The organism is Streptomyces sp. NPDC096193 (assembly GCF_040302905.1).
Lineage (GTDB): Bacteria > Actinomycetota > Actinomycetes > Streptomycetales > Streptomycetaceae > Streptomyces.
Genome location: NZ_JBEOSJ010000011.1, coordinates 115,343 through 230,685, shown reverse-complemented (window position 1 = coordinate 230,685; position 115,343 = coordinate 115,343). Strand labels below are relative to the sequence as shown.

The following is a 115,343-nucleotide window of genomic DNA, read 5'->3' as shown; positions in this document are numbered from 1 at the left end:
GCGCCCGTGCTGCGTGACCTGCGGGACCGCGGGGGACGCAGCCCGCACAGCCTGGGGTTCGCCGCGGGCGACGTCGTGGTGGTGTCGGGCCTGCCGGGCAGCGGGAAGTCCACACTGATCAGACGCGCGGCAAGCGGCCGGCGGATCGACTCCCAGGACACGCGGGACCGGTGGGACGCGAGGATGCCGAGGTTCCTCCCGTACGCCGTCTACCGGCCCTTCGTGCGGCTCGCCCACTACGCGGGCCTGCGCCGGGCCCTGCGCTCCGGCGAGAGCGTGGTCGTGCACGACTGCGGGACCCAGACCTGGGTGCGGCGCTGGCTGGGCCGGGAGGCGCGGCGCCGCGGCAGCGCGCTCCATCTCGTTCTCCTCGACGTCTCCCCGGGGATCGCCCGGCAGGGACAGCGCGAGCGCGGCCGCGGGGTGTCCGGTTACGCCTTCGCCCGGCACCAGCGCGCCGTGGGCCGGCTCATCGGTGACGCGGAGGCCGGGAAACTGCCCGCCGGCTGCGCTTCGGCGGTGCTGCTCGACCGGGACGCGGCGACCGTGCTGTCACGGGTCGGTTTCGGCGAGGAGTGATCGCTCGGCCCCGTCCCCGGCCCGGCGGGCGCGCGCATTAGGGTCGGGGGAAGCACAGAGGAGAGCCGGGGGAGAGACCAGCACATGACCATTCAGGGACAGGCGCATCCGCATCCGTCCGGCGGCTGGCCGGCGAACGAGCTCGAAGAGGTGCTCGGCGCCTCCCTCGGCAACCCGGCTGCCGGGGGCCGGCTCGTGGAGGTCCTCGGCCGCAGCTTCCTCTGGGTGCCGCTGCCCAACGGCGGCGGCCCGGACAGCCCCAACCTCGATCTGCCCACCACGGAGATCGAGGGACAGGCGTATGTGCCGGTCTTCAGCTCCGAGCACCAGTTCCTGACCTGTGTGGGCAGTCATATGCCCTTCACCGTGGCGCCCGCGCGCGACTTCGCCCGCGGGCTGCCGCCGCAGCTGGGCATCGCCGTCAACCCGGGCGGTGTCGTCGGCACCCCGCTGCCGCCGTCCGCCGTGGCGGAGCTCTGCCGGGCCGGACGCCACGAACCGGGCGGGCCGCAGGTCGGGGCGAGCGGCGGGCGGGTGCGGCTGTTCGAGCCGGACTGGCAGGAGGAGCCCGTCGACTTCCTGGCCGCCGCCGCCGGTGAGTTCGAGGAGTCCGGAGTGGTCGTCACCGCGCGGCGGGCGCTCGCGTCCATCGAGGGCGACCCGCCCACCCTGTTCATCGGTGTGCAGCTGTCCGGCTGGGACGCGGTCGGCAGCAACGCGCCCATGGACGCCCTCGGTCGGGCGCTCGGCCGGGTCCAGGTCGGCTGGCCGGTCAGCATCGTCCTGCTGGACGTCGCCCAGGACCCCGTCGCCGACTGGATGCTGGCCCGGGTGCGGCCGTTCTACCAACGAGAGCACGTGTAGTCGTCAAGTCGGTGTCGAAACGGCCGAATAAGCTGGTTTCATGACCTGCTGAATCGTGATGCGAAGAGGGGCGGAACCCACAGTGAGTGCGTCAGGCACCGCGGCGGCCGGGCAGGTCGAGCACATGCTGCGCCAGGTGACTCCCGGACGCTACGACGCGTACGAGGCGCTGCTGAAGGCGCTGGCCGACCCGGCGAGCGGCCAGGTCTGGATGCTGCTCTGGCACGGCCGTGCGGGCTCGCCCGACGCCCAGTACGGGAACATGGAGGTCGACGGCGTCGGCTACGCCCCCTGTGTCACCTCCGCCCAGGAGCTCGCCGTCTCCGGCTGGAACCGCGCGCACGAGGTCGTCGGCGGCCTCGACATCGCCCGCGCCCTCTACCCCGACCGCTGGGGCATCTGGCTCAATCCGCACGCCCCCGGCGGCGGTGTGGGCATCCCCTGGCCCGATCTGCGCAGGATCGCCACCGGCCTCGACCGGATGCCCGCCGGACCACTGCGACTGTCCGAGCCGGTGATCGAGATCCCGCAGTTCTACGCCCTGCTCTCGCAGAACGCCCACCGCACCCCGGCCGTCCGATCGTTGCGCCGCGCCTGGGTGCAGCCCGCGCTCGGCGCCCCGTATCTGGCGATCGGTCTCGATCTGTACGACACCGGACGCCAGTCGGTGGACGCGGTCCGCGCGATGATGCAGCAGTCGATCGCGGCCGTCCCGGAGGGACTGCCGGTGTCCACCGTCGCGATGTCGGACGAGTACGACCCCGTCACGATGTGGCTGCGGGCCAACTCCCGGCCGTTCTACGACCGTGACGCGCACGGCGCCCCCCAGGCCGGCGGTTACGGCTATCCGCCGCCCCACGGCCACTGAACCGACCGGCCCCGGCCGGTTTTCCACCACACTGCTTCCGAGGGCGAATTCGTCCTCTTTCCATGCCCTGCGCGGATGTTCTGGTCGGATTGTGTGTGCGCAACCCGTGACGCGCCTTGTATTCGAATGAGCCGCCTCTGCGTGACGGGCGGTGCATCGGTGAACTTCCGTCCCATATGGGCCATTTGGCGTTCCGCTCAGTCGGCGGTCCCGTCCGTATAACGGAAACCGGCTTCCCTCATCACGTTTACGCAAACATTCCCCGAGGGGTCTGGCGGGTGATCGCGGCAGCGTTGAAGACTCCCCGCAACAAGGACCCTTCGGTCCCGTGTACGACCTGCTTCTTCAAACTTTCCTCGCACCACACACAACTGCACCACTGATGTGAACGAAGCCGCTACAGCGGCGGGCATGGGTCGGTCACCACCGGCCGAGAGGGGTCCCCACCACGATGACGGCACCACTGCACGACACGAGCGCGGCCGAGACCGCGGCCGTCGATGTCGCCGCCGATGTCCCGCAGAAGGACATCGAGGGGCGTTCACCCTGGAAGATCGCCTGGGTCCGCCTCAAGCGGGACAAGGTAGCGCTGGCCGGTGGGGTCGTGGTGCTCCTGCTGGTCCTGGTCGCGCTCCTCGCCCCGCTGATCGTGGACGCGTTCGGCCACCCGCCGGAGGAACTGCACGAGGACCAGATCGACCCGCTGCTCGGCACCCCGATCGGCAGCTGGGGCGGCATCAGCTCCGACTTCCTGCTCGGAGTCGAGCCGGTCAACGGCCGCGACGTCTTCAGCCGGATCATCTACGGCGCCCGTATCTCGCTGCTGGTCGCCTTCCTGTCCGCCTTCGTGGCCGTCTCGCTCGGCACCCTCTTCGGTGTCATCGCGGGCTACTTCGGAGGCTGGGTGGACGCGGCGATCAGCCGGGTCATGGACCTGCTGCTCGCCTTCCCGCAGCTGCTCTTCATCATCGCCCTGATCTCCGTCACCCCGAACGAACTGTTCGGGTTCTCCGGCTCCGGACTGCGCATCGCCGTCCTGGTCCTGGTGATCGGCTTCTTCGGCTGGCCCTACATCGGCCGCATCGTGCGCGGCCAGACCCTGTCGCTACGCGAGCGCGAGTACGTCGAGGCGGCGCGCAGCCTGGGAGCCGGCCGGTCCTACATCCTCTTCCGTGAGCTGCTGCCGAACCTGGTCGCGCCGATCACCGTCTACACGACGCTGATGATCCCGACCAACATCCTCACCGAGGCCGCGCTGAGCTTCCTGGGTGTCGGAGTGAAGCCGCCCACCCCGTCGTGGGGCGAGATGCTCCAGACGGCCGTGCGCACATACGAGGACGACCCGGTGTTCATGATCATCCCGGGTCTGGCGATCTTCATCACCGTGCTCGCCTTCAACCTCTTCGGTGACGGCGTACGGGATGCGCTGGATCCCAAGGGATCCCGCTGAACCACCGCAAGCCCTGCGGACCCACAGCCCAGCCCCTGCCACCAGTCAGGAGCGACAGCCCAGACCCGCGGCCCTCAAGGGCCGCGACTACCACGGAGGTTGCGAGCATCGTGACAACCCATCGCACGTCGAAGCGCAGGCTTGCCGCAGGCACGGCTGTCGTACTCGCGGCCCTGCTCACCACCACGGCCTGTGGCGGCAACAACAACGACGACAAGGACGGAGCCGGCAAGACGCCCGGCTTCAACGCCGGCGTCGGCAAGGTCGCCAACCCGTCCACCGCGAAGGGCGGTGAGCTCAAGTTCGTCGGCACGCAGGACGCCGACTCCTGGGACCCGCAGCGCGGTTACTACGGCTTCATGTGGGACTTCGCCCGCTACTACACCCGCCAGCTCGTCAGCTTCAAGCCGGCGCCGGGCGCGGGCAGCACCGAGCTCGTGCCGGACCTCGCGACCGCGAAGGCCGAGATCTCGCCCGACGGCAAGACCTACAAGTACACGCTGAAGGACGACGTCACGTGGGAGGACGGCACGCCCGTCACCTCGCAGGACATCAAGTACGGCATCGAGCGCACCTGGGCCCAGGACGTCATCTCCGGCGGTCCGGTCTACCTGATGCAGGTCCTGGACCCGAAGTCGGAGTACAAGGGCCCCTACAAGGACAAGTCCGCCGACAAGCTCGGCCTGAAGGCCATCGAGACGCCGGACGCGAAGACCATCATCTTCAAGCTCCCGAAGCCGAACGGCGACTTCGAGCAGATGCTCGCCATGCCGGCCGCCTCTCCGGTCAAGAAGGAGAAGGACACCGCCGCCAAGTACGGCCTGAAGCCCTTCTCCAACGGTCCGTACAAGATCGACTCGTACGCGCCGAACAAGTCGATGAAGCTGTCGCGCAACGCCAACTGGAAGGCCTCGTCGGACACGATCCGCAAGGCGCTCCCGGACAGCATCTCGGTCACCTTCATGACCAACGCGGACGACATGGACAAGCGCCTGCTCAAGGGTGACTTCGACATCGACATCAACGCGACGGGCATCGGCCAGGCGGCCCGCACCACCGCCCTGCGCGAGCACAAGGGCAACCTGGACAACGGCCAGACCGGCTTCATCCGTTACGCGGTCTTCCCGCAGACGGTGGCGCCGTTCGACAACATCGAGTGCCGCAAGGCGGTCATCTACGCCGCCGACAAGAAGTCCCTGCAGACCGCCCGTGGCGGCCCGCAGGCCGGTGGCGACATCGCCCCGAACATGCTCCCCGCGGGCATCAAGGGCGCCGACACCTCGTACGACCCCTACGAGGTCCTGAAGAACGACAGCAAGCCGAACGTCGCGAAGGCCAAGGCCGCGCTGAAGGCCTGTGGCAAGCCGAACGGCTTCAAGACCACCATCGCGGTGCGCAACAACAAGCCCGTCGAGGTCGCCACGGCCGTCTCGCTGCAGAACGCGCTGAAGCAGGTCGGCATCGACGCCCAGGTCGACCAGTTCGACGGCGCCCAGACGTCCGGCATCATCGGTTCGCCGAAGGTCGTCAAGGACAAGGGCTACGGCATCATCATCATGGGCTGGGGTGCGGACTTCCCGACCGGACAGGGCTTCTCCCAGCCGCTGGTCGACGGCCGGTTCATCCTCCAGAGCGGTAACAACAACTTCTCCGAGCTGAACGACCCGGCGATCAACAAGCTCTTCGACCAGGCCATCGCGGAGACCGACCCCGACAAGGCCGGCGAGATCTACAAGCAGATGAACCAGAAGGTCTCCGAGGCCGCTGTCTACCTGCCCTTCGTCTACGACAAGACGATCACCTGGCGCAGCACCCGCCTCACCAACGCCTACACCGCGGACGCCTACAACGGCCGCTACGACTACGCCTCGCTCGGCGTCGTCAAGTAAAACCCAGTCAGTTCACGTTCCAGTGCCACACCCGCTAGGCACGAAGGGCAGGTGATGGCCGCGAGCGGTGGCCCGGGGCCCTCTCCAGAAGAGAGGGCCCCCGGGTCGCCGTCGGGCCGAGCGCAGTGCTTGCATATCTCATCCGGCGAATCTTCGCCGTCATCGTCATGCTGATGGTCATCACTCTGGTGACCTTCGGAATCTTCTTCCTGTTCCCCAAGATGATCGGGACGGACCCGGCGCTCTACTTCGTCGGCAAGCAGTCCGACCCGGCGGCCATCGAGGGCATCCGGCAGAAGATGGGCCTGGACGACCCGATCCTGGTCCAGTTCGGCAAGTTCGTGGTCGGGCTGGTGGCCGGGCGTACGTACTCCAACGGTTCCGACGTGACGCAGTGCGCCGCGCCCTGCTTCGGGTACTCGTTCAAGACCGAGCAGGAGGTCTGGCCGCTGCTCCTGGAGTGGCTGCCGGTCACCCTCTCGCTCGCCCTCGGTGCCGTCGTGCTCTGGGTCATCGGCGGTGTCGCCACCGGCATCGTCTCCGCCCTCAAGCGCGGTACCCCGCTGGACCGTTCGGCGATGGGCATCGCCCTCGGCGGTGTCTCCCTGCCGATCTACTTCACCGGCATCCTGTCCCTGGCGCTCTTCTCCGACCAGCTCGGCTGGTTCGGACGCCCGGACACGGACTTCGGTGACGATCCGGCTACCTGGTTCAACGGCATGATCCTGCCGTGGGTCACCCTGGCCTTCCTGTACGCCGCGATGTATGCGCGGCTCACCCGGGCCACCATGCTGGAGGTCCTCAACGAGGACTACATCCGTACCGCCCGGGCCAAGGGCCTGACCGAACCCGTGGTCATCGGCAAGCACGCGATGCGCTCGACGATGACCCCGATCCTCACGGTCCTCGGCCTCGACCTCGGAGCGCTGGTCGGCGGCGCGGTGCTCACCGAGAGCACCTTCTCGCTGCACGGTCTCGGGTACAACGCGGTGAAGGCCATCAGCGACCACGATCTGCCGGTGATCCTCGGGGTCACCCTCATCTCGGCCTTCTTCGTGGTCCTCGCGAACCTTGTCGTGGACCTCCTGTACGCAGTGATCGACCCCCGAGTGAGGCTCTCATGACCGAACTGACGAAGACCGGCGCCGTCGGCGAGCCCGTCTCCGCGGGATCGGCCCCCTCGACGGCCTTCCTCGAAGTCCGCGACCTCGAGGTGCACTTCCCCACCGACGACGGTCTCGTGAAGTCCGTCGACGGACTCTCCTTCCAGCTGGAGAAGGGCAAGACCCTCGGCATCGTCGGCGAGTCCGGCTCCGGCAAGTCGGTGACCTCACTCGGCATCATGGGTCTGCACCGCGTCGGCCAGTACGGCCGGCAGAAGGCCCACCTGTCCGGCGAGATCTGGCTCAACGGCAAGGAACTGCTGTCCGCCGATCCGGACGAGGTGCGCCGCCTGCGCGGCCGCGACATGGCGATGATCTTCCAGGATCCGCTGTCCGCGATGCACCCGTACTACACCATCGGCAAGCAGATCAGTGAGGCGTACCAGGTCCACAACAAGGTGGACAAAAAGACGGCGATGAAGCGCGCCGTCCAGCTGCTGGACCGGGTGGGCATCCCGGAGCCCCACAAGCGCGTGGACAGCTACCCGCACGAGTTCTCGGGCGGTATGCGTCAGCGCGCGATGATCGCGATGGCGCTCGTCAACAACCCCGAGCTACTCATCGCCGACGAGCCGACCACCGCCCTGGACGTCACCGTCCAGGCGCAGATCCTCGACCTGATCCGCGATCTGCAGAAGGAGTTCGGCTCCGCGGTCATCATCATCACCCACGACCTGGGTGTGGTCGCCGAGCTGGCCGACGACATCCTGGTGATGTACGGCGGCCGCTGCGTCGAGCGCGGTCCGGCCGAGAAGGTCTTCTACGAGCCGCAGCACCCCTACACCTGGGGCCTGCTGGGATCGATGCCCCGCATCGACCGCGACCAGACCGAACGCCTCATCCCGGTCAAGGGCTCCCCGCCCAGCCTGATCAACATCCCCAGTGGCTGTGCCTTCCACCCGCGGTGTCCGTACGCCGATGTGCCCAAGGGCGGAATCACCCGCACCGAGCGGCCGAACCTGCGTGAGGTCGGCAGCCGGCACCACTCGGCCTGCCACATGTCGCAGGAGGACCGCACGCGGATCTGGACCGAAGAGATTGCGCCGAAGCTGTGAGTGAGACAAAGGATTCCGAGATGACGATCCCGGAGCAGGCCACCTCCTCGCCCGAGCCGCTGCTCAAGGTCACCGGACTGGTCAAGCACTTCCCGATCACCAAGGGGCTGCTGCGCCGGCAGGCCGGCGCCGTCCAGGCGGTCGACGGCATCAGCTTCGACGTGCTTCCCGGCGAGACGCTCGGCGTCGTGGGCGAGTCCGGCTGCGGCAAGTCGACGATGGGCCGGCTCATCACCCGGCTCCTCGAACCGACCGGCGGCTCCATCGAGTTCGAGGGTACCGACATCACGCACCTCGGCGTGGGCGCCATGCGTCCACTGCGCCGGGACGTCCAGATGATCTTCCAGGACCCCTACGGATCGCTGAACCCGCGTCACACGGTCGGCTCGATCGTCAGCGCGCCGTTCAAGCTCCAGGGCGTCACGCCCGAGGGCGGGATCAAGAAGGAGGTCCAGCGGCTGCTGGGCCTGGTCGGTCTCAATCCCGAGCACTACAACCGCTATCCGCACGAGTTCTCCGGCGGCCAGCGCCAGCGCATCGGCATCGCCCGCGCGCTCGCCCTGAAGCCGAAGCTGGTCGTGGCCGACGAGCCGGTTTCCGCGCTGGACGTCTCCATCCAGGCGCAGGTGGTGAACCTGCTCGACGACCTCCAGCAAGAGCTGGGCCTCACCTACGTGATCATCGCCCACGACCTGTCGGTGATCCGGCACGTCTCGGACCGCATCGCGGTCATGTACCTGGGCAAGATCGTGGAGTTGGCGGACCGCAAGTCGCTGTACGAGGCGCCGATGCACCCGTACACGAAGGCGCTGATGTCGGCGGTGCCGGTGCCCGATCCGCGCCGTCGCGGCGTCAAGAGCGAGCGCATCCTGCTCAAGGGCGACGTGCCCTCGCCGATCTCGCCGCCGACGGGCTGCCGCTTCCACACCCGGTGCTGGAAGGCGACGGAGATCTGCACCACGCAGGAGCCGCCGCTGATCGCCCTCAAGCCTGGGCAGCAAGTGGCCTGCCATCACCCGGAGAACGCGCCGGACCAGGTCCCGCAGGACGTGGTGATCGCGTCGGCGCGGGAGGCGATCGACATCGTCGACGCGAAGCCGAAGTCGGAGGAGTCGGCGGAGGCCGCCGCGGTGGTCGCTGATCCGGTCGTGTCCGAGGCGCCGGTGGCGAAGGCCGCCGAGGCCGAGCCCGAGGCCGAGCCTGAGGCCGCTGTGGCCAAGGCTCCCGGGGCCGAGCCTGAGGCCGCCGTGGTCGAGAATCCGGTCGCGAAGGCCGCCGAGGCCGAGCCTGAGGCCGCTGTGGCCAAGGCTCCCGGGGCCGAGCCTGAGGCCGCCGTGGTCGAGAAGCCGGTCGCGAAGGCCGCCGAGCCCGACGCCCCGGTCGCCGGGTCCGAGACGCCGGTGGCCGAGGCCACCGACGCGGACGAGGCCAAGGGCCCGCGGGACACCACCAAGGAGTAGAACCGGCACAATCGTCCGGTGCTCCAAGAACTGTTCACGCCCTCCGTCCAGCATTCGCTCGACCTCGCCGGAATCTTCGTCTTCGCGATCTCCGGTGCACTGCTCGCCGTGCGCAAGAACTTCGACGTCTTCGGCATCGCGGTGCTCGCCGAGGTCACCGCGCTGGGCGGAGGGCTGTTCCGTGACCTGATCATCGGGGCCGTGCCCCCGGCGGCCTTCACGGATTTGGGGTACTTCGTCATGCCGCTGGTCGCCGCCGCACTGATCTTCTTCCTGCACCCGCAGGTCGAGCGCATCCAGTCCGGGGTCAACGTGTTCGACGCGGCCGGCCTCGGCCTGTTCTGCGTCACGGGCACGACCAAGGCGTACGAGTACGGGCTCAGCCTCACCTCGTCCGCGGTGCTCGGCCTCGCGACCGCGGTCGGCGGCGGTGTGCTGAGGGACGTCCTCGCCAACGAGGTCCCGTCCCTGCTGCGCTGGGACCGCGACCTCTACGCAGTGCCTGCCATCGTCGGCGCGACCATGGTCGTGCTGTGCATCCGCTTCGACATGCTGAACGCGTTCACCAGCGGGGCCGCCGTCATGACCGCCTTCCTGCTCCGGCTGGCCGCGATGCGCTTCAACTGGCGCGCACCCCGAGCCTGGAACCGGCGCTCGTCCGCCGCGGAGGAGGCGTAGCCGTATCCGGGGCCCGTACCCGGGGCCGGCCCAGCTTCGTGGCGAGAAAGCTACCGCTCAGTAATTGCCTGTTGTACCGTACCGATATGGCACAGGCAGTTCAGGCATCGATCGGGGACAGCGAGTTCGACCGCGACACCGCTGTGTCCCTGCGCGCACCGGGCGTCTACGACGCGGAGCTCTCGGCGGGCTGGACGATCGTCCGCGCCGTCAACGGCGGGTACCTGCTGGCCGTACTAGGCCGCGCCCTGGGCGAGGCCCTGCCCCACGCGGACCCCTTCACGGTCTCGGCGCACTACCTCACCGCGTCGCAGCCGGGTCCCGCGATGATCCGTACCGAGATCGTCCGCACCGGCCGCACGCTCTCCACCGGCCAGGCCTCCCTCGTCCAGTTCGAGGAGGACGGCACCGAGGTCGAGCGCATTCGCGTGCTCGCCACCTACGGCGATCTCGACGCGCTCTCCGACGAGGTCCGCACGTCCGCGGCCCCGCCGGCCATGCCCCCCTACGGGCAGTGCCTGGGCCCCGCGGACGGTCCGGTGGCGATCCCCGGCAGCTCCGCCATCACCGAGCGGCTGAACATCCGGCTCGACCCGGCGACCGTCGGCTGGGCCGTCGGGGCGCCTTCGGGCAAGGGGGAGATGCGCGGCTGGTTCTCGCTCGCGGACGGGCGTGACGCGGACCCCTTCTCGCTGCTCCTGACGGTCGACGCCCTGCCGCCGACCTCGTTCGAGCTCGGGCTGACCGGCTGGACGCCCACGGTGGAGCTCACCACACACATCCGCTGCCGTCCGGCGCCCGGCCCGCTGCGGGTCTCCATCACCACCCGCAACCTCGCGGGCGGATTCCTGGAGGAGGACGCCGAGGTCTGGGACAGCCGCGACCGGCTCGTCGCCCAGTCCCGGCAACTGGCGAAGGCGCCGCGCCCGTCCGCGGATCGCTGAAGGTGCCGCGCTGGTACGGCAGCCGGTGAAGGTGCCGGCAAGTACGGCAGTCGGTAAGGGTGCCGCCCCGCACTACGCTTCATTCTCTTGCGGTTATATAACCCAGTGAGTATGTTCACGGTATGCCCATACCGTTCGACGTGCTCGCGGAGCCCAGCAGGCGCAGAATCCTCGACCTGCTCCTGGAGCGTCCGCATCTGGTCGGTGAACTCACCGAACGGCTCGGCCTCAGCCAGCCCGGTACCTCCAAGCATCTGCGGGTGCTCCGCGAGGCCGGGCTGGTCCGGGTCCGGCAGGACGCGCAGCGCCGCTGGTACGAGCTGAGCCCCGAGCCCCTCGCGGAGCTCGACGCCTGGCTCGCGCACTACCGCCATCTCTGGGCGGGGAGCCTCGATGCCCTCGAACGCCATCTCGACGCGATGGAGGACGACTCCTCATGACCCCGCACCCCGACACCCTCACCACCGAGGACGGACGCAACGCGCTGCGGATGGAGCGCCGGCTCGCACACCCGCCGAAGAAGGTCTGGGCCGCGATCACCACGCCCGAACACCTCGCCCGGTGGTTCCCCTCCGAGGTGACCGTGGAGCTGCGTCCCGGCGGCGCCATCGGGTTCCTCTTCCCCGGTGAGGCAGAGCCCGGCATGACCGGCACCGTGACCGACGCGGACGAGCCGCACGTGTTCGCCTTCACCTGGGGCGAGGATCATCTGCGCTGGGAGATCACACCGGACGGCGACGGGTCGCTGCTGACCCTGGTGCACACCTTCGGCGACCGGTTCGGGGCGGCGAGCTTCGCCTCCGGCTGGCACATCTGCATCACGGCGCTGGCGCAACTGCTCGACGGCAGGGCGCCCGACGTCGAAGGGGACGCGGCGGGCGCCCTGCACGAGGCGTACATCGAGCGGTTCGGCCTCACCGCCGGCACGGTCGAGGACACGGCCGACGGCCTGCGGATCCGCTTCGAGCGGCAGCTCGTCCGTCCCGCCGGGACGGTCTGGGACCTCCTGACCGGTGGTGGGACTCCCGAGGCCGGCGCACCGGTGCCCGAGGGATTCACCGCACCCGTCGCCCCCGCGGGACCGGTCGTCGAGGTCCACGCCCCCGAACTGCTCGTCTACGCCTGGCGTTCCGGCGGCGAGGTCCGCTGGGACCTGGGCCAGGGCACCGGCCACGGCCCGCGCCTCGTCCTGACCCAGACGGGCCCGGCGGACCTGGACACCCGGGCCGCGCTCGACTCCTGGCGACAGCGCATCGAGCACCTGGCGGCCCGGCTCCAGGAGCGGTGACGTCCGCTCCGGGCCCGCTCCGGGGCCCGTCAGCAAGGAGTGGTGACCACAGGTCCCGGGTCCGTCTCCGGGAGCGGCGACCGCCGCTCCCGGGGCCGGGTCCGGGCCTGCTCTCACACCGTACGGCCCATCCACGCCGCCAGCCGTGCGTACGCGTCGGAGCCCTCCGGTGCCTCCTGCACGGCCCCGAAGGGGACGGGCCCCCCGCGGGGTTCGACCGGGAGTACCTCCCGGGCCAGCGGCAGAATGATCTCCGCCAGCTCCTGGTCCAGGGGGAGGGGATGCCCCAGCGCCTGGGACAGGTCCCAGGTGTGGGTCAGGGTCTCCATGACGTAGCCGCCCACCGCGGCCGCTCCCGGAACCTCGGCGCCCCACGGCACCGTCACCGGACGCGCCAGCTTCGCGTCGTCCGCCCATGCCTCGCCGAAGCGGCTGCGCGCCGCGTCGTACGCCGCGCTCCAGCCGTCATCCGGGATGCCGTCCGCGCGGGCGGGCACCGACAGACCGTCGCCTCCCTCACCGACGAGCGCGATCCGGTGCGTGCCACCCACGACATGGGAGAGCAGGGCCCGTACGTCGAACTCGGTACACGGCGTCGGAGCGTCCAGCCGGTCCGGTGTCACCATCTTCACCAGGCCGGCGAACTGCTCGGCCGCGCGCTCGTACAGGGGGCGGGGATCGTTCATGTCATCCATCTCCTCGAACTCGCCAGTCCCGCGAACTCGTTGCTCGCCGGCCACACGCACTGTTCCGGGATAACCTGACACCTCCCGTCATGTTTTCCGGAGACGTTCGCCACGTGAAATCCGACCGGCTGCTCTCGATCCTCCTGCTGCTCCAGACCCGCGGTCTCGTGCCCGCCGCCGAGCTCGCCGAGCGCCTGGAGGTGTCCGTACGCACCATCTACCGCGACGTCGAGGCCCTTTCCGCCGCCGGTGTCCCCGTCTACGCCGAGCGGGGCCGCCACGGCGGGATCGCCCTGCTGCCGGGCTTCCGTACGGATGTCACCGGGCTGACGGCGGACGAGTCCCGCGCCCTGTTCGTCCTCGCTGCTCAGGGCGCCCACAGCGCCCTCGGCCTCGACGAGGCACTGGGCTCCGCGCTGCGCAAGGTGATGGCCGCGCTGCCCGAACCGCACCGGCCCGGTGCCGAGTTGACCAGCCGCCGGATCCTGGTGGACCCGGCGCGCTGGATGAAGGCACCGGGTCCGGCCGTCGATCTGGACGCGCTCAACTCGGCCGTCTTCACGGACCGCAGGGTGCGACTGCGCTACCGCCACAGCGGCACCACCGAACCTCGGACGTACACCCTCGACCCGTACGGCCTCGTCGTGAAGGCCGGGATCTGGTACCTGGTCGCCGATCACCGCGGCGCACCCCGCCTCTTCCGGGCCGACCGGGTGCTGTCCGCCGCCGTCACCGACGACCCCGTGCGACGGCGTGCCGGTCAGGAGTTGGCCGACGTCTGGGAAGTGCTGCGCCGTCAGGTGGAGGACCGGCCCGCGGAGGTTTTCGTGACGGCGCGGGTGAGCCAGGAGCGGCTGGACCTGTTTCTGCGGATGCACGGCAGCCGGTTGACCGGCGAGCCCGTGCCCGAGGAGCCGGTGGAGTCCGGGCGGCAGGCGGGCGCGGAAACGCCGAAGGGGTCCGGGCGGCAGGCGGGCGCGGAGGTTCCGCGCTGGTCCAGGGTGGAGCTCGCCCTCACCTCCCTGGCGGCGGTCCGCGTGCTCCTCGCCTTCGGTGAGAGCGTCGAGGTGCTCTCCCCGCCGCAGGCGCGTGCCGAACTGGCGCGCGCCGCGGCGGGGATCGTCGCGTTCTACGGGGAGGGCACCGTCAGTCCAGCCAGTGCCGGCGGCCGAGGCTGATCAGCCGCAGCTGACGGCGGGCCAGCGAGGCCGCCCGGTCGAGCCCCTCGGGCCCGGCCTCCAGGAACGCGGACGCCGTCATGACCATGTGGTCCACGTACACCCCGGCGAGCATCCGCACATCCGCGGCGCTCCAGCCGTCCGCCTCGGGCTCGTCGGCGAATGCCGCCGCGACCTCGTCGCCGAACTGCCGCAACTGCTCGGCTATCGCCGCGCGTACGGACTGCACTCCGCCGTGCCGTTCCCGCGCGATGAAGCGGACATGCGCGGGGGAGGTGCGGACGAGATCCATGATCAGGTTCACGGTCCGGTCGATACGCGCATCGTCCGCCTCCTCGGTGAGCGCTTCGCCGATCGTGGCGTGCAGACTGCCGAGTGTCTCCTCGACCAGCGCCACACCGAGGTCGGCCGTGTCCCGGAAGTGGCGGTAGAAGGCCGTCGGCGCCACGCCCACGGCCCGGGTCACCTCGCGCAGCCCGAGACTGCTCAGACTCTGCTCCTCGAGCAGCCGCAGCGCTGCGTCCAGGAGGGCCTGACGGGTCTTCTGCTTCTGGGCCTGGCGGATTCCGGCGGTGTGACTCATGGAACTGAGTAAACAACCGTTCTCCGGATAAAGGAAGTGTAGACTCGCCAGTCAGTGAACAGTCGTACCTACAAATGTTCACCGAAATGTCGAAAGGATGACGATGATCGCCCTCGTCGCAGCACTGCTCCTCCTGGGGATCCTGCTGGGCGCCGTGGCCCAACTCCCCCTTTCCGCCAGCTTCGTCGCCTGCGCCGTGATCGGCGTCTGGCTTCTCGTCTTCGCCGTGCGCGAGCGTCGCGCCCGTCAGCACTGACCCGGAAGGAGCCGAACCGGACATGCAGCTCTCCGCCGTCAAGCACAGCGACCGCGTGAACCACAGCGACCGCACCCAGCACACCGACCGCAGCGCCCCGCACGCCGGAACTCCGCACTCCGACCTGCCGAAATCCGACCTGCCCAACGCGGACACGCCGGACTCCGGCACCCCAAGCAACCCCAACTCGGCCGCGCGCACCCGTCCGACGGGCCGCCGCGACGCGGACGGCATGGCCGTCGCAGCCTTCGTACTCGGCCTCGTCGGCCTGCTCGTGATGAACATCCTGCTCGGCCCGACCGCCATCGTGCTCGCCTCCCTCGCTCTGTGGCGGGGCACCGCACGCCGTGGCCGCGCCCTCCTCGGACTCGCCCTCGGCGTCGCCGACCTGGTCGTCCTCGGCGTGCTCGTGGCCATGAACGGCACCGTCGTCTGGAGCTTCGGCGGCTGACCGCCCTACGACTTGGGCGCGCGCGTGCGGTTCCTCGCCGCGCCGCACCCACCGCCTCCCGCAGCGCCGCGGGAGGCGGTCGGCGTTCGGCGTTCGGCGGGGCCTACTTGCTCCGCAGCGACCCCAGCGGGTGAGGGTCCTCCTCCAGCGCGGCCTGAGCCATCTTCCAACTGGTGTCGGCGGGGTCGAGCGCACTGCGCAGATACGCCCACGTCAACTGCTGGACCAGAGCGACGCGTTCGGGGCTCTCGTCCGTCGTCTCCGCGACCTCGTACCCCGGGATGCCGCCGAGCGAGTGCTCCGCCCCGAACAGGGTGAGCAGGCTCTTGCTTCCCGGGCTGAGGGTGTAGGGGTCGGTGAACCAGTCCGGCCCCCGGGTGGTGAGCGCCGACTGGTCCCGGTCACCCACGACGATCAGAGCCGGCATGGTCATGCCGTCGAAGGACGGGTTCATGAAGGGCAGGTTCTCGACGGCGAACGGAGTCAGGTCGTCGCCGCCCCGGCCGGGTGGGGTCAGCAGCACGCCCGCCATCACGCGAGAGTCGGACAGGTCCTCCCCGGGAACGCCGTCGGAGTCGAGGACCCGCGCGCCCAGGAGTGTGCTCGCCGTCTGGGCTCCCCAGGAGTGGCCGGCCACGGCGGTACGGCTGCGGTCCAGGCGTCCGCCGAGGCCCGGCACGGCGGCCTCCAGGACGTCGAGCCCGTCGAGGACACGCACCAGGTCCTCGACGCGTATGCGCCAGATCCGCGGCGTACGGGGGTCGTCGGCAGGCAGGCCGAGCGTTCTCGAGTCGAGATGGGTGGGCTGGACGACCACGAAGCCGCGGGCGGCCCAGAAGTCGGCCAGCGGAGCGTAACCGTCCATCGACCAGCCGAAACCGTGCGAGAGGACGATGACGGGCAGGTCGCCGCCGGTCGCGGGCGCGGAGACGCGGACCTGGAGGTCCTCGCCGCGGCCGGGGGCGGGCAGGACCACGGGCTTGGCGGACACGATCGTCGTGGGGGCACTCGCGATACGTGGTGCGGTCGCGATGATGGATTCGGGCATGGCAATGCTTCCGTTCGGTTGCTGTGCACGGTGGAGGTGGCAGGCACGGGCCCGGCAGCCGCGGTGTCGGGCCGGGGCAGGGCGGCGGTTGCGGCGTGGTCGCCCGGCCCGGTTCTGGCATCATGAGAAAAACGGAACCCCGCTCCGCCAACGATACGGAGCGGTGTTCCGCTTTGCAAGGCTCGCAGGAGTCTCAGGAGAGTCGCGGGAAACTCATGGAAGGGGTGCCGCGTTGAACGACGGCGACCAAGGCGCGGGAAGCTCGGCCGGCTCCCGGCGCAAGGACGCACGGCGCAACCAGCAGACTCTGCTGGAGGCGGCCGCGACGGTCTTCGTCAGATCCGGGGTCCAGGCGCCGGTCCGCGACATCGCGGCGGAGGCGGGCGTCGGGATGGGCACGATCTACCGCCACTTCCCGACGCGGGCGGATCTCATCATCGCCGTCTACCGGCACCAGGTGGACGCCTGCGCCGAGGCCGGCCCCGCCCTGCTGGCGTCCGGTGCGACTCCGCACGCCGCCCTGGGGCGCTGGATCGACCTCTTCGTCGACTTCCTGGTCACCAAGCACGGACTCGCCGCCGTGCTCCAGTCGGACAACGCCGGCTTCGAGACGCTGCACAGCTACTTCCTCGACCGTCTCGTGCCCGTGTGCGGCGAGCTGCTCGACGCGGCGGCCGCATCCGGCGAGATCCGGTCCGACGTGGAGCCCTACGAGCTCATGCGCGGAGTCGGGAATCTCTGCATCGGTTCCGGCAGCGACGCACGTTACGACGCGCGCCGGCTGGTCGGACTACTCATCGCGGGACTGCGCCAACCGCGTTGACCGCGGGGCCCTGCGCCCGCCCCCGCGGTCGGGCGTGGCGGGCTCCGCGCACATGTGCCCCCCTGCGCCGCCTCCGCGCCCCCGCCATGCCTCGTAGAATCGTGGCCACCATGGCTTACCTGGACCACGCTGCGACCACTCCGATGCTGCCGGAGGCCGTCGAGGCGATGACCGCGCAGCTCACCGTCACCGGCAACGCCTCGGCGCTGCATGCCGCCGGGCGCGGGGCCCGCCGTGCCGTCGAGGAGGCCCGCGAGACCCTCGCCGAGGCGCTCGGCGCGCGCCCGAGCGAGGTGGTCTTCACCGCCGGCGGCACCGAGGCGGACAACCTCGCGGTCAAGGGTCTGTACTGGCAGCGCCGGGACGCGGAGCCCGCCCGTACCCGGGTCATCACCAGCCCCGTGGAACACCACGCCGTGCTCGACGCGGTCCACTGGCTCGGCGAGCACGAGGGCGCGACCGTCGAGTATCTGCCGGTCGACGCGTACGGACGGGTGCACCCCGACGCCCTGCGCGAAGCCGTCGAGCGGAACCCCGACGACGTGGCCCTCGCCACCGTGATGTGGGCGAACAACGAGATCGGCACCGTCATGCCGGTGGCGGAACTGTCCGCCGTGGCGCGGGAATTCGAGATTCCGCTGCACTCCGACGCCGTCCAGGCCTTCGGCCAGCTCGACGTCGGTTTCGCCGACTCCGGGCTCGCCGCGATGACCGTCTCCGGCCACAAGATCGGCGGCCCCTACGGCATCGGGGCCCTGCTCCTCGGCCGGGAGTACACCCCGGTCCCCGTCCTGCACGGGGGTGGCCAGGAGCGGCATGTGCGCTCCGGCACCCTCGACACCCCCGCGATCGCCGCTTTCGCGGTCGCGGGCCGGCTCGCCGCCGAGCGGCGCGATGAGTTCGCCCGCGAGATCGGCGCCCTGCGTGACGAACTGGTCGACGCCGTCCGTACGGCCGTGCCCGACGCGGTCCTCGGCGGGGACCCGGCGGACCGGCTCCCCGCCAACGCGCACTTCAGCTTCCCCGGCTGCGAGGGGGACTCCCTGCTCCTGCTGCTCGACGCCCAGGGCATCGAGTGCTCCACCGGGTCGGCGTGCACGGCCGGTGTCGCCCAGCCCAGCCATGTCCTGCTGGCGACCGGCTCGGACCCCGACCTCGCGCGCGGCACGCTCCGTTTCAGCCTCGGCCACACCTCCACCAGGGCGGATGTGAAGGCGGTGGCCGAGGCGATCGGACCGGTGGTGCAGCGGGCCCGTGCCGCGGGCCTCAGCTAGATCGTCTTGCCGGGGCTGAGCCGCGTCCCTGGGGCTCGGTCGAGTCCCGGGAACCTGTCGCCGCGGACCGGGCTCAGGCCTTCTTCTCCGCCATCTGCCGGGCCGACGGCATCTGGCCGCGTACCAGTTTCAGATAGCGGTTCCAGTCCCAGTGCGGTCCCGGGTCCGTGTGGTCCGTCCCCGGCACCTCCACATGGCCGATGATGTGCCCGCGGTCCACCGGTATCCCGTACCGCACGCAGATCCCCGCGGTGAGCTTCGCCGAGGACACGTACATGGCATCGGTGAAGTCGCGGCGCCGGTCCACGAAGCCCTCGTGCTCGATGCCGATGCTCCGTTCGTTCATCTCGCGGTTCCCCGCGTGGAAAGCGACGTCGAGCTCGCGGATCATCTGGGCGACGCGACCGTCCTTGCCCACCACGTAGTGCGTGGCCGCGCCGTGCCCCGGGTTCTTGAAGACCTTCAGAGCGGTGGGATAGCTGCCCTGCACGACATGGATGACCACCCGGTCGATGTGGTAGTCGTCGGGCCGGTCCGCCTGGCGCCAGTTCGCCCGGGCCGCCGCCGTCCAGACCGCTCCGAGGTGGTCCAGCTCACCCTCCACCCGCTTCTTCTGCACGCCGGGCACCTGCCACCAGACCCGTCGCAGCTCGTCGTGGGCCACCGCACCCGCCCCCACCACCGCGGCCGTGCCGCCGATCAGCGCGGCTCGTCTGCTGATCCGCCGCTGTCCGCCGCGCTTCTCATCGCTTCCCATGCGCTGTTCAACGCATACTCGCGAGCCTCTGGTTCCCCGGGCCCCTTACCCTGGTAGCGCTATGACTCAGACTTCCCCGCGTCCCCTCCGTGTGCTCGCCGCCATGTCCGGCGGCGTGGACTCCGCCGTCGCCGCCGCACGTGCCGCCGAGGCCGGCCACGACGTGACCGGTGTCCATCTGGCGCTCTCCGCGAATCCGCAGTCCTTCCGCACGGGTGCGCGCGGCTGCTGCACCATCGAGGACTCCCGCGACGCCCGCCGCGCGGCCGACGTCATCGGCATCCCGTTCTACGTCTGGGATCTCGCCGAGCGCTTCCGCGAGGACGTCGTCGAGGACTTCGTCGCGGAGTACGAGGCGGGCCGCACCCCCAACCCCTGCCTGCGCTGCAACGAGAAGATCAAGTTCGCCGCGCTGCTCGACAAGGCGATCGCGCTGGGCTTCGACGCCGTCTGCACCGGCCACTACGCCACCGTCGTCGAGCGCGAGGACGGCAGCCGCGAACTGCACCGCGCCAGCGACATGGCCAAGGACCAGTCGTACGTCCTCGGGGTGCTCGACGAGCGCCAGCTCGCGCACGCGATGTTCCCGCTCGGCGACACCCTCACCACCAAGGACGAGATCCGGGCCGAGGCCGAGGAGCGGGGACTGGCGGTCGCGAAGAAGCCGGACAGCCACGACATCTGCTTCATCGCCGACGGTGACACCCAGGGCTTCCTGGCGAACCGCCTCGGTACGGCTGAGGGCGACATCGTCGACGAGGGCGGTACGAAGGTGGGCACCCACGACGGCGCCTTCGGCTTCACCATCGGCCAGCGCAAGGGGCTGCGGATCGGGCACCCGGCCGCGGACGGCAAGCCCCGCTACGTCCTCGACATCTCCCCGGTGAACAACACGGTCACGGTCGGCCCCGTGGAGGCGCTGGACGTCACCGCCCTGACCGCGATCAAGCCCCGCTGGTGCGGGGCGGCGCCGACGGGTCCGGGGACGTACACCGCGCAGCTGCGGGCCCATGGCGGCGAGACCGAGGTGAGCGCGGAACTGGTCGACGGCGAGCTGCGCGTGACCTTCACCGAGCCGGTGCGGGGAGTGGCCCCCGGCCAGGCGGTCGTGCTGTACGACGGCACGCGGGTGGTCGGCTCGGCGACGATCGCCTCCACGCGGCGCGTGACGGCATCGGTCGCCTGACACCTGACACCTGACGTCTGACGGGACCGGACGTCGCTGAGACCTGAGATTTGAGACCGACGCCCGGCTCTACGCGGAGAAGAACTCCAGCAGCAGTGGCGCCAGCACATGCGGTGCCACCTCGTGCGTCTGGCCCGTCAGGGTGCGGTGCCGGCCGCGCGGCAGAGCCTGGGCGACCAGGCGTGCCGCCTCCCGCATGAAGGGAGGACTCATCCCGCCGTCGACGACCATCACCCGGGTCCCGACCCCGCCCAGCATCGCGGTGGGCACACCTCCGCCCGCCATGACCTCGTGGTCGTAGACGAGCGTGGGGGCGACCGCCTCCATGTCCGTCCACATCTGCGTCCCGCGCATCGCGTCCAGGGCCTGGGGCGGCAGCCCCATCTCACCCAGGAAGACCGCGAGCGCCTCTCCGCGCCGGTCCTCGGCGAGGAGCGCCCGCATCCGGTGTTCGTAGGGCGGCGGCGGGGCTCCCGGCGCCCCGTCCGGGTCGTACGGAGGCTCGTAGACGGACACCTGCGTGATCGGCAGCCCCGCGGCCGCCGCCCGCAGCGCCAATGCCGCGCCCGACGACGTCCCGTGCACGGCCGCGGCTCCACCCGCCTCACCGATCACCGCCGCCAGATCCTCGATCTCCCGCTCCACGGCGTACGGAGCGGTGTCACCGCTCGCACCACGGCCGCGCCGGTCGTATGTGAACACGCTGAACCGCGACGCGAGCAGCCCCGCGAGCGGCGCCTCCGCCGCGGACGTGCACAGCGCGCCACTGACCAGAATCACCGGCGGACCGTCGCCCCGCTGCTCGTACGCGATGAGGGTGCCGTCCCCCGACTCCGCCTTGCTGAGCGTCCTGCTCATGTTGTCCATGAGAGAGCTGACCGGTGCCCGCTCAGGAACTCATCGGTCGCGCGCGAAATTTTCCGCCGGCCCGGCGAGACGGCCGGTCAGTCCTGGACGACCTCGGTGTCGTAGAAGCAGAAATGGCCCTTGATCTCGGCGACTTGCGTCTTCGGCTCCGGATACGACCAGACCAGGTCCGGCGCGTCCGGGAGCGACCAGTAGTCGGCGTCGCCCTTGAAGGGACAGTGGCTGTGGGTGCCGGAAGGGGTGAACAGATCGCTGCGCACATCCTCGGGCGGAAGGTAGTAGCGGTCGGGATAGCCGGTCTCGTGCAGGATCAGGGGCCGGCGGCTCTCCGCGAGCAACACCCCGCCATGGCGGGCGATGACATGGACCGTGCCCTGCTCGACCGTGATGCGATGTCCGGTGTGTGCCTTCGTCATGCCAGGTACAGCACCGGCGGCGGCCCGCTTCTTCCCGTCCCGGGCCCCCTCCGGGTGTCCGACGCCGGTAATACGGTGGCGTCATGAACATCTGCGTTTTCCTCTCCGCCGCCGACCTCGACGACCGCTACACGCGCCCGGCCCGCGAGTTCGCGGAACTCCTCGGCAAGGGCGGCCACACGCTCGTGTGGGGCGGCTCCGAGAGCGGACTGATGAAGGTCGTCGCCGATGGGGTGCGGGCGGCGGGCGGACGGCTCGTGGGCGTCTCCGTCGACTTCCTCCACACCCTCGCCCGCGCCGACGCCGACGAGATGGTGGTCGCCAAGGACCTGTCCGAGCGCAAGGCGTTGCTGCTCTCCCGCTCCGACGCCGTCGTGATCATGGTCGGCGGCACGGGCACCCTGGACGAGGCGACCGAGATCCTGGAGCTGAAGAAGCACGGCAGGCACACCAAGCCGGTCGTGCTGCTGAACACCGCCGGGTTCTACGACGGCCTCAAGCAGCAGTTCCGGCGCATGGACGAGGAGGGCTTCCTGCCCGTACCCCTGACCGACCTGGTGTTCTTCGCCGAGGACGGTGTCGCGGCCCTCGCGTACCTGGAGGAGGCCGCCGGGGTGCAGTAGGCGGTCACGGCAGTGCGAGCATGGTCGGTATGCCAACACATCTGATCACCGGGGCGGGCTCCGGCATCGGCGCGGCGGTCGCCCGCCGGCTCCACGAGCGCGGCGACGCACTCGTCCTGCTGGCCCGTGACGCCGGCCGCGCGAAGGAACTCGCCGCCCGGTACGAGGGCGCCCGTACGCTCGTCGCCGACCTCGCCGACCCGGACCGCATCTCCAAGTCGTTCGGCATGCAGCCCATGCCGGACCGGCTCGACACGCTCCTGCACATCGCGGGCGTCGTCGACCTCGGCCCGGTCGCCGAGCTGCGGCCGACGACCTGGCACCAGCAGCTCAACGCCAACCTGGTCTCGCCCGCCGAGCTGACGCGGCTGATGCTCCCGCAACTGCGCGCCTCCCGGGGCCAGGTGCTGTTCGTCAACTCGGGCGCCGGCCTCACCGCGCACGCCGACTGGTCCGCCTACGCGGCCTCCAAGCACGGGCTGAAGGCCCTCGCCGACTCGCTGCGCCACGAGGAGAGCGGCAACGGCGTACGGGTCACCTCGGTCTACCCCGGCCGCACGGCAAGCCCCATGCAGGTCAAGGTGCACTCGCAGGAGGGCAAGGAGTACGACGCCGCGCGCTGGATCGACCCCGAGTCCGTCGCGACGGTCATCCTCACCGCGCTGGACCTGCCGCGCGACGCGGAGATCAACGACGTGACCGTGCGGCCGGGCCGGTGAGCGACGTGCTGTTCGGACCCGCGACCGGAGTGGGCTCCATGCCCGGCACGGACGCGCGCGAGGCCGCGAAGACGGTCGCCGGGTCCGTCGAGGAGTTCCCGTATCTGCCCGAGCTGCCCGCCCGCGGGCCGGGCGCCGACATGATCGGGCGGACCATCGGGCTGCTGGTGGAGATGTACGCGCATGTCGAGCCCAGCGGCTGGCGGATCAGTGACCGTCCGGGCCGCGACACCCGGCGTGCCCGTTCCTGGCTCGGCGAAGACCTCGACGCGCTGGAGGAGTTCACACAGGGTTACGAGGGGCCGCTGAAGATCCAGGCGGTCGGCCCGTGGACGCTCGCCGCGGCCCTGGAGCTGCGGAACGGCGAGGCGGCCCTGTCGGACGCCGGTGCCTGCCGTGACCTCACCGCGTCGCTGGCGGAAGGACTGCGTGCGCATCTGGCGGATGTACGCCGCCGGGTGCCGGGCGCCTCCGTGACGCTCCAGCTGGACGAGCCCTCGCTGATCGCGGTGCTGCGCGGGCAGATCGCGTCGGCCAGCGGCTACCGCACGCACCGGGCGGTGGACCGACAGGTGGTGGAGTCCGCGCTGCGGGACGTGATGGGGGTCAGCGACGGGCCCGTGACCGTCCACTCCTGCGCGCCGGACGTGCCGTTCGCCCTGCTGCGCCGGGCCGGCGTCGCGGGGATATCGTTCGATTTCGGCCTGCTCACCGAGCGTGACGACGAAGAGATCGGTGAGGCGGTCGAGGGCGGCACGAAGCTCTTCGCGGGAGTCGTGCCGTCCACTGACACGGCATTGTCGGACCCTGCGGGTAGCGTCATGGGTGTCAGGACGCTGTGGCGCAGGCTGGGGCTGAATCCGGGGACTCTCGGCGAGTCCGTCGTGATCACTCCCACCTGTGGACTGGCGGGTGCCTCACCGGCGTACGCGCGGGCGGCGCTCGCCCACTGCGTCCGGGCCGCGAGATCGCTCGCAGACAACCCTGAGTAAGGGTGCCGGGGAATCGGGAGGACGAAACGGTGGCTGGCGAACAGCAGACGGGACTGCCCGCAGAGGCACGGGAGCAGCATGCCCTCATCGCCGAGCAGGTCGAGGAGCACCGCTTCCGTTACTACGTGAAGGACCAGCCGGTCATCAGCGACGGCGAGTTCGACACGCTGATGCGCTCGCTCGAGGAACTCGAGGAGCAGTACCCCGAGCTGCGCACACCCGACTCCCCGACGCAGAAGGTCTCCGGGCAGTACGAAACCGACCTGGCGAAGGTCGAACACCGCGAGCGCATGCTCTCCCTGGACAACGCCTTCGACGAGGGCGAACTGTCCGCCTGGGCCGAGCGCGTCGCCCGTGACGTCGGCACCCCGGACTTCCACTTCCTGTGCGAGCTCAAGGTCGACGGCCTCGCGGTGAACCTCACGTACGAGAAGGGCAGGCTGACCCGGGCGGCCACCCGTGGCGACGGGCGGGTCGGCGAGGACATCACGCCCAACGTCCGCACGATCGCGGACATCCCCAACCGGCTGCGGGGCGACCGCATCCCGGACCTGGTGGAGATCCGCGGCGAGGTCTTCTTCCCGATGGCCAAGTTCCAGGAGCTCAACGCCCGGCGCGTGGAGGCCGGTGAGCAGCCGTACGCCAACCCGCGCAACTCCGCGTCGGGCTCGCTGCGACAGAAGGACCCCAAGGTCACCGCGACCCTGCCGCTGCACATGGTGGTGCACGGCATCGGAGCCCGGCAGGGCTTCGACATCGATCGCCTCTCCCAGGCGTACGACCTGCTGCGCGAGTGGGGCCTGCCCACCGCACAGCACAACAAGGTCGTGGACTCCCTGGAGGGCGTGCGGGAGTTCATCGCCCACTTCGGCGAGAACCGCCATTCGATGGAGCACGAGATCGACGGGGTGGTCGTCAAGCTCGACGAGATCCCGCTCCAGGGCCGCCTGGGCTCCACCGCGCGGGCGCCGCGGTGGGCCATCGCGTGGAAGTACGCCCCGGAGGAGGTCAACACCAAGCTGGTCAACATCCGGGTCGGCGTGGGCCGTACCGGACGCGTCACGCCGTACGCCCAGGTGGAGCCGGTCACCGTGGCGGGCTCCGAGGTCGAGTTCGCCACCCTGCACAACCAGGACGTCGTCAAGTCCAAGGGTGTGCTCATCGGGGACACCGTGGTGCTGCGCAAGGCCGGTGACGTCATCCCCGAGATCCTCGGTCCGGTGGTGGACCTCAGGGACGGCAGCGAGCGGGAGTTCGTGATGCCGGCCGAGTGCCCCGAGTGCGGGACGGCGCTGCGGCCCATGAAGGAGGGCGACGTCGACCTGCGCTGCCCCAACGCCCGTTCCTGTCCGGCCCAGTTGCGTGAGCGACTCTTCTATCTCGCGGGCCGGAAGTCCCTGGACATCGAGCACTTCGGCTATGTGGCGGCCGCCGCGCTGACCAGACCGCTGGAGCCGGCGGAGCCGCCGCTGCGGGACGAGGGCGACCTCTTCGACCTGACCATCGAGCAGTTGCTGCCCATCAAGGCGTATGTCCTCGACCAGGACAGCGGACTGCCCAAGCGCGACCCGAAGACCGGCGAGGAGAAGATCGCGACGGTTTTCGCCAACCAGCAGGGCGAGGCGAAGAAGAACGCCGTGGCGATGCTGGAGAACATCGCCGCCGCCAAGGAACGCCCGCTCGCCCGGGTCCTCACCGGCCTGTCCATCCGGCATGTGGGGCCGGTCGCCGCGGAGGCGCTGGCCCGTGAATTCCGCTCCATCGACCGGATCCGCCAGGCGACCGAGGAGGAACTGGCCGCCACCGACGGCGTCGGCGGAATCATCGCCGCCTCCCTCAAGCAGTGGTTCGCGGAGCCGTGGCACGAGGAGATCCTGCGCAAGTGGGCCGCGGCCGGCGTCCGGACGGAGGAAGAGGGAGCGGGGGAGGAGCAGGGGCCCCGTCCGCTCGAAGGACTCACCGTCGTTGTCACAGGAACACTCGAGAACTACACGCGGGATGGCGCAAAAGAGGCCCTCCAGGGCCTCGGTGCGAAAGTGGCCGGTTCTGTTTCGAAGAAAACGGCGTTCGTCGTGGTCGGGGACAACCCCGGCTCCAAGTACGACAAGGCGATGCAGTTGAAGGTGCCCGTTCTGGACGAACAGGGGCTGGTGATTCTGCTCGAACAGGGGCCGGATGCGGCGCGTGAGGCCGCTGTGCCTCCAGAGGCGTGACGGAGGGGGCGTGCGCGGGTCTTGGAGGGGGCTCGTTCGAGGAGCCGAAGGGGGCGCGCAGGGCGGGAATGAGACGCCCGGCGCGGGGTCCCAACGACCGGTACAGGTCACCCGTTCAGCGCATAGCAGACGGATAAGGGTGGCTGGGTCGCATTCGGGCAAGACCTGTAGAGCGCTGCCCGTCGAAGCCAACTGCGGCCTACTGTTGAGACGTGCGCCTGTCGTGCACGGCTGCGTGGTGGGATGTCAGTCGTGGTGGCATGACAACGGGAGCCATCGCGAGGCATCGGCACCGCCGGCTGTGAGAGGGACGGGAATGAAACCGACCGAGAGCGCCGCCCCGGTCTCACGGCCGCGGGGATTCGCGGCCCTGGCCGGCATGACGCCGGGACTGCCCGTCGCCGTCGTCACCGGCGCCGCCTTGGTGCTCGTCACCGGCATCCTCGACACGCTCCGCGAAGGCCGCGCACTCTTCCCGGGCTCCACGGTCGGCTGGTCGCTCGCCGTCCTCACCGGAATCATCGTCGGCCACCTCGTCGCGCTCGGCCGCGATCGCTGGTGGGGCGGCACCGGCTCCGGCTCCGCTCTGACCCTCGCCGTCCTGCTGCTGTTCGGCTGGGTACCGGCCGGGCTGGTGAGCCTGGCCGTCGTCGCCCTCGTCGGCGCGGCCCGCACCCACCGCCGGCGACAAGGTCTGCTGCACGGCTCCGTCGACATCCTCGGCATCGGCGCCGCGGCCCTCGTGCTCGCCCTCTTCGGGGTGACACCGAGCGTCGAGAAACCCTGGGAACCACTCGACTGGGGTATCGCGGCCCTGCCCGAAGTGATGCTGGCGGCCACCGTCCATCTCACCGTCACCCGCGTCCTGCTGTGGTACGTCCTCTCCCCCCAGGGCACCGGGCTGCCCACCATCGCCCGTACGGCCCTGATGCGGCAGGGCCTTGTCGCAGTCGCCCTGCTCGGGATCGCCCCGCTGATCTGCGTCGTCGCCGTCGCCATGCCGCTGATGCTGCCGCTGTTCGCGGTGCCGCTGATCGCCCTGGACTCCACCCTGTGGATCGCCCGGGCCCGGGCGGAGGAGCAGTTGCGCGACCCGCTCACCGGGCTGCCCAACCGGCAGTGGCTGCTGGAGCGGACCTGGGCGGCCCTGGAGGACGCGGAGGGCAGTGGCGCCCGGTCCGCGCTCGTCCTCATCGACCTCGACCGGTTCCGTTCCGTCAACGACACCCTCGGCCATCTCGCCGGCGACCGGCTGCTGCTGCAGATAGCCGAGCGGCTGCGGCTCGCCCTGCCGCGCGGCGCCGAGGCGGCCAGGCTCGGCGGCGACGAGTTCGCCGTGCTGCTGCCGGCCGCCGACTCCACCACCAGCGCCCAGCGCGTCGCCCGCCTCCTGGTCGCCGAACTGTCCTCACCGCTCGACCTGGACGGGCTCACCCTCGTCCTGGAGGCGAGCGCCGGGGTCGCCGTCTTCCCCGACCACGCGCTGGACGCCGAAGGGTTGCTGCGCCGCGCGGACGTCGCCATGTACCAGGCCAAGCGGGACCGTACGGGCGTCGAGGTCTACGAATCCAAGCGCGACAGCAACACCCCCGACCGGCTCGGCCTGCTCGGCGATCTGCGCCGCGCTCTGGACGCCGGCGACGTGGAGCTGCACTACCAGCCGAAGGTCCGCTTCGACGGCCATGTGGCGGGCCTGGAGGCCCTGGTGCGCTGGGTGCACCCGGACCGCGGGCGGGTCCCTCCGGACGAGTTCATCGCGATCGCCGAGTCCTCCGGGCTGATGCCCCACCTCACGGAGTACGTGCTCGACACCGCCCTCGCGCAGGTCGCCAAGTGGCGCTCGCAGGGGCTGTTCGTCCCGGTCGCCGTCAATGTCTCGCCGCGCGACGTCCACACCCCCGGCTTCGCCGGCTCCGTCGCCGCCCGCCTCGCCCGGCACGGCGTCCCGCCGGGCGCCCTCCAGCTGGAGATCACCGAGCATGTGCTGCTGGAGGACCCGCAGCGCGCCGCCGACACCCTCGCCGGGCTCACCGACCACGGCGTGAAGATGTCCCTGGACGACTTCGGCACCGGCTACTCCTCGCTCGTCCATCTGCGCAGGCTCCCCGTCAGCGAGCTGAAGATCGACCGCTCCTTCGTGGCGAGGCTCGCCGTGGACAACGAGGACGCGGAGATCGTCCGCTGCACCGTCGACCTCGCCCACTCGCTGGGCCTGCTGGTCGTCGCCGAGGGCGTCGAGGACGACGAGACCTGGGAGCGGCTGCGCGATCTGGGCTGCGACGCCGTCCAGGGATGGCTGGTCGCCGCCGCCATGCCGCCCCAGGAGACAACGGCCTGGCTGCGGGCAAGGGGCGAACGCGGCTGGCACCGCCACGAGGAGGTCGAGTCCTCGGACGCCGACGAACCATCCGGCCAAGTCGTGCCCTGAAGGGCCGTACGCCGGCCTCGACGGGCGCTCAGCCGCCCCGGCCCGGGACCTGTCCCGAGGGCCACGGGGAGAGCCGCCGTGCCGCTGTGGCCGGTCCTCGCCGGTACCGCGCAGCGGCCGGGAGGCCCGTCCGGAAGCCGCACACCCAGGGGCGGCCACCTCACCACCCGAGCCCTCCGGCCCCACCACGCGCGCGCCCCAGCCTCACCACCCGAGCCCTCCAGCCTCACCACGCGCGCGCCCCAGCCTCACCACCCGAGCTCTCCAGCCTCACCACGCGCGCGCCCCAGCCTCACCACCCGAGCCCTCCAGCCCCACCACGCGCGCGCCCCAGCCTCACCACCCGCGCCCGCAGCCGCGTCCCCGGCAGGTGTCAGGATGGGCCGCCCGGAGCCCGTGGAGCGGCCCGGCCGCGAAACCGTTTCGTGGGCAGCGCCCCGGGCCCCATAGGATTGGGCCAAACCACACGCACTCACCCCTGAGGATCGCTGCATGCCTGGCATTACGCGCGAGGAGGTCGCCCACCTCGCCCGGCTGGCGCGTCTGGAGCTGAAGGGCGAAGAGCTCGACCACTTCGCCGGACAGCTCGACGACATCATCGGCGCGGTCGCCCGCGTCTCCGAGGTCGCCGACCAAGACGTACCCCCGACCTCCCACCCGCTGCCGCTGACCAATGTCATGCGCGCGGACGAGGTCCGTCCGTCGCTCACCCCCGAGCAGGCGCTCTCCGGCGCCCCGGCCCAGGAGCAGCAGCGTTTCAAGGTGCCGCAGATCCTGGGGGAGGACTGATCATCATGACGGACATCATCAAGCTCACCGCGGCCGAGATCGCCGGGAAGATCGCCGCCGGCGAACTGACCGCCGTGGAGGTCACCGAGGCCCACCTGGCCCGTATCGAAGCCGTCGACGAGAAGGTGCACGCCTTCCTGCACGTCGACCGCGAGGGCGCGCTCGCGCAGGCCCGTGCCGTCGACGCCAAGCGCGCCGCGGGCGAGAAGCTCGGCCCACTGGCCGGTGTGCCGCTCGCGCTGAAGGACATCTTCACCACCGAGGGCATCCCGACCACCGTCGGTTCCAAGATCCTCGAAGGCTGGATCCCGCCGTACGACGCCACCCTGACGCGCAAGCTGAAGGAAGCCGACGTCGTCATCCTCGGCAAGACCAACATGGACGAGTTCGCCATGGGGTCCTCCACCGAGAACAGCGCGTACGGCCCCACGGGCAACCCGTGGGACCTGACCCGCATCCCGGGCGGTTCCGGCGGCGGCTCCAGCGCCGCCCTGGCCTCGCACCAGGCCCCGCTCGCCATCGGCACGGACACCGGCGGCTCCATCCGCCAGCCCGCGGCCGTCACCGGCACGGTCGGCGTCAAGCCCACCTACGGCGGCGTCTCCCGCTACGGCATGGTGGCCTTCTCCTCCTCGCTCGACCAGGGCGGCCCCTGTGCCCGCACGGTCCTGGACGCGGCCCTGCTGCACGAGGTCATCGCCGGCCACGACCCGATGGACTCGACGTCCATCGACGCCCCGGTCCCGGCGGTCGTCGAGGCCGCGCGCAACGGCTCGGTCACCGGCATGCGCGTCGGTGTCGTCAACCAGTTCCGCGGCGAGCACTACCAGGCCGGCGTCATGCAGCGCTTCGACGAGGCCGTCGCGGTGCTCAAGGAGCTGGGCGCCGAGATCGTCGAGCTGGACTGCCCGTCCTTCGACCTCGGCCTCTCCGCCTACTACCTGATCGCGCCGTCCGAGTGCTCCTCGAACCTCGCCCGCTTCGACGCCATGCGCTACGGCCTGCGGGTCGGCGACGACGGCACGAAGTCCGCCGAGGAGGTCACCGCGCTCACCCGTGAGGCCGGCTTCGGCGACGAGGTCAAGCGCCGCATCATGCTCGGCACGTACGCGCTCAGCTCCGGCTACTACGACGCGTACTACGGCAGCGCCCAGAAGGTCCGCACGCTCATCAAGCAGGACTTCGACAGGTCCTTCGAGCAGGTCGACGTCATCGTCTCGCCGACGACCCCGACCACCGCCTTCCCGATCGGTGAGCGCGCCGACGACCCGATGGCGATGTACCTTGCCGACCTGTGCACCATCCCGACCAACCTGGCCGGCAACGCGGCGATGTCGCTGCCCGTCGGCCTGGCCCCGGAGGACAATCTCCCGGTCGGACTGCAGATCATCGCCCCCGCCATGAAGGACGACCGGCTGTACAAGGTCGGCGCCGCCGTTGAGGCCGCCTTCGTGGAAAAGTGGGGACACCCGCTGCTTGAGGAGGCTCCGTCGCTATGAGTGCCATGGCCAAGAAAGCCAAGAACTTCAAGAAGTCCAAGTCCGGTCTCTACGTGTCGCTCGGCACCACCGCCTTCGGTGCGCTCAGCGTCGCCAAGCAGGCCAGGCTCGCCCGCCAGGACAACGACACGCTCCGGCTCATCGATGCCGCCATCTCCGCCGCGGCCATCGTGACCGGCCTGGCGATCCTGTATCGCGAGCTGAAGCGGCTCGGCGACGACGACGTCCTGCTGGGCTGAGAGGGAATGTTTCACCGTGACCGTCACTGAACTGGTGTCGTACGAATCGGCCCTCGCCGAGTACGACCCCGTCATGGGCCTCGAGGTCCATGTCGAACTCGGCACCAAGACCAAGATGTTCTGCGGCTGTTCGACCGAGCTGGGCGCCGCGCCCAACTCGCAGACCTGCCCCACGTGCCTCGGTATGCCCGGCTCCCTCCCGGTCGTCAACGCGATCGGCGTCGAGTCGGCCATCAAGATCGGCCTCGCGCTCAACTGCGAGATCGCCGAATGGTGCCGTTTCGCACGGAAGAACTACTTCTATCCGGACATGCCGAAGAACTTCCAGACCTCGCAGTACGACGAGCCGATCGCCTTCAACGGCTATCTGGACGTCCAGCTCGAGGACGGGGAGATCTTCCGCGTCGAGATCGAGCGCGCCCACATGGAGGAGGACACCGGCAAGTCGACGCACGTCGGCGGTGCCACCGGCCGTATCCACGGCGCGTCCCACTCCCTGCTGGACTACAACCGCGCCGGCATCCCGCTGATCGAGATCGTCACCAAGCCGATCGAGGGCGCCGGCGAGCGCGCACCCGAGGTCGCCAAGGCGTACGTCGCCGAGCTGCGCGAACTCATCAAGGCCCTCGGTGTCTCCGAGGCCCGGATGGAGATGGGCCAGATGCGCTGCGACGTGAACCTGTCGCTGCGGCCCCACGGCCGGGAGAAGTTCGGCACGCGCTCGGAGACGAAGAACGTCAACTCGCTGCGTTCCGTCGAGCGTGCGGCCCGCTTCGAGATCCAGCGGCACGCAGCGGTGCTGGACTCCGGCGGCACCATCGTCCAGGAGACCCGCCACTTCCACGAGGAGGACGGCTCCACGACGTCCGGCCGTGTGAAGGAGGAGGCCGAGGACTACCGGTACTTCCCGGAGCCCGACCTCGTCCCGATCGCTCCGCCGCGCGAGTGGGTCGAGGAACTGCGCGGTTCCCTGCCCGAGCTGCCGCGGCTGCGCCGCAACCGGCTGCGCGAGGAGTGGGGTGTCTCCGAGCACGACATGCAGTCGATCCTCAACGCCGGTGCGCTCGACCTGATCGTCGCCACCGCCGCCGCGGGCGCCCCCGCCGACCAGGCCCGTAAGTGGTGGATGGGCGAACTGGCCCGTAACGCCAACGAGTCCGGCCGCGCGCTGGACCAGCTGCCGATCACCCCGGAGCAGGTCGCGCGCGTCACCGCGCTCGTCGCTTCCGGCGATCTGAACGACAAGCTGGCCCGCCAGGTCATCGAGGGCGTCCTCGCGGGCGAGGGCGACCCGGACACCGTGGTCGACAAGCGCGGCCTGAAGGTCGTCTCCGACGAGGGCGCGCTGAGCACGGCAGTCGACGAGGCGATCGCCGGCAACGCGGGCGTCGCGGACAAGATCCGCGGTGGCAAGGTGGCCGCGGTGGGCGCGCTGGTGGGTGCGGTCATGAAGGCCACCCGCGGCCAGGCGGACGCGGCTCGCGTCAAGGAGCTCATCCTGGAGAAGCTCGGCGTCACCGAGGGCTGATCCACGGCCTCTTGAGGAATCCCGAGCGGCCCGCACCGAAGGGTGCGGGCCGCTCGGCGTCTACGTCACCGGCAGCCCCGCGTGATCGGCGGTTGCTACAGGTCAGTTGCGTATGCCCAGGCCCGGCAGCAGCAGCTCGCCGCGGTCCTTGCAGCTGGCGTCCCGGGCCCTCAGTTCGTTCGGCCGCTGAGTGCCCCGGGCCCGCAGCTCAGCCAGCGCCAGCCGCGCCGCCTCCGCCGCCTCGGGCCGCTCCGGCTGCGAGAACTCCGCCTGCCACCAGCCGCGGTCGCGGGAGTGCCAGCCGCGGGAGAACATCAGCCGGGCCCGCTCCGGGCTGTCCTCGCCGTCCCGGTCGTCGACCGAGACATGGAGCCCGTCCGGCAGCGAGTAGGAGATCTGGAGCTGGCGGCCGCGGTCGGCGCCGCTGGTCAGGGTGAACCCGGCCCAGTCGCCTCCGACCTGTACGGAGAGCTGCTCGATCCAGGCGGCCAGCAGCAGTCCCAGCGCGCTCTCGAAGTGTTCGAGGCTGGACGCCATCCGCCCGCCGGGCCGCTCCACCGGACGCTCGCCGGGGCCGCTGCGGTCCAGCTGCCAGACGTACGGCAGCAGGTCGAAGTCGTGCTGCTCGTCCGCCGACCAGGCGCCGCCCCACTCGAAGGTGCGGCGCTCCTCGCTCTCCAGGTATTCCGTGGGGTGGACCGACAGCTCGGCGTGGTGCCGGGTCGCCGAGAGAAGGACCGTCCTCGCGGCGTCCCGCCAGCGGACATTGGGCCCGTCGGCGGAGCCGCCGTAGAGCGTGGGCTCCCCTATCCGGGCCACGATCGTGTCGTACACCTCCCGGAACGTCTCCCGCCGCTCCTGCAGCGAGGCGCTCGGATGGTAGGCGAGCACGGGCACGGGAACGCGGCCGATGTACCCCGCGGGCGCGTCGTGCAGCGCCAGCGCGAAGTCCGCGGCTTCGCAGGGGCTAAGGATCGGCTGATTGGTCCCCGTGGTCTCCATGCCGTCCATCGTGCCAGTCGCAGCCGACAACACCGGCGGTGCGCAGGGGGATTTACGGTTTCCGGACGGCGCGGATTCGCCCCCGGGACACGGGCCGGACGCAGGCGTACAGGTCACGGCCGTGTCCTTCCGGCGGGGAAGCGCCGTACAGTCCGGCGCGGCCGGATCGGAGTCCCGCGTACCTGGCGAGAATTCGCGGTGCCGACCGGGCGGGTGCGGCCCATCGGCGGGGACAGCGCCTGCTCGGGACCGTTCACCACGGCGCCGTCCACGGGTCTTCCTCAGGTCATCCGGCCCGATTACGGTCCCGGCAGCGTCGGAATCAGGAGGATCACTTGACTACGGACATGTCACGGCGGCGTCTGCTCGCACTCGGCGGAGGCGCCATCGGCGCCGCAGCGGCCGGGTCGTTGCTGCCTCCGTCCTTGCAGGCGGCGCTGGCCGCCGAGCCTCCCGCCGGCGGGAGGCGGGCGATCAGGCATGTCGTCGTGCTGATGCAGGAGAACCGGTCCTTCGACCACTACTTCGGCGCGCTCCGCGGCGTCCGAGGCTTCGGCGACCGCAACGCCGTCGAGCTGCCCGCCGGAGGCTCCGTCTTCGAGCAGCCGGGACCGAACGGCAGCGCCGTGCTGCCCTTCCCGGTCCGCGACGCCGCCGAGACGCAGCAGAAGGACCTCCAGTACATCGGCGCGCTCGACCACTCCTGGAGCGGCGGCGCCAAGGCCTGGGGCGGCGGGTGGATGAACAACTGGGTCTCCGCCAAGTCGGCCGCCACGATGGCGTACTACGACCGGCGCGACATCCCGCTGCACTACGAGCTCGCCGACACCTTCACCATCTGCGACGCCTACCACTCCTCGATCCACACCTCCACGAGCCCCAACCGCAACCACCTGTGGAGCGGCAAGACCGGCTTCGAGGCGGACGGGACGCGGGCCGTCGACAACGACGCCTACGACGAGGGCACCCATCCCGGATACGACTGGGGCACGTACGCCGAACGTTTGGAGCGGGCCGGGCGCAGCTGGAAGACGTACACCGAGTGGGAGAACTTCACCGACAACCAGCTGGAGTTCTTCACCGGCTTCAAGGCCGTGGCCCGCAAGGCCCTCGCGCGGACCGGCGGCCACACCTTCATGGAGTCGTTCTACGCGGCTGTCCGCGGCACCGGCGACACCGCCGAGCGCGAACGGCTGCTGGGCCTGCTGGAGCAAGGCGTCGCCACGCTCTCCCGCACCGAGCGCCGGCTCTTCGAGCGTGGGCTGCGTCGCGTGCCGACCGGCACCCTCGCCGATGAGTTCGCACGGGACGTCGCCGCGGGCACGCTGCCCGAGGTGTCCTACATCGTCCCCTCCGCGGTCGATTCCGAGCACCCGAGCGTCTCCTCGCCCATCCACAGCGCCACGATCGTCTACAAGATCCTGGACGCCCTCGGCAGGCATCCCGATGTGTGGCGGCACACCGCCCTGCTCATCAACTACGACGAGAACGACGGCTTCTTCGACCATGTGCCGCCGCCCGTCGCGCCCCCCGAGGTCACCGAGGAGCAGTGGCAGGGCAAGCCCACCGGCCTCGGCATCCGGGTGCCGATGCTCGTCGTCTCGCCCTGGTCCGTCGGCGGCTACGTCTGCTCCGAGGTCTTCGACCACACCTCCGTGATCCGCTTCCTGGAGGAGTGGACGGGCGTACGGGAGCCCAACATCGGCGCTTGGCGCCGCGCGGTCACCGGTGACCTCACCTCCGCGTTCGACTTCCGCCGGGGCAGGACGCAGCCGGACGTCGAACAGCCCGGCGCTATTCCGGCGTTCAGCGGCCGCTGGCAGCCGAAGCCGCCGCAGGTCCAGCGGATGCCGGAGCAGGAGCCGGGCAGCCGGCCCGCACGGCCGCTGCCGTACCAGCCCGACGCCCACGGCCGGGTCACCGGCGACTCCTTCACGGTCGCGCTCAGCAACAGTGGCCGGTCGAGCGCGCACTTCGCGCTGTACCCGTACGCCGGCGAGTTCCCCGTCCCCCAGCACAAGGACGTCCGGGGCAAGGCGCACTGGACGGTCCCCCTGGCCGGAGACGCCTACCGCTTCACGATCACCGGACCCAACGGCTTCCGCCGCGAGTTCGCCGGCACCGCCCGTGGCTCCGCCGCGCTCACCACACAGGTCGACCACCACGACCGCGACCTCCACCTCGTGCTGCGCAACGAGGGCCTCAGGACGGTCACCTTCACCGTCCGGCCGCTGGCCTACGTCGACGAGGCCGACCTCGACGACTGGACCCGCTCCATCACCGTCAAGCCCGGACGCAGCCGCACCGTCGTCCACTCGGCGGCCGACGCGCACGGCTGGTACGACGTCGAGGTGACGGCCGACCGCGAGCCCGCGTTCCGCCGCCGGTTGACGGGACATGTCGAGAACGGCCGTGCCAGCGTGTCGGGGTGAGCCCACGCACCTGTGAGTAAGCCCACGAAAGGGGCAAAGGATCACGATCGGCTGTCAGAGTGTTCCCCTGTAGGTCATGAGTTCTTTGCGGGCTGTTCCCGGACAAAGATCGACGAACCATCCGGGGAGCAGTCCGTTGGCAGCCATTGCCCGTTGGTGTGTCAGGCACCGGCTCGTCGCCGTGCTCCTCTGGCTGGTCACCCTCGGAGGCGTCGCCGCCGCCGCGGGGTTCGCGGGGTCCGCCTACTCCCACGACTACGACGTCCCCGGCACCGAGTCGGGCCGCGCCACGGCGCTGCTCGACGCCGGCTTCCCCGGCCGGGGCGGCGACTCCGACACCATCGTGTGGCACACCGAGGACGGCAGCGTCCGGGCCGCCGAGGTCCGGCAGCGCATGTCCCGGATGCTCGGTGAGGTCGCCGGACTCGACGGAGTCGCCACCGTCACCGGCCCGTACGGGTCCGAGGGCGTCGGGCAGACCAGCGAGGACGGACGCACCGCCTTCGCCACCGTCACCTTCACGCAGAAGGCCGACGACATCCCGCTGCCCCGGATCGAAGCGGTCGTCGCCGCGGCCGAAGCCGCCGAGACGGACACGGTCCAGGTCGCGCTCGGCGGCAGCGCGGTCGTGTTGACGGAGTCGGCGTCCCCGGGGCATGCCGCCGAGGTCGTCGGTGTGGCCGTCGCGGCCGTCGTCCTCTTCCTCGCCTTCGGCTCGTTCGCCGCCTGCCTGCTGCCGATCGCCACCGCCCTGGTCTCCGTCGGCACGGCGTACGCCTGCATCGTCCTGCTCGGCCATGTGATGACCGTCGCCGACTTCGCGCCCATGCTCGGTCTGCTGATCGGCCTGGGTGTCGGTATCGACTACGCGCTGTTCATCGTCACCAGACACCGCACGGGCCTGCGCCGCGGGCTGCCCGTCGCGGAAGCCGCACGCAACGCGGTCGCCAGCACCGGCCGGGCCGTCGTCTTCGCCGGGGCCACCGTCTGCATCGCCCTGCTCGGCATGCTCATCCTGCGGCTCGACTTCCTCAACGGCGTGGCGATCGCCGCATGCCTCACGGTCGTTCTGACCGTGGCCGCCTCGGTGACCCTGCTGCCCGCCCTGCTGTCCTTCATCGGCATGCGCGCGCTCGGCGCCCGCGAACGGCGCCGACTGGCCAGGCGCGGCCCCCGGCGGGAGGTGCCCTCCGGCTTCGCCGCCCGCTGGTCCGCGTTCGTGGAACACCGGCCGAAGCTGCTGGGAGGCATCGCGGCCGTCGTCATGCTGGTCCTCGCGGTGCCGACGTTCTCCCTCCACCTCGGCACTTCGGACCAGGGCAACAACGCCTCGACCGCGACCACCCGGCAGGCGTACGACCTGCTCGCCGACGGGTTCGGCGCGGGCGTCAACGGACCTCTCACCCTCGTCGCCCGTCTCGACAGCGCCGACGACCGGCTCGCGATGAACACCCTGGCGGGCACCTTGCGGGGTACCGAGGGCGTCGCGTCGGCCGGTCCCGTCACGTACAACGGCAGCGGCGACACCGCCCTGCTCCCCGTCGTACCGGACTCGGCGCCCCAGTCGAAGGCCACCAGCGAACTCGTGGACCGGCTGCGCGACGACGTCCTGCCGGCCGCCACCGACGGCACGTCACTCGATGTGTACGTCGGCGGAGTCACCGCGAGCTACGATGACTTCGCCGACATCATCGTCGGCAAACTGCCCATCTTCGTGGGCGTGGTCATCGCACTCGGCTGTCTGCTACTGCTGCCGGCGTTCCGCTCGGTCGGCATTCCGCTGAAGGCCGCCGTGATGAACGTGGCCGCCGTCGCCTCGTCCTTCGGCATCGTCGTCGCCGTCTTCCAGTGGGGCTGGGGCAGCGAGCTCCTGGGGCTCGGCCGAGCGGGCCCGATCGAGCCGTTCCTGCCGGTCATCATGGTCTCGGTGCTCTTCGGACTCTCGATGGACTACCAGGTCTTCCTGATCAGCCGGATGTACGAGGAGTGGCTGGAGACCGGCGACAACTGCCGGGCCGTGCGCGTCGGGCTCGCCGAGACCAGCCGGGTGATCAACTCCGCGGCCGTCATCATGATCTCCGTCTTCCTCGCCTTCGTCCTCAGCGGCGACCGGGTCATCGCGATGTTCGGCATCGCACTCGCGGCGGCCGTCGCCCTGGACGCGTTCGTCCTGCGCACGCTGCTGGTGCCCGCCCTCATGCACCTGCTCGGCGGCGCCAACTGGTGGCTCCCCGGCTGGCTCGACCGCCGGCTGCCGAGGATCAGTATCGAAGCCCCCGAAAACCGTTCGCGTGCGAGGATCCCAGGGCAGCGCGCGAGCGAGGACGGGCAGCTCGTGCCGTGACGGGCCGAAGGAGCTTTGATGTTCTCGATATCCCTGGGCGACGAGGCGGCACAACTGCGCCCCCTGGAGCCGTGGCAGGCCGAGGAGTTCCTCGCCCACATGGACCGCGGGCGGGAGTTCATCGGTGAGTTCATCGCTCTCGCCGCAGCGGCCACGGACCTCGATTCGGCCCGGGCCTTCCTGCACTCCTACGCCGAGAAGCAGGCGGCGGACGGCGGCCGGATCTACGGCATCTGGCTGGACGGGACGCTGGTCGGCGGCGTGCTCTTCCGGGTCTTCGACGCCGCCCTGGAGTACTGCGAGGTCGGCTGCTGGCTCGAACCGGCGGCCGTCGGCAGGGGGCTCGTCACCCGGGCGGTCCGGGTGCTGATCGACTGGGCCGTGGTCGAGCGGGGGATCCACCGCGTCGAGTGGATGGCGGCCGCGGGGAACACCGCGAGCGTCAATGTCGCCAAGCGGCTCGGCATGACGCGGGAGGGCGTGCTGCGGGACGCGTTCCCCTACCGGGGAGTACGTCACGACATGGAGGTCTGGTCGGTCCTGGCGCCGGAGTGGCGGGAGCTGCGGAGCCGCTGAGCGGCCGTGCCTTCTCGGTCGGCCCCGCAGGTCGAGGGGACTCGCCGCGCTGGTCGAAGGGCTCGCCGTTTTTGTTAAGGGGACTCTCAGACAAGCCGCCTAGCGTGCGCCTCATGAACCCCACCGAAACCGACAAGACCACCGACAAGACGACGCAGCCGGCGGCAGCCGGCACCGGCGCTGTCGACACGAAGGCCGAGGACACGGCCGTCGCGGCCCCCGGGACGTCGGAGAAGGCCGCAGGCACGACCGCGGAGACCGTGGGGGACGAGCACGACACCGCGTTCTCCGACGACGCCGACGCCGACGCCGACGACCGGCCGGACGCGGACGACGACGGACGGATACCCCGTGCCTCCTCCGGCCTCGCCCCGTCCGCCGGAGCCGTCTTCGCGGCGGGACTGGGCGTCGTCGGTCTCAGCGGCAGCTGGATCGGCCGGGTCGCCGCCGAGCGTCAGACTCTGATCGGCCAGATCAAGACGTCCCAGGGCGGCTCCCCGGCCGACCAGATCTCCGCGATCTACGGCGACGCCTGGCACACCACCGCACTCAGCAACGGTGTCTTCGCGCTGCTCGCGCTGATCATCGGGCTCGTCGTCCTCACCCGGCCCCGGAAGTCCGGCTGGGTACCCGCCGTCGCCGTGGCCGGAGCCGCACTCGGCGCCCTCGGACTGATCGTGTCCATCGGCATGTACTTCGACATCATCCTGGCCCTGCCCAGCGCCGGGTCCTGAGCGCCGGGCACCCACGCATGAGCACCGGGCACCGGAATAATCCGGTGCCCCCAGCCCCTGCCGGGTGTTCCCCTGTGCCGATGGACCATGAGGAAGCACTCCGGCTGTTCGACCGCAGGCTCCGTCGGCGCACCGGCGCCGACGGGCCACAGACCCGGCTTCGGCGGGCCGGCGACGTGATTCGCGAGAGCGGATCCGCCGACGACTGGCACGGCGTCGTCTGGTCGGGCCTCGACGAAGCCACCGCCGACGCGGCCATCGCCGCACAGATCGCGTACTTCACCGCGCTCGGACGCGACTTCGAGTGGAAGCTGTACGCCTACGACCGCCCCGGCGACCTCGGTGCCCGGTTGCGGGCCGAGGGCTTCACCCCCGAGCCCCAGGAGACGCTGATGGTCGCCGAGACCGCGGCTCTTCCGGCCCCCACCTCGCTCCCCGAGGGCATCCGGCTCGTGGAGGTCACCGACCCCGCGGGTGTGGAGTTGATGGCCGAGGTGCACGAGCAGGCCTTCGGCGCCGACGCGGCGAGACTGCGCGACCAACTCCTCGCCCAGCTCTCGCGGACACCGGAGACCGTGCTGATGACCCTGGCCATGGCCGGTGACGTGCCGGTCTGCGCGGCCCGGATGGAACTGCACCCCGGCACCGGGTTCGCGAGCCTGTGGGGCGGCGGCACCCTCGCGGCCTGGCGGGGCCGCGGCATCTATCGTGCGCTGGTCGCCCACCGCGCGCGCATCGCCGCGGCGAAGGGCTACCGCTACCTCCAGGTCGACGCCTCGGACCAGAGCCGCCCGATCCTGGAACGGCTCGGATTCGCCGTCCTCACCACCACGACGCCCTACCTCTACGAGCAGCGCGTCCACCCCTCGCGACCGACCGTCTGAGGACCCCGCACCCGCGCACTCGGGCACGCGACGGGGTCTCAGGCAGCACCAGGCGGTCAACGGCCCGTCTAAGGACCCCGCGCCCGCGAAGATGCGGCACTCTCCCGATGTGAGCGACCCCCCTGGGGGACGAGATTGGTGGCACGGCGGAAAGCCGACAGGACCACCGAAGAATCCGACCAGGGAGTACGACATGTTCGAGTACGAGATCGCTCAGATCCGCCGGGCCGAGCTGATCCAGGAGGCCGAGTCCGAGCGCCTGGTGCGCCGGGTGCGACGGGCCCGCCGTGCCGAGAGGCGGTCGGCCAAGGACGGGGAGGGGCCGGTGAGCCGGCAGGGCGAACGCTTCGTCCGGGCCGCCTGAACCGGCCGGACCGCCCGACCGTGACCGTCGTACCGATCAGGGCCGAGGGCAGGGCCGCAGACAGGAACCCCGCCGCGTTGTCGGAGCCCTGTGCGATGCTCGGCACCGTGGAGACCATGTCCGTGAGTCCGGTGTTCGTGGGGCGTGCGGGGGAGTTGTCGGTGCTGACCGACGCCCTCGCCCGCGCGGCCGGCGGGGGTGCCTCGGGGAACCCCGCGGGCGAGCCGCAGGCACTGCTCGTCGGCGGTGAGGCCGGGGTGGGCAAGACCCGCCTCGTCGAGGAAGTGCTCGCCGAGGCGTGCCGTCGCGACGCTGTCGTGGCGGTCGGGGGATGCGTCGAGATCGGCGCGGACGGACTGCCGTTCGCGCCGTTCTCGACGGCACTGCGCGCCCTGCACCGACAGCTGCCGGAGCAGCTGGCCGCGGCCGCCGCGGGCCAGGAACACGAACTGGCGCGACTGCTGCCCGAGTTGGGGGAGCGACACGAGCGGAGCCGGCACGACGAGGAGGGGATGGCGCGCCTCTTCGAGCTGACCGCCAGGCTGCTGGAGCGGATCGCCACGGACCGCACGGTGGTGCTGGTGCTGGAGGACCTGCACTGGGCCGACGCCTCGACGCGTCATCTGCTCGCCTATCTCTTCCGCACGCTGCGGCGCGGCCGGCTGGTCGTGATCGCCACCTATCGCTCCGACGATGTGCATCGCCGCCACCCGCTGCGGCCCTTCCTCGCCGAACTCGACCGCATGCGGACCGTGCAGCGCATCGAGCTGACGCGGTTCAACCGCGGTGAGGTGCACCGCCAGCTCGCCGGCATCCTCGCGGCAGAACCCGAACCGGCCATGGTGGACGGGGTGTTCGAGCGCTCCGACGGCAACGCGTTCTTCGTCGAGGAACTGGCGCGCAGCATGGCCGACCGCTGCCCCAGCCTGCCCGACTCGCTGCGGGACATCCTGCTGGTGCGCATCGAAACTCTGCCCGAGGACGCCCAGCGGGTCGCGCGCATCGTCGCCGAGGGCGGCTCGACCGTGGAGTACCGGCTGCTGTTCGCCGTCGCCCGGCTGTCCGAGGACGACCTCATCGAGGCCCTGCGGGCCGCCGTCGGCGCCAACATCCTGCTGGCCACACCGGACGGCGACGGCTATCGCTTCCGGCACTCCCTGGCCCGCGAGGCCGTCAGCGACGACCTGCTGCCCGGCGAGCGCTCCCGGCTCAACCGGCGCTACGCCGAAGCCCTGGAGGCCGACCCCTCGCTCGTCCGGGACGAGGAGCGGGTCATGCGGCTGGCCAGCTACTGGTACCACGCGCACGACGCCGCCAAGGCCCTGCCCGCCGTGCTCGCCGCCTCGGTCGAGGCCCGCCGCCGCCACGCCTACTCCGAGCAACTGCGGCTGCTGGAACGGGCGATGGAGCTGTGGGACAGCGCCCCCGCCGATGTACGGGCGGCACTGCGGCCCCTGGACTACGCGGAGGCCTACCCTCCGTGCAGCGGCGACCCGCAGACCACACCGCTGCGCTTCCTCGATCTGATGGCGGAGGCCGCGGTCGCGGGGCGCCTGTGCGGCGAGCGGGAGCGGGCCCTGAAGATCACCAAGCGGGGGCAGCGGCTCGCGGAGGCGGACGACGACGCCCTGCGCGGCGCCTGGTTCTCCCTCCAGCGCTCGCTGCTGGTCTCCTCGCTGGGCCGCGGTGACGGCTGGGCCGAACTCGCCGACGCCCAGGAACTGGTGCGCGGACTGCCGCCGTCCCCGGTGCACGCGGAGGTGCTCGCCGAGGCGGCCGGCTGGGGCATGGTGCACGCTCCCGGCCCGGGGAGTCTGGCGACCGCCGAGCGCGCCGTCGAGTACGCACGCATGGTCGGCGAGGAGGACAACGAACTCCGGGCCCGGCTGACGCACGGCAGCCTGCTGGTCGACGCCGGTCATGTCGACGACGGCCTGGCGGAGATGTACCTCGTCAAGGAGCGGGCCGTGCTTCTCGACCTGCCCTCCCTCATCGGCCGCACCCATGTGAACCTGCCGTCCGTGCTGGAGGGCATCGGCCGCTCGGCGGAGGCGGTGGACGTCCTCGCCGAGGGCGTCACGCTCTCCCGCAAGTACGGCCTGTGCGACACCGAGGCCTGGATGCTCGGCAACCTCGCGGAGTCGTACCACTCGCTCGGCCGCTGGGACGAGACGCTGGAGGCGGCGGAACGCGCCCTGCGGATCGGGCTCAGCCCCAAGCCCCGTGGCTACGCGGCCACCCGGCTCGCGACCCTGGCGCTGGCCCGCGGCGACACGGCGAGGGCGACGGAGCATCTGGATGCGGCGCGCGCCCACTTCGGGCCGAACGACCCCATGCCGCAGAGCTCCCTCCCGCTGGACGTGATCGCCCTGGGCATCGCGGCGGCGCAGGGACGGGTCACGGAGGCGCGGGAGGAGTTCGAGCGAGCGGCGAAGGACGGCTTCCCGCCGGGCACCCAGCGGTACGCCTGGCCGCTGCTGCGCGCGGCGGCCACGCTGGAGGCCGACACCCGTGGCCTGCCCGCGGCCGAACCGGGCCGCGCCGAAGCGCTGGACCGCATCCGCAAGGCAGCCCGCACACTGGTCACCGCGGTCCCCGTCTGGACCGCCCATGAGCGGTGGGTACGGGCCGAACTGCTGCGCGCGGGCGGCCAGGACACGGCAGCCGACTGGGAAGAGGCCGGCGTGGCCTTCGGGGCGGTGGACTTCCCCTACGACCTGGCACGGGTCCGCGTGCGCTGGGCGGAGTCCCTGCTGCCCTCGGACCGCACCCGCGCGGCGACACTGATGCGCGAGGCGGCGGAGACGGCGCGGGGGCTGTGCGCCCGCCCGCTCTCCGAGGACATCGCGCTGCTCGCCCAGCGCGCCCGGATCTCCCTGGCCGACGACCCGCCCACCACTCCGGCCGCGACTCCGGCCGCCCCCGGCCCGGTGTTCGGTCTGACCCGCCGCGAGGAGGACGTTCTGCGGCTGGTGGCGGCGGGCCGGAGCAACCGGCAGATCGCGGAGGAGCTCTACATCTCCCCGAAGACGGCGAGTGTGCACGTCTCCAACATCCTGGCCAAACTGGGCGTCTCGGGCCGCGGCGAGGCGGCGGCCATGACCCACCGCCTGCGCCTGTTCCCGGCCTCGGACGAGGACCAGCGGGCTTCGGTGTGAACGGGGCGTCGGGAAGCCGGGCTTGAACGGGCCACCGGACGCGGCGCGTACGGGCGGGTCGCCGAGCGCCGGTGTTGGGCGCGCCCGCCCCCAGAGATCCCGCTGCGGTCGGGCGCCGCGTCCCGGGCAGGGACACCCGACCACCCTGGGCGCCCCGGTCCAGCGCCCGCACCCGAGGCACCGGGCGTTGGGCACCGGCCCCCCAGTCGGGCCGCGCCGGTCCGGACGCCCGCGTCCCGGGCAGGACACCCGACCGCCTTGGGCATCCTGGTCCAGCGCCCGCACCCGAGGCACGGTGTTGGGCACCCGCCTCCAGCCGGGCCGCACCGGTCGGGCTCCCGTGTCGGGCGCCGCGTCCCGGGCAGGGACACCGGACGGCCTGGGGTGCCCTGGTCCAGCGCCTGTACCCGAGGCACCGGGCGTGGGGCACCCGCCCCCAGAGGTCCCGCTGCGGTCGGGCGCCGCGTCCCGGGCAGGGACACCCGACCGCCTTGGGCATCCTGGTCCAGCGCCCGCACCCGAGGCACCGGGCGTTGGGCACCGGCCCCCCAGTCGGGCCGCGCCGGTCCGGACGCCCGCGTCCCGGGCAGGACACCCGACCACCCTGGGCATCCTGGTCCAGCGCCCGCACCCGAGGCACCGGGCGTTGGGCACCGGCCCTCCAGCCGGGCCGCACCGGTCCGGACGCCCGCGTCCCGCGCCGGCTCGTCAGGCCCCCCGCGCCCGTGTGGGACCTTGGGCATCCCGGCCATCGAGGCTCGCGGGTGGCTGTTCCCCGCGCCCGGGGCGCCGGTCACCCGGCACCCCGCCGCCTCGGCACCAGCGGCTGCCCCCTACCCGGCGGCCCCTACGTGACCTCCAGCTGGAGGATCTTGTCGTCGCCCGCCGCAGGCGTGCCCCTGTTGTCCGTCTCGCTCGTCACCAGCCAGAGCTTGGAGCCGCCCACCGCCAGCACGGTGCGCAGCCGGCCGTGCTCCTCCGCCAGGAACGACTGGGGGTCCGCCGAGGCTTTCGTGCCCGCCAGCGGGATCCGCCAGAGCCGCTCGCCCCGCAGACCCGCCATCCAGATCGAGCCCTGGGCGTACGCGATACCGCTCGGCGACGCCTCCGACGTCTTCCACACCGCCACCGGCTGCACGAAGCCGGACCCGCCGCCCTTGCCCTCGGCCTCCGGCCACCCGTAGTTCTTTCCCGGCTCGATCAGATTCAGCTCGTCCCAGGTGTTCTGCCCGAACTCCGATGCCCACAGCCGCTTCTCGGAGTCCCAGGCCAGCCCCTGCACATTGCGGTGCCCCCACGAGTAGACGACCGAGTCGGCGTCGGGATTGCCGTGCACCGGCTGTCCGTCCGGGGTCATCCGAAGGATCTTGCCGCCCAGCGACTTCCTGTCCTGCGCGAGCCCCGTCTCACCCGTCTCGCCCGTGCCCGCGTAGAGCATCTTGTCGGGGCCGAACGCGATCCGTCCGCCGTTGTGGATGGAACCCTTGGGGATGTCGCGCAGGACCGTGTCCGGCGCGCCGAGCTGCTGGCCCGGTGGCTTCCGCTCGTCGTACAGCATGCGGGCGATGCGGTTGTCCGACTCAGTGGTGAAGTACGCGTACACCTGGTGGTCGGAGGCGAAGGTCGGGGAGACGGCGAGGCCCAGCAGCCCGCCCTCGCCCTCGGGGGAGACGCCCGGCACCGAGCCGATCTCCGTCTGCTTCCCGGTCTCCACGTCGACGCGGGTGACCGTCCCCTCGTCGCGCGAGCCCACCAGCAGGTCGCCGTCCGCCAACGCGGCCACGCCCCACGGCGACTTGAGGTTCTCGGTGAGCGTCGACACCACCTTCACGGAGCCCTTGGCGGGAGGCGCGGAGGGACTCGCCGAACCGCCGGACGCGGACCCGGTCGGGGCCGGTTTCGCGGTCGACCCCGCCCGGTCGCCGGGGGACGCGCCGTCATCGGACGAGCACCCGGCGGTGAACACCAGGAGGGCAGCGGCCAGCACGGCCGTCACTGCGGGACGTGGCACAGGACTGATCCTTTCGACGGCTGCGGAAGCTGCCTGACTACCCTTCCTACACCGCCCGGGCCCCGGAGGTTCCCGATCTTCCCGACCGGATCGGAAGAGTTGCCCTCAGTCCCAAGATCCGCGTGCCGGCGGCAGTCCGGCAACCTCCGCCAGGTCCCGGGCCGAGAGCGCCAGCCGAACCGCGTCCGCGTTCTCCACCGCCCACCGCTCCCGCTTCGCCCCGGGCACGGCCACTACATGCCGTCCCCGGCCCAGCACCCAGGCCAGCGCCACCTGCGCGGGAGTGGTGTCCGGGCCGTGCCGTTCCGCGATCCGCCGCAGGCCCGCGACGACGGGCTGGTTCGCCGCCATCATCTCGGCCGTGAACCGCGGATGCCGTGCCCGCACGTCGTCCGGCTCGAAGCCCTGCCCCGGGGTGAGCGTCCCGCTCAGAAACCCGTTCCCCAGCGGCATGGCCGCCAGGAAGCCCACTCCGCGCGTCTCGCACCACGGCAGCAGCCGCTCCAGCGCCTCCGGGGACCACACCGACAGTTCCGCCTGCACGGCGCTGACCGGGAAGACCTGCTGGACGCGTTCCAGCTGCCGGATCGTTCCCTCGTACAGATGCGCGCCGGAGCGCCGCGACGCACGGGCTCCCACGGCGCACAGTCCCAGCGCGCGCACCTTCCCGGCGCCCACCAGTTCCGCCATCGCTCCCCAGGTCTCCTCGACGGGGACCTCGGGGTCGGCACGGTGCAGTTGGTAGAGGTCGATCACATCGGTCTGGAGCCGGCGCAGTGACGCGTCGCAGGCCCGCCTCACATAGCCCGGGCGGCCGTTGGCGACCACGTGCTGATCACCGACGAGCAGGCCCACCTTGGTCGAGACGAACGCGTCGCGGCGGCGCTCCTTGAGCACCCGGCCGACCAGCAGTTCATTGGTGAACGGCCCGTACATGTCGGCCGTGTCCAGCAGCGTGGAGCCGGCGTCCAGCGCGGCGTGCACCGTCCGCAGTGAGCGGTCGCCCCGCTGCTGGGAGGTGCTGTACGCCCAGCTCATCGGCATACAGCCGAGCCCGACAGCACCCGTCTCGAGAGCCGCCGCACCGATTGTCCTGCGCTCCAACTGCCCGTATCCCTCCGTCGGCCGTCCCCAAACTAACCAATGCACCACCCCGCCCTGCGCGCAGCCTCAGGACCATTAGCCTCCTGACCATGACTGCAGACGTGTGGCTGCCCATTCCGGCCGGCGAGATCGACGGGCTCCCGGACCCCGCCGGGTCCGGTCTGAACTACCGTTTCTGGGACGGAGGTCCGGACTTCCCCGCCGACCCGGCGGACTGCGTCTTCTACGCGGTGCCCTACATGAAGGGCATGGAGGTCGCGGTGCGTCCGCTGTCCGCCATGACCTCCGTACGGGTCGTGCAGACCCTCTCGGCCGGGATCGACCATGTGGAGCCGGGCGTGGGCTCGCTGCCCCCGGGCGTGCGGCTGTGCAATGCCAAGGGCGTCCACGAGGCCTCCACCGCCGAGCTCACGCTCGCCCTGATCCTCGCCTCGCTGCGCGGCTTCCCCGGTTTCGTCCACGGTCAGGGCAAGGAGGAATGGCGGGCGGGCTTCTATCCGGCGCTGGCCGACAAGTCGGTGCTCATCGTCGGCTACGGCTCGATCGGCGCGGCGATCGAGGACCGGCTCGTGCCCTTCGAATGTGCGCGGGTGGCGCGCGTCGCGCGCTCCGCACGCGCTTCGGAGCGCGGCGAGGTGCACGCACTGAGCGATCTGCCGGCCCTGCTGCCGCAAGCGGACGTGGTGATTCTGTCCACTCCGCTCACCGACCGGACGAAGGGCCTGGTGAACGCGGGCTTCCTCGCCGAGATGAAAAACGGCGCCCTTCTGGTGAATGTGGCACGCGGCCCGGTCGTCGACACCGAGGCCCTCCTCGCGGAGGTCGGCAGCGGCCGGCTGACGGCGGCCCTGGACGTCACCGACCCGGAGCCGCTGCCGCCCGGGCATCCGCTGTGGCACGCTCCCGGCGTACTCATCAGCCCCCATGTCGGCGGCTCCACTTCGGCGTTCATGCCGCGTGCCAAGCGGCTGCTGGCCGGACAAGTCACCCGATTCGCGGCAGGTGACCCCGTACGCAACGTCGTGCTCACAACTGAATGAACGAACACCCCGCCACATGCGGCAACTCTGTGAAGTCACCCGGTTGCACCGCGTGCCGGTGACACGAGCGACGGTCACTGAGAGTAGAGGGGCTATATCCCAGAGTGACGATCCTGGTGTATCGTCCGGACTCGGGGGCTGTACCGGGCAAGGGGCGGTGCAGTGACGCGACCTGACTGCCGATCAGACTTCGAGGGGGGCGACGGGCGATGTACGGCCAATGGACGAACCATCCGACGCGGCAGGGCCGCCGACGACCACCCTTGCACCCTCCGCCGGGCGGCGGTGCGACGGCGGCTCCGCGAGGAGTGGCGCGGTGAGCGCGCCGGGAGCGCTCATGGCCCGCGGGGCCGTCCCCGACAAGGGCTCGAGGCTGGTCCCGCAACTGGTACTGGCCGGCGTCTGCGCGGGATACGGCGTGGGTGCGGCCCTCGGCTGGGGCTCCCGCGAACTGGCGCTGATCATGGGCGACTTCGGCCTCAGTGCCGCCGCCCTGATCGCCGCGGTCTCCTGCTTCCTCTACGCGCGCAGCGGGCAGAGCCGTTTTCGCCCCGCCTGGCTGCTGTTCGCGGTCTCCTCCGCCATGGCATCCGCGGGGAACGCCGTGTGGGGCTGGTACGAGGTCGTGCTCGACCGTGAGGTGCCGAGCCCGTCCATCGCCGATCTGTTCTTCCTCTGCTTCGCTCCGCCCGCCATCGTCGGGCTCCTGGTCCTCGCCAAGCGCCCCGTCACCCGGGCCGGCTGGGTCTGCCTCGTCCTCGACGCCTGGCTGATCGGCGGCTCGCTGCTGACTCTCTCCTGGAGCCTCGCGCTCGCCCACTCCACCCATGTCCAGGAGGCGAGCGTGGCGCCCGCCGCGCTCTCCCTGGCCTATCCGCTGCTGGACATCGTGCTGGTCAGCATGGTGCTCGCGCTGCACTTCCGGCGCTCGGCCACCAATCGCTCCGCCGTCAACACCGCCATCGCCGCGCTCGCCCTGACCGTCCTGTGCGACGCGCTGTTCACCTCGCCCCTGCTGCGCGAGAGCTACCGCTCGGGTCAGATCCTCGACGCCGGCTGGTTCGCCGGCTCGCTGCTGCTGGCCTACGCGCCCTGGGGTGCGCGGCGCACGGTCGAACCGCCCGGAGGGCCACGAGGCCCCCGTCTGCCGAGCCGCCCGGTCGCGGGCTCCCTGGCCGCCCTGACGCCCTACCTCGCCGCCGCGGTCTGCACCCTCGGCATCCTCTACAACGTTGTCGAGGGCCGCCGGGTCGACCGTGTCGTCGTCCTGACCGGCTGCACGGTGGTGCTCGCCCTGGTGGTCCGGCAGGGCATCATGCTCCTCGACAACATCGCGCTCACGCATGAACTGGCGCAGAAGGAGAACCACTTCCGCTCCCTCGTGCAGGGCTCCAGCGACGTCATCATGATCGCGGCCTCCACCGGGATCCTGCGCTATGTGAGCCCCGCCGCCGCCGGTGTGTACGGCCGGGAGGCGGACGAACTCATCGGTTCGGAACTGGCCTCGCTCATCCATCCCGAGGACTTCGGACGCGTCGTCCACGAGGTGCGCCGCTTTCTCGCCGCCCCTCCGGCGGAGGAGCCCACCACCCGGATCGAGTGCCGCTTCCGCTCCGGCACCGGCGACTGGCTCAACGTGGAGTCCACGGTCAACCGTCATCAGGGCGGCCTGATCTTCAACAGCCGCGATGTCACCGAACGGGTGAGACTGCAGGCCCAGTTGCAGCACAACGCCGAACACGACCCGCTCACCGACCTGCCGAACCGGGCGCTGTTCACCGAGCGCGTCCGTCAGTCCCTGACCGGCCGGCGGTCCGGGGACCCCGGCACCGCGGTGCTCTTCATCGACCTCGACGGCTTCAAGGGGGTCAACGACCGCCTCGGTCACCAGGCGGGCGACGAGCTGCTGATCCAGGCGGCCCGCCGACTGGCCGAGTCCGTCCGCGCGGGGGACACCGCGGCCCGGCTCGGCGGGGACGAGTTCGCCGCCCTGATCCTCGGCGACGGCACCCGCGACGAGTCGGCCCGCGAGTCCCAGGTCCGCGAGATCGCCGACCGGCTGCGGCTCACCCTCTCGCAGCCGTACCGCATCGACGGCAGCGAAGTGCGGGTGGCCGCCTCCATCGGGGTGGCCTTCGCCGAGCCCTCGATCACGCCCACCGACCTGATGCGCAACGCCGACCTCGCCATGTACCGCGCGAAGGCCGGCGGCAAGGACCGTGTCGAGCTGTACGCGCCGCAGATGCAGGCCGAGGTGGTCCGCCGCTCCGAACTCGCCGCCCGGCTGCGCAGCGCGCTGCACGAGGGCGAGTTCGCGCTGCTGCACCAGCCGGTGGTGAGCCTGGCGACCGGCCGGATCGAGGCCGTGGCGGCGCAGGCCCGCTGGCGCTCCACCCAGGGCATCCTGTTCACGCCCGCGGAGTTCCTGCGGGTCGCCGACGACGGCGACCGCACCGCGGAGCTCGGCCGCTGGCTGCTGGAGGAGGCGGTGGAGCAGGCCGCCGAGCGCAGCAGACTCGGCCACCGGGTGCCTGTCTCCGTCCGTATCTCCGCGCGGGGCCTGCTGGACAGATCGATGCCACTCGGCTCCATCGAGGCGCTGCTGACCCGGCACGGACTGGCGTCGGGCGCGCTGATCATCGAACTGGCCGACAGCGATCCGCGGATCTCGTTCGACGAGCTGGAGCAGCGCCTCGTCTCGTTGCGCCGACTGGGTGTGCGGATCGCCCTCGACGGCTTCGGCAGCGGCTACGCCGCCATCAACGCCCTTCGCAGACTGCCGGTGGATGTCCTGAAGCTGGACAGAGGACTGGTCGAGGGGGTCGTCGAGTCGGCGCGTCTTCACAAGATCACCAGCGGTCTGCTGCGCATCGCCTGTGACCTCGGGATGCAGTCCGTGGCGGACGGGGTGGACGTGCCGGAGCAGGTGCTCGCCCTGCGCGCCATGGGTTGTACACACGGGCAGGGCATGGCCTTCTCCGGTGCGCTGGACGAGTACCGGCTGCGCAGGGCACTGGTCCGCGACGAGTTCCCGGTGCCCGGCGGCATCGCTCTGCCGGTGCTGACGGGTGGCGCGTTACCGGCCCAGAGCGGTTCACATGGTGAGACGCGCGTCCCACCCACTTGACACTCCCCCCGCGTCGGGGGGAGGGTCTGTGCCATGCGCACCCGAATTCTCGTACTTGGAAAGCGCGTCGGCTGAGTGGGTCATGACGGCCCGCAGACCCCTCCCGACGCGCTCCCCTCGCTTGCCTCATGGCACGAGGGGTTTTTTGTTGCACCGGCACCACCGTCATACCGCACAAAACGAGCAGTCCTCGCATAAACCCTCAGCTTCGAGAAGAGAATGCCGATGACCGAGCAGGCCACCGGGGCCCACCATCCGCAGCCGCGGGCCCGTACCGGCGGACACCAGACCGCCGCAGTTGAGCACGTCACGGGCGCGCAGTCCCTCATCCGCTCTCTCGAGGAAGTGGGGGCCGACACGGTGTTCGGCATCCCCGGCGGCGCCATCCTCCCCGCGTACGACCCGATGATGGACTCGCAGCGGGTGCGCCACGTCCTGGTCCGTCACGAGCAGGGCGCAGGCCACGCCGCCACCGGATACGCGCAGGCCACCGGCAAGGTCGGCGTCTGCATGGCCACCTCGGGCCCCGGCGCCACCAACCTGGTCACCCCGATCGCCGACGCGCACATGGACTCCGTCCCCATGGTCGCGATCACCGGCCAGGTCGCCTCCAAGGCCATCGGCACGGACGCCTTCCAGGAGGCGGACATCTGCGGCATCACGATGCCGATCACCAAGCACAACTTCCTGGTCACCAACGCCGACGACATCCCGCGCACCATCGCCGAGGCCTTCCACATCGCCTCCACCGGCCGCCCGGGTCCCGTCCTCGTCGACATCGCCAAGGACGCCCTGCAGGCGCGGACCACCTTCAGCTGGCCGCCGCAGACCGACCTGCCCGGCTACCGCCCGGTGACCAAGCCGCACGCCAAGCAGATCCGTGAGGCCGCCAAGCTCATCACCCAGGCCAAGCGGCCCGTCCTGTACGTCGGCGGCGGCGTTCTGAAGGCCAACGCCACCGCCGAGCTGAAGGTTCTCGCCGAGCTCACCGGAGCCCCCGTCACCACCACCCTGATGGCGCTGGGCGCGTTCCCCGACAGCCACCCGCTGCACGTGGGAATGCCGGGCATGCACGGAGCGGTCACCGCCGTCACCGCGCTGCAGAAGGCCGACCTGATCGTCGCCCTCGGAGCCCGTTTCGACGACCGTGTCACCGGCAAGCTGGACAGCTTCGCCCCGTTCGCCAAGGTCGTGCACGCGGACATCGACCCGGCCGAGATCGGTAAGAACCGCACAGCCGATGTCCCGATCGTCGGTGACGCCCGCGAGGTCATCGCCGATCTGGTGCTGGCCGTCCAGGCCGAGCACACCGAGGGCCGCACCGGCGACTACAGCGCCTGGTGGAAGGACCTCAGCCGCTGGCGCGACACCTACCCGCTCGGCTACGACCAGCCGGACGACGGCAGTCTCTCCCCGCAGCAGGTCATCCAGCGCGTCGGACAACTCGCGCCGGAGGGCACGATCTTCGCCGCCGGTGTCGGCCAGCACCAGATGTGGGCCGCCCACTTCATCGACTACGAGAAGCCCGCCACCTGGCTCAACTCCGGCGGTGCCGGGACCATGGGGTACGCGGTCCCGGCCGCGATGGGCGCCAAGGCCGGCATGCCGGACCGGGCGGTCTGGGCGATCGACGGCGACGGCTGCTTCCAAATGACCAATCAGGAACTGACCACCTGCGCGCTCAACAACATCCCCATCAAGGTCGCCATCATCAACAACGGGGCCCTGGGGATGGTCCGCCAGTGGCAGACCCTGTTCTACAACCAGCGCTACTCCAACACCGTGCTGCACTCCGGCCCCGTGGACGGCATCGCCGTCGCGGGCCAGTCCAGCGGCGGCACCCGCGTCCCGGACTTCGTCAAGCTGTCCGAGGCGATGGGCTGTCACGCCATCCGCTGCGAGTCCCCGGACGATCTGGACAAGGTCATCGCCGAGGCGAACGCGATCAACGACCGCCCGGTCGTGATCGACTTCATCGTCCACGAGGACGCCATGGTGTGGCCGATGGTCGCCGCCGGCACCTCCAACGACGAGGTCATGGCCGCCCGCGGGGTCCGCCCCGACTTCGGCGACAACGAAGACGACTGAGCGCGCCCAGAGAACGAGTAGAGAGAAACCGACCATGTCCAAGCACACGCTCTCCGTTCTGGTCGAGAACACGCCCGGCATCCTCGCCCGGATCGCCGCCCTGTTCTCCCGCCGCGGCTTCAACATCGACTCGCTCGCCGTGGGCGTCACCGAGCACCCCGACATCTCCCGCATCACCATCGTGGTCAATGTCGAGGACCTGCCGCTGGAGCAGGTGACCAAGCAGCTCAACAAGCTGGTCAACGTTCTGAAGATCGTCGAGCTCGAACCGGGCGGGGCGATCCAGCGCGAACTCGTGCTGGTGAAGGTCCGCGCCGACAACGAGACGCGCTCGCAGATCGTCGAGATCGTCCAGCTGTTCCGTGCCAAGACCGTGGACGTCTCACCCGAGGCGGTCACCATCGAGGCCACCGGTTCGAGTGACAAGCTCGAGGCGATGCTGAAGATGCTGGAGCAGTTCGGCATCAAGGAGCTCGTCCAGTCCGGCACGATCGCCATAGGGCGCGGTGCCCGGTCCATCACCGACCGGTCCCTGCGTGCTCTGGACCGCAGCGCCTGACAGCGCCCGCCCCGCGCTCTGCTCGCATCGCGAGACCGTCGCACTTCCGCCCCGACCCCGCCGTACGGTGGGACGCACACCTGCACACCAAGGAGATATTTCAGTGGCCGAGCTGTTCTACGACGACGATGCCGACCTGTCCATCATCCAGAACCGCAAGGTCGCGGTCATCGGCTACGGCAGCCAGGGCCACGCCCACGCGTTGTCGCTCCGTGACTCGGGCGTCGATGTCCGCGTCGGTCTGCACGAGGGCTCCAAGTCCAAGGCCAAGGCCGAGGAGCAGGGCCTTCGCGTGGTGACGCCCGCCGAGGCCGCCGCCGAGGCCGACGTCATCATGATCCTCGTCCCGGACCCGATCCAGGCCCAGGTCTACGAGGAGTCCATCAAGGACAACCTGAAGGACGGCGACGCCCTCTTCTTCGGCCACGGCCTCAACATCCGCTACGGCTTCATCAAGCCGCCGGCCGGTGTCGACGTCGCCATGGTCGCCCCGAAGGGCCCGGGCCACCTGGTCCGCCGTCAGTACGAGGAGGGCCGCGGCGTTCCGTGTATCGCCGCCGTCGAGCAGGACGCCACGGGCAAGGGCTTCGAGCTGGCGCTGTCGTACGCCAAGGGCATCGGCGGCACCCGCGCCGGCGTCATCAAGACGACCTTCACCGAGGAGACCGAGACCGACCTCTTCGGCGAGCAGGCCGTTCTCTGCGGCGGTGCCTCCGCGCTCGTCAAGGCGGGCTTCGAGACCCTGACCGAGGCGGGTTACCAGCCGGAGATCGCGTACTTCGAGTGCCTCCACGAGCTGAAGCTGATCGTGGACCTCATGTACGAGGGCGGCCTGGAGAAGATGCGCTGGTCGGTCTCCGAGACCGCCGAGTGGGGCGACTACATCACCGGCCCGCGGATCATCAACGACCAGACCAAGGCCGAGATGAAGAAGGTCCTCGCGGAGATCCAGGACGGCACCTTCGCCAAAAACTGGATGGACGAATACCACGGTGGTCTGAAGAAGTACAACGAGTACAAGAAGGCCGACAGCGAGTCGCTGCTGGAGACCACCGGCAAGGAGCTGCGCAAGCTCATGAGCTGGGTCGACAACGACGAGGCGTGAGCCGCGGACGGGGGCCGGGACAACAGCGTCCCGGCCCCCGTCGCACACCGCGCCGTGGTCCGGCCGCTGCTCCATTCCGGCTGACCACGGACGGGTGATCCTGCCTCGGAGGCGTAAGACCGGCGCCGAAGCACCACTACACTTCTCAACACATACGCGTCAGGCCCACAGTGTCGTGCGTCTTCCACGCGGCTTGCCCCCTCCACCGCCTACGGCCGTCGGGACGGCCGTTCTCCCCCGTAGCGCGTGGCGCACGGGCGGGGCCCCCATGGACTTGTGAGGACTCACGTGAGCTCGAAACCTGTCGTACTCATCGCTGAAGAGCTGTCGCCCGCCACCGTCGACGCCCTGGGCCCGGACTTCGAGATCCGGCACTGCAACGGCGCCGACCGCGCGGAGCTGATCCCCGCCATCGCCGATGTGGACGCCGTTCTCGTCCGTTCCGCCACCAAGGTGGACGCCGAGGCCATCGCCGCGGCCCGGAAGCTGCGCGTCGTCGCCCGCGCCGGCGTCGGACTGGACAATGTCGATGTCTCCGCCGCCACCAAGGCCGGCGTGATGGTCGTCAACGCGCCGACATCCAACATCGTCACCGCGGCCGAGCTCGCCTGCGGTCTGCTGGTCGCCACGGCCCGCAACATCCCCCAGGCCAACACCGCCCTGAAGAACGGCGAGTGGAAGCGGTCCAAGTACACGGGTGTCGAGCTCAGCGAGAAGATCCTCGGCGTCGTCGGCCTCGGCCGCATCGGCGTGCTGGTCGCGCAGCGGATGTCCGCCTTCGGGATGAAGATCGTCGCGTACGACCCCTACGTCCAGCCCGCGCGTGCCGCGCAGATGGGCGTCAAGCTCCTCTCGCTCGAGGAGCTGCTGGAGGTCTCGGACTTCATCACCGTCCACCTGCCGAAGACCCCCGAGACACTCGGTCTCATCGGCGACGAGGCGCTGCACAAGGTCAAGCCGACCGTCCGCATCGTCAACGCCGCGCGCGGCGGGATCGTCGACGAGGAGGCGCTGTACTCGGCGCTCAAGGAGGGCCGCGTCGCCGGCGCCGGCCTCGATGTGTACGCCAAGGAGCCCTGCACCGACTCCCCGCTCTTCGAGCTGGACGAGGTCGTCTGCACCCCGCACCTCGGCGCCTCCACCGACGAAGCCCAGGAGAAGGCCGGCGTCTCGGTCGCCCGCTCCGTGCGTCTCGCGCTCGCCGGTGAGCTCGTCCCGGACGCGGTCAACGTCCAGGGCGGCGTGATCGCCGAGGACGTCAAGCCCGGTCTGCCGCTGGCCGAGCGCCTCGGCCGGATCTTCACGGCGCTCGCGGGCGAGGTCGCGGTCCGCCTCGACGTCGAGGTCTACGGCGAGATCACCCAGCACGACGTCAAGGTGCTGGAGCTGTCAGCGCTCAAGGGTGTCTTCGAGGACGTCGTCGACGAGACCGTCAGCTACGTCAACGCCCCGCTGTTCGCCCAGGAGCGCGGTGTCGAGGTGCGCCTGACGACCAGCTCCGAATCGCCGGACCACCGCAACGTCGTCACCGTCCGCGGCACCCTGTCGGGAGGCGAGGAGGTCGCGATCTCCGGCACGCTGGCCGGCCCCAAGCACCTCCAGAAGATCGTCGCGATCGGTGACCACGACATCGACCTGGCGCTCGCCGACCACATGGTCGTCCTGCGCTACGACGACCGCCCCGGTGTCGTCGGCACCGTCGGCCGGATCCTCGGCGAGGCCGGACTGAACATCGCGGGCATGCAGGTGTCGCGCGCGGAGGAGGGCGGCGAGGCGCTCGTCGTGCTCACCGTGGACGACACCGTGCCGCAGCAGGTGCTGACCGAGATCGCGGACGAGATCGGCGCGGCCTCGGCCCGTTCGGTGAACCTCACCGACTGACCGTCCGTCGTTGTACGCCGAAGGGCCCGGCTCACAGGAGTGAGCCGGGCCCTTCGCGTTGCCCCTCAGCGGCGCCGGCCGGTTGGCCGTCCCCGGCACGTGTGCGGCTTGCACCGTCTGCGGGGGAGTGGCGTTCCGCAGCAGGGTGGCGGCGAGGACCGCTGCCGCGACCGGCACGACGCCCGCCCCGAGGGACGCGAGCTGCATGCCGACCAGGCGCGGACGGCCGGCATGATGATCCAGTGGCTGGTGGACCCGGACACCGCCCCGTCCGCCGACGACCTGACGAACGGGCTGCGGGCCGTGCTGGAGGACCGTGACTGACGGATCGTCACCACCGGTCAGGGGGCGGTCGGCCCGGGCTCTGCCCGGAGCCGCCCCGCCTTGAGCGCCATATGGAGCAGCAGGCGGTCCTCACCCTGTGAGAGATCGAGGCCGGTGAGCTGTTCGACGCGGGACAGGCGGTAGTAGAGCGTCTGCCGGTGGATGCCGAGCGCGGACGCCGTGCGGCTCGCCTGGCCGGCGCAGTCGAGGAACTCCTCGGCGGTACGGGCCAGTTCGGCGTGGGATCCGGCCAACAGGGCGGCGGCCACGGGGTCGTGGGCCGTCTCCGCGGGCAGCGCTGTCAGCATGCGGTACGGGCCGATCTCCGACCACTGTGCGACCGGCCCGAGACGGGGCTGCGCCCAGGCGGCCCGGGCGGCCGAAGTCGCCTCCTGCCAGGCCGCGTTGAGGCCGGTGAGCCCCTGACGGGCGCGGGCGATCCCGACGGTCGCGGCACGGGCCACCGCGAGCAGACGATCCGCGACGGCCAGCGCGGGGGCAGGCGACTCGGCGGTCCGCAGTCTCACCAGGGCGGCGAGCCGGGCGCCCGCGGCGGCGGACTCCGGGGTCTGGTCGGGGAGCCCGCCGGCCCGGGGCACCGTGGACACGGCCGCCACCCCCGGCAGGGAGCGCGGCGCCGGCGCGTCCACGGCCGGCCAGGGCGACACGCACACCACCGCGTGCGGGCCCTCCGTCCCGGGGCCCCCGCCGAGCGCCGTGCGCAGCGCCGCGACCGCCATGTCGTAGTGCCAGTCGCGTTCCGCCGTCAGCACCGCACGGAACTCCCGCGACAGGTCCGCCCCCGCACGCTCCTCGTCCGCCAGCAGGGTGCCGATGCGTTCGGTGACCTCCATCGCAGCCGACAGCTGCGCCGGGGTCGGGCCAGGCGTTGTGTCGAGCAGCCAGACGTAGCCCAGCACGATGCCCCGATGGCGTACGGGCAGGCAGATCCGGTCCCGGAACACCCCCGCGTCGGGGGAGGCCGGGATACGGACCGGACCCGTCGCACGGGTGATGCCGAAGCCCTCGAACCAGGCGCGAACGGCCGGTGTCGACTTGCGGGTGAGGATCGAACGGGTCCGGACCGGGTCCATCGCGGTGTCGTCGTCGCTGTCGTGCGCACCGAAGGCGATCAGCCCGAAATCGCGGTTCTCCAGCGTGGCCGGAACGGCCAGCAGCGCCGAGATCTCGTCCACGAGTTCCTGGTAGTCGCCCTTCATGCGAATATTCTGGCACGCCCTTCAGACATATGTATGAGATCGCGGAAACGGATGCGTGACAGCTGTCGATGGCAGACGATCGGAGCGATCCTTAGGTTTCACGGTGGTTCTTCGTGCCGTTCCGGATCCGTTCACCGCGGGCCGGGCCGGCCCTGTCCGCACTCTCCGTGGAGGTCCCCGTGCTGGGTCCCGTGATCCTCGCCGCGTCGCGCAGCGGCAAGATGCGCCGCGTCGTTTCGGCCGCCCCGGTCACCAAGCCGGTGGTGAACCGCTTCATCGCCGGGGAGTCGGTCCGCGAGACGATCCCCGTCGTCCAGGACACGGCCGACCGCGGTCTCGAGGTCACGCTGGACGTCCTCGGCGAGGACATCACCGACCCGACCGAGGCGCTGCGCGCCCGGGACGCCTACCTGGAGCTCATCGAGGCGCTGAAGCCGCTCGGCCTCGGCACCCGCGCCGAGATGTCGGTGAAGCTGTCCTCCTTCGGCCAGGCGCTCCCCGGCGGACACGACCTCGCTTTGAAGAACGTCACCCCCGTCGTCGAGGCCGCCGCCGAGATCGGCACCACGGTGACGCTCGACATGGAGGACCACACCACCATCGACTCGACCCTGGCCATCCACGCCGATCTGCGGGAGCGCTTCCCGGGAACCGGCGCGGTCGTCCAGTCGTACCTCTTCCGTACGGAGGACGACTGCCGGGCCCTCGCCGACGCGGGCTCGCGTGTGCGTCTGGTCAAGGGCGCCTACAAGGAGCCCGCGTCCGTCGCTTACCAGGACAAGGCCGAGGTCGACAAGGCGTACATCCGCTGCCTGAAGATCCTGATGGAGGGTGAGGGCTATCCGATGGTCGGCTCCCACGACCCGCGGATCATCTCCATCAGCCAGGAGCTCGCCCGCCGGGCCGGCCGCAAGCTCGACGACTACGAGTTCCAGATGCTGTTCGGCATCCGGGAGGCGGAGCAGCACCGGCTGGCCGCCGAGGGCCACCGGATGCGTGTCTACATCGCCTACGGCACCGACTGGTACGGATACTTCATGCGTCGCCTCGCGGAGCGCCCCGCCAACCTGGCGTTCTTCCTGCGTTCGCTGGTCAGCCGCGGCTGAACCCCCCAACTGACCTACTGATTAAGGAGATTCGGCACCCATGGACGCTGTGACCAAGGTCCCCGCGCCGGTCAACGAGCCGGTTCACTCCTACGCGCCGGGCACCCCCGAGCGCTCCCGCCTGGAGGCCAAGCTCAAGGAGCTGGCCGAGAACCCGATCGACCTGCCGATGACCATCGGCGGTGTGCGTCGGATGGGCGGCGGCGAGCGGGTCGACGTCGTCCAGCCGCACAACCACAAGGCGGTCATCGGCACCTTCGCCGCCGCCACCCAGCAGGACGCGCAGGACGCCGTCGACGCCGCGCTGGCCGCCGCGCCCGCGTGGCGCGCGATGTCCTTCGACGACCGTGCCGCGATCATCCTGCGCGCCGCCGAGCTGCTCGCCGGCCCGTGGCGCGAGACGCTCGCCGCCTCCACGATGCTGGGACAGTCCAAGACGGCGCAGCAGGCGGAGATCGACACCCCCTGCGAGCTCGTCGACTTCTGGCGCTTCAACGTCTCCTACGCCCGTGACCTGCTGGCCGAGCAGCCGCCCGCCAACTCCCCGGGTGTGTGGAACCGGCTGGACCACCGGCCGCTCGAGGGCTTCGTCTACGCGATCACGCCCTTCAACTTCACCGCGATCGCCGGCAACCTGCCCACCGCCCCCGCCCTGATGGGCAACGTGGTCGTGTGGAAGCCGTCCCCGACGCAGACCCACGCCGCCGTGCTGCTGATGCAGCTGCTGGAGGAGGCGGGCCTGCCCAAGGGCGTCATCAACCTGGTGACCGGCGACGGCATCGCCGTCTCCGAGGTGGCGCTGAACCACCCCGAGCTGGCCGGCATCCACTTCACCGGCTCGACCAAGACCTTCCAGCACCTGTGGAAGACGGTCGGCAACAACATCGAGAAGTACCGCTCCTACCCGCGCATCGTCGGTGAGACGGGCGGCAAGGACTTCGTCGTCGCCCACCCGAGCGCCGACCGCGCCGTGCTGAAGACCGCGCTGACCCGTGGCTCCTTCGAGTTCCAGGGCCAGAAGTGCTCGGCCTCCTCGCGTGCGTACATCCCCGCCTCCATCTGGAACTCCGGCTTCAAGGAGGAGTTCGCGGCCGAGGTCGACGGCATCAGGATGGGTGACGTCACCGATCTGACGAACTTCATCGGCGCCGTCATCGACGAGCGTGCCTTCGCCAAGAACAAGGCCGCGATCGACCGGGCCAAGGCCGACGACAGCTGCACCATCGTCGCCGGCGGCACCTACGACGACTCGGTGGGCTACTTCGTCCGCCCGACCGTCGTCGAGTGCTCGGACCCCGCGAGCGAGGTCTTCACCACCGAGTACTTCGGCCCGTTCCTCGCGGTGCACGTCTACGAGGACGACCAGTACGAGGCCATGCTGGAGCAGATGGAGTGCGTGTCGGCCTACGCGCTGACGGGCGCCGTCATCGCCAACGACCGCGCCGCCGCCGCGCACGCGATGGAGAAGCTGCGGTACGCCGCGGGCAACTTCTACATCAACGACAAGTCGACCGGCGCCGTCGTCGGCCAGCAGCCCTTCGGCGGCGGCCGGGCCTCCGGCACCAACGACAAGGCCGGTGCCCCGCAGAACCTGATGCGCTGGACGCTGACCCGCGCCATCAAGGAGACGCTCGTTCCGCCGACCGAGTACGGCTACCCGCACATGGGCTGACGGTTGCCGTCGCCCCCGGCACTCCGCCCCCGTCCCGGCCCCCACGCCGGCACGGGGGCGGCTTCATGCGCCCGCGGTTCAGGACCCTGCGCGAAGACCGGGTCCGACAACGCGGTCGACACCTGGGTTCGAGGGAACCTCAGACCTTCCGCCAGCGGGCCATCGCGAACGAGAAGACGCCGAACAGCGCCAGCCCGACGGCGATCACGGCCAGCAGCCACGGCCCGACCGGGGTGTCGGCGAAGGAGCGGAGAGCGTCGTCGAAGCCCTTGGCCTTGTCCGGCTCGTAGTCGACGGCGGCCCGGACGACGAACACCCCGATCGCCGTGAAGAGGGCGCCGCGTGCCGCGCCGCCGCCCACACCCGTGACATCCACGAGCTGACGGGTCCTGCGGGACATCTCGCCGAGCTTCAGATGCTTGTGGTACTTCCGCATGGCGGCCCGGGCACCGACCCAGATGCCGGCGACGGCTATGCCGACTCCGGCGATGCCCACGAGCCACTGGCCCGCAGGCAGTTCGAGCGCCCGCGCGGTGATGTCCTGCGACTGCTGGTCCGAGGACCCGCTGCCCCCGCCGCTGCCGCGGTCGCCCGCGGCGAACGCCAGCACCGAGTAGGCGACGAAACCGTAGAAGAGGAAGCGGCCCGCCGACAGCAGCCGTTTGTGCGTCTTGTGGCCGTCGGGCCCGGCGGCTCCGAACAGCGCCTCCGACAGGCGCCAGAGCGCCATTCCGACCAGCCCGATCCCCACGGCCCACAGCATCACGGACCCCATGGGCTTCTCCGACAACTCGGCGAGCGCGCCGCCGCGGTCGGCCTGCTTCCCCCCGTCGCCGAAGGCGATCTGCAGGGCGAGAATGCCCACGAGCAGATAGATCACCCCGCGGGCGACGAAACCCCAGCGGGCCGCCACGTCCATGGCAGAGCTGTTCGCCGCCCGACGGGCCGTCATGTGTCCACGAAGCGTCAACGCGCGTGCGTTCATCAGTGAACCTCCCGTACGCGGGTGCCCTGCGGACCTGTGCGAAAACCGGGAGGTCACGAGGGCGTCCCGTCGGGAGGGGGCGTCGGCGTGATGCGTGGGGCCCCGTGCGCGGGCGTGGCAAGCGGGGCGACGGCGTTCCGCGATCGGGCCGGACTGCTCGGTGAACCCACCGCCAGGGGCGGGGAGTTCACCGGAGCCGGCCAAGGGCCCGTCCCGTCATCCGGCGGGCGCACGACGGCAGAACGGCGCCGCGCTGCGTTGACGGATCGCCCGCATACCGCCGGTACGAGGGCGGCCCTCCGCCGTGCGATGACCGCGACCGACGCGGCGCGCCGATCCGCCGGGGACGACGGGACAGCCCTCAGGCGTCCGGTGCGGTGTTCCCGCCGGCGTCCTCGGCCAGCCGCTTGATCGCCGCCAGCCGGGAGTCCCACTCGGACGCCACCCGGTCCATCCAGCGTGCCGTGAGGTTCAGCCGCGCGGGCAGGACCGTGTAGCGCGCCTCGCGGCCCTCCCGGTGGCCGGCGACGAGGCCGGCCCGGGTGAGGACCGCGAGGTGCTTGACGATCGCCTGCCGGCTGACCGGCAGCTCACGGGCCAGGACGGTGGCCGTCGCCTCGCCGTGGGCGGCGATCGCGTCGAGTATCCGGCGGCGAGTCGGGTCCGCCAGTGCGGACAGGACCTCCGTCACGGCATCCTGGTCGGCCTCCGTCATGCCGCGAGTTGCTCCGCGTACTTCTGGATGTTCACGACCTGCTCGCTCCAGCCCTGCGAGTGGCTCTCGTACGACGCCCCCGCCTTCCTGTCCTCGGGGATGACCAGCTCGGCGAAGCCGGTCTCCACCACGCGCAGATGGGTGCCGTCGCCCTCGGGGGTGAGGGTGAACTCGACGAGGTTGGAGTTGCCCTCCGCCGCCTGCTCGCCCGGGTACGCGCTCGCCCACCGGTAGGAGAAGTGGTTCGGCGGGTCGACCGTGACGATGGTCGTGGGGAACTGTCCGTATTCGCCGTGGTCCAGGTGCATGGTGCCGCCCGGGCGCAGGTCGACGGGCGTCGGACTGCCCTGCCCGAACCAGTTGCCGACGTGCTCAGGCTCCGTGATGACCGCCCACACCCGCTCGACGGGCGCCGCGATGGTGATCTCTCGTTCGATCCGGTTCTCGTTCATGGCTTCCACCTCCGGTTCATAAGTAACGTGCTACTCAATGGTTGCACGTCATGGTGGATGGTGCAACCCATTGGTTGCGCGTACGGCCCGAGGGGGGCCTTGTTCCAGGTGTGCGGGGGCCGCTCCAGGAAGTGGCGTGCCGCGGAAAGGTCCAACTCGCCCGCATCCGGCCCGCGTTGGGGCGGGCCGGGTGAGGGGAGGCGCCGCGGGCGGAGCCCATCGAACCGATGACCGACTTCGCGGCTCCCCGCGCCGCTTCGGGTGGTGAGCGGTGTCCTGCTCGGCCGGTCCCTTCCGCTCCGGGAAGCGGTCATTTGTGGTGATCTTCGGTCGTCGGGTCGCGTGCGTGCGGCGGATCGTTCGAGGCCCGGGCAGAGGCTCCTGACCAGGCATAAGACCTTGCGATGTCCGCCTGCGGCGGCGCTCCCGGAGGTCTCGTTCCATGATCGCCGTCTCATATAGTAGGAAGTCCGACTACTTGTAGAGACAGGAGCGCGTACCTGTCCTAGCTTTGTAGAAGCCGAACGTCTCGCTCGATCCAGCGAATGGCGGCAGTGAGCCCGTGCCCCCGGCAGGTGACCCCTGCGGCACGCTCCCCGCCCTCCGGCGCCTCGAAATCTTTCCGATCTCAAGGAGTCGATCATCATGCGCGCTGCGACCGCCCGCCGAGTCCGTCACACCTCCCGCACCAGCGAGTCCGACCGCAAGAACGCAGCCGCCGCGCTGCAGCGGGCCCTGGACCGCCGCGACAACGGTGGCTCCACCGGCCACTGAGTTCTCCCGCTTCACCATGACTCCACCATCGTCCAGATGGTGGACGTCATGTGTCATGTGCTGGGACGGCGAGTAGGGTGCCGATATGTCTCGCAGCATCAATCTCGCAGTGATCCCCGGTGACGGCATCGGCCAGGAAGTCGTGGCCCAGGGCCTGAAAGTCCTGTCCGCCGTCCTTCCCCAGGACGTGAAGCTGGAGACCAAGGCGTACGACCTCGGCGCCCAGCGCTGGCACCGCACCGGGGAGACCCTCCCCGACGCGGAGTTGGAGTCGCTCAAGAGCCACCACGCGATCCTGCTGGGCGCCATCGGCGACCCGTCGGTGCCGTCCGGTGTGCTCGAGCGCGGTCTCCTGCTCAAGCTGCGTTTCGCCTTCGACCACTACGTCAACCTGCGTCCGTCGAAGCTCTTCCCGAACACGGCGACGCCGCTGGCCGGCCGGCCGGACATCGACTTCGTCGTCGTCCGCGAGGGCACCGAGGGCCCGTACACCGGCAACGGCGGTTCCCTGCGCACCGGTACGCCCGCCGAGGTCGCCACCGAGGTCAGCCTGAACACGGCGTACGGCGTGGAGCGCGTCGTACGCGACGCCTTCGCGCGGGCCGCTGCCCGCCCCCGCAAGAAGCTGACGCTGGTCCACAAGAACAACGTCCTCGTCTACGCCGGCCACCTGTGGAAGAACATCTTCGACCGGGTCGCCCGGGAGTACCCCGACGTCACCACGGACTATCTGCACGTCGACGCCGCGACGATCTTCTTCGTCACCCAGCCGGAGCGCTTCGACGTCATCGTCACCGACAACCTCTTCGGTGACATCCTCACCGACCTCGCCGCCGCCGTGAGCGGCGGCATCGGTCTGGCCGCCTCCGGCAACATCAATCCGACGGGCGATTTCCCATCGATGTTCGAGCCCGTCCACGGCTCGGCGCCCGACATCGCGGGCACCGGCAAGGCCGACCCGACGGCCACGATCCTCTCCGTCGCCCTCCTGCTGCGTCACCTCGGCTTCGAGCCGGAGGCCGGGCGCATCGAGGAAGCCGTCTCCGCCGACCTCGCGGGACGCGACGGCACGTTCCGCACGACGGACGAGATCGGCGACACGCTCGCGGTACGCGTAGCGGGCTGACCCGACGCTTCCACCAAGCCGCCGGGTCGCACACGCACCCGGCGGCTTCTCCTGTGCGGCTCCCGGGTGCCACCATCAACCCCGGACCGCTTTCACCCCGTTTCATGCACCGGTCGGCCCGAGCCATAATCGAACCGGGCCGTGGCATGCGGGAATGCTCGGACGCCCTAGCAGCTGTAGCGGCGTGAGCGCGGTCCGTCACAACCAACGGTGAAGGACACTGCACTCATGACGACGCCCACGATCGAGCTCAAGCCCTCCTCGTACCCCCTGTCCGACGCGGAGCGCAAGGCGATCCTGGCCAACCCCGGTTTCGGCCGCCACTTCACCGATCACATGGTGACGATCAAGTGGACGGAGGGCCGTGGCTGGCACGACGCGCAGCTCACCCCGTACGCGCCGCTGTCGATCGACCCGGCCAACATGACGCTGCACTACGCGCAGGAGATCTTCGAGGGCCTGAAGGCCTACCGCCGCCCCGACGGTTCGGTCGCCACGTTCCGCCCGGACGCCAACGCCCGGCGCTTCCAGAGCTCGGCCCGCCGTCTCGCCATGCCCGAACTCCCGGTCGAGACGTTCATCGAAGCCTGTGACGTCCTCGTCCAGCAGGACAAGGCGTGGGTCCCGGAGCACGGCGGCGAGGCCTCCCTCTATCTGCGGCCCTTCATGATCGCCACCGAGGTCGGTCTGGGCGTGAAGCCCGCCAACGAGTACCTGTTCCTCGTGATCGCCTCCCCGGCCGGCGCCTACTTCCCCGGTGGCGTCAAGCCGGTCTCCGTCTGGCTCTCCGAGAACTATGTCCGCGCCGTCCCCGGCGGCATGGGCTTCGCGAAGACCGGCGGCAACTACGCCGCCTCGCTGCTCGCCCAGGCCGAGGCCGCCGCCAAGGGCTGCGACCAGGTCGTGTGGCTCGACGCCGTCGAGCACAAGTGGGTCGAGGAAATGGGCGGCATGAACCTGTACTTCGTGTACGGGGACAGGATCGTCACACCCGAGCTCAACGGCTCGCTCCTCGCCGGCGTCACCCGCGACACGCTGCTCACCCTCGCCAACGACCTCGGATACGAGTCCGTGGAGGGCCGTATCTCCACCGAGCAGTGGCGGCGCGACACTGAGAACGGCACGCTGACCGAGGTCTTCGCGTGCGGCACCGCCGCGGTGATCACTCCGGTCGGCACCGTCAAGTGCGAGAGCGGCGAGTGGACGCAGGCGGGCGGTGAGCCGGGCGAGCTGACGATGAAGCTGCGCGGCGCGCTGCTGGACATCCAGCGCGGCATCGCGCCCGACAAGCACGGCTGGATGCACGAACTGGCCTGACCCGCCCCGCACTTCATTGGCCACCCTGCCCCCGTTCCCGCCGCCGGCATCGGCGAGGATGGGGGCATGGGTGCACCGGAGCGGGACCGTGAACTGGCCGAGGCCATACGTCTGCGCGAGCAGGGGAGCGCCGAGGAGGCCCGGCGGATTCTGTTCGGCCTCGCCGAGCGGCTGCCCGACGACGCGGAGATCGCCTACCAGACCGCCTGGGTGCACGATGTGCTCGGCCTGGAGGCGGAGGCCGTTCCGTACTACGAGCGCGCCCTCACCGGCGACGGCCTGCCGGACGGCGACCGCTGCGACGCCCTGCTGGGCCTCGGCAGCACCTATCGGGTGCTGGGGCGGTACAGGGACGCGGAGGAGACCCTGCGGCGCGGGACCGAGGAGTTCCCCGCGCACGGCGGTCTGCGAGTCTTTCTGGCCATGGCGCTGTTCAACACGGGCAGCCACGAGGAGTCCGTCCGGCTGCTGCTGGAACTGCTCGCCGCCACCAGCGAGGACCCCTCGGTGCGCAGGTTCCGGCGGGCGATCGACGTCTACGCCAAGGACTTGACCGGCACCGTCGCGTAGGACCGCAGCGTCAGCGCGGTGTACGCCAGCCCGCCCACCGCGCCCGACAGCACGAAGCTGCAGTCCACACCGCCGGTCAGCGCGAGCAGCGGACCCTCGTACAGCGGGGTGGACACGGAGCACAGCCCGAGGGCGGCGCCGACGGCCCAGCTCACCGTGGCGCGCGGGTGCCAGCCGGCCCGGAACCAGTAGATCCCGCCGTGGGCCCGCCGGTTGTAGACCTGGAGGGCCTCCGGGTCGTACACACCGCCGCAGCGCAGGTGCGCGATCATCGTGATCACCGCCCAGGGCGTGCCGATCGCGGTCAGCAGCAGCACGAACGAGGTCATCGCCGACTGGGCGTTCCAGGCGAAGTGACCGACGAAGACGAAGCCGGTCGCGACCACGGCGACCACCAGCGTGGCCCGGGTCCGGGTGGCGCGCGGCAGGATCGCGTCCAGGTCGAGGCCCATGGAATAGAGCATCAGCCCCGCGTTGCCGACCGATCCCGCGGTGGCGGCGAGCAGCAGCGGGACCAGGTACCAGGCGGGTGACGCGGTGACCAGCGGCCCGGCGTAGTCCAGCGCGGCGCGGGCGGCAAGCGCGGTGTACGTGCCGAACAGCTGCGGGATCAGCAGTCCCGCGAACAGCCCGAGGCAGGTGGCGCGCAGCACGCGGCGCGGACTGTGCCGCTGCGGCGAGATGTAGCGGGTGTAGTCGCCGAGCAGGGTGATGAAAGCGATCGGGCCGCTCAGCCCCGCCGCCACCGCGGACAGCAGCCACGTCGGCCAGAACGAGCCGAGCAGATACGGGGTGCCGGGCGGGGCGGCGGTGGTCGCGTCGGGTGCGTACGCGAGCAGGCCGAGCAGGAGGAGCGCCGTCATGCCGACGGCGAGGATCCGGCTCATGCGCAGCAGCAGCCGGTAGCCGTACACGGCGCCGACGACCGTACAGCCGGCGAGCAGGGCGTACACAAGGGTGTGCGCGGCCGCGCCGGTCGGCACTCCGGCGATCCGGGACAGCGTCCCCAGCATCACGTCGCCGCCGATCCACAGGGTGAGGGCGGTGTAGCCCAGCGAGAGCAGCAGACCGACGACCGAGCCGACGAGCCGGCCGCGCACCCCGAAGGCCGCGCCGCTGGACGTCGACAGATTGGTGGCGGTGCGCAGCGAGACGAGGGCGAGCGGGGCGGTGACCGCCACGCCGACGGCCGTGCCCGCCACGACCGAGGCGACGGCCGGCCAGAGGCCGAGGCCGAAGGAGACCGGCAGCCAGCCGAAGACGATCACGCCCAGGCAGAGGTTCGACCCGAGCAGGATGGAGACGAGGTCGCGCGGGGTGCTGGTGCGCTCCTGCTCCGGGATGGTGTCGACCCCGCGTTGTTCCATCGGCATACCGCTGCCCCTGACGCTCGACTGTTTGAATGCCGCTCAATGTGACGCAGGGGATGCTCAGCCGTCAATGCTTCCCAGAAAAGAAACTCATGATTAGAGTGTCGTTCAAACAGGAGGTGTGGAGACGTGCGACTGACCCCTACGGAGCGCGACCGGCTGCTGCTCTTCGGCGCCGCGGAGCTGGCGCGGGCCCGCCGCGCCCGCGGACTGAGGCTCAACGTCCCCGAGGCCACCGCGCTGATCGCCGACACGGTCTGCGAGGCCGCCCGGGACGGCCGGCGGCTGGCGGAGGCGATCGAGGCGGCGCGCACGGTGCTCGGTCCGGGCGATGTACTGCCCGGGGTGGCGGACGTCGTGACCGAGGTGCATGTCGAGGCGGTCTTCGACGACGGCTCGCGTCTCGCGGTCGTCTCCGACCCGATCGGCGGCGGTTCCCTGGGAAGTGCCGCACCGGGTGCGGTCGTGCCGGGGCCCGCTGACGTCGAGCCGGAGCCGGTACTGCGGCTGACCGTGCGCAACACCGCGACCGTGCCGGTCAGCGTCACCTCCCACTTCCACTTCTTCGAGGCGAACCCGCGGCTCGACTTCGACCGGGCCTCGGCCTACGGCATGCGGCTGTGCGTGCCCGCCGGGTCCTCGGTCCGCTTCGGCGCGGGCGAACAGTCCGAGGTCGGGCTGCTCCCGATCGGCGGCGCGCGCGTGGCCATCGGGTTCGCCGGCCTGGTGGACGGCCCGCTGGACGCGCCGGGCGCCAGGGAGGAGGCCCTGCGCCGGGCGGCGGCCTGCGGCTATCTGGGCGCGACGCCGTCCGAGACGCCCGGCGCGGCACAGGATGACAGGGCCGCACGGGACAACCGGGCCGCGCGGGACACCCGGCCCCGGCAGGAGCCCTGGCAGGACACCCAGGCACCGCGGGACGCCCAGCCCCCGCAGGACACCCAGGAGGAGGACCAGTGACCGGCATCGATCCCCACGAGTACGCGGCCGTGCACGGCCCCCGCGCCGGCGACCGTGTGGTCCTCGGCGACTCCGGACTCGTCGTACGCGTCGAGGACGACTCCCAGAAGCCCGGCGACGAGTTCCTCGCCGGCTTCGGCAAGACCGCCCGCGACGGACTGCACCTCAAGGCGGCGGCCGTCCGCGAGACCTGTGACGTGGTGATCAGCAACGTCCTGGTGATCGACGCCGTCCAGGGCATCCGCAAGGTCTCCATCGGCATCCGCGAGGGACGCATCTGCTCGGTCGGACGCGCGGGGAACCCCGACACCCTCGACGGGGTGGACGTCGTGGTCGGCACGGGGACCTCCATCGTCTCCGGCGAGGGCCTGATCGCCACTGCCGGCGCGGTCGACACCCATGTCCATCTGCTCTCGCCGCGGATCATGGAAGCGTCGCTCGCCTCCGGCGTCACCACCGTCATCGGCCAGGAGTTCGGCCCCGTGTGGGGCGTCGGCGTCAACTCGCCCTGGGCGCTGAAGCACGCCTTCAACGCCTTCGACGCCTGGCCCGTCAACATCGGCTTCCTCGCCCGCGGTTCGTCCTCCGACCCGGCCCCGCTCGTCGAGGCGCTCGCCGAGGGCGGAGCGTCCGGGTTCAAGGTCCACGAGGACATGGGCGCGCACACCCGTGCGCTCGACACCGCCCTGCGGGTCGCCGAGGAGCACGACGTCCAGGTCGCCCTGCACAGTGACGGGCTGAACGAGTGCCTGTCGGTGGAGGACACCCTCCGCGTCCTCGACGGCCGCACCATCCACGCCTTCCACATCGAGGGCTGCGGCGGCGGTCACGTCCCGAACGTCCTCAAGATGGCGGGGGTGCCGAACGTGATCGGCTCCTCCACCAACCCGACCCTGCCTTTCGGCCGGGACGCCGTCGCCGAGCACTACGGCATGATCGTCTCCGTCCACGACCTGAAGACCGACCTCCCCGGCGACGCCGCGATGGCCCGGGACCGCATCCGGGCCGGGACGATGGGGGCGGAGGACGTCCTCCACGACCTCGGCGCGATCGGCATCACCTCCTCCGACGCCCAGGGCATGGGCCGCGCGGGCGAGACGGTGCGCCGGACGTTCGCGATGGCCGGGAAGATGAAGGCCGAGCTCGGCCCGATGGCGGGCGACGGTGCGCACGACGACAACGCCCGCGTCCTGCGCTACGTCGCCAAGCTGACCATCAACCCCGCCATCGCCCACGGCCTCGCGCACGAGATCGGCTCCATCGAGGTCGGCAAGCTCGCCGACATCGTGCTGTGGCGTCCGCAGTACTTCGGCGCGAAGCCGCAACTCGTCCTGAAGTCGGGCTTCCCCGCGTACGGAGTGACGGGCGACCCGAACGCGGCGACGGACACCTGTGAACCGCTGGTCCTCGGGCCACAGTTCGGGGCGCACGGCGCGACGCCGGCGGACATCTCCGTCGCCTTCGTGGCACGCGCCGCGACCGAACGGGGCTCCGACCACATGCCCACCCGCCGCCGCAGGGTCGCGGTCCGCGGCACCCGCGGCATCGGCCCCGCCGACCTCCGGCTCAACTCGCGCATCGGCGACGTGGGGGTGGACGGCCGCACCGGCCTGGTGACCCTCGACGGCGACCCGATCCGCTCCGAACCGGCCGACGCGATCTCCCTCAACCGCCTCTACTTCCTCTAGGACGTCACCCATGTTCCGCATGCCACCCGAATGGGCCGCCCACGAGCGCACCTGGATGGCCTGGCCCGGCCCCAACCCCACCTTCACCGACGACGAGGAACTCGCCGAGGCCCGCGGTGCCTGGGCCGCCGTGGCCCATGCCGTACGCCGCTTCGAACCGGTGACCATGGTGGTGGGCACCGGGCAGTCGGCGTCCGCGCGCGAGCTGCTGGGGCCCGCCATCGAGCTGGTCGAACGTGACCTGGACGACGCCTGGATGCGCGACATCGGTCCCACCTTCACCACGGACGGCTCCCGACTGGCGGCCGTGGACTGGGTGTTCAACGGCTGGGGCGGCGCAGACTGGGCGCGCTGGGACCACGACAAGAAGATCGCCCGCCATGTCGCCGACATGGCCGGCGTCGAGGTCCACTCCTCACCACTGGTCAACGAGGGCGGTGCGATCCACGTCGACGGCGAGGGCACCGTTCTGCTCACCGACACGGTCCAGCTCGGGCCGGAGCGCAACCCCGGCTGGACGCGCCAGGAGGTCGAGGCCGAGGTCCACGCCCGTCTCGGCACGACCAAGGCCATCTGGCTGCCGCGCGGCCTCAGCGGTGACTACGGCATGTACGGCACCCGGGGCCATGTCGACATCGTCGCGGCCTTCGCCGGACCAGGTGTCGTCGTCGCCCACACCCAGCCCGACCCCGCGCACCCGGACCACGAGCTGTGCAAGGCGAACGTGGCGCTGCTGCGCTCGCAGACCGATGCGAAGGGCCGCCGTATCGAGGTGGTGGAGGTCCCCGCCCCGACCGTGCTCCAGGAGGACGGCGAGTGGGTCGACTACTCCTACATCAACCACTACGTGTGCAACGGCGGTGTGGTCCTGTGCGCCTTCGACGACCCCCGCGACGAGCTGGCGGCGGGCATCTTCCGGCGGCTGTACCCGGGCCGCACGGTCACGCTGGTGGACGCGCGCGCCATCTTCGCGGGCGGCGGAGGCATCCACTGCATCACCCAGCAGCAGCCGAAGGTCTGAGGGACGGCCCACGGCGAGCGCCGACGATCAGGTAGAACATACGCGTGAATGAGTCGCACACCTCCGTGGCCGCCCTCGGGGCCGCCTCCAGGTCCGCTTCCGGGGCCGCCGTATGACCCCCGCCGCCCGGCGGCGGAACATCGCGCCACCCCGTGAGTCCGTTCTCGCCGCCGCCATGGCCACCATCGCCCAGCGCGGTCTCGACGGGCTGACCATGGCGGGGCTCGGCCGGGAGGTCGGCATGAGCAGCGGCCATCTCCTCTACTACTTCCGTACCAAGGACGAACTCCTGCTGCGGACCCTGGAGTGGAGCGAGGGCCGGCTGGGGGCCGAGCGCAGCGCCCTGCTGTCCCGGCAGGCGCCCACCGCCGAGCGGCTCGACGCGTATGTCGATCTGTATGTGCCCGACGGCCCGCGCGATCCGCACTGGACGCTGTGGCTGGAGGTCTGGAACCGCTCGCAGAACGCCGACGACGATGCCCGCGCCCGCCAGGCCGCCATCGAGGGGGCCTGGCACCGGGATCTCGTCGCGCTGCTGGCGGAGGGGATCTCCCGCGGCGAGTTCCGTCCCGTCGACCCCGACCGCTTCGCCGCCAGGCTCCGTGCGCTCCTCGACGGCTTCAGCGTCCACGTCGCCGTCGGCATCCCCGGCACCGGACGCGAACACGTCCTGACTCATGTCAGGGAGTTCCTCCGCGACGCGCTGCTCGGGGAAAGCGCCTGATCATCGGGGGTGCGGGCCGGGTGCGGGTCCCCGGGCGGGACGGACCGCCCGCATACTGAGACCACCGTCCACCGGACGGCTGCGATGTGGCAGACTGCGAGCGTGCTTTCGTTCGCCATGATTATCGGCAGCAGGCGCGCCGGTCCGCAGTGATCGCCTCGTACCACCATGTATGACGCGGCCACCGTGCCCCAGACCCGCGCGCAGACCTCTCGCACCCGCGAGGGGTTTTTTCGTTTTGCGGCCTCACCCGGCCGGAAGCGAGCCGCACGCGGTGACGGGGGCAAGTGGAGCCAGTATTTCCGGAGCCACTCATCCGACAGGAGTCAGGACAGCCATGACCACACAGGCCACGGACACGGATACCGACGACAGTTTCCATGTCTTCGACACGACCCTGCGCGACGGCGCGCAGCGTGAGGGCATCAACCTCACCGTCGCGGACAAGCTGACGATCGCCCGGCACCTGGACGAGTTCGGCGTGGGCTTCATCGAGGGCGGCTGGCCGGGCGCCAACCCGCGCGACACCGAGTTCTTCGCCCGCGCGCAGCAGGAGATCACCTTCCGGCACGCGCAGCTGGTGGCGTTCGGCGCCACCCGCCGCCCGGGAGCGAAGGCGGCCGACGATCCGCAGGTGCGGGCGCTGCTGGAGTCGGGCGCTCCGGTGATCTGCCTGGTCGCCAAGGCACACGACCGGCATGTGGAACTGGCCCTGCGTACCACCCTGGAGGAGAACCTGGAGATGGTCCGCGACACCGTCTCCTTCCTGCGCGGGCAGGGCCGGCGGGTGTTCGTGGACTGCGAGCACTTCTTCGACGGCTACCGCGCGAACCCCGCCTACGCCAAGTCCGTCGTGCGCACCGCGTCGGAAGCCGGAGCCGATGTGGTGGTCCTGTGCGACACCAACGGCGGCATGCTGCCCGCCCAGATCCAGGCCGTCGTCTCCACGGTCATCGCCGACACCGGCGCCCGGCTCGGCATCCACGCCCAGGACGACACCGGCTGCGCCGTGGCGAACACGCTCGCGGCGGTGGACGCCGGCGCGACCCACGTCCAGTGCACCGCGAACGGTTACGGCGAGCGGGTCGGCAACGCCAACCTGTTCCCCGTCGTCGCCGCGCTGGAACTGAAGTACGGCAAGACCGTGCTGCCCGAGGGCGCGCTGGCGGAGATGACCCGCATCTCGCACGCCATCGCCGAGGTCGTCAACCTCACGCCCTCCACGCATCAGCCGTACGTGGGGGTGTCCGCCTTCGCGCACAAGGCGGGCCTGCACGCCTCCGCGATCAAGGTCGATCCGGACCTCTACCAGCACATCGCCCCGGAGCAGGTCGGCAACACCATGCGGATGCTCGTCTCCGACATGGCCGGCCGTGCCTCGATCGAGCTGAAGGGCAAGGAACTCGGTGTCGAGCTCGGCGGCGACCGCGCGCTGATCGGCCGGGTCGTCGAGCGGGTCAAGGAACGCGAACTCGCGGGCTACACCTACGAGGCCGCCGACGCCTCCTTCGAACTGCTGCTGCGCGCCGAGGCCGAGGGCCGCCCGCGCCGCTACTTCCGCACCGAGTCCTGGCGGGCCATCGTCGAGGACCGCCCCGACGGCACCCACGCCAACGAGGCCACCGTGAAACTGTGGGCGAAGGACGAGCGGATCGTCGCCACCGCCGAGGGCAACGGCCCCGTCAACGCCCTGGACCGCGCGATGAGAGTCGGCCTGGAGCGGTTCTACCCGCAGCTCGCCAAGATGGAGCTGGTCGACTACAAGGTCCGCATCCTCGAAGGCCGCCACGGCACCGAGTCCATCACCCGTGTACTGATCACCACGGGTGACGGAGGCGGCGAATGGTCCACTGTCGGCGTCGCCGAGAATGTCATCGCCGCCTCCTGGCAGGCCCTGGAGGACGCCTACACCTACGGTCTGCTGCGCGCCGGGGTCGAACCGGCCGAGTAGACCCGCGGGCGGGGGCGCCCCGGAGCGTCAGGGCTGGAGCCGCCACTTCTGGTTGGCGGCTCCGGTGCACGACCAGATCTGTGCCCGGGCTCCGTTCGCCGACGAGTTGTCCGAGACGTCCAGACACTTGTCGGCCGCCGCGTTCACCAGATCACCGGTGGCCGCCTCGTGCCGCCACTGTTGCGCCCCCGATCCGTTGCAGCCATACAGCTGGACCTTCGCGCCGTTCGCCGTCGACGCCCCCGTCACGTCCAGGCACTTGCCCAGTGCCTGGACCGACCCGTCCGCCCTGACCGTCCAGCGCTGGGCGGTGGAGCCGTTGCAGTCCCACAGCTGGACGGCAGTGCCGTCGGCGGTCGAGCCGCCCGCCACGTCGAGACACTTCCCGGACAGACCGATCAGGGCGCCGGACGCGTCCGAGCCGCCGCTCTGCGTGCCCGACCAGGTGAAGGTCGCGGACGTCTTGCCGGGCAGGGAGTAACGGACGTTCTGGCCGCCCCAGTTGATCCGCATCTCACGCGCCGACGACGAGTCGTTGTAGGCGATCAGGGCCTTGGAGCCGTCGGGATTGCGCCATGCCACGTTCGGCACGTCGCCGCTCGCCGTCGAGGCGATCCGGTGGGCACCCGGCTTCACGAACTTCGTCAGGTGTCCCATCGTGTAGTACTCGATGGTGTAGTCGACCTGCCCGTGCCGGCCGTCGCCGTTGTGCACGGTGATCAGCCCGTCGCAGGTCCCGCAGCCGCCGTTGTGGGGTCCGCGGTTCTGGTCGACCGCCAGGGACCACTTGGTCACCGACTTCGCCCAGTTACGGGTGTAGTCGATGATGTTCATCATGTCCTCGCGCTGCTGGTTGCCGATCCAGGTGCCGCCCGAGTGCTCGGTCTGGAAGGCGTCCAGCTGCGGATACTGGTTGTGCACCTCCGTCTGCTTGGAGACGTTTCCGCCGTAGCCGTGCCAGGCCACGCCACCGAAGTTGGGGTGGCTGCGGACCGCCGCGTCGTTGACCGTCTGCGCGGCGTACGCGTCGTAGGTGTCCCAGTTCCAGTCGTGGGCCAGCACCTTCGTCGGCAGGCCCGCGCCCTGGAGCTTGGGCAGCAGCTCGCTCTTGGTGAAGAAGGCGAGCCCGGAGCCGTTCCAGCTCATCGACGGGTAACCGGCGCAGCAGGTCGGCTCGTTCTGTGCGGTGACGTAGTCGACCGAGACGCCCTGGTCGCGCCAGGCCTGGAGGTACTTCACGAAGTAGTTGGCGTACGTGCCGTAGTTCTCGGCCTTCAGCCAGCCGCCGTTGAGCTGCCCGTTGTCCTTCATCCACGCGGGCGCCGTCCACGGCGACGCCACCAGCGTGAGGCCCGGATTGAGCTGCCGCGCCTGCTTGGTCAACGGCAGCACGTCGGCGAGGTCGTGGGCGATGGAGAACCGTGACAGCGAGGGGTCGGTCTGCCCGGCCGGCAGGTCGTTGTACGTGTAGCCGAAGCGGGCCAGATCGGAACCGCCCATCGGGTTGCGGACGAAGGAGAGCCCGATCCCCTCGGTGGGTGAGAAGAGCTTGCGCATCGTCGCGTCGCGCGTGGCCTGGGAGAGTGCGCCGCTGCCCTTCATCAGCCATGCCGCCGTGTCGGTGAAGGAGGCGCCGCCGCCGCTGAATGTCTGGAAGCGGGTGCCCTCGTCGACAGTGATGTTGGTGCCGCTGCCGCCGTTGCCCGCCTGGAAGTTGACGGGTGTCTGCTGCTGGAGCCCGCGGGTGACGGTGCGGCCGCCGGCATCGCTGGTCGTGGTGAGCCAGACGTTCACCTGCTCGCCTGCGGCCTGCGCCGTACCGGCGGACAGACCGGTCAGACCGGCCGCCGCGAGGGTGGCCGCGAGCAGGATTCTGATCGTTCGCTTCGGTCGTCTTGCCATGGGCTGGAGCCCTTCTCGGCAGAGGTGTGGGGGTCGAGGCGTGAGTGAACTGCCGATGCGAACATGCGTCAAGTGGTTGCGCATTCACACTCTGAACAAATAACCCCTCGTACAACGGCTGAAGTTGGGGTTTCACCGATTCCGGTGTGAAGTCTTGACGGCGCGACGGGACGCTAGTTGACTCGCCGCGCACCACCGGTACCGGTTCCGGCACCGGTTCCGGACCTCGTCGCGGAGGCCTCCCCATGCCCGTCACCATCGCCGATGTCGCACGTCAGGCGGGTGTCAGCAAGACGACCGTGTCCCGGGTGCTCAACACCAGGGGCGAGGTCGACGTCGGTACCGCCGCCCGCGTTCGTGAAGTGATCGCGGCGCTCGGCTATGTGCCCAGCAGCGGAGCCGTCGGACTGGCCCGCGGCAGCAGCCGTACGGTCGCCATGCTGACGCCCCCGCTGACCTGGCCGTGGATGGGCGAGGTCCTCCAGGGGGTCGTCGACACCGTCGAAGCCGCCGGCTACGGACTGCTGCTCTTCACCTGCAACCGCGGACGGGAGTCCGTGGAGCACTTCGCCGGGCAGGTCTCCGCCCGCGCCTTCGACGGACTCCTCGTCGTCGAGCCCGAGGACACCCTCGACACGATCACCGCGATGCACCGCAAGGGCCTTCCCGTCGTCCTCATCGACGACCGCGGCCACCACCCGGAGTTCCCGTCCGTCGCGACCACGAACCGGGAGGGCGGGGCGTCGGCCGCCCGCCATCTGCTCGCCGACGGCCGTTCCCGGCCGCTGATCGTCACCGGCCGCCCCGATTTCGGCTGTGTACGCGAGCGCCTGGAGGGCTTTCTGGAGGTGCTGCCGACCGACCGCGTCGTCGGCGGCGACTTCACCGAGGTCTCCGGGCGGCTGGCGACGGAACGCTTCCTCGCCACCGGCAGGTCCTTCGACTCCGTCTTCGCGCACAACGACCTCAGCGCGGTCGGCGTGCTGCGGGCCCTGCGCGCCGCGGGACGGAGCGTCCCCGACGACATCGCGGTCGTCGGCTTCGACGACATCCCGATGGCCCAGCACACGGAACCACCGCTGACCACCGTCCGCCAGCCGATGCGCCTGATGGGGGAGCGGGCGGCCGGGATGCTGCTCGCCCACCTCGGCGGCACACCGGCTCCCGTCGAGCCCGTCGTGCTGCCCACCGAACTGATCGTGCGTGCCTCCGCGCCCGCCTGACCCGCGCCCGTTCCCCGGCGTTCCCTCGCACCACCGCGCCGGCTCCCCGCCGTTCCCCCCGCACCACCGTGCCCGCTCGTCGACCTTCCTGCCGAGTCACCCCGTCCGCACCGAAGGAGCCGCAATGCCCCCCACCCGTATCCGCTTCAGAACCAGAGCCGGCACGGCCGCGCTCGCCGCGACCGCCGTGCTGACCACGCTGCTCACCGGCGCCGGAGCCGGAGTCAGCGCGGCGGCCGACGACCCGGCGCCGTTCGCCGTCGACCGCTTCGAGGGCGAGGTCCCGTTCGCCGATCCGCCCGCCGAGGGCATCTTCACGTGGGGGAGTGACGCCGACGACCGGCCCCGGCTGGAGCTGAAGGAGCGCACGGACGCCCCCGAGGGCGCCAAGGTCCTCGAAGGCTCCTACGACATCAGCGGCTGGGGCGGCCTCACCCACGACTTCGCCTTCGACAAGCCCGCGCAGAACTGGACCCCGTACAAGGGCATCCGCTTCTGGTGGTACGGGCAGAACACCGCACCGCTGCCTCCCGGTTCGGGCAAGAAGATCAACTTCGAGCTCAAGGACGGCGGCGCCAACGGTGAGGCGTCCGAGCTGTGGACCACCTCCTTCACCGACGACTGGGAGGGCTGGCACCTCGTCGAGATCCCCTTCGCGGACTTCGTCTACCGCGCCGACTACCAGCCCGTCGGCGGCATCGACCAGGTCCTCGGACTCAACGAGATGTGGGGCTACGCGCTCACCCTGCCCACCGGCGCTCCCGGCAGGTTCGCCATGGACGGCGTCGAGTTGTACGGCAAGGCCGACCCGGCACTGAAGGCGAGCGTCATCACCGACGCGGCCGTCCACCCGGTCGAGGAGGGCGGCACGGCCGGGGTGAAGATCTCCGTCGCCACCACCGGCTCGGGCCCGACCGAGGAGCCCGTCACCGTCGCGTACACCACCGAGGGCGGGACCGCCGAGGCCGGCGAGGACTACACACCGGTCTCCGGCACGGTCACCTTCCCGGCCGGTTCCGTCTCGGGCAGCTCCACGACGGTCGCCGTCACCACCCGCAAGGATCGCTCGGCCGAGTCGGCCGAGACGATTCCGCTGAAGCTCACCGTCACCGGCGCGAAGGCCCCCGCCGAGACCCCGCAGATCGTCGTGGACGCCCACGGTCTGCCGTATCTCGACAAGAAGCTCCCGGTGAAGAAGCGCGTCGCCGACCTGCTCTCCCGGATGACGCTCGCGGAGAAGGCCGGGCAGATGACCCAGGCCGAGCGCAACGCCCTCAGGTCGCAGGGCGACATCGCCGCCTACGACCTCGGCTCGCTGCTCTCCGGCGGCGGCTCGGTGCCGACCCCGAACGCCCCCGAGGCCTGGGCGAAGATGGTCGACACCTACCAACTGCGCGCACAGGCAACGCGGTTCCAGATCCCGCTGATCTACGGTGTGGACGCCGTGCACGGCCACAACAACGTCATCGGGTCGACGATCATGCCGCACAACATCGGCATCGGAGCAACCCGTGACCCGGCCGTCGCCGCGAGCACCGGCGCCGTGACGGCGAAGGAGGTCCGCGCCACCGGGATCCCGTGGGACTTCGCGCCCTGCCTCTGTGTGACGCGCGACGAGCGCTGGGGCCGCTCCTACGAGGCCTTCGGCGAGGACCCCGCTCTGGTGACCGCCATGGAGACGGTGATCACGGGTATGCAGGGCGCACCCTCCGGCAAGGACCTCGCCCGCAACGACAAGGTGCTGACCAGCGCCAAGCACTACGTCGGCGACGGCGGTACGGAGTACGGCTCGTCCTCCACCGGCTCGTACACGATCGACCAGGGCATCACCAAGGTCACCCGGCAGGAGCTGGAGGCCGTCCATCTCGCGCCGTTCGCCGAGGCCGTCAAGCGCGGCGCCGGCACGGTCATGCCGTCGTACTCGTCGCTGGACGTCCTGGGCGACGACCAGGGCCCGGTGAAGATGCACGCCAACGCCGAGATGATCAACGGTGTGCTCAAGGACCGGATGGGCTTCAAGGGCTTCGTCATCAGTGACTGGCAGGCCATCGACCAGATCCCCGGCGACTACGCGAGCGATGTGCGCACCTCGGTCAACGCCGGACTCGACATGATCATGGTGCCGACGGCCTACCCGGACTTCCACCGGACGCTGCAGGACGAGGTGACGGCGGGCCGGATCCCCGAGGCGCGGATCGACGACGCCGTCTCGCGGATCCTGACCCAGAAGTTCGCCCTGGGCCTGTTCGAGAAGCCGTACGCCGACACCACCCACCTCGGCAGCATCGGCTCGGCCGCCCACCGCGCGGTCGCCCGTGAGGCCGTCGCCAAGTCCCAGGTCCTGCTGAAGAACGACGGCGCGGTCCTGCCCCTCAAGCCGTCGCAGAAGGTCTACGTCGCCGGGTCCAACGCCGACGACATCGGCAATCAGGCCGGCGGCTGGACCATCAGCTGGCAGGGCTCGTCCGGGAAGATCACCCCCGGCACGACGATCCTCGAGGGCATGAAGAAGGCCGCCCCCGAGACGGTGACCTGGTCCAAGGACGCGTCCGCTCCTCTGGAGGGCCACGACGTCGGTGTGGTCGTCGTGGGCGAGACTCCCTACGCCGAGGGTGTCGGAGACGTCGGCAACGGTCATGACCTGGAGCTGAGCGCGGCCGACCGGGCCGCCGTCGACAAGGTCTGCGCCGCGATGAAGTGTGCCGTGCTGATCGTCTCCGGCCGTCCGCAGCTGATCGGCGACCGCCTCGGCGACATCGACGCACTCGTCGCCTCCTGGCTGCCGGGCACCGAGGGCGACGGGGTCGCCGACGTCCTCTACGGCCGGAAGGCCTTCACCGGCCGGCTGCCGGTCACCTGGCCCAAGTCGGCCGCACAGCTGCCGATCAACGTGGGGGACGCCTCGTACGACCCGCAGTACCCCTACGGCTGGGGACTCACCACCCTGAAGAAGCCGCCCGCCGGCGGGGAACTCACCCTGAAGGCGATGGCGCTGGCGGCGAAGCTCCTGGAGGTGACCGGCCGGGGCAACTCCCCGGAGGCGCGCGAGCTGGTCTCCCAGGCCCGGCTGCTCGTCCAGCAGAAGATCGGGCAGCGGATCACGGCCGCGTCGGCGAAGCCGTTCGCGGACGCGGACCATCTCCTCCTGTCCGGCAAGCCGGCGGCGGCCGTGGCCAAGCTGACGGCCGCGTACAAGCTGGCCTGAATCAGACCATCGGCGCATGTCCGAAAATCAACCCTTTCGGGTAGCGTCAAGGTATGAGGACCAGGCTGTTCACCGCACTGTCCGGTCTGCTGCTCGCGCTCTCGGCGGCCGCCCTCGGGGTGGCGCCGGGAGCGCACGCGGCCACCGGCCCCGACACCGTGGCCGCGGCACTGCAGAACAGCCCGGTCTATGTGGACCCGCGCGCCTCCGCCCAGCTCTCGAAGGCGGACGCGGACGCGCTGGCGCAGAAGATCAAGGACGCGGACAAGCCGCTGTTCGTGGCCGTCCTGCCGGCGTCCACCGAGTTCCCGCCCGAATCAGTGCTGCGGAACATCCGCACCGAGACGGGTGTCACCGGCGTCTACGCCATCCGCCTCGGCGACGGCTTCAACGCGGCGGCCGACAGCCGCGTCCTGTCGGGCCAGGCCGTCCAGAACCTCGTCACCGCGGTCAAGACGCCCCCCGGCGCCGACGCCGCCACCCAGCTGAACAACTTCGTCGACCAGGCCCTCCCGCAGATCCGGGGCAGCGCGCCCGCCTCCTGGGGCACCACGGGCGGTGACGAGGGTGTGAACGGCGGAGCCGTGATCGCCTTCGGCGCGGTGCTCGCCGCGGGCGGCGCCGGCGCCTACGCGCTCGTGCTGCGCAACCGCCGTCGCAAGGCCCAGGAGGAGCGGGAAGCCCTCGACAAGCTCCGGGTGGTGGTCGACGAGGACATCACCGCCTTCGGCGAAGAGCTCGACCGACTGGACTTCCACCCCTCGGAGAAGGGCGCGAACGACGCGATGCGCGCCGACTACGAGCGGGCTCTCGACTCGTACGACAAAGCGAAGTCGCTGATGGGCGCCGCCCGTCGCCCCTCCGACGTGCGAGGGGTCACCGAGGCGCTGGAGGACGGGCGCTTCAGCCTGGCCGCGCTGGACGCCCGGCGCACGGACCGGCCGGTTCCGGAGCGCAGGGCCCCCTGCTTCTTCGACCCGCGCCACGGCCCCTCGGTCACCGACACGACCTGGACCCCGGACGGCGGCCAGGCCCGCGAGATCCCGGTCTGCGCCATGGACGCCTCCCGGCTGAAGGGCGGCCTGGACCCGCTGGCCCGCACGGTCGAGACGGCGGACGGCAGGCGCCCGTACTGGGAGGCGGGACCGGCGTACGGCCCCTGGGCAGGCGGCTACTTCGGCGGCGGCATCCTTCCAGGGCTGCTGGCCGGCACGCTGCTCGGCAGCGTGCTCGCGACCCCCGCGTACGCGGCCGACTACGGCGGCGCCGACTACAGCGGCGGCGACTACTCGGGCGCCGACTTCAACGGGTCGGACTTCGGCGGCGGAGGTTTCGGCGGCGGCGGGGACTTCGGGGGCGGTGGGGACTTCGGTGGTGGCGGCTTCTAGAGCCCGGTGGGGAACAGCCCACTGAGGCAGGGGTACCGGCCCGGCGGCGACAGTGAGCGGACAGCGGAGCGCCCGCCCGGCCGTGGGAACGGCGGGGCGGGCGCGCTCTGGGTGCCGGGGTGAGGTTCCGGATCAGGCCGCGGACTTGATCGCGGAGATGTCGAAGGTCAGCTTCACCTTGTCGCTGACCATGACGCCGCCCGTCTCCAGCGCCGCGTTCCAGGTCAGGCCCCAGTCGGAGCGCAGGATCTCGGCGGAGCCCTCGAAGCCCACACGCTCGGCGCCGTAGACGTCGGTGGCGGAGCCGTTGAACTCCAGGTCGATGGCAAGGGGGCGCGTGACGTCCTTGATCGTCAGGTCGCCGGTGATCCGGTACGTGTCGCCGCCGAGCGTCTCCGCCTGCGTCGAGCGGAACGTCATCAGGGGGAACTTCTCCGCCTCGAAGAATTCACCGCTGCGCAGGTGGCCGTCGCGGTCGGCGATGCCGGTGTCGATGCTGGTGATCGTCACGTCGATCTCGGCGGTGGAGTGGTGCGGGTCCGTGCCGTTCAGCTCGAGGCTGCCGGAGAACTCGCCGAACGAGCCGCGGACGTTGGTGACCATCGCGTGGCGGACCGTGAAGCCGATGCTGCTGTGGGCCGGGTCGATGGTGTAACTGCCGGACAGCGCGGCCAGGGCGGGGTCGACCTGGGTGGCGGTGGCGGTGGCGGCTGCGGCTTCGGGCTTGCGGTTGAAGAGACCCATGACGAACTCCTTGGGGACGGACGGGGCGGCTAGTAGTTAAACCTTCAACGAGATGGACCATAGACCTATTCCGTTTAAAGTTCAACATCTTCTCGAGGGGTTCACCCGAACGACGCGTACGCCCCCTGGCGACGCGCGTAGAACTCGGGCAGCATCTGTGTGCTCCACCTGCACCGCCCGTACCACCGGACTTGCACGGTCTCCCCAACGGTCACCAGCAGGAGGGATCTCCCCCCATGAAAATCCGCTCGACGCTCACCGCGCTCGCGCTCGTCTCCGGCGCGCTCCTCGCCCCCGGCTTCGGCGTCCTCAGCAGCGCGACCGAGGCCCACGCGGCCACCAAGATCAGTCACGCCACGGCCACGTCGATGTTCCGCTCGTCCGGGATCACCTGGTCCTCGTCCGGCGGCTGCTCGAACCGCAACAACCCCACCTGTACGTCCTTCGACCAGCTGAACCTCATGTCCGCGCAGGGAGCCCAGACGCTGAAGAGCGCGAGCGGGTGCGCACTCAACATCACCGGCGGCACCGAGACCGGGCACGCGAGCGGCACGTACTCCCACTGGAACGGCTACAAGCTCGACTACAGCAAGGGCACGTGCGTCGGGAACTACATCAAGAACACCTTCAGCTACATCGGCGCCCGGCCGGGCGACGGAGCCCCGCAGTGGAGGTCCGGGTCCGGGAACGTCTACGCGGACGAGGGCAACCACTGGGACGTGACCTATTACAACTGCGGCGGCTGCTGACCGTACGTGCGAGTGCCCGGTCCCACCGCTGTCTGCGGGGGGCGGCCGGGCACGAGGCGCGGTCAGGAGCCGGCGATCAGGAGCCGGCGATCAGCGCCGGGTCCGACGGTCGGGACCGGGCGGTCACGACCCCACGGTCAGCGTGAAGCGCTGCGGATTACCGTCGTGCGCCGCGCCCGAGACGTCGGGCTGTCCGTCCGGGCGGACGTCGTCGTACGGGAACGCGTACCCGATCGGGGTGTTGGCGTGCACGACGCGTGAGTAGTGGTTCGTGCCGGGGTCGAGGTAGTAGTCCGCCGCCGTCGCTCCGTTCGGCTGGTCCGGGTGCGACAGCAGGGTCGTCCGGTTGAAGCCGGCGGCGAGCCGGGCGAGCAGGCCCTTCTTGTCGTCCGGGTCGTCGGGGTTGTTGGCGAACGGCCCGTGGTTGCAGGTGAAGACGTCCCTGGAGGACGGCTTCGAGAAGGTGTGGCCACCGTTGAAGACGAGCGTGTCCCCGTTCACCCGGCCTGTGAACACCCCCCGCCCGCCCTGGAGATCGATCCGCAGATCGGTCGAGCGGTACTTCTCCCAGACCTGGTCGATGTAGGACTCGAAGGCGTCGCGGAACGGCATCTCGGCGGGCCGGTCGAAGTAGGGGGCCATGAGGTTCTGCGGCGCGATCACGCGCAGCACCTCACCGTCCGCGCCGCGGATGACGAGCTTGTCCCACGGCTGCCCGTCCTTGGCCGCCTGGGCGGCGAGGCCGTCGGCGATCTTCTGCATCGCGCCGTCCGGCAGCGGCGCCACGGTGTGGGTGGCGTCCCCGGTGAGCGTGAGGCCGATGGGGAGGGCCGTCACCAGGTCGACGTAGCTGATGTTCGCGTACAACTGCTGCGGATTGAAGGTGAACTCGGCGAAGGACCAGATGCGGTCGTAGTTGGCGTCGGACGGCGTCGCGAAGGCGGGCTCGACGAGTGAGGGGCCCGGGTTCACGAAGAAGTCCAGCTTGTCGTCGCGGACGAAGTAGACGCGGGCACCGAACATCTGAGGCAGCGTCAGTACGACAGGCCCCGAGCCCGCGGCGGGCAGTGGGATGGCGCAGTCCACCGGCAGCGGGGTCTCGGGCGCCGGCGGGTTCTCGGGGTGGTGGACGCCGCCGTCCGGGCGTAGCAGCACCCACCGGTCGGTGCCCTGCTCGTGGCCGGTGACGTAGGCGTGGACCGTGCCGGGCAGGGACTTGTTCTCCAGGGCGAGTTCGCAGGTGGGGGCTGCGGCCGTGGCGCGGGGGCTGAGAGCGCTTCCCCAGGCGGGGTAGGTGGCCGCGGTGACCGCGGCGGCCGCTCCGGTGAGGAAGATGCGTCGGGATATCACGGACAGAACTCCTGTTGCTCGTGGGGGAGTTCTCACTGTTGCGACGCGCGGTACACGCGTCAAGGGGTGTGGCTGAGAGCGCTCTCGGAAGTTTTTCACTGCCCATAAGCCGGGGTTAAGGCGGGCGACGCGGCGTCCCTGTGCGTGCCGCAAGCGCTTGCTGACGCCTTGTGTCATGACCATTGAAGGCACCCGGCTGCCGTGCTAGACCACAGGTCGACCGGACCGCATCACTCTCGCACCGGAGGCCCCTGTGCCGCTGTCGTCAGCCTGGTCCCGACGCACCTTTCTGGCCACCACGGGAGCAAGCGCTCTCTCCGTCGCCCTTACACCGCGAGTGAGTGTGGCGGCGGACGACGAGTACGAGACCCTGCGGCAGCGCTGGGTGGAGATCAGTCTCGGCAGCGGCTACGACGCGACCGTCGAACCGTACGCGTCCCGCCTCGCCGAGACCGGGACGCTCGCCGCGGACTTCCGCGCCTCGATGGCGCCCACCGCGACCTCGCTCTGGCCCGGCTACACCTTCGACCCGCCCGCCGGCATCACCCAGAGCTACACCCGGCTGTGGACCATGACCCAGGCATACGCGCAGCAGGGCACCGGCCACACCGGCGACACGGGGCTGCTCGCCGACATCCTCCGTGGCCTCGACCATCTCGCGACGACCGTCTACCACCCCGCGACGACCCGCTACGGCAACTGGTGGGAGTGGCAGATCGGCAGCCCCCGCCTCCTGATGGACATCGTCGCCGTCCTGCACGACGACCTCGGCCAGGCCCGGCGGGACGCCGCGTTCGCCGCCGTCGACCACTTCGTCCCCGACACGGTGCTCGGTGACTACACCGGCACCTCCACCGGCGCGAACCGCGTCGACCTGTGCCGGTCGGTCGCCCTGCGCGGCGTGCTCGGCAGGTCACCCGCCAAGATCGCACTGGCCCGCGACGCCCTGTCGCCCGTCTTCCCGTACGTCACCGAGGGCGACGGCCTCTACGCCGACGGCTCGTTCGTCCAGCACACCTGGGTCGCCTACTCGGGCACCTACGGACAGGTCATGCTCGACGGCCTGGGGAGGCTGTTCACCCTCCTCGCCGGCTCCACCTGGGCCGTTACCGACCCCAACCGGCAGATCATCCTGGACAGCGTCGAGCACGCCTACGCCCCCCTGATCCACAACGGTCTGATGATGGACAGCGTCAACGGCCGTGCCATCAGTCGGGGTTATCTGAAGGACGACGACCGCCGCGTCATGCGCAGCGACCACTTCCACGGCCAGGCGCTGATCGCCGCGATCGCGCTGCTGGCCGGCGGGGCGAGCGCGGCGGAGCGGACACGCTGGCACGCGCGGATCAAGGGCTGGATCGCCCGTGACACCACCACCCCGATCCTCGAAGGCGCCCAGTTCGGGGTCGCCGACCTGTCCCGGCTGCACGCCGTCGACGCGTCCCCGGTCCCGGCCGCGCCCGAACCCGTCGGACACCACCTCTTCGCCGCCATGGACCGGGCCGTCCACCGCCGGCCCGGGTGGGTCGCGAACATCTCCATGGCCTCGCGCCGGATCTCCTACTACGAGTGCGGCAACGGCGAGAATCCGCGCGGCTGGCACACCGGCGCCGGAATGCTCTACTGGTGGCCGGGCGAGGCACACGGCGACCAGTACACCGACTGGTTCTGGCCGACCGTGGACTTCTACCGGCTTCCCGGCACGACCGTGTCGACCAAGCGGCTCGCCGACAGGGCGGGCGGCGAGTGGGGGTTGCCCAAACCGGCGGCGCGGTGGGTGGGCGGAGCCTTCGACGGAGAGTTCGCCGCCGTGGGACAGCACCTCCTGGGGCTGGGCTCCACCCTGCGGGCCCACAAGTCCTGGTTCTGCGTCGCCGACGCGGTCATCTGCCTCGGCGCGGGCATCTCCTGCACCGACGGCGTGCCGGTCGAAACCGTCGTCGACAACCGCAATCTGGGCGAGGGCGGCACGAACGCCTTCACCCGGGGCCACGGCTGGGCGCACCTCGAAGGCCACGGCGGCTGGGTCTTCCCCGCGGGGACGGAGAACCTGCGCACTCTCCGGGAGGACAGGACCGGAGCATGGAGCGACATCAACACCACCAGCTCCACCGAGCGTGCCACCCGCCGCTACCGCACCCTCTGGCTGGACCACGGCACGGACCCCGTCGACGCCTCCTACGCGTATCTGCTCATGCCGGGCGCGAGCCGCCGCACGCTCGCCGCCCGGGCGCACGACCGCCGCTGGCTGGAGATCCTCGACAACACCGCGGCCCGACAGGCCGTCACCGTCCGCTCCCTGGGCCTGACCGCGGCGAACTTCTGGCAGCCCGGTACGGTGGGCCCGCTCACCACCACGGCGCCCGCCAGTGTTCTGCTGCGGAGCCGGGGCCGCACGGCCACGCTCCACCTCAGCGATCCGCTGCGCACCGGCGCGCCCCTGGAGATCACCTGGCGCCGGCCGGTGCGCCGGGTCGTCGCCGCGGACGACGGCATCGAGGTGCTCGCCGCCGGGCGGGAGCTGCGGCTGCGCCTGAGCGGCGGCAGCGCGGGCGCGAGCTACCGCTGTGAGGTGACTCTCAGCTGAACTCCTTGTCGGGCTTCCACAAACATCGGTGGCACTGAGCTGGTGGTTGGGCTGCTGTGCCGAATGGTTCTGTGCAAGGCCGACAGGAGAACGGACCGGAGACTGTACGGAGTCGACGGCAGGGTTTCCGCGGTCCGATCCGTAGGGTCGAGGCATGACCGTTTTGGACGAGACCGCCAGTGAGCCGAGCGACGCCCGCGGACGCGTGGCCGAGCTGCACGATCTGCGCGACCGTGCGCGGCGCGGGCCCAGTGATCGCGCCACCGAGGCGCAGCACGCCAAGGGCAAGCTGACCGCCCGTGAGCGCATCGCGCTGCTGCTGGACGAGGGCTCGTTCAAGGAGGTCGAGCAGCTGCGCCGGCACCGGGCGACCGGGTTCGGCCTGGAGACGAAGAAGCCGTACACCGACGGCGTCATCACCGGCTGGGGCACGGTCGAGGGCCGCACGGTCTTCGTCTACGCGCACGACTTCCGGATCTTCGGCGGCGCGCTGGGCGAGGCCCACGCCACCAAGATCCACAAGATCATGGACATGGCCATCTCGGCCGGTGCCCCCCTGGTCTCCCTCAACGACGGTGCCGGTGCCCGTATCCAGGAGGGCGTCTCCGCCCTCGCCGGCTACGGCGGCATCTTCCAGCGCAACACCCGCGCCTCCGGTGTCATCCCGCAGATCTCGGTGATGCTCGGCCCGTGCGCCGGTGGCGCGGCGTACTCGCCGGCGCTGACCGACTTCGTGTTCATGGTCCGCGAGACCTCGCAGATGTTCATCACCGGCCCGGACGTCGTCAAGGCGGTCACCGGTGAGGAGATCACCCAGAACGGCTTGGGTGGCGCGGACGTCCACGCCGAGACCTCCGGCGTCGCGCACTTCGCGTACGACGACGAGGAGACCTGCATCGCCGAGGTGCGCTACCTGCTGGCGATGCTCCCCTCGAACAACCGCGAGAACCCGCCGTCGGTGCCCGCCGAGGACCCGGCCGACCGCCGCTCCGACGTCCTGCTGGACCTCGTGCCGGCGGACGGCAACCGTCCCTACGACATGCACCAGGTGATCGAGGAGCTCGTCGACGACGGCGACTACCTGGAGATCCACGAGCGCTGGGCCCGCAACATCATCTGCGCACTGGCCCGTCTCGACGGCCAAGTGGTCGGCATCGTCGCCAACCAGCCGCAGTCCCTGGCCGGTGTGCTGGACATCGAGGCCTCCGAGAAGGCGGCGCGCTTCGTCCAGATGTGCGACGCGTTCAACATCCCGATCATCACTCTTCTGGACGTACCCGGCTTCCTGCCCGGCGTCGATCAGGAGCACGGTGGAATCATCCGGCACGGAGCGAAGCTCCTGTACGCGTACTGCAACGCCACCGTGCCGAGGATCTCGCTGATCCTGCGCAAGGCGTACGGCGGTGCCTACATCGTGATGGATTCCCAGTCCATCGGTGCGGACCTCACCTACGCCTGGCCCACCAACGAGATCGCGGTGATGGGCGCCGAAGGTGCCGCCAACGTCATCTTCCGCAAGCAGATCGCGGAGGCCGAGGACCCCGAGGCCATGCGGACGCGCATGGTCAAGGAGTACAAGGCCGAACTCATGCACCCCTACTACGCGGCGGAGCGCGGACTGGTCGACGACGTCATCGACCCGTCCGAGACCCGTGAGGTGCTGATCGCGTCTCTGGCCATGCTCCGCAACAAGCACGCCGACCTGCCGTCCCGCAAGCACGGCAACCCCCCGCAGTAACCCTGCGACGAACCTGGAGCCCCAACAGCCATGAGCACTCCTGCCGACTCATCGTCCTTGCTCCGCGTCGAGAAGGGCCACGCCGACGCCGAGGAACTGGCCGCGATCACCGCGGTCCTGCTCGCCCGTGCCGCCTCCCAGCCCGAGGCCCCCGCCCACCGCGGCCGCTCCACGGCCGGCTGGCGCCGTCTGGAGCGCCAGCGCGGCTTCCAGCCCTCCCACAGCTGGCGGGGCTGACGCCAGGCTCTCCTGACGCCTTCCAGGGCCTCTCCCGCCGGTACTCCGGCGGGCGGGGCCCTTCGTCGTACCGCGGGAAGCACCGAGGGCACGGCCGCGGGCACGGCGGACACACGAAAGGCCCCCGCGGCGCGGGGGCCTTTTCGACTGGGGACACGAACCGCGGTACCGGCTACCGCAGACGCGCCATCAGGGCGTGTTCGACCAGGGTGATCAGGGCGCTCTTGGCGTCTGCGCGGTGGCGGGCGTCGGTGGTGATGATGGGGGTGTCGGGGCCGATCTGGAGTGCTTCGCGGACTTCTTCGGGGTTGTAGGGCTGGTGTCCGTCGAAGCCGTTGAGGGCGATGACGAAGGGGAGGCCGCTGTTTTCGAAGTAGTCGACGGCGGGGAAGCAGTCGGCGAGGCGGCGGGTGTCGACGAGGACGACGGCGCCGATGGCGCCGCGTACGAGGTCGTCCCACATGAACCAGAAGCGGTCCTGTCCGGGGGTGCCGAACAGGTAGAGGATGAGGTCCTGGTCGAGGGTGATGCGGCCGAAGTCCATGGCGACGGTTGTCGTCGTCTTGTCCCCGGTGTGTGTGAGGTCGTCGATGCCGGCCGAGGCTGAGGTCATGACGGCTTCGGTACGCAGCGGGTTGATCTCCGAGACGGCGCCGACGAACGTGGTCTTGCCCACGCCGAATCCGCCCGCCACCACGATCTTCGCGCTGGTGGTTGAGCGGGCTGCACCGCCGCTAGAGCTTGCGAAGTCCACTGAGCACCCTTTCGAGCAGTGTCACGTCTGGCTGGCCGCCGGCGGACTCGTCGCCGCCGGGCTGGTGGATGGCGACAAGTCCGGCCTCCGCCAGGTCGGCGACGAGGATCCGGGCAACGCCGAGGGGAATGGTGAGAAGCGCCGAGATCTCCGCGACCGACTTGATCTCGAAGCACAGCCGGCAGATCCGCTGGTGCTCGGGCAACTGCCCTTGCAGCCGGGCGGGATCGGCCGTGGTGGACACCAGCGCCTCGATGGCGAGCTGGTAACGCGGCCGGGTCCGGCCGCCGGTCATCGCATACGGACGCACCAGCGGGTTGTGCGTGTTCTGGGCGGAACCAGAACCCGAACCCGACGCCGGCTCCTGGGCCCTGCGCTGCTGCACGGGCTGGATCCGCGACGGCGGCGGCTGCTGCCCGTAGGGCGACTGCGGCTGGTGGTAGGGCTGTTGAGCACCCTGACCACTCGGCGTCGAAGGAAAGTTGAAGCGGTTCTGAGAGTGCTCACCCGGCATCTGGTGAGCACCGCCGTCATAGGGGCGTCCGCCTGGGGGTGTTGCCACGTTTCCTCCTCCGACTGCCGGTAGCCGGTTCCTGTCCCTGTGGAGCCGCGCCACCGCACCCTATGGTGCGGTGGCGTGAAACGCACTGTCCGTCTGTTAGTTGAGAAGACTGCCCTGGAGCTCCGCACGGAGATCCGGGGTCAGCACGCTGCCGGCCCGGTCCACCAGCAGAGCCATCTCGTAGCCCACGAGACCGATGTCGGCCTCCGGGTGAGCGAGCACCGCCAGCGAGGAGCCGTCGGAGATCGACATGATGAAGAGGAAGCCGCGCTCCATCTCCACGACGGTCTGGTTGACCGCACCGCCTTCGAAAATCCTCGACGCCCCCGCGGTCAGCGAGGTCAGACCGGAGGCGACCGCCGCCAGCTGATCGGCTCGGTCCCGGGGGAAACCCTCGGACATCGCCAGCAGGAGTCCGTCGGCGGAGACCACCACCGTGTGCGACACCCCAGGGGTGTTGTCCACGAAGTTGGTGATCAACCAGTTCAGATTCTGCGCCGCCTGGCTCATCGGGCTCACACTAACGCTCCTGGTTGTAGGTACTGCCCGGGCCGAAGCCCGATCCGTTCGTGTCCGATCCCGCGCTGCGTCCCTGCTGGACACCGCGCCGCAGGTTGCTCAACCTGCCCCGCACGTCCTCAGGGGCGCGGGAAACCTGGGGGCCCCGCTGCTGGGTCTGCTCCGCGGTGCCCTCGATGAGGTTCGCCTTGGGCACCCGCCGCGGAAGTCCGGAGGAGGTCACTCCGCCGGCCTTCGGCTCGCGGAGCTTCTCAGCCCGCTGCCAGCGCTCGTCGTTGGTCGAGCGCCAGTCCGTGGTGTCGACGGTGCCGTTGCTGCCGCCTGCCGACTCGGGCTGACTGTTCTGCGGAGCCTGTCGAGGCTGCTCTGCGGGCTGCTGCCACTGCTGTTCGGGCTGCTGCTGGGGCTGCGACGACTGGGGGCCGCCGCGCCGCGGCAGACCGGCGTCGGTCAGCGCGTGGCTGTTGCTCGGAGAGGGTCCCGGACGGTCGAAGCCTACGCGCTCGGGAGCCGCCGTGGGGGCGCTCGGCGCAGATTCCGATTCCTGCCGGTACTCCGGCTCATAAGCACCTTGGTAGGCGTTCTGGTCCGGCCACTCGCCCTGGTGGGGCTGGGTGTCGTACTGCCCGTCGTACTGCGGCTCGGAACCCTGCGCAGCCTGGTAACCGGCTTCCGCATAGTTGGTTTCGGGCTGCTCCTGACGGCCCTGGTGCTCGGGGTAGCCGTTGACCGCGGGGTAGGTGTCGTACCCCTGCTGGGACTGGTCCTGGGCGTAACCCTGCTCCGGGTAGTCCTGGCCGTAGTCGGGGGCGTACTGCTGCCGGCCCTGGGCGTAGCCCTGATCCTGGCCGTAGCCCTGCTCCTGCGAGTATTCCTGGTCCTGGCCGTAAGGCCGCTCACCGTGTGCCTGCGCCTCCAGCGCCGCACGGCGCTCCTCGCGCATCAGCGAACGGTTCACCGGGTCGAGCTGGGCGCCCTCCGGCTCCTCGTAGCGGGAGTCGTCGAAGCCGAGCTCCGCCGCGGTGAGCATGGGAGCGGGCTCGAAGGAGGACTGCTCGGGAATGATCTGGGAGACCGTGAAGTCGTCCTCGGGCAGGGCCTCGCCACCGCCACCGTGGGTGATGGCGTCCGGGAGCATGACCAGCGAGGTGGTGCCGGCCTGCTCGCCTGAGGGGCGCAGCTGGACGCGGATGCCGTGCCGGTCGGCGAGGCGGCCGACCACGAAGAGGCCCATGCGCTGCGAGACGGCGGCGTCCACCGTCGGCGGGTTGGCCAGCTTGTGGTTGATGTCGGCGAAGTCCTCGGCGGTGAGGCCGATGCCCTTGTCGTGGATCTCGATCATGACCCGGCCGTCGGGGAGCCTGGTGGCCGTCACCCGGACCTTGGTCTGCGGCGAGGAGAACGTCGTGGCGTTCTCCAGCAGCTCGGCCAGCAGGTGCACGAGGTCGGTCACGGACTGGCCGTGGATCTCCGTCTCGGGCACGCCGGTCAGCTCGATGCGCTCGTAGGACTCCACCTCGGAGGAGGCGGCGCGGAGCACGTCGACCAGCGGGACCGGCTGGTTCCAGCGGCGGCCCGGCTCCTCGCCGGCGAGGACCAGGAGGTTCTCGCCGTTGCGGCGCATACGGGTCGCGAGGTGGTCCAGCTTGAAGAGGTTCTCCAGCTGGTCCGGGTCGGCCTCGTTGTTCTCCAGGTCGGTGATCAGGGTCAGCTGACCCTCGATGAGCGACTGGTTGCGGCGCGACAGGTTGGTGAAGATCGCGTTGACGTTGCCACGGAGCATGGCCTGCTCGGCGGCGAGCCGGACGGCCTCACGGTGGACCTGGTCGAAGGCGCGGGCGACTTCGCCGATCTCGTCCTGGGTGTCGATGGGGATCGGCTGCACCCGGGTGTCGACGCGGCCCGGCTCCGTGCGCGAGAGCTGGTCGACCAGCATTGGCAGACGCTGCTCGGCGATACCGAAGGCGGCGGTGCGCAGCTGGCGCATCGAGCGGCTCATCTGGCGTGCCATGAGGCCGGCCAGGATGAACGCCGTGAGCAGGGCAAGCACGACGATGGCGCCGTTGAGGATGGCGTCGTTCCTGGCGTTGTCGGAGATCGTCGCGGCCTCGTTCACGGCCTTGTCGACGAGCTCGTTCTCGACCTCGGTGTAGCCGTCGAACTTGGCGGTGGCTGCGCCCATCCATGTCCGCGGAGTGATGTCCTGAGCCGCGAGCGTGGAGGGCTTGGCGCCGGTGCCGATCTTGAGGGCCATGCCCGTGAGGACGGATCCGTCGGGGCCCAGCTCCGGGCTGAGACCGGCGGCCTCGAGCTGCTTCGCGCCGTTCGCGGCCTTCTCGGCCATGACCGCCTTGAGCTTGTCCGCGTCGGCCTGCGTACCGCCGGAGACGTACTCCTGGAGGGCGATCTGCTCGAGGTAGTTGTACGAGTTGAACGCCACGGTCTGCTTGGCGAAGATCGTCTCGTCCTTGTTCGGCCGCACCAGGAGGTGTGTACCGATGGAACGCTGCAGAGACCCCGCCGCCTTGGCGAGCTGGATGGCGTAGACGGTACGGCCGTAGCTGGTGACGTTGCCGGTGCCGAGACCCAGCTCGTTCGCGAACTCCATCAGCGAGTGCTGGATCCTGACGTAGCCCTCTTCGGTGCCGACCGCCGACTTGGCCTCGATACCGCTGGAGTATGCGCTCTTGCGCAGGGCTTCCAGCTTGGGCTCCTCGGTGCGGAACAGCGCCAGACGGCGTTCCAGGCCCTGCTTGGCAGGCATGTCCTGGATGGCCAGGTCGAACTTCCGCTTGGCGTCGTCCGTGGTGTCGTACATCTTCGTGACGTTGTCGCTGTTGCGGGCCTCCGCGGAGGTGGCCGTCAGCAGCGGCACGGCGGTCAGGTCGCGCTCGTTGAGCAGTGCCTGGCCGTACTCCGCGGCGGCGCGCACGATGAGCGCCGTCTTCTCGGCGTCCTGGGCCTCGTTCCAGGTGTCGATCGAGCTCTTGACCTGGAAACCGCCCATGACCAGGCCCACGAGCACGGGTATGAGGAGAATCGCGTTCAGGCGCGTCGGAACTCGCCAGTTGCGCGGGGAAAGCCGGCTGGAGCTGCCACCGGGCGGCGGCGTGGGCGCCGGCTCGTCCGCAGGCGACACCACTGTGCGCGGCGGCGGGGTGAAGTTGCCCCGCGCCTGCTGCTGTGCGGAGCTCGTCATGCTTCGCCTCACTCGACCAACAACCTCTCGGCGTCGGCACCTACGCTGTGCCGTATTTCGTTCGGAGCCGTACTACTAGGGAGTTCATCGAATTTCAGCATGCGGGGTGGGTCCGTTCCAAACAGTTGGAATCAGCCATTCCGTGTAGTGGCGACCACAGATAAAACGGGCATAAAGAGCGAGGGCCGCCAAAAGGCGAGGCAAAGTTGAGCGCAGCGGTACCGGCCGAACGCACCGGGTGTCCGGACCGCTGGAATTCTCTGTCGAAACGTTATGAACACGGGGGCGGACCGTGTCAAAGGACACAGCCCGCCCCGTCACAACTACGACAAGTGCCGTATGTCGCCGTCTACTTGAGCCGGGCCATCAGGGCGTGTTCGACCAGGGTGATCAGGGCGCTCTTGGCGTCTGCGCGGTGGCGGGCGTCGGTGGTGATGATGGGGGTGTCGGGGCCGATCTGGAGTGCTTCGCGGACTTCTTCGGGGTTGTAGGGCTGGTGTCCGTCGAAGCCGTTGAGGGCGATGACGAAGGGGAGGCCGCTGTTTTCGAAGTAGTCGACGGCGGGGAAGCAGTCGGCGAGGCGGCGGGTGTCGACGAGGACGACGGCGCCGATGGCGCCGCGTACGAGGTCGTCCCACATGAACCAGAAGCGGTCCTGTCCGGGGGTGCCGAACAGGTAGAGGATGAGGTCCTGGTCGAGGGTGATGCGGCCGAAGTCCATGGCGACGGTTGTCGTCGTCTTGTCCCCGGTGTGTGTGAGGTCGTCGATGCCGGCCGAGGCTGAGGTCATGACGGCTTCGGTACGCAGCGGGTTGATCTCCGAGACGGCGCCGACGAACGTGGTCTTGCCCACGCCGAATCCGCCCGCCACCACGATCTTCGCGCTGGTGGTCGATCGGGCTGCACCGCCGCTAGAGCTTGCGAAGTCCACTGAGCACCCTTTCGAGCAGTGTCACATCCGGCGTGCCGCCGGCCTCTCCGTTGCCCGGCTGGTGGATCGCCACCATGCCCGCCTCCGCCAGGTCCGCCACCAGAATCCGGGCGACACCGAGCGGCATGGACAGCAGCGCCGACACCTCGGCCACCGACTTGACCTCACGGCAGAGGTGGCAGATCCGCTGGTGCTCGGGGAGCAGCCCGGCAAGGAGCGCCGGATCGGCCGTGGTGCTCACCAGCGCCTCGATGGCGAGCTGGTAACGCGGCCGGGTCCGGCCGCCGGTCATCGCATACGGACGTACCAGCGGCTGGTCGCCCTCCAGTCCGTAGGCGTCTGCCGACGCTCCGTACGGATCGTGAGAGGCGGTTGGCGGGGTCATGAGTCCTCCGGGCGGGACAGCAAGTGGTCGGCGTGCCGTCTGAGTGGGCCGGTGGGGGGCAAAAGAGCGACCTGACGGGGTCATGCGTTGGCGCTTGCCTGCGGAGCCGTGTGTGGGGCACGGCTCAGTGCAGGAGGCTTCCCTGGAGCTCGGCGCGCAGGTCCGGCGTGAGGACACTGCCCGCACGGTCGACGAGAAGGGCCATCTCGTAACCGACGAGGCCGATGTCGCACTCGGGGTGTGCGAGCACGGCCAGCGACGAGCCGTCGGAGACGGACATCAAGAAGAGGAACCCCCGTTCCATCTCGACGACCGTCTGGCTGACGGGTCCCCCTTCGAAGATCCGGGAAGCCCCCGCGGTCAGCGAGGTCAGGCCGGATGCGACAGCCGCCAGCTGATCGGCGCGGTCCCGGGGAAACCCTTCGGACATCGCCAGCAGAAGACCGTCGGCGGAGACCACCACCGTGTGCGACACCCCAGGGGTGTTGTCCACGAAATTGGTGATCAACCAGTTCAGATTTTGCGCCGCCTGGCTCATCGGGCTCAACTATCGCTCCTGCTGGTGAGTGGGGCCGAGGTTGAAGCTGCCGGTCGTCGAGTTCTGCTGACGGCCCTGCTGAATGCCACGACGGAGGTTGGTCAGCCGGCCGCGTACGTCGTTCGGCGCACGCGAGACCTGCGGACCTGTTTGGGTGTTCTGTTCCTGCGCGGTGCCCGCGACGAGATTGGCTCGCGGGACCCGGCGGGGCAGACCTGATGTGGTGACGCCGCCGGCCGCGGGCTTCCTGACCCGCTCGGCCTGGCGCACCAGCTCGTCATTGGGGGAGGAGCGCCAGCCGCCACCGTTGGTGCTCTGCCCGTTGTGCGGTGCCGCGGCAGGGGTGCGCTGCGGCATCGGCGGGGCGGGGCGCTCCGCGGACTGCTGCGGAACGGGGGCGGGCGACGCGGGCCGGGACGGCTCCTGCTCCCCGGCGCCCTGCGGGCCACCGTGGAACCAGTTCGTCTCGAGCGTGTCATACAGCGGAGTACGGCCGTCGCCCGGGCCGGTCGCGGGCGGCAGCGCCTCGGGCTGCGGCTGCGGCGGCAGGGCGTTCGGCCGGCGCGCGCCGTGGTCGCCGTTCTGGGCGCCCTCGCGGCGCGGAGCCGGAGCACGGCCCGGAGCGGGCGGCTGGGGAGCCCCGAGTTCGGGACGGGCGAACTGGCCGGTGGACGCGGGGTCCTGGGACGGGCCGCCCTGCGAGCCGTTGCGCGTCGGCTGGAAACCGCCACCGGACGTCTGACCGGCCGGGGAGGTCGGGCCGAACACGTCCGGACGGACGAACTGCCCGGTGGACGAGCCGGAACCCGCACCGCGCTGCGGCGGTGGGGCGTTGAAGTCGGGACGGGCGAACTCCGCCGTGGCGGCGGCGCCGCGGTCGTTGTCCTCGTGACCGCGCGGCGCGTCCGCCGGACGCTGGTGGCGCGCGGGCGGCTGCTCGCTGCCCCAGCTGGTGGACGGCGGACGCTGCGGGCCACCGGCACCGGGAAGTTCGGCACGCGGACCGCCGGGCAGCTGCTTGCCGCGGTCGCCGGAACCCTGCGGGAAGCCCTCCGAGCGGGATTCACCGCGGGCCGGAGCGTTCTGCGCGCCACGCCCGCCACCACCCGAGCCGAAGGCGCCGGCGAGGCCGCCGCCCTGCCGGCCCTGACCGGGCTGACCCTGGCCGGGACCGCCGTCGCGGCCGGGAAGCGCGGCACGCGGGGCCGCACCGGCCCCGACCTGACCGCGCGGGGCGCCCGTGGGAGCACCCGCGCCACCGGGACCGCCGCCGAGGCCGGGACGGCCGCCGCCCGCGCCACCGGGACCGCCGCCCGGACGACCGCCGAGACCCGCGGGACCGCCGGGACCCGGGGGAACGGCACCCTGGCCGTTGCCCGGACCGCCGGGGGAGCCGGGAGCCTTCTTGCCGCCGTGGGCGACGTCGACGGGCAGCATGACCAGCGCGGTCGTGCCGCCGGAGTCGGAAGGGCGGAGCTGGATACGGATGCCGTGTCGCAGGGACAGGCGGCCGACCACGAACAGACCCATGCGGCGGGAGACCGAGACGTCCACGGTGGGCGGCGACGCCAGCCGCTCGTTGATCGCGGCGAGGTCCTCGGGGGAGAGGCCGATGCCGGTGTCGTGGATCTCGACCAGGACGCGGCCGTCGGGCAGCGCGTGACCGGTGACGCGGACCTTCGTCTGCGGGGAGGAGAACGACGTGGCGTTCTCCAGCAGCTCCGCGAGGAGGTGCACGAGGTCGTTGACGACGCGTCCGGCGACCTCGGTCGCCGGGACCGCGGCCAGTTCGATGCGCTCGTACTGCTCCACCTCGGAGGCGGCGGCACGGAGCACGTCGACCAGCGGGACCGGCCGGGTCCACCGGCGGCCCGGCTCCTCGCCCGCGAGGACGAGGAGGTTTTCGCCGTTCCGGCGCATACGGGTCGCGAGGTGGTCCAGCTTGAAGAGGGAGGACAGCTGGTCCGGGTCGGCCTCGCGGGACTCCAGTTCGGAGATGAGCGAGAGCTGACGCTGGATGAGGCCCTGGGAGCGGCGCGAGAGGTTGGTGAACATCGCGTTGACGTTGCCTCGCAGGAGGGCCTGCTCGGCGGCGAGACGGACGGCCTCGCGGTGCACGTCGTCGAAGGCCGCGGCCACCTTGCCGATCTCGTCCCGGGAGTGCACACCGACGGACTCCACCGAGGTGTCCACGTCCTGCGGGTCGGACTCGGAGAGCTGCTTGACCAGGTCCGGCAGACGGTCCTGGGCGACCTTGGTCGCGGTGTCCTGGAGCCGGCGCAGCGAGCGGATCATGGACCGGGCCACGACGAAGGCGCCGACGAGCGAGACACCGAGGACGAGCAGGATCAGCGCACCGTTGATGATCGCGTCGCGCTGCGACTCCTCGCGCAGTTCACGCGCCTTGGCCTCCATCTGGCCGAGCAGCGTGGACTCGATGACACGCATGGCCTGGATACGGACGCCGTAGTCGTCGGTCCAGTCCAGGAAGGAGCGGTCGTCCTGGCTGGTCAGACCATTGCTGTTGTCGAGGACGCGCTTGGCGTACTTCTCGGAGGCCTCGATGGTCGGGTTGCCGTTGTCCAGCGGGTCGGTGAGCTCCTGGGCGTTGCCGCCGGAGGACTCGTAGACCGACTCGAAGGCGGCCAGCGAGGACTCGCCGTTCTCGAGAGCGGCCTTGCCGTAGAGGCGGTCGTTCTCCTCGAGGCCCTTGCCCTTGGAGCCGCTGCCGCCGGGAAGTGCGGCGGCGATGATCGCGCGCTGCATGGAGGCGTACTCCTTGGCGGACGAGAACGCCGCCAGCGCACGGGTGCGCTTGATCATCTCCGGGCTGCTGGTGGCCTGCGCCATGTCCTGCGACAGGCTCAGCAGCGACTCGATGAGCCGGTGGTAGTTCTCGACGGTGAGGGAGTGCGGGCGCCCCGTCTGGTAGGCCGTCTCGCGGATGGAGCCGAGGTTGTTGACCTGGACGGCGATCTGGTTGGCGTTGGCCCGGATGCTCTCGAGCGCGTCGTCCTGCTCCGTGTTGGGGATGTCACGGGTGGCGTCGAGGAACGCCTTCCGGGCGCGGTCCGTCACCGTGCGAGGACCGGTGACCTTGAAGTCGGTCGCGTCGGGGTTGTTCGCCAGCGGCCCGGCCGTCAGGTCACGCTCCGCCTGGAGCGCCTGGGCGAGGTCGGTCGCCTGCTTGGTCATGTTGGTGAGCAGCTGCATGTGATCCAGCTGCTTCATGTCCGCCATGGACTCGTTGATACGGAGTCCACCCAGCGTGGTGGCCGCGACGACCGGCAGGGTCAGCAGGGAGACGAGTCTCGTGCTGATGCGCCAGTTGCGCAGAGCTATTCGTGAGCCGGTGTCCGTCGGGCTCTTCGCCTTCGGCGGGGCCTTGGGGCCGTCGCCTCCGGACGAAGCCGCGCCGGAGCGTGCGCCACGGTCACCGCCGGCGCCGGGGGATGCCGGATCTGCCTTGTGGGTGTGCTGGGCGTGCTGGGGCGAGGAGCCGCGGTCGGTCCCGCCGCGCGGCTCCTGTTCCGCCGCAGCGCTGCCATCCCTCTTGAAACGTCCCTGCACTAGCGTCGCAACCTCTGGACCAGGCGTCCCTCCGCGAGCGGCGGGACGGTGTCGGCGTCGGTGAGGGGCGCGACAGCGCCCCTTTTGTTGGTCGTTGAGTGACCGGCGCTTCTCCCCCTTCTCCGCCGCTGCCCGGCGCTGCGTTGCGCCCGTTGCGCGCCGGCCTGAAGCCGCGGCGGTGCGTGGAATTCCAGCACAGTGCCGGATCTCCAACAAGGGCCACGTACCGGGCTGTGACCTGGTTGACACGGTGTGAGCGTCGTGTCACAAGACGTAGAAGTCGTTCCCGGAGAAAAAGGGGCATTCCACTACGAGTCACCTGGGGGTGAAGGCTCCCCAGTCGCCATGATCAGGAGCGGAATGGCTGGTTCGGCTATGCAATGTCCGTTTCACTCTGGACGATTCATAGTCCGCTTTGCCGGGATTGCCCGCCCCTTGGTGAGGAAACTCACACCTAGATCGCGGACTTGGAAGCCCCTCCCCGGGGAATCGGATGTTTAGCCTGACGCTTTACAGGGATGGGTAATCCGTCAACCGCCGCTCACCGAGCGGCCGTACGCCGACAAGGTCTGAAACCACCGATGAAGACGATGATGTTCCGCAACATAGCCAACCCCCGGCGCACCACTCTCGCCCACCTCGAGGACGCGGACGAACTCCAAACGCCGGAGCAGCAGGAGCACTCGCTCGATCTTCCCACCCAGACGGCCAACCCCCGCCGTACGGTCCTGATGGACGCCCCCGCAGCGTAATGCGCGAGGCGGGAGCCCCCTACCGCGTTAGCCTGAAGCGTCAGACGCCAGCAGCGTAAGAAGTAGTAGAGGGGCATCCGCATCCCGTGCGCATCGCCAGATTCTCCATCGACGGGAATGTCGCCTTCGGCGCGGTCGAGGGCGACAGCCCGGACGAGCTCGTCCTCGACATCATCAAGGGCATCCCGTTCGCGGAGTTCGAGCTCTCCGGCACCAAGGTCCCCCTGAGCAAGGTCCGCCTGCTGCCGCCGGTGCTCCCCAGCAAGGTCGTGGCCTTCGGCCGCAACTACGCGGAGCACGCGGCAGAGCTCGGCCACGAGGTCCCCGACGCGCCGTTCGCCTTCTTCAAGCCCTCCACCTCGGTGATCGGCTCCGGCGACGACATCGCGTACCCCTCGTTCTCCCAGGAGCTCCACCACGAGGCCGAACTCGCCGTCGTGATCGGCAGGCTGTGCCGCGAGGTCCCGCGCGAGCGGGTCAAGGACGTCATCCTCGGCTACACCTGCGCCAATGACGTCACCGCCCGCGATGTGCAGAAGCGCGAGAAGCAGTGGGCGAGGGCCAAGGGCTTCGACACCGCGTGCCCGCTCGGCCCCTGGGTGGAGACCGACCTCGACCCCCACGACCTCGCCATTCAGTGCACGGTCAACGGAGAACAGCGCCAGCTCGGCCGGACGAGCCAGATGATCCACTCCATCGAGGATCTGATCGTCAACATCACCGAGGCCATGACGCTGCTCCCGGGCGACGTCATCCTCACGGGCACCCCCGCGGGGGTCGGCCCCCTCAACGTCGGCGACGAGGTCGCCGTCACCGTCCAAGGTATCGGCACTCTCGCCAACAAGGTGATCAAGCGTGGCTAACGCGAACGTCCGCGTACGTTTCTGTCCCTCCCCGACCGGCAACCCCCACGTGGGCCTGGTCCGCACCGCCCTGTTCAACTGGGCCTTCGCCCGGCACAACGGCGGCACCATGGTCTTCCGCATCGAGGACACGGACGCGGCCCGCGACTCGGAGGAGTCCTACACCCAGCTGCTCGACTCGATGCGCTGGCTCGGTCTGGACTGGGACGAGGGCCCCGAGACCGGCGGCCCGCACGAGCCCTACCGCCAGTCGCAGCGGATGGACATCTACCGCGACGTCGCCGAGAAGCTGAAGGCCGGCGGCTACGCCTACGAGTGCTTCTGCACCGCCGTCGAGCTGGAGGCCCGCCGCGACGCGGCCCGCCTCGCCGGCAAGCCCTCGGGCTACGACGGCACCTGCCGCAACCTCTCCGCCGAACGCATCGCGCGCTACAAGGAGGAGGGCCGCCCGGCGATCGTCCGCTTCCGGATGCCCGACGAGCCGATCACCTTCACGGACCTGGTCCGCGGCGAGCTGACCTTCACGCCCGACAACGTGCCGGACTACGGCATCGTCCGGGCCAACGGCGCCCCGCTCTACACGCTCGTCAACCCGGTCGACGACGCGCTGATGGAGATCACCCACGTACTGCGCGGCGAGGACCTGCTCTCCTCCACCCCGCGGCAGATCGCGCTGTACAAGGCGCTGATGGAGCTGGGCGTCGCCCACCGGATCCCGGCCTTCGGCCACCTGCCGTACGTGATGGGCGAGGGCAACAAGAAGCTCTCCAAGCGCGACCCGCAGGCGAACCTCAACCTCTACCGCGAGCGCGGCTTCCTCCCCGAGGGCCTGCTCAACTACCTCTCGCTGCTCGGCTGGTCCTTCTCCGCCGACCAGGACGTCTTCACCATCCCGGAGATGGTGGAGAAGTTCGACATCTCCGAGGTCAACGCCAACCCGGCGCGCTTCGACCTGAAGAAGGCCGAGGCGATCAACGCGGACCACATCCGCATGCTGGACGTGAAGGCGTTCACCGAGGCCTGCCGCCCCTGGCTCCAGGCCCCGCACGCCCCCTGGACGCCGGAGCAGTTCGACGAGTCCCGGTGGCAGGCGATCGCCCCGCACGCGCAGACCCGCGTCACGGTGCTCTCCGACATCACCGCCAACGTCGACTTCCTGTTCCTGGACGCTCCCGTCGAGGACGAGGCGTCGTGGACGAAGGCGATGAAGGAGGGCTCGGACGCGCTGCTGCGGACGGCCCGCGAGAAGCTGGAGGCCGCGGACTGGAGCAGCGCCGACTCCCTCAAGGAGGCGGTCCTGGCCGCGGGCGAGGCTCACGGCCTCAAGCTCGGCAAGGCCCAGGCCCCGGTCCGTGTCGCGGTCACCGGCCGTACGGTCGGTCTGCCGCTCTTCGAGTCGCTGGAGATCCTGGGCCGGGAGAAGACGCTCGCCCGGATCGACGCCGCGCTGGCGAAGCTCACCGCCTAGGCTTCGACCATGCCGATCCGCGCGGTCCTCTGGGACATCGACGACACGATCTTCGACTACTGCAGCGCCGACCGCGCCGGCATGACGCAGCACCTCAGGACCGAGGGCCTGGCCGACGGATACGCCTCCGTCGACCAGGCCCTCGGCCGTTGGCGCGAGGCCACCGCCCTGCACTGGGCGCGCTTCTCCGCGGGGGAGGTGGGCTGGGAGGAGCAGCGGCGTGATCGCGTACGGATGTTCACCGGGCTGACCCTGAGCGATCCCGAGGCCGACGCCTGGTTCGACCGGTACATCGTCCACTACGAGGCCGCCTGGTCCCTCTTCCCGGACGCCGTGCCCGCCCTCGACCTGCTGGCGGCGGAGTACCGGCACGCGGTCCTGTCGAACTCCTCGCTCCGCAACCAGGAGCGCAAACTGCGGGTGCTCGGTGTGCGGGACCGGTTCGAGGTACTGCTGTGCGCCGCCGAGCTGGGGTTCTCCAAACCCGCCGCCGAGGCCTTCCACGCCGGCTGCGACGCGCTCGGCCTGCCGCCCGACGAGGTGCTCTACGTGGGCGATCAGCCGGACATCGACGCACGCGGAGCGATCGACGCGGGACTCGCCGCGGTCTGGCTGGACCGGACCGGCCTGGGAGGGCGTCCGGAGCTGATCCGGATCACGGGTCTCGGGGAGCTTCCGGGCCTGCTGCGCGGGGAATCCCGTTTTGGAGCGCCGGACACCTTCAGGTAATGTTCTTCCTGCGCCGCCCGAGAAGGTCGAAAGACCCACACGGACAGCGCGAATCAAACAAAAACCCCCAAGCCGGGGGTTGAGTTTTGATGGCCTATGGTGTAATTGGCAGCACGACTGATTCTGGTTCAGTTAGTCTAGGTTCGAGTCCTGGTAGGCCAGCTCGCAGAGCTCATCTGCATCGCCCCCGTTGTGTAGCGGCCTAGCACGCTGCCCTCTCAAGGCAGTAGCGCCGGTTCGAATCCGGTCGGGGGTACAGATCCATCCTGCAGATCATCAGGGTCGCTCCCGATGACCGCGCAGTGACATCACCCGGCTCCGCCGGGTGGGATCGCTAGGGCCCCCGTTGTGTAGCGGCCTAGCACGCCGCCCTCTCAAGGCGGTAGCGCCGGTTCGAATCCGGTCGGGGGTACGGAAGTCACCATGGCCTATGGTGTAATTGGCAACACTACGGTTTCTGGTACCGTCATTCTAGGTTCGAGTCCTGGTAGGCCAGCTCGCGGAGCTCATCCGCAAGGCCCCCGTTGTGTAGCGGCCTAGCACGCCGCCCTCTCAAGGCGGTAGCGCCGGTTCGAATCCGGTCGGGGGTACATACGAAAGAGGCCCTCCGCATCACGCGGAGGGCCTCTTCGTGTTGTGCGACGAGCTCGGCCCGTCCGCCGCTTCCTGCGAACTCGCCCCCTGGTGACGCCAGTTGGCTCCTCGGCTCGCTACGTCAACTCGCGTCCGCGCCACGGGGAGTTGTGCACCGGGATGCACAGGGGCCGGCCGCTGCGGCGTCGGAGCGGCCGGCCCGAGAGCAAGTGTGGACGCAGGTGTCAGCCGGTACGGCGCAGAGCCTCGCTCAGGCGGCCCGCGGCGTCGATGACGGCCTGGGCGTGCATGCGGCCCGGGTGCCGGGTCAGGCGCTCGATCGGTCCGGAGACCGAGACGGCCGCGACCACGCGGTTGGAGGGGCCGCGGACCGGCGCCGAGACCGAGGCGACGCCCGGCTCCCGCTCACCGATCGACTGGGCCCAGCCCCGGCGCCGTACGCCGGACAGCGCCGTGGCCGTGAAGCGTGCGCCCTGAAGGCCGCGGTGCAGCCGCTCCGGCTCCTCCCAGGCCATCAGGATCTGGGCCGACGATCCCGCCTTCATCGTGAGCGTGGAGCCGACCGGCACGGTGTCCCGCAGACCGGACAGCCGCTCGGCCGCCGCCACACAGATCCGCATGTCTCCCTGCCGGCGGTAGAGCTGCGCGCTCTCGCCGGTCACGTCGCGCAGATGCGTCAGCACCGGCCCCGCCGTGGCCAGCAGCCGGTCCTCGCCCGCCGCGGCGGCGAGCTCCGCCAGCCGCGGGCCCAGGATGAACCGGCCCTGCATGTCCCTCGCCACCATCCGGTGGTGTTCCAGTGCCACGGCAAGACGGTGTGCCGTGGGCCGTGCAAGCCCTGTCGCCGCGACCAGCCCGGCGAGGGTGGCCGGACCGGACTCCAGAGCGCTCAGTACCAGAGCTGCCTTGTCGAGAACGCCGACGCCGCTAGAGTTGTCCATGCAACGATATTCACGTCTCACACTGTGAAACGCAAGTTCAATTTTCCTGGAAACCCGCCAGTCTGTAGAGGCGGCCCGCAGACCAACGGGTTCCGCGACAAGATCTCTAGTGGTGCCGGCCCCCGGGTCGGCCGGAGGGAAAGCGATGGGTAGGACACTCGCGGAGAAGGTCTGGGACGATCATGTCGTCCGGCGCGCCGAGGGCGAGCCCGACCTCCTCTTCATCGATCTGCACCTGCTGCACGAGGTGACCAGCCCCCAGGCCTTCGACGGTCTCCGTCAGAACGGCCGGCAGGTCCGCCGCCTCGACCTCACCATCGCGACCGAGGATCACAACACCCCGACCCTCGACATCGACAAGCCCATCGCGGACCCGGTTTCCCGTGCCCAGTTGGAGACGCTGCGCAAGAACTGCGCGGAGTTCGGCGTACGGCTGCACCCGCTGGGCGACGTCGAGCAGGGCGTCGTCCACGTCGTGGGCCCCCAGCTGGGGCTGACCCAGCCCGGCACCACCGTCGTCTGCGGCGACTCGCACACCTCCACCCACGGCGCTTTCGGCGCGCTGGCCTTCGGCATCGGCACCTCCCAGGTCGAGCACGTACTGGCCACCCAGACGCTGCCGCTGGCCCGGCCGAGGACCATGGCGATCACGGTCGAGGGCGAGCTGCCCGACGACGTCACCGCCAAGGACCTCATTCTGGCGATCATCGCGCGGATCGGCACCGGCGGCGGCCAGGGCTACATCCTGGAATACCGCGGCTCGGCCATCGAGAAGCTCTCGATGGAGGCCCGGATGACCATCTGCAACATGTCGATCGAGGCCGGCGCCCGCGCGGGCATGATCGCTCCGGACGCCACCACCTTCGACTATCTGCGCGGTCGCGACCACGCCCCGCAGGGCGCCGACTGGGACGCCGCGGTGGAGTACTGGAAGACGCTGCGCACCGACGACGACGCCGTATTCGACGCGGAGGTCTTCATCGACGCCGCCGAACTGGCGCCGTTCGTCACCTGGGGCACCAACCCCGGCCAGGGCGCGCCCCTGTCGGCCAGCGTCCCCGACCCGGCTTCGTACGACGACGCTTCGGAGCGCTTCGCCGCCGAAAAGGCCCTGGAATACATGGGGTTGACCGCCGGGCAGCCGCTGCGGGACATCAAGGTCGACACCGTCTTCGTAGGCTCCTGCACCAACGGCCGTATCGAGGACCTGCGCTCGGCCGCGTCCCTCCTGGAGGGCCGCAAAGTCGCCGACGGCGTACGGATGCTGGTGGTCCCGGGGTCCGTACGGGTCGCCCTCCAGGCCGTCGAGGAGGGCCTGGACAAGGTCTTCACCGGTGCGGGAGCCGAATGGCGGCACGCCGGCTGCTCGATGTGTCTGGGCATGAACCCCGACCAACTGGCGCCCGGCGAGCGCTCCGCGTCGACCTCCAACCGCAACTTCGAGGGCAGGCAGGGCAAGGGCGGACGCACCCATCTGGTCTCGCCCCAGGTCGCCGCCGCCACCGCGGTACTGGGCCATCTGGCCTCGCCGGCCGATCTGGTCGCATCCGACTCGGCCGCCACCCCCGCAGGAGTCTGAGAACCATGGAAGCTTTCACCACACACACCGGCCGGGCCGTGCCGCTGCGCCGCAGCAACGTCGACACGGACCAGATCATTCCGGCCCACTGGCTCAAGAAGGTCACCCGCGACGGCTTCGAGGACGGGCTCTTCGAGGCGTGGCGCAAGGACACCTCCTTCGTTCTCAACCAGCCCGAGCGGCAGGGCGCCACGGTGCTGGTGGCCGGTCCCGACTTCGGCACCGGATCCTCCCGCGAGCACGCCGTCTGGGCCCTGCAGAACTACGGCTTCAAGGCGGTCATCTCCTCGCGGTTCGCCGACATCTTCCGCGGCAACTCGCTCAAGAACGGGCTGCTGACCGTCGTTCTGCCACAGGAGACGGTCGACCGGCTGTGGGAGCTGGCCGAGTCGGACCCGAAGGCCGAAATCACTGTTGACTTGGAGCAGCGGCAGGTGCGTGCGGCAGGCATCACCGTCGACTTCGAGCTGGACGAGAACGCCCGCTGGCGACTGCTGAACGGTCTGGACGACATCAGCCTCACCCTTCAGAACGAAGCGGACATCTCCACTTACGAGGCCTCCAGGCCGACCTTCAAACCGCGCACAATTCAGGTCTGATCAGCGCTTTTCCCCGACTGCGCCCCCCACCGTCCGGTGGGGGGCGCAGTCGTCTGTTGAGGTCCTGCCGGGCGACAACTCGCCCCAGATGGCACAATCGGTGCATGGACCGTGACAGCCAACTCGAGCTCTACGAGGCGGTGGCGGCCCGGCTGAAAGAAGCGCACACAAGAGTGCGCACACTGCAAGTCCCGGAGGGCGTAAGGATGGCGCTGTCCCGGAAGCTGCTGGTCGTCACGGCAGCGGCGAAGCACGATCTCCCGGATGCGGCACGGCGTCTGGACCGCTTCATGCAGGACCTCGACGAGGGCCGATTCCCTGAAGGCGACTGACACCCGAACTCCACAGCGGCGCACTTCGTTGCGGCACTAGGGTGATTAGCCCGTTTCGTGTTTGATTTGCGGTATATATCTGCCTAACGTGCGAAAAAGCCTGGACGCATTCGTTCCGGCAATGTCTCCGAAGGGGAAGACGTGAACAAGGCGCAGCTCGTAGAAACGATTGCCGACAAGGTCGGTGGCCGTCAGCAGGCCGCCGAGGCTGTCGACGCGGTACTTGACGCGATCGTCCGCGCAGTTGTCGGCGGCGACCGTGTCTCGGTCACCGGTTTCGGCTCGTTCGAGAAGGTCGACCGCCCCGCCCGTTACGCCCGTAACCCGCAGACGGGGGAGCGCGTCCGGGTCAAGAAGACCTCTGTTCCGCGCTTCCGTGCCGGTCAGGGATTCAAGGACCTGGTCAGCGGCTCGAAGAAGCTCCCGCGAGGTGGCGAGGTCTCGGTCAAGAAGGCGCCCAAGGGCAGCCTCTCGGGCGGTCCTTCCACCCGCACGACCACCAAGGCCGCGGCCAAGAAGGCCACCGCCAAGAAGGCCACGGCGACGAAGGCCACGGCGAAGAAGACCGCCGCGAAGAAGACCACGGCCAAGAAGACCGCGGCCAAGAAGACGACGGGCGCCAAGAAGACCGCGACCGCCAAGAAGGCCACGGCCAAGAAGACGACCACCAAGAAGGCGGCCGCCAAGAAGACCGCGCCGGCCAAGAAGGCCACCGCGAAGAAGGCGCCGGCCAGGAAGGCGACGGCGCGCAAGACCGCCGCCAACAAGGCCACTGCCAGGAAGAGGTAAGCGGCACAAGGTCGCAGGGCCACTCACGCGCCGGGCCGGGCTCCTCCTCAGGAGCCCGGCCCGCGGCGTGTTCCGGCCCGGATTCCTCCCGGCGCGCTGCTGAATCCTGCGCCTTGGCGAAGGGCTTCCCCGCGCGCCGTCGAACCGGTTCGGTCCGGCTCGACCCGGTTCGGCCCGGCTCGGCCTGACTCGTATTGTCAGAGGGTCTGCAGCGTCACCAGCGTGATCCTGCGGGCATCGCCCTCGCCCTCGGTCTCGATACGCACCCGCTGGCCCGGCCTCAGCAGCCGCAGACCGCCGGCGTCGAAGGCCGCGGCGTCGAAGTCGACCGGCGTGCCGTCGTCGAGGAGCACGCTCCCGCTGCGGGTCAATGCGTCGTAGGTGTACGAGGTCGCCTGCATGCGGCCAGCCTAGTCCCGCTGCGGGACAGCTCTCAGGTCGTGTCCGCGACGCGGTCGGCCATCGCCAGACGCTCGGTCGTGCGAGGCCCGACCCCCAGGGCCAGTGCCGCTGCCAGATCCTCGGCGGTGTCCACGTCCTGACGTACGGAATCGACACCGTCGAGCGGGATTTCCACGGCCCCCGACGCCAAATGCCGACGCCGAGAGCGACCGCCGAAACCGGGCCGCAATTCGGTGCCCGCGGCCGCCGAGAGCAATGTGGTGCCGACCCCGGCCCTATCCGTCAGAAATGCCCGGGGAAATCCCGATGCGTACGCGAGTACTCGTGCCAATTCGTGAGGGCGCAGCGCGGGCAGATCGGCGTTGAGCACGGCCACCGCGGCGCCCGGAGACAGGCGGCGGACCTCCTCCGCGCCGTGCGTCAGCGCCGCGTTGAGACCTGCCGCGGGGGCGTCCGGCACGATCCGCGCGCCCAGTGCGGCCAGGCGGAACGCGGCCGCCGGATCGTCCGTGACAACGGCCACATTCCGTACCGACGGGCAGGCCAGGGCCGCTGCGACGGTGTCCTCCGCGAAGGCGAGCGCCAGATGAGGGCGCAGGTTGTCGTCGGCCGCGGCCGCGAGCCTGCTCTTTGCCTCTGCGAGCGGTTTCAGCGGGACGACCAGGGACCAGTGGCCCGCCGGGTCGCAGTTGGTGGCACGCTCATCGTCCATGTGCATCGCACCCCATTGTGTCCCGGCCCCGGGAAGGGGCGGACGAGCGGCCCGGTGACCGGGGCGTACGGTGTTCTCGACAGACCAGGGGCCTGGGGCGACACTTGACCCCCAGCAGCCGGGCAGTGGCCCGGCAGTAGAGGAAGGTGCTCGCGTGTCCCGCCGTAGAATCGGCTTCTGGTACCGCCTGGCGGCGGTCATCGCTAAACCGCCGCTGCTGGTTCTGTTCAAGCGGGACTGGCAGGGAATGGAACACATTCCGGCCGCGGGCGGATTCATCACCGCTGTGAATCACAACTCGTATCTGGACATGTTTTCCTATGGCCACTTCCAGTACAACAGCGGACGTGTGCCACGATTCCTCGCCAAGGCGGCGCTCTTCAAGGCGCCCGGTGTGGGGATCCTTCTGAAGGGCACCGGGCAGATTCCCGTCTACCGCGAGTCCTCCAACGCCTTCGGTGCCTTCCGGGCCGCCGTCGAGGCCGTCGAGGCAGGTGAATGCGTCGCCTTCTACCCGGAGGGCACCCTCACCCGGGACCCCGGCCAGTGGCCGATGACCGCGAAGACCGGAGTCGCGCGGGCGGCCATGATCACGCGGGCACCCGTCATCCCGGTCGCCCAGTGGGGCGCCAACTTGGCGATGCCGCCGTACGCCAAGGAGAACAGGCTCCGCCTGTTCCCGCGCAAGACGCTGCAGGTGAAGGCCGGTCCGCCGGTCGACCTCGACCGGTTCTACCACCAGGAGCCGACGCCCGAGGTACTGAAGGAGGCGACCGAGGCCATCATGGCCGCGATCACCGAACTGCTGGCGGAACTGCGCGGCGAGCAGGCCCCCGGCAAACCGTTCGATCTGCGCGAGATGCTCGCGGAGCAGCGCCGCAAGGTCGCCGAGGAGGGCACCAAGTGACACACCCCGCCAAGGCGGCCGTCTTCGGAACGGGCTCGTGGGGCACGGCCTTCGGCATGGTGCTCGCGGACGCGGGCTGCGAGGTGACCCTCTGGGGCCGCCGCGCCGAACTCGTCGACGCCGTCAACACCACCCGGACCAACCCCGACTATCTGCCGGGCATCGAACTTCCCCCGACGCTGCGGGCCACCACCGACCCCGCCGAGGCACTGCACGGCGCGGACTTCACCGTGCTCGCCGTTCCGTCCCAGACGCTGCGGGCCAACCTGGCGGCGTGGGCGCCGAAGCTGCCCTCGGACACCGTGCTCGTCTCCTTGATGAAGGGCATCGAACTCGGCAGCGCCAAGCGGATGAGCGAGGTCATCGAGGAGGTCGCCGGGGTCCCCTCCGACCGCGTGGCCGTGATCACCGGGCCCAACCTCGCCAAGGAGATCGCCCAGCGCCGGCCCGCCGCTGCCGTCGTCGCCTGCCGGGACGAAGCCGTCGCCCAGCGCCTCCAGGCCGCCGCCCACACCCCCTACTTCCGCCCCTACACCAACACCGACGTCGTCGGCTGCGAACTCGGCGGTGCCGTCAAGAACGTCATCGGCCTCGCCGTCGGCATCGCGGACGGCATGGGCCTCGGCGACAACGCCAAGGGCTCCCTCATCACCCGCGGACTCGCCGAGACCACCCGCCTCGGACTCGCCATGGGCGCGGACGCGCTCACCTTCTCCGGCCTCGCCGGGCTCGGCGACCTGGTGGCCACCTGCTCCTCGCCGCTCTCGCGCAACCACACCTTCGGCACCAACCTCGGCAAGGGCATGACGCTTCAGGAGACCATCGCGGTCACCCGGCAGACCGCCGAGGGCGTCAAGTCCTGTAAGTCGGTGCTGGATCTGGCCCGCAGGCACGGGGTCGACATGCCGATCACCGAGACCGTCGTCGGCATCGTCCACGAGGGCAAGCCGCCGGTGGTGGCCCTCAAGGAGCTGATGTCGCGCAGCGCGAAGCCCGAGCGCCACTGACCCGGCACGCGCTGTGCCTGCACTCCACCGCGCCGGGTGCGCACGGTAGTCTCAACGCGATATGAGCACCGAGAACCTCCCCCAGAGCCCGGAGCAGCCGCTCCGCAAGCCGCGTGTGGCTGTCGTCTTCGGCGGCCGCAGCTCCGAACACGGGATCTCCGTGGTCACCGCCGGAGCCGTGCTGAGGTCCATCGACCGGACGAAGTACGACGTACTGCCCATCGGCATCACCGCCGACGGACGGTGGGCGCTCACCGCCGACGAGCCCGACCGCATGGCGATCAACGATCGTCGCACGCCGAGCGTGGAGCAGCTGGCCGAGTCCACCGAGGGCGGCGTCGTGCTCTCCGTCGACCCGGCGAACCGCGAGGTCGTCTACAGCGAACCCGGCGCCGTTCCCAAGGCGCTCGGCGAGGTCGACGTCGTCTTCCCGGTGCTGCACGGCCCGTACGGCGAGGACGGCACCCTCCAGGGACTGCTCGAACTCGCCGGCATCCCCTATGTCGGCGCCGGTGTCCTCGCCTCCGCGGTGGGCCAGGACAAGGAGTACATGAAGCGGGTCTTCGTCTCCTTCGGACTGCCGGTCGGTCCGTACGAGGTGATCCGCCCCCGCGAGTGGAAGCTCGATCCCGCCGCGGCCCGCAAGAAGATCATCGACTTCGCCGGTGAGCACGGCTGGCCGCTGTTCATCAAGCCCGCGCGCGCCGGTTCGTCGATCGGCATCACCAAGGTCGACGGCCTCGCGGGCCTCGACGAGGCGATCGCCGAGGCGCAGCGCCACGACCCCAAGATCCTGGTGGAGGCGCTGTTGCGCGGCCGCGAGATCGAATGCGGGGTGCTGGAGTTCGCCGACGGTCCGCGGGCCAGCGCTCCGGCCGAGATCCCGCCGGTCAGCAGCCACGACTTCTACGACTTCGAGGCCAAGTACATCGACTCGGCGTCCGGGATCGTGCCCGCCCCGCTCACCGACGAGCAGACCGCCGAGGTGCGCCGGCTCGCCGTCGAGGCCTTCGACGCCGCCTCCTGCGAGGGCCTGGTGCGCGCGGACTTCTTCCTCACCGAGGACGGGGAGTTCGTCATCAACGAGATCAACACGATGCCGGGCTTCACGCCGATCTCCATGTACCCGCGGATGTGGCAGGAGAGCGGGGTCAGCTACCCCGAGCTCGTCGACCTGCTGATCCAGGCGGCACTGCGCCGGTCCACCGGACTGCGCTAGGCAACGCTTCCTCGGGGACAGTCCTCAGGGAATTTCGAGTGTGGCCGGCACCGTCCTCTTGACCGGGCCGGCCAGCTCGGCGAGCGGGGTGACGTCGTGCGCGAACCGCTCGTCCATCGTGACCTCCACATACGTCTTGCGGTACGTGGTGGTGAACCGCGGACCGCCGGCCCGCTGCTCCAGCAGCCAGTTGACCCCGTTCGCGTCGACGGCCTGCGACTGGGCGTCGCTCATTTTCTCCGGCCGGGGGACGCCGCAGCGCAGTACGATCGCGGCGTCGCCCCAGCCTGCGGTCAGTTCGGAGTCCGGTTCGGTGCCGGTACGGCGCTGCCCGGCGACGGTCTCCGGCAGCTCCTTGTGCAGCGCACCGCACAGGGCCGCTTCCTCGGGCGGAGGGCTGGGAACCGCCACCGGCGCCGCCGCGTCCGTGGTGGAGCAGCTCACGGCGGCAAGGAACGCCGCCGCGGCGGCGAACAGACGAAGGGACCGGTGGGCAGACGTCACCGGCCAAGCGTAGACGGGGGCTACAGGTGCACGACCGGGCAGGTCAGGGTTCGGGTGATGCCGTCCACTTGCTGGACCTTGGCGACCACCATGCGACCGAGACCGTCGACCGTGTCGGCCTGCGCGCGCACGATCACGTCATAGGGACCTGTGACGTCCTCGGCCTGAATCACTCCGGGAATCTTCCCGATGGTCTCGGCGACGGTCGACGCCTTGCCGACCTCGGTCTGAATGAGGATGTACGCCTGTACCACGGAACCTCCAGAACGGCCCGGGGATCGTTTCCCCTACCTTCGGTGGGGAGATGCCGGGGGAGAGAAGGGACGCCACGGTATCGCGTCGTGATGGGGCACGGGGAGACCCGCGCGCCGGGTGGCAGCCGCAGCGTGGCGCAGGAAAAGCAGAAGGTGACGTATCTCTTGACGGTACCCACCGCCAAGACCGCTCGCGACCGCAAGGAAGCGGCTCTGCCGGACGTTCCGGCAGCACGACGGAGAGGTGAGACTCGGTGAAGGGCACTGTGGGCGAGTTGGGGGAGTTCGGGCTCATCAGAGAGCTCACCTCCCGGCTCACCTCCACCCCAGCGGTCCGCATCGGACCGGGAGACGACGCGGCGGTCGTGGCCGCGCCCGACCGCCGTGTCGTGGCGAGCACGGACATCCTGCTGGAGGGGCGGCACTTCCGCCGTGACTGGTCGACGGCGTACGACGTGGGCCGCAAGGCCGCCGCACAGAATCTGGCCGACATCGCGGCCATGGGCGCGGTCCCCACCGCGCTGCTGCTCGGGCTGGTCGTCCCCGCCGAACTCCCTGTCACCTGGGCCACCGAGCTGATGGACGGCATCCGTGACGAGTGCCAGGTCGCGGGAGCCTCGGTCGTCGGCGGCGATGTCGTCCGCGGCGACGTGATCACTCTCGCCATCACGGCGCTCGGCGATCTGCGCAACCACGAGCCGGTGACCCGGGGCGGGGCCCGGCCCGGCGATGTCGTCGCGTACACCGGCTGGTTGGGCTGGTCGGCCGCCGGGCACGCGGTCCTCTCGCGCGGGTTCCGCTCCCCGCGCGCGTTCGTCGAGGCGCACCGGCGTCCCGAACCGCCGTACCATGCGGGTCCCGCCGCGGCCGGTCTCGGCGCCACCGCCATGTGCGACGTCAGCGACGGACTCGTCGCCGACCTCGGGCACATCGC

General features: G+C 70.5%; 101 protein-coding genes and 5 tRNA genes (2 of these 106 running past the window's edge). 76 read left to right on the top strand and 30 right to left on the bottom strand.

The window, feature by feature from the left end; translation table 11 throughout:
- From ABTX78_RS18730 to ABTX78_RS18675, 12 genes are all read left to right on the top strand, one after another.
- Nucleotides 1-579, top strand: the 3' portion of a protein-coding gene (locus ABTX78_RS18730; RefSeq protein WP_352207862.1) for an AAA family ATPase. Its footprint begins 96 nt before the window's first position; only the last 579 of its 675 coding nucleotides appear in the window; its start codon lies beyond the left edge, outside the window; the stop codon is at nt 577-579.
- 84 nt (nt 580-663) lie between these two features.
- Entirely contained in the window at nt 664-1,443 is a 780-nt protein-coding gene (locus ABTX78_RS18725; RefSeq protein WP_352207861.1) for an enhanced serine sensitivity protein SseB, read from the top strand.
- Nucleotides 1,444-1,525: 82 nt separating this feature from the next.
- Nucleotides 1,526-2,311 (top strand): enhanced serine sensitivity protein SseB C-terminal domain-containing protein, encoded by a 786-nt coding sequence (locus ABTX78_RS18720; RefSeq protein WP_352207860.1) that lies wholly within the window; start codon nt 1,526-1,528, stop codon nt 2,309-2,311.
- 451 nt (nt 2,312-2,762) lie between these two features.
- On the top strand, nt 2,763-3,761 hold the full coding sequence (locus tag ABTX78_RS18715; protein ID WP_340475544.1) for an ABC transporter permease: 999 nt from the start codon (nt 2,763-2,765) through the stop codon (nt 3,759-3,761).
- A 110-nt stretch (nt 3,762-3,871) separates the two neighbouring features.
- On the top strand, nt 3,872-5,650 hold the full coding sequence (locus tag ABTX78_RS18710) for an ABC transporter substrate-binding protein (RefSeq protein ID WP_352207859.1): 1,779 nt from the start codon (nt 3,872-3,874) through the stop codon (nt 5,648-5,650).
- Between the two features lie 125 nt (nt 5,651-5,775).
- Nucleotides 5,776-6,774 carry an ABC transporter permease gene (locus ABTX78_RS18705; RefSeq protein ID WP_352207858.1) on the top strand — a complete coding sequence of 333 codons (999 nt, stop codon included), beginning with the start codon at nt 5,776-5,778 and terminating at the stop codon, nt 6,772-6,774.
- Nucleotides 6,771-7,868: an ABC transporter ATP-binding protein gene (locus tag ABTX78_RS18700; protein WP_313943955.1), complete on the top strand. Its 1,098-nt coding sequence runs from the start codon at nt 6,771-6,773 to the stop codon at nt 7,866-7,868. Before ABTX78_RS18705 ends, ABTX78_RS18700 begins: the two co-directional genes overlap by 4 nt.
- A gap of 20 nt (nt 7,869-7,888) precedes the next feature.
- Nucleotides 7,889-9,328, top strand: coding sequence for an ABC transporter ATP-binding protein (locus ABTX78_RS18695; RefSeq protein ID WP_352207857.1), 1,440 nt, complete (start codon nt 7,889-7,891; stop codon nt 9,326-9,328).
- A gap of 18 nt (nt 9,329-9,346) precedes the next feature.
- Entirely contained in the window at nt 9,347-10,006 is a 660-nt protein-coding gene (locus tag ABTX78_RS18690; protein ID WP_352207856.1) for a trimeric intracellular cation channel family protein, read from the top strand.
- A gap of 86 nt (nt 10,007-10,092) precedes the next feature.
- Nucleotides 10,093-10,950, top strand: coding sequence for a thioesterase family protein (locus ABTX78_RS18685; RefSeq protein WP_352207855.1), 858 nt, complete (start codon nt 10,093-10,095; stop codon nt 10,948-10,950).
- A gap of 122 nt (nt 10,951-11,072) precedes the next feature.
- Nucleotides 11,073-11,390 carry an ArsR/SmtB family transcription factor gene (locus tag ABTX78_RS18680; RefSeq protein WP_352207854.1) on the top strand — a complete coding sequence of 106 codons (318 nt, stop codon included), beginning with the start codon at nt 11,073-11,075 and terminating at the stop codon, nt 11,388-11,390.
- The gene (locus ABTX78_RS18675) at nt 11,387-12,238 is read left to right on the top strand and encodes an SRPBCC family protein (protein ID WP_352207853.1); all 852 of its coding nucleotides are present in this window, start codon (nt 11,387-11,389) and stop codon (nt 12,236-12,238) included. The genes ABTX78_RS18680 and ABTX78_RS18675 overlap by 4 nt, the downstream gene beginning before the upstream one ends.
- A 113-nt stretch (nt 12,239-12,351) precedes the next feature.
- Here ABTX78_RS18675 and ABTX78_RS18670 read toward each other — a convergent pair whose 3' ends face one another.
- Nucleotides 12,352-12,924 (bottom strand): TIGR03086 family metal-binding protein, encoded by a 573-nt coding sequence (locus tag ABTX78_RS18670; RefSeq protein ID WP_352207852.1) that lies wholly within the window; start codon nt 12,922-12,924, stop codon nt 12,352-12,354.
- A gap of 113 nt (nt 12,925-13,037) precedes the next feature.
- On the opposite strand from ABTX78_RS18670, the gene ABTX78_RS18665 reads away from it, so the two are divergent.
- Nucleotides 13,038-14,102 (top strand): helix-turn-helix transcriptional regulator, encoded by a 1,065-nt coding sequence (locus ABTX78_RS18665; RefSeq protein WP_352207851.1) that lies wholly within the window; start codon nt 13,038-13,040, stop codon nt 14,100-14,102.
- Here ABTX78_RS18665 and ABTX78_RS18660 read toward each other — a convergent pair.
- Nucleotides 14,071-14,685, bottom strand: a complete 615-nt coding sequence (locus tag ABTX78_RS18660) for a TetR family transcriptional regulator (RefSeq protein ID WP_352207850.1) — start codon at nt 14,683-14,685, stop codon at nt 14,071-14,073. The two genes, ABTX78_RS18665 and ABTX78_RS18660, sit on opposite strands and share 32 nt — an antisense overlap.
- Nucleotides 14,686-14,782: 97 nt before the next feature.
- On the opposite strand from ABTX78_RS18660, the gene ABTX78_RS18655 reads away from it, so the two are divergent.
- Nucleotides 14,783-14,941, top strand: a complete 159-nt coding sequence (locus tag ABTX78_RS18655) for a hypothetical protein (protein WP_352207879.1) — start codon at nt 14,783-14,785, stop codon at nt 14,939-14,941.
- Nucleotides 14,942-14,963: 22 nt separating this feature from the next.
- Nucleotides 14,964-15,392, top strand: a complete 429-nt coding sequence (locus tag ABTX78_RS18650; RefSeq protein ID WP_352207849.1) for a DUF4190 domain-containing protein — start codon at nt 14,964-14,966, stop codon at nt 15,390-15,392.
- Between the two features lie 103 nt (nt 15,393-15,495).
- On the opposite strand, the gene ABTX78_RS18645 is transcribed toward ABTX78_RS18650, so the two are convergent.
- Nucleotides 15,496-16,440, bottom strand: coding sequence for an alpha/beta hydrolase family protein (locus ABTX78_RS18645; RefSeq protein WP_352207848.1), 945 nt, complete (start codon nt 16,438-16,440; stop codon nt 15,496-15,498).
- 232 nt (nt 16,441-16,672) lie between these two features.
- On the opposite strand from ABTX78_RS18645, the gene ABTX78_RS18640 reads away from it, so the two are divergent.
- Together ABTX78_RS18640 and ABTX78_RS18635 are read left to right on the top strand one after the other, a co-directional pair.
- Nucleotides 16,673-17,263, top strand: a complete 591-nt coding sequence (locus ABTX78_RS18640; protein ID WP_352207847.1) for a TetR/AcrR family transcriptional regulator — start codon at nt 16,673-16,675, stop codon at nt 17,261-17,263.
- 110 nt (nt 17,264-17,373) lie between these two features.
- Nucleotides 17,374-18,537 carry a cysteine desulfurase family protein gene (locus tag ABTX78_RS18635; protein ID WP_352207846.1) on the top strand — a complete coding sequence of 388 codons (1,164 nt, stop codon included), beginning with the start codon at nt 17,374-17,376 and terminating at the stop codon, nt 18,535-18,537.
- Nucleotides 18,538-18,610: 73 nt separating this feature from the next.
- On the opposite strand, the gene ABTX78_RS18630 is transcribed toward ABTX78_RS18635, so the two are convergent.
- Nucleotides 18,611-19,294 carry an N-acetylmuramoyl-L-alanine amidase gene (locus ABTX78_RS18630; RefSeq protein WP_352207845.1) on the bottom strand — a complete coding sequence of 228 codons (684 nt, stop codon included), beginning with the start codon at nt 19,292-19,294 and terminating at the stop codon, nt 18,611-18,613.
- 61 nt (nt 19,295-19,355) lie between these two features.
- Here ABTX78_RS18630 and mnmA point away from each other — a divergent pair, with 61 nt between their 5' ends.
- Entirely contained in the window at nt 19,356-20,480 is a 1,125-nt protein-coding gene (gene mnmA / locus ABTX78_RS18625; RefSeq protein ID WP_352207844.1) for a tRNA 2-thiouridine(34) synthase MnmA, read from the top strand.
- Between the two features lie 69 nt (nt 20,481-20,549).
- Here mnmA and ABTX78_RS18620 read toward each other — a convergent pair whose 3' ends face one another.
- Both ABTX78_RS18620 and ABTX78_RS18615 read right to left on the bottom strand, forming a co-directional pair.
- Complete coding sequence (locus tag ABTX78_RS18620; RefSeq protein ID WP_352207843.1) at nt 20,550-21,347, bottom strand: alpha/beta fold hydrolase; 798 nt, start codon at nt 21,345-21,347, stop codon at nt 20,550-20,552.
- Between the two features lie 77 nt (nt 21,348-21,424).
- On the bottom strand, nt 21,425-21,763 hold the full coding sequence (locus ABTX78_RS18615) for a DUF427 domain-containing protein (protein WP_352207842.1): 339 nt from the start codon (nt 21,761-21,763) through the stop codon (nt 21,425-21,427).
- Between the two features lie 83 nt (nt 21,764-21,846).
- On the opposite strand from ABTX78_RS18615, the gene ABTX78_RS18610 reads away from it, so the two are divergent.
- The 9 genes from ABTX78_RS18610 to gatB all read left to right on the top strand — a co-directional run bounded on the left by ABTX78_RS18610 (nt 21,847) and on the right by gatB (nt 32,793).
- The gene (locus tag ABTX78_RS18610; protein WP_352207841.1) at nt 21,847-22,386 is read left to right on the top strand and encodes an LOG family protein; all 540 of its coding nucleotides are present in this window, start codon (nt 21,847-21,849) and stop codon (nt 22,384-22,386) included.
- Between the two features lie 29 nt (nt 22,387-22,415).
- The gene (locus ABTX78_RS18605) at nt 22,416-23,105 is read left to right on the top strand and encodes an SDR family oxidoreductase (protein WP_352207840.1); all 690 of its coding nucleotides are present in this window, start codon (nt 22,416-22,418) and stop codon (nt 23,103-23,105) included.
- Between the two features lie 38 nt (nt 23,106-23,143).
- Nucleotides 23,144-24,097: a methionine synthase gene (locus ABTX78_RS18600; protein ID WP_502993896.1), complete on the top strand. Its 954-nt coding sequence runs from the start codon at nt 23,144-23,146 to the stop codon at nt 24,095-24,097.
- Nucleotides 24,098-24,126: 29 nt separating this feature from the next.
- Nucleotides 24,127-26,310, top strand: coding sequence for an NAD-dependent DNA ligase LigA (gene ligA, locus ABTX78_RS18595; RefSeq protein ID WP_352207838.1), 2,184 nt, complete (start codon nt 24,127-24,129; stop codon nt 26,308-26,310).
- A 316-nt stretch (nt 26,311-26,626) separates the two neighbouring features.
- On the top strand, nt 26,627-28,738 hold the full coding sequence (locus ABTX78_RS18590) for a putative bifunctional diguanylate cyclase/phosphodiesterase (RefSeq protein ID WP_365938339.1): 2,112 nt from the start codon (nt 26,627-26,629) through the stop codon (nt 28,736-28,738).
- 492 nt (nt 28,739-29,230) lie between these two features.
- Nucleotides 29,231-29,527, top strand: coding sequence for an Asp-tRNA(Asn)/Glu-tRNA(Gln) amidotransferase subunit GatC (gene gatC / locus ABTX78_RS18585; RefSeq protein ID WP_015036350.1), 297 nt, complete (start codon nt 29,231-29,233; stop codon nt 29,525-29,527).
- 5 nt (nt 29,528-29,532) lie between these two features.
- Nucleotides 29,533-31,026: an Asp-tRNA(Asn)/Glu-tRNA(Gln) amidotransferase subunit GatA gene (gatA, locus tag ABTX78_RS18580; RefSeq protein ID WP_352207837.1), complete on the top strand. Its 1,494-nt coding sequence runs from the start codon at nt 29,533-29,535 to the stop codon at nt 31,024-31,026.
- Complete coding sequence (locus ABTX78_RS18575; protein WP_313943933.1) at nt 31,023-31,265, top strand: hypothetical protein; 243 nt, start codon at nt 31,023-31,025, stop codon at nt 31,263-31,265. The genes gatA and ABTX78_RS18575 overlap by 4 nt, the downstream gene beginning before the upstream one ends.
- 16 nt (nt 31,266-31,281) lie before the next feature.
- On the top strand, nt 31,282-32,793 hold the full coding sequence (gatB, locus tag ABTX78_RS18570) for an Asp-tRNA(Asn)/Glu-tRNA(Gln) amidotransferase subunit GatB (RefSeq protein WP_352207836.1): 1,512 nt from the start codon (nt 31,282-31,284) through the stop codon (nt 32,791-32,793).
- A gap of 102 nt (nt 32,794-32,895) precedes the next feature.
- Here gatB and ABTX78_RS18565 read toward each other — a convergent pair whose 3' ends face one another.
- Nucleotides 32,896-33,795: a hypothetical protein gene (locus ABTX78_RS18565; RefSeq protein ID WP_352207835.1), complete on the bottom strand. Its 900-nt coding sequence runs from the start codon at nt 33,793-33,795 to the stop codon at nt 32,896-32,898.
- A gap of 335 nt (nt 33,796-34,130) precedes the next feature.
- Here ABTX78_RS18565 and ABTX78_RS18560 point away from each other — a divergent pair, with 335 nt between their 5' ends.
- The 7 genes from ABTX78_RS18560 to ABTX78_RS18530 all read left to right on the top strand — a co-directional run bounded on the left by ABTX78_RS18560 (nt 34,131) and on the right by ABTX78_RS18530 (nt 44,287).
- Nucleotides 34,131-36,227: a phosphocholine-specific phospholipase C gene (locus ABTX78_RS18560; protein ID WP_352207834.1), complete on the top strand. Its 2,097-nt coding sequence runs from the start codon at nt 34,131-34,133 to the stop codon at nt 36,225-36,227.
- A 136-nt stretch (nt 36,228-36,363) separates the two neighbouring features.
- A complete protein-coding gene (locus ABTX78_RS18555) occupies nt 36,364-38,571 on the top strand; it encodes an MMPL family transporter (RefSeq protein ID WP_352207833.1) in 2,208 nt (735 codons plus the stop codon).
- 18 nt (nt 38,572-38,589) lie between these two features.
- On the top strand, nt 38,590-39,147 hold the full coding sequence (locus ABTX78_RS18550) for a GNAT family N-acetyltransferase (protein ID WP_352207832.1): 558 nt from the start codon (nt 38,590-38,592) through the stop codon (nt 39,145-39,147).
- A gap of 113 nt (nt 39,148-39,260) precedes the next feature.
- The gene (locus ABTX78_RS18545) at nt 39,261-39,881 is read left to right on the top strand and encodes a hypothetical protein (protein ID WP_352207831.1); all 621 of its coding nucleotides are present in this window, start codon (nt 39,261-39,263) and stop codon (nt 39,879-39,881) included.
- Nucleotides 39,882-39,961: 80 nt separating this feature from the next.
- Complete coding sequence (locus tag ABTX78_RS18540; protein WP_352207830.1) at nt 39,962-40,765, top strand: GNAT family N-acetyltransferase; 804 nt, start codon at nt 39,962-39,964, stop codon at nt 40,763-40,765.
- A 193-nt stretch (nt 40,766-40,958) separates the two neighbouring features.
- On the top strand, nt 40,959-41,129 hold the full coding sequence (locus tag ABTX78_RS18535) for a hypothetical protein (RefSeq protein ID WP_352207829.1): 171 nt from the start codon (nt 40,959-40,961) through the stop codon (nt 41,127-41,129).
- Nucleotides 41,130-41,224: 95 nt separating this feature from the next.
- Nucleotides 41,225-44,287 (top strand): helix-turn-helix transcriptional regulator, encoded by a 3,063-nt coding sequence (locus tag ABTX78_RS18530; protein ID WP_352207877.1) that lies wholly within the window; start codon nt 41,225-41,227, stop codon nt 44,285-44,287.
- Between the two features lie 847 nt (nt 44,288-45,134).
- On the opposite strand, the gene ABTX78_RS18525 is transcribed toward ABTX78_RS18530, so the two are convergent.
- Together ABTX78_RS18525 and ABTX78_RS18520 are read right to left on the bottom strand one after the other, a co-directional pair.
- Nucleotides 45,135-46,298, bottom strand: coding sequence for a PQQ-dependent sugar dehydrogenase (locus ABTX78_RS18525; RefSeq protein ID WP_502993894.1), 1,164 nt, complete (start codon nt 46,296-46,298; stop codon nt 45,135-45,137).
- A gap of 105 nt (nt 46,299-46,403) precedes the next feature.
- Nucleotides 46,404-47,402, bottom strand: coding sequence for an aldo/keto reductase (locus ABTX78_RS18520; protein WP_352207828.1), 999 nt, complete (start codon nt 47,400-47,402; stop codon nt 46,404-46,406).
- A gap of 89 nt (nt 47,403-47,491) precedes the next feature.
- Between ABTX78_RS18520 and ABTX78_RS18515 the strand changes: the two genes are divergently transcribed.
- From ABTX78_RS18515 to ABTX78_RS18485, 7 genes are all read left to right on the top strand, one after another.
- The gene (locus ABTX78_RS18515) at nt 47,492-48,442 is read left to right on the top strand and encodes a 2-hydroxyacid dehydrogenase (RefSeq protein ID WP_352207827.1); all 951 of its coding nucleotides are present in this window, start codon (nt 47,492-47,494) and stop codon (nt 48,440-48,442) included.
- Between the two features lie 316 nt (nt 48,443-48,758).
- Nucleotides 48,759-51,569, top strand: a complete 2,811-nt coding sequence (locus tag ABTX78_RS18510) for a putative bifunctional diguanylate cyclase/phosphodiesterase (protein ID WP_352207826.1) — start codon at nt 48,759-48,761, stop codon at nt 51,567-51,569.
- 219 nt (nt 51,570-51,788) lie between these two features.
- Nucleotides 51,789-53,657, top strand: coding sequence for an acetolactate synthase large subunit (locus ABTX78_RS18505; protein ID WP_352207825.1), 1,869 nt, complete (start codon nt 51,789-51,791; stop codon nt 53,655-53,657).
- A gap of 34 nt (nt 53,658-53,691) precedes the next feature.
- Nucleotides 53,692-54,216 carry an acetolactate synthase small subunit gene (gene ilvN / locus ABTX78_RS18500; RefSeq protein WP_005311534.1) on the top strand — a complete coding sequence of 175 codons (525 nt, stop codon included), beginning with the start codon at nt 53,692-53,694 and terminating at the stop codon, nt 54,214-54,216.
- Between the two features lie 103 nt (nt 54,217-54,319).
- Nucleotides 54,320-55,321: a ketol-acid reductoisomerase gene (gene ilvC / locus ABTX78_RS18495; protein ID WP_313943920.1), complete on the top strand. Its 1,002-nt coding sequence runs from the start codon at nt 54,320-54,322 to the stop codon at nt 55,319-55,321.
- A 288-nt stretch (nt 55,322-55,609) separates the two neighbouring features.
- The gene (gene serA, locus ABTX78_RS18490) at nt 55,610-57,202 is read left to right on the top strand and encodes a phosphoglycerate dehydrogenase (RefSeq protein ID WP_352207824.1); all 1,593 of its coding nucleotides are present in this window, start codon (nt 55,610-55,612) and stop codon (nt 57,200-57,202) included.
- Between the two features lie 108 nt (nt 57,203-57,310).
- Nucleotides 57,311-57,526 (top strand): hypothetical protein, encoded by a 216-nt coding sequence (locus ABTX78_RS18485; RefSeq protein ID WP_352207823.1) that lies wholly within the window; start codon nt 57,311-57,313, stop codon nt 57,524-57,526.
- 17 nt (nt 57,527-57,543) lie between these two features.
- Here ABTX78_RS18485 and ABTX78_RS18480 read toward each other — a convergent pair whose 3' ends face one another.
- The gene (locus ABTX78_RS18480; RefSeq protein WP_352207822.1) at nt 57,544-58,746 is read right to left on the bottom strand and encodes a PucR family transcriptional regulator; all 1,203 of its coding nucleotides are present in this window, start codon (nt 58,744-58,746) and stop codon (nt 57,544-57,546) included.
- Between the two features lie 179 nt (nt 58,747-58,925).
- Between ABTX78_RS18480 and ABTX78_RS18475 the strand changes: the two genes are divergently transcribed.
- Together ABTX78_RS18475 and pruA are read left to right on the top strand one after the other, a co-directional pair.
- Nucleotides 58,926-59,852 carry a proline dehydrogenase family protein gene (locus ABTX78_RS18475; RefSeq protein ID WP_352207821.1) on the top strand — a complete coding sequence of 309 codons (927 nt, stop codon included), beginning with the start codon at nt 58,926-58,928 and terminating at the stop codon, nt 59,850-59,852.
- Between the two features lie 40 nt (nt 59,853-59,892).
- On the top strand, nt 59,893-61,524 hold the full coding sequence (gene pruA / locus ABTX78_RS18470; protein ID WP_352207820.1) for an L-glutamate gamma-semialdehyde dehydrogenase: 1,632 nt from the start codon (nt 59,893-59,895) through the stop codon (nt 61,522-61,524).
- A gap of 139 nt (nt 61,525-61,663) precedes the next feature.
- On the opposite strand, the gene ABTX78_RS18465 is transcribed toward pruA, so the two are convergent.
- From ABTX78_RS18465 to ABTX78_RS18455, 3 genes are all read right to left on the bottom strand, one after another.
- Nucleotides 61,664-62,509 carry a DUF1206 domain-containing protein gene (locus tag ABTX78_RS18465; protein ID WP_352207819.1) on the bottom strand — a complete coding sequence of 282 codons (846 nt, stop codon included), beginning with the start codon at nt 62,507-62,509 and terminating at the stop codon, nt 61,664-61,666.
- 361 nt (nt 62,510-62,870) lie between these two features.
- Nucleotides 62,871-63,224, bottom strand: a complete 354-nt coding sequence (locus ABTX78_RS18460; protein ID WP_352207818.1) for an ArsR/SmtB family transcription factor — start codon at nt 63,222-63,224, stop codon at nt 62,871-62,873.
- Nucleotides 63,221-63,676, bottom strand: a complete 456-nt coding sequence (locus ABTX78_RS18455) for an SRPBCC family protein (protein WP_352207817.1) — start codon at nt 63,674-63,676, stop codon at nt 63,221-63,223. The genes ABTX78_RS18460 and ABTX78_RS18455 overlap by 4 nt, the downstream gene beginning before the upstream one ends.
- A 645-nt stretch (nt 63,677-64,321) precedes the next feature.
- On the opposite strand from ABTX78_RS18455, the gene ABTX78_RS18450 reads away from it, so the two are divergent.
- The 4 genes from ABTX78_RS18450 to ABTX78_RS18435 all read left to right on the top strand — a co-directional run bounded on the left by ABTX78_RS18450 (nt 64,322) and on the right by ABTX78_RS18435 (nt 67,463).
- Complete coding sequence (locus tag ABTX78_RS18450; RefSeq protein ID WP_313943907.1) at nt 64,322-64,450, top strand: hypothetical protein; 129 nt, start codon at nt 64,322-64,324, stop codon at nt 64,448-64,450.
- 85 nt (nt 64,451-64,535) lie between these two features.
- Nucleotides 64,536-65,576, top strand: coding sequence for a 3-isopropylmalate dehydrogenase (locus tag ABTX78_RS18445; protein ID WP_352207816.1), 1,041 nt, complete (start codon nt 64,536-64,538; stop codon nt 65,574-65,576).
- A 228-nt stretch (nt 65,577-65,804) separates the two neighbouring features.
- Nucleotides 65,805-66,893, top strand: a complete 1,089-nt coding sequence (locus ABTX78_RS18440) for a branched-chain amino acid aminotransferase (RefSeq protein ID WP_352207815.1) — start codon at nt 65,805-65,807, stop codon at nt 66,891-66,893.
- 66 nt (nt 66,894-66,959) lie between these two features.
- On the top strand, nt 66,960-67,463 hold the full coding sequence (locus ABTX78_RS18435; protein ID WP_352207814.1) for a tetratricopeptide repeat protein: 504 nt from the start codon (nt 66,960-66,962) through the stop codon (nt 67,461-67,463).
- Here ABTX78_RS18435 and ABTX78_RS18430 read toward each other — a convergent pair.
- Nucleotides 67,430-68,836: a cytosine permease gene (locus ABTX78_RS18430; RefSeq protein ID WP_352207813.1), complete on the bottom strand. Its 1,407-nt coding sequence runs from the start codon at nt 68,834-68,836 to the stop codon at nt 67,430-67,432. The genes ABTX78_RS18435 and ABTX78_RS18430 overlap by 34 nt on opposite strands.
- A 126-nt stretch (nt 68,837-68,962) precedes the next feature.
- Between ABTX78_RS18430 and ureA the strand changes: the two genes are divergently transcribed.
- The 5 genes from ureA (at nt 68,963) to cimA (ending at nt 75,177) form a co-directional block, all read left to right on the top strand.
- Nucleotides 68,963-69,793, top strand: coding sequence for an urease subunit gamma (gene ureA, locus ABTX78_RS18425; protein ID WP_352207812.1), 831 nt, complete (start codon nt 68,963-68,965; stop codon nt 69,791-69,793).
- Nucleotides 69,790-71,481, top strand: a complete 1,692-nt coding sequence (locus tag ABTX78_RS18420) for an urease subunit alpha (protein WP_352207811.1) — start codon at nt 69,790-69,792, stop codon at nt 71,479-71,481. Before ureA ends, ABTX78_RS18420 begins: the two co-directional genes overlap by 4 nt.
- Nucleotides 71,482-71,491: 10 nt before the next feature.
- A complete protein-coding gene (locus ABTX78_RS18415; RefSeq protein ID WP_352207810.1) occupies nt 71,492-72,502 on the top strand; it encodes an agmatine deiminase family protein in 1,011 nt (336 codons plus the stop codon).
- Between the two features lie 112 nt (nt 72,503-72,614).
- A complete protein-coding gene (locus ABTX78_RS18410) occupies nt 72,615-73,226 on the top strand; it encodes a TetR/AcrR family transcriptional regulator (RefSeq protein ID WP_352207809.1) in 612 nt (203 codons plus the stop codon).
- Nucleotides 73,227-73,563: 337 nt separating this feature from the next.
- Nucleotides 73,564-75,177: a citramalate synthase gene (gene cimA, locus ABTX78_RS18405; RefSeq protein ID WP_352207808.1), complete on the top strand. Its 1,614-nt coding sequence runs from the start codon at nt 73,564-73,566 to the stop codon at nt 75,175-75,177.
- 27 nt (nt 75,178-75,204) lie between these two features.
- Here the strand turns inward: cimA and ABTX78_RS18400 are convergent, their stop codons facing one another.
- Nucleotides 75,205-77,079, bottom strand: a complete 1,875-nt coding sequence (locus ABTX78_RS18400; RefSeq protein WP_352207807.1) for a ricin-type beta-trefoil lectin domain protein — start codon at nt 77,077-77,079, stop codon at nt 75,205-75,207.
- Between the two features lie 245 nt (nt 77,080-77,324).
- On the opposite strand from ABTX78_RS18400, the gene ABTX78_RS18395 reads away from it, so the two are divergent.
- The 3 genes from ABTX78_RS18395 (at nt 77,325) to ABTX78_RS18385 (ending at nt 82,895) form a co-directional block, all read left to right on the top strand.
- Complete coding sequence (locus tag ABTX78_RS18395; RefSeq protein WP_352207806.1) at nt 77,325-78,302, top strand: LacI family DNA-binding transcriptional regulator; 978 nt, start codon at nt 77,325-77,327, stop codon at nt 78,300-78,302.
- A gap of 124 nt (nt 78,303-78,426) precedes the next feature.
- Complete coding sequence (locus tag ABTX78_RS18390; RefSeq protein WP_352207805.1) at nt 78,427-81,507, top strand: glycoside hydrolase family 3 protein; 3,081 nt, start codon at nt 78,427-78,429, stop codon at nt 81,505-81,507.
- 53 nt (nt 81,508-81,560) lie between these two features.
- Nucleotides 81,561-82,895, top strand: coding sequence for a hypothetical protein (locus ABTX78_RS18385; protein WP_352207804.1), 1,335 nt, complete (start codon nt 81,561-81,563; stop codon nt 82,893-82,895).
- 132 nt (nt 82,896-83,027) lie between these two features.
- Here ABTX78_RS18385 and ABTX78_RS18380 read toward each other — a convergent pair whose 3' ends face one another.
- Entirely contained in the window at nt 83,028-83,639 is a 612-nt protein-coding gene (locus ABTX78_RS18380; protein WP_352207803.1) for a YceI family protein, read from the bottom strand.
- A 236-nt stretch (nt 83,640-83,875) separates the two neighbouring features.
- Here ABTX78_RS18380 and ABTX78_RS18375 point away from each other — a divergent pair, with 236 nt between their 5' ends.
- Nucleotides 83,876-84,388 carry a hypothetical protein gene (locus ABTX78_RS18375; protein WP_352207802.1) on the top strand — a complete coding sequence of 171 codons (513 nt, stop codon included), beginning with the start codon at nt 83,876-83,878 and terminating at the stop codon, nt 84,386-84,388.
- A 123-nt stretch (nt 84,389-84,511) separates the two neighbouring features.
- Here ABTX78_RS18375 and ABTX78_RS18370 read toward each other — a convergent pair whose 3' ends face one another.
- A complete protein-coding gene (locus tag ABTX78_RS18370) occupies nt 84,512-85,738 on the bottom strand; it encodes a glycoside hydrolase family 64 protein (protein ID WP_352207801.1) in 1,227 nt (408 codons plus the stop codon).
- 337 nt (nt 85,739-86,075) lie between these two features.
- On the opposite strand from ABTX78_RS18370, the gene ABTX78_RS18365 reads away from it, so the two are divergent.
- From ABTX78_RS18365 to ABTX78_RS18355, 3 genes are all read left to right on the top strand, one after another.
- The gene (locus tag ABTX78_RS18365; protein WP_502993893.1) at nt 86,076-88,325 is read left to right on the top strand and encodes a polysaccharide lyase 8 family protein; all 2,250 of its coding nucleotides are present in this window, start codon (nt 86,076-86,078) and stop codon (nt 88,323-88,325) included.
- Between the two features lie 154 nt (nt 88,326-88,479).
- On the top strand, nt 88,480-90,063 hold the full coding sequence (locus ABTX78_RS18360; RefSeq protein WP_352207800.1) for an acyl-CoA carboxylase subunit beta: 1,584 nt from the start codon (nt 88,480-88,482) through the stop codon (nt 90,061-90,063).
- Between the two features lie 30 nt (nt 90,064-90,093).
- Nucleotides 90,094-90,300 (top strand): acyl-CoA carboxylase subunit epsilon, encoded by a 207-nt coding sequence (locus ABTX78_RS18355; RefSeq protein WP_313943890.1) that lies wholly within the window; start codon nt 90,094-90,096, stop codon nt 90,298-90,300.
- A 172-nt stretch (nt 90,301-90,472) separates the two neighbouring features.
- On the opposite strand, the gene ABTX78_RS18350 is transcribed toward ABTX78_RS18355, so the two are convergent.
- From ABTX78_RS18350 to ABTX78_RS18315, 8 genes are all read right to left on the bottom strand, one after another.
- A complete protein-coding gene (locus tag ABTX78_RS18350) occupies nt 90,473-91,054 on the bottom strand; it encodes a GTP-binding protein (RefSeq protein ID WP_050791473.1) in 582 nt (193 codons plus the stop codon).
- Nucleotides 91,035-91,616 carry a DUF742 domain-containing protein gene (locus ABTX78_RS18345; protein WP_352207799.1) on the bottom strand — a complete coding sequence of 194 codons (582 nt, stop codon included), beginning with the start codon at nt 91,614-91,616 and terminating at the stop codon, nt 91,035-91,037. Before ABTX78_RS18345 ends, ABTX78_RS18350 begins: the two co-directional genes overlap by 20 nt.
- Before the next feature lie 96 nt (nt 91,617-91,712).
- Nucleotides 91,713-92,126 carry a roadblock/LC7 domain-containing protein gene (locus ABTX78_RS18340; RefSeq protein WP_005311461.1) on the bottom strand — a complete coding sequence of 138 codons (414 nt, stop codon included), beginning with the start codon at nt 92,124-92,126 and terminating at the stop codon, nt 91,713-91,715.
- A 10-nt stretch (nt 92,127-92,136) separates the two neighbouring features.
- Nucleotides 92,137-95,346, bottom strand: a complete 3,210-nt coding sequence (locus ABTX78_RS18335) for a sensor histidine kinase (protein WP_502993892.1) — start codon at nt 95,344-95,346, stop codon at nt 92,137-92,139.
- A 337-nt stretch (nt 95,347-95,683) separates the two neighbouring features.
- On the bottom strand, nt 95,684-96,265 hold the full coding sequence (locus ABTX78_RS18330; protein WP_159686641.1) for a GTP-binding protein: 582 nt from the start codon (nt 96,263-96,265) through the stop codon (nt 95,684-95,686).
- Nucleotides 96,246-96,650 (bottom strand): DUF742 domain-containing protein, encoded by a 405-nt coding sequence (locus ABTX78_RS18325; RefSeq protein ID WP_313943887.1) that lies wholly within the window; start codon nt 96,648-96,650, stop codon nt 96,246-96,248. The genes ABTX78_RS18330 and ABTX78_RS18325 overlap by 20 nt, the downstream gene beginning before the upstream one ends.
- Nucleotides 96,651-96,774: 124 nt before the next feature.
- A complete protein-coding gene (locus tag ABTX78_RS18320) occupies nt 96,775-97,188 on the bottom strand; it encodes a roadblock/LC7 domain-containing protein (RefSeq protein ID WP_142214992.1) in 414 nt (137 codons plus the stop codon).
- A gap of 9 nt (nt 97,189-97,197) precedes the next feature.
- Nucleotides 97,198-100,758, bottom strand: coding sequence for a sensor histidine kinase (locus tag ABTX78_RS18315; protein WP_352207797.1), 3,561 nt, complete (start codon nt 100,756-100,758; stop codon nt 97,198-97,200).
- A 581-nt stretch (nt 100,759-101,339) separates the two neighbouring features.
- On the opposite strand from ABTX78_RS18315, the gene ABTX78_RS18310 reads away from it, so the two are divergent.
- The 9 genes from ABTX78_RS18310 to ABTX78_RS18270 all read left to right on the top strand — a co-directional run bounded on the left by ABTX78_RS18310 (nt 101,340) and on the right by ABTX78_RS18270 (nt 105,160).
- Nucleotides 101,340-101,510 carry a hypothetical protein gene (locus ABTX78_RS18310; protein WP_352207796.1) on the top strand — a complete coding sequence of 57 codons (171 nt, stop codon included), beginning with the start codon at nt 101,340-101,342 and terminating at the stop codon, nt 101,508-101,510.
- Between the two features lie 86 nt (nt 101,511-101,596).
- Complete coding sequence (locus tag ABTX78_RS18305) at nt 101,597-102,373, top strand: fumarylacetoacetate hydrolase family protein (RefSeq protein ID WP_352207795.1); 777 nt, start codon at nt 101,597-101,599, stop codon at nt 102,371-102,373.
- A complete protein-coding gene (gene gltX / locus ABTX78_RS18300) occupies nt 102,366-103,841 on the top strand; it encodes a glutamate--tRNA ligase (protein ID WP_352207794.1) in 1,476 nt (491 codons plus the stop codon). The genes ABTX78_RS18305 and gltX overlap by 8 nt, the downstream gene beginning before the upstream one ends.
- A gap of 9 nt (nt 103,842-103,850) precedes the next feature.
- Nucleotides 103,851-104,570, top strand: a complete 720-nt coding sequence (locus ABTX78_RS18295; protein WP_352207793.1) for an HAD family hydrolase — start codon at nt 103,851-103,853, stop codon at nt 104,568-104,570.
- A 90-nt stretch (nt 104,571-104,660) separates the two neighbouring features.
- A tRNA-Gln gene (locus tag ABTX78_RS18290) sits at nt 104,661-104,732 on the top strand.
- A gap of 21 nt (nt 104,733-104,753) precedes the next feature.
- A tRNA-Glu gene (locus ABTX78_RS18285) sits at nt 104,754-104,826 on the top strand.
- An 83-nt stretch (nt 104,827-104,909) separates the two neighbouring features.
- A tRNA-Glu gene (locus tag ABTX78_RS18280) sits at nt 104,910-104,982 on the top strand.
- Nucleotides 104,983-104,994: 12 nt separating this feature from the next.
- A tRNA-Gln gene (locus ABTX78_RS18275) sits at nt 104,995-105,066 on the top strand.
- Between the two features lie 21 nt (nt 105,067-105,087).
- Nucleotides 105,088-105,160: transfer RNA gene (locus ABTX78_RS18270), tRNA-Glu, on the top strand.
- Nucleotides 105,161-105,388: 228 nt separating this feature from the next.
- Here ABTX78_RS18270 and ndgR read toward each other — a convergent pair.
- The gene (ndgR, locus tag ABTX78_RS18265) at nt 105,389-106,105 is read right to left on the bottom strand and encodes an IclR family transcriptional regulator NdgR (RefSeq protein WP_010984119.1); all 717 of its coding nucleotides are present in this window, start codon (nt 106,103-106,105) and stop codon (nt 105,389-105,391) included.
- Between the two features lie 145 nt (nt 106,106-106,250).
- On the opposite strand from ndgR, the gene leuC reads away from it, so the two are divergent.
- The 4 genes from leuC (at nt 106,251) to ABTX78_RS18245 (ending at nt 109,404) form a co-directional block, all read left to right on the top strand.
- Complete coding sequence (leuC, locus tag ABTX78_RS18260; protein WP_352207792.1) at nt 106,251-107,684, top strand: 3-isopropylmalate dehydratase large subunit; 1,434 nt, start codon at nt 106,251-106,253, stop codon at nt 107,682-107,684.
- Between the two features lie 5 nt (nt 107,685-107,689).
- Entirely contained in the window at nt 107,690-108,283 is a 594-nt protein-coding gene (gene leuD, locus ABTX78_RS18255; RefSeq protein ID WP_352207791.1) for a 3-isopropylmalate dehydratase small subunit, read from the top strand.
- 104 nt (nt 108,284-108,387) lie between these two features.
- A complete protein-coding gene (locus tag ABTX78_RS18250) occupies nt 108,388-108,615 on the top strand; it encodes an SCO5555 family protein (RefSeq protein ID WP_313943879.1) in 228 nt (75 codons plus the stop codon).
- 141 nt (nt 108,616-108,756) lie between these two features.
- Entirely contained in the window at nt 108,757-109,404 is a 648-nt protein-coding gene (locus ABTX78_RS18245) for an HU family DNA-binding protein (RefSeq protein WP_352207790.1), read from the top strand.
- Between the two features lie 197 nt (nt 109,405-109,601).
- Here ABTX78_RS18245 and ABTX78_RS18240 read toward each other — a convergent pair whose 3' ends face one another.
- Both ABTX78_RS18240 and cofC read right to left on the bottom strand, forming a co-directional pair.
- Nucleotides 109,602-109,805 carry a hypothetical protein gene (locus tag ABTX78_RS18240; protein ID WP_352207789.1) on the bottom strand — a complete coding sequence of 68 codons (204 nt, stop codon included), beginning with the start codon at nt 109,803-109,805 and terminating at the stop codon, nt 109,602-109,604.
- A gap of 32 nt (nt 109,806-109,837) precedes the next feature.
- Entirely contained in the window at nt 109,838-110,524 is a 687-nt protein-coding gene (cofC, locus tag ABTX78_RS18235) for a 2-phospho-L-lactate guanylyltransferase (RefSeq protein ID WP_352207788.1), read from the bottom strand.
- Nucleotides 110,525-110,672: 148 nt separating this feature from the next.
- Between cofC and ABTX78_RS18230 the strand changes: the two genes are divergently transcribed.
- The 3 genes from ABTX78_RS18230 to ABTX78_RS18220 all read left to right on the top strand — a co-directional run bounded on the left by ABTX78_RS18230 (nt 110,673) and on the right by ABTX78_RS18220 (nt 113,651).
- A complete protein-coding gene (locus ABTX78_RS18230; RefSeq protein ID WP_352207787.1) occupies nt 110,673-111,425 on the top strand; it encodes a lysophospholipid acyltransferase family protein in 753 nt (250 codons plus the stop codon).
- Entirely contained in the window at nt 111,422-112,432 is a 1,011-nt protein-coding gene (locus ABTX78_RS18225; protein ID WP_352207786.1) for an NAD(P)H-dependent glycerol-3-phosphate dehydrogenase, read from the top strand. Before ABTX78_RS18230 ends, ABTX78_RS18225 begins: the two co-directional genes overlap by 4 nt.
- 61 nt (nt 112,433-112,493) lie before the next feature.
- Nucleotides 112,494-113,651 carry a D-alanine--D-alanine ligase family protein gene (locus tag ABTX78_RS18220; RefSeq protein WP_352207785.1) on the top strand — a complete coding sequence of 386 codons (1,158 nt, stop codon included), beginning with the start codon at nt 112,494-112,496 and terminating at the stop codon, nt 113,649-113,651.
- 24 nt (nt 113,652-113,675) lie between these two features.
- On the opposite strand, the gene ABTX78_RS18215 is transcribed toward ABTX78_RS18220, so the two are convergent.
- Together ABTX78_RS18215 and ABTX78_RS18210 are read right to left on the bottom strand one after the other, a co-directional pair.
- Complete coding sequence (locus tag ABTX78_RS18215; protein WP_352207784.1) at nt 113,676-114,155, bottom strand: DUF3515 domain-containing protein; 480 nt, start codon at nt 114,153-114,155, stop codon at nt 113,676-113,678.
- Nucleotides 114,156-114,175: 20 nt separating this feature from the next.
- Nucleotides 114,176-114,409, bottom strand: coding sequence for an Lrp/AsnC family transcriptional regulator (locus tag ABTX78_RS18210; protein ID WP_352207783.1), 234 nt, complete (start codon nt 114,407-114,409; stop codon nt 114,176-114,178).
- Between the two features lie 254 nt (nt 114,410-114,663).
- Here ABTX78_RS18210 and ABTX78_RS18205 point away from each other — a divergent pair, with 254 nt between their 5' ends.
- A protein-coding gene (locus ABTX78_RS18205; RefSeq protein WP_352207782.1) for a thiamine-phosphate kinase crosses the window boundary here: on the top strand, nt 114,664-115,343 show its 5' portion. 283 nt of this gene lie beyond the right edge of the window; the window shows 680 of its 963 coding nt (coding positions 1-680); it begins with the start codon at nt 114,664-114,666; its stop codon lies off the right edge, out of view.

Coding starts and splice junctions, on each gene's coding strand:
- ABTX78_RS18415 (WP_352207810.1), top strand. CDS start 71,492: ATGTTCCGCATGCCACCCGAATGGGCCGCCCACGAGCGCACCTGGATG.
- ABTX78_RS18410 (WP_352207809.1), top strand. CDS start 72,615: ATGACCCCCGCCGCCCGGCGGCGGAACATCGCGCCACCCCGTGAGTCC.
- ilvN (WP_005311534.1), top strand. CDS start 53,692: ATGTCCAAGCACACGCTCTCCGTTCTGGTCGAGAACACGCCCGGCATC.
- ndgR (WP_010984119.1), bottom strand. CDS start 106,105: ATGGACAACTCTAGCGGCGTCGGCGTTCTCGACAAGGCAGCTCTGGTA.
- ABTX78_RS18650 (WP_352207849.1), top strand. CDS start 14,964: ATGCAGCTCTCCGCCGTCAAGCACAGCGACCGCGTGAACCACAGCGAC.
- ABTX78_RS18615 (WP_352207842.1), bottom strand. CDS start 21,763: ATGACGAAGGCACACACCGGACATCGCATCACGGTCGAGCAGGGCACG.
- ABTX78_RS18680 (WP_352207854.1), top strand. CDS start 11,073: ATGCCCATACCGTTCGACGTGCTCGCGGAGCCCAGCAGGCGCAGAATC.
- ABTX78_RS18435 (WP_352207814.1), top strand. CDS start 66,960: ATGGGTGCACCGGAGCGGGACCGTGAACTGGCCGAGGCCATACGTCTG.
- ABTX78_RS18480 (WP_352207822.1), bottom strand. CDS start 58,746: ATGAAGGGCGACTACCAGGAACTCGTGGACGAGATCTCGGCGCTGCTG.
- ABTX78_RS18590 (WP_365938339.1), top strand. CDS start 26,627: ATGAAACCGACCGAGAGCGCCGCCCCGGTCTCACGGCCGCGGGGATTC.
- ABTX78_RS18605 (WP_352207840.1), top strand. CDS start 22,416: ATGCCAACACATCTGATCACCGGGGCGGGCTCCGGCATCGGCGCGGCG.
- pruA (WP_352207820.1), top strand. CDS start 59,893: ATGGACGCTGTGACCAAGGTCCCCGCGCCGGTCAACGAGCCGGTTCAC.
- ABTX78_RS18540 (WP_352207830.1), top strand. CDS start 39,962: ATGGACCATGAGGAAGCACTCCGGCTGTTCGACCGCAGGCTCCGTCGG.
- ABTX78_RS18450 (WP_313943907.1), top strand. CDS start 64,322: ATGCGCGCTGCGACCGCCCGCCGAGTCCGTCACACCTCCCGCACCAGC.
- cofC (WP_352207788.1), bottom strand. CDS start 110,524: ATGCACATGGACGATGAGCGTGCCACCAACTGCGACCCGGCGGGCCAC.
- ABTX78_RS18440 (WP_352207815.1), top strand. CDS start 65,805: ATGACGACGCCCACGATCGAGCTCAAGCCCTCCTCGTACCCCCTGTCC.
- ABTX78_RS18600 (WP_502993896.1), top strand. CDS start 23,144: ATGCCCGGCACGGACGCGCGCGAGGCCGCGAAGACGGTCGCCGGGTCC.
- ABTX78_RS18620 (WP_352207843.1), bottom strand. CDS start 21,347: ATGGACAACATGAGCAGGACGCTCAGCAAGGCGGAGTCGGGGGACGGC.
- leuC (WP_352207792.1), top strand. CDS start 106,251: ATGGGTAGGACACTCGCGGAGAAGGTCTGGGACGATCATGTCGTCCGG.
- ABTX78_RS18380 (WP_352207803.1), bottom strand. CDS start 83,639: ATGGGTCTCTTCAACCGCAAGCCCGAAGCCGCAGCCGCCACCGCCACC.
- ABTX78_RS18355 (WP_313943890.1), top strand. CDS start 90,094: ATGAGCACTCCTGCCGACTCATCGTCCTTGCTCCGCGTCGAGAAGGGC.
- ABTX78_RS18675 (WP_352207853.1), top strand. CDS start 11,387: ATGACCCCGCACCCCGACACCCTCACCACCGAGGACGGACGCAACGCG.
- ABTX78_RS18515 (WP_352207827.1), top strand. CDS start 47,492: ATGACTGCAGACGTGTGGCTGCCCATTCCGGCCGGCGAGATCGACGGG.
- mnmA (WP_352207844.1), top strand. CDS start 19,356: ATGACTCAGACTTCCCCGCGTCCCCTCCGTGTGCTCGCCGCCATGTCC.
- gatA (WP_352207837.1), top strand. CDS start 29,533: ATGACGGACATCATCAAGCTCACCGCGGCCGAGATCGCCGGGAAGATC.
- ABTX78_RS18465 (WP_352207819.1), bottom strand. CDS start 62,509: ATGAACGCACGCGCGTTGACGCTTCGTGGACACATGACGGCCCGTCGG.
- ABTX78_RS18630 (WP_352207845.1), bottom strand. CDS start 19,294: ATGGGAAGCGATGAGAAGCGCGGCGGACAGCGGCGGATCAGCAGACGA.
- ABTX78_RS18530 (WP_352207877.1), top strand. CDS start 41,225: ATGCTCGGCACCGTGGAGACCATGTCCGTGAGTCCGGTGTTCGTGGGG.
- ABTX78_RS18725 (WP_352207861.1), top strand. CDS start 664: ATGACCATTCAGGGACAGGCGCATCCGCATCCGTCCGGCGGCTGGCCG.
- cimA (WP_352207808.1), top strand. CDS start 73,564: ATGACCACACAGGCCACGGACACGGATACCGACGACAGTTTCCATGTC.
- gatC (WP_015036350.1), top strand. CDS start 29,231: ATGCCTGGCATTACGCGCGAGGAGGTCGCCCACCTCGCCCGGCTGGCG.
- ABTX78_RS18220 (WP_352207785.1), top strand. CDS start 112,494: ATGAGCACCGAGAACCTCCCCCAGAGCCCGGAGCAGCCGCTCCGCAAG.
- ABTX78_RS18565 (WP_352207835.1), bottom strand. CDS start 33,795: ATGGAGACCACGGGGACCAATCAGCCGATCCTTAGCCCCTGCGAAGCC.
- ABTX78_RS18645 (WP_352207848.1), bottom strand. CDS start 16,440: ATGCCCGAATCCATCATCGCGACCGCACCACGTATCGCGAGTGCCCCC.
- ABTX78_RS18240 (WP_352207789.1), bottom strand. CDS start 109,805: ATGCAGGCGACCTCGTACACCTACGACGCATTGACCCGCAGCGGGAGC.
- ABTX78_RS18295 (WP_352207793.1), top strand. CDS start 103,851: ATGCCGATCCGCGCGGTCCTCTGGGACATCGACGACACGATCTTCGAC.
- ABTX78_RS18550 (WP_352207832.1), top strand. CDS start 38,590: ATGTTCTCGATATCCCTGGGCGACGAGGCGGCACAACTGCGCCCCCTG.
- ABTX78_RS18660 (WP_352207850.1), bottom strand. CDS start 14,685: ATGAGTCACACCGCCGGAATCCGCCAGGCCCAGAAGCAGAAGACCCGT.
- ABTX78_RS18310 (WP_352207796.1), top strand. CDS start 101,340: ATGAAGACGATGATGTTCCGCAACATAGCCAACCCCCGGCGCACCACT.
- ABTX78_RS18390 (WP_352207805.1), top strand. CDS start 78,427: ATGCCCCCCACCCGTATCCGCTTCAGAACCAGAGCCGGCACGGCCGCG.
- ABTX78_RS18700 (WP_313943955.1), top strand. CDS start 6,771: ATGACCGAACTGACGAAGACCGGCGCCGTCGGCGAGCCCGTCTCCGCG.
- ABTX78_RS18445 (WP_352207816.1), top strand. CDS start 64,536: ATGTCTCGCAGCATCAATCTCGCAGTGATCCCCGGTGACGGCATCGGC.
- ABTX78_RS18325 (WP_313943887.1), bottom strand. CDS start 96,650: ATGACCCCGCCAACCGCCTCTCACGATCCGTACGGAGCGTCGGCAGAC.
- ABTX78_RS18455 (WP_352207817.1), bottom strand. CDS start 63,676: ATGAACGAGAACCGGATCGAACGAGAGATCACCATCGCGGCGCCCGTC.
- ABTX78_RS18430 (WP_352207813.1), bottom strand. CDS start 68,836: ATGCCGATGGAACAACGCGGGGTCGACACCATCCCGGAGCAGGAGCGC.
- ABTX78_RS18575 (WP_313943933.1), top strand. CDS start 31,023: ATGAGTGCCATGGCCAAGAAAGCCAAGAACTTCAAGAAGTCCAAGTCC.
- ABTX78_RS18715 (WP_340475544.1), top strand. CDS start 2,763: ATGACGGCACCACTGCACGACACGAGCGCGGCCGAGACCGCGGCCGTC.
- ABTX78_RS18400 (WP_352207807.1), bottom strand. CDS start 77,079: ATGGCAAGACGACCGAAGCGAACGATCAGAATCCTGCTCGCGGCCACC.
- ABTX78_RS18250 (WP_313943879.1), top strand. CDS start 108,388: ATGGACCGTGACAGCCAACTCGAGCTCTACGAGGCGGTGGCGGCCCGG.
- ABTX78_RS18695 (WP_352207857.1), top strand. CDS start 7,889: ATGACGATCCCGGAGCAGGCCACCTCCTCGCCCGAGCCGCTGCTCAAG.
- ABTX78_RS18685 (WP_352207855.1), top strand. CDS start 10,093: ATGGCACAGGCAGTTCAGGCATCGATCGGGGACAGCGAGTTCGACCGC.
- ABTX78_RS18395 (WP_352207806.1), top strand. CDS start 77,325: ATGCCCGTCACCATCGCCGATGTCGCACGTCAGGCGGGTGTCAGCAAG.
- leuD (WP_352207791.1), top strand. CDS start 107,690: ATGGAAGCTTTCACCACACACACCGGCCGGGCCGTGCCGCTGCGCCGC.
- ABTX78_RS18460 (WP_352207818.1), bottom strand. CDS start 63,224: ATGACGGAGGCCGACCAGGATGCCGTGACGGAGGTCCTGTCCGCACTG.
- ABTX78_RS18535 (WP_352207829.1), top strand. CDS start 40,959: ATGTTCGAGTACGAGATCGCTCAGATCCGCCGGGCCGAGCTGATCCAG.
- ABTX78_RS18360 (WP_352207800.1), top strand. CDS start 88,480: ATGACCGTTTTGGACGAGACCGCCAGTGAGCCGAGCGACGCCCGCGGA.
- ABTX78_RS18610 (WP_352207841.1), top strand. CDS start 21,847: ATGAACATCTGCGTTTTCCTCTCCGCCGCCGACCTCGACGACCGCTAC.
- ABTX78_RS18340 (WP_005311461.1), bottom strand. CDS start 92,126: ATGAGCCAGGCGGCGCAGAATCTGAACTGGTTGATCACCAACTTCGTG.
- ABTX78_RS18635 (WP_352207846.1), top strand. CDS start 17,374: ATGGCTTACCTGGACCACGCTGCGACCACTCCGATGCTGCCGGAGGCC.
- ABTX78_RS18505 (WP_352207825.1), top strand. CDS start 51,789: ATGCCGATGACCGAGCAGGCCACCGGGGCCCACCATCCGCAGCCGCGG.
- ABTX78_RS18655 (WP_352207879.1), top strand. CDS start 14,783: ATGACGATGATCGCCCTCGTCGCAGCACTGCTCCTCCTGGGGATCCTG.
- ABTX78_RS18320 (WP_142214992.1), bottom strand. CDS start 97,188: ATGAGCCAGGCGGCGCAAAATCTGAACTGGTTGATCACCAATTTCGTG.
- ABTX78_RS18375 (WP_352207802.1), top strand. CDS start 83,876: ATGAAAATCCGCTCGACGCTCACCGCGCTCGCGCTCGTCTCCGGCGCG.
- ABTX78_RS18670 (WP_352207852.1), bottom strand. CDS start 12,924: ATGAACGATCCCCGCCCCCTGTACGAGCGCGCGGCCGAGCAGTTCGCC.
- ABTX78_RS18385 (WP_352207804.1), top strand. CDS start 81,561: ATGAGGACCAGGCTGTTCACCGCACTGTCCGGTCTGCTGCTCGCGCTC.
- ABTX78_RS18545 (WP_352207831.1), top strand. CDS start 39,261: ATGAACCCCACCGAAACCGACAAGACCACCGACAAGACGACGCAGCCG.